We start from the raw sequence: 111,007 nt of genomic DNA on the forward strand, positions 1-111,007 counted from the left end.
GCACCCGACATGGGTGCCGGTCAGGCCCAGATGCTCGCGCAGGAAATGGACTAGAAGCGTGCGGTCCTCCACCGCGCCGCTGACCTTTCGGCCATTGACGACCAAAGATACCTCCGACATGAAACCTCCCACTGTTGCCGCGACCGGCCAGGCAGACCCCGCACCCGTCAGGTGGCCAAATCCTATCCCCGCAAATTAAGGCTGCAAGCGGCTTTTTGGGTCCAGACACGCATTGCGTGCATGCCAGCGAAGAAAATGCGGCAGGTTTTGCTGCCGGCACCACTTGCGACGATTTGGCCGGGCCAGCAACGGCAGACACCACGGATGTCGATTGGAAGTGGAATGCGCGGTCGGATCATGCCAAAAGCCTGCATCACATCGATGGGAGGCTGACCTTGGCCGCTTTCGCATTCGCCCCATCCGAACCGGCTTCTGTCGCCGTCTCGGGATCAGCCGAACGCTTTCCGGTCCGGCGCATCCTTTGCGTCGGCCGCAACTATGCTGCGCATGCGCGCGAAATGGGCAGCGACCCGGATCGCGAGCCGCCCTTCTTCTTCGGCAAGCCGGCCGACGCCGTGGTCGATGGCGGCGCCACGATCCCCTATCCGCCGCTCACCAACGACCTGCATCATGAGATCGAACTGGTGGTCGCCGTCGGCCGCGGCGGTTCCGACATCGACACCAAGGATGCGCTGAATCACGTCTGGGGCTATGCCACCGGCATCGACTTGACCCGTCGCGACCTGCAGGACACGGCCAAGAAGCTTGGCCGCCCCTGGGACTGGGCCAAGGGCTTCGACCGCTCGGCGCCATGCGGGCCGCTCGTCCGCGCATCCGAGATCGGCCACCCGACGAAAGGCCGCATCTGGCTTGCCGTCAATGGCGAGACCAGGCAGCAGGGCGACCTCGCCGACATGATCTGGTCCGTACCGGAGATCATCGCCATCTGCAGCCAATCGATCGAACTGAAGGCCGGCGACCTGATCTTCACCGGCACGCCGGCCGGCGTCGGCGCGGTCGGTCCCGGCGACCGCATCACCGGCGGCGTCGATGGTGTCGGCGAAATCGCGATTTCGATCGCAGCACGGTAGCCAGCAGTTCAGGCCGTCGCCTTCTTGCGCCGCTCATAGAGCATGATCAGCGTCTCGGCGACGAGCGCCGGCTTGGCCTCGCCCTCGATGGTGTTTTCACCCTTGATCAGATATTGCCCCGGCCCCTTGTCTTCCATCGATATCAGCACCGAGCGCATGCGCACCCGCGAGCCGACCTTTACCGGTGCCACGAAGCGCACCTTGTCGAGGCCATAGTTGAAGGCAGCCTGGGTATGGGCGGGAATGACGCCCATGTCCTGGATGAACGCCCCGATCATCGACAGCGTCAGGAAGCCATGGGCGATTGTCGTGCGAAACGGGCTCTGGCGGCGCGCGCGCTCGGGGTCGACATGGATCCACTGGCGGTCGCCGGTGGATTCGGCAAAGCCGTCGATGCGGCCCTGGTCGACGACCAGCCAGTCGGAAACGCCGAGTTCCTGCCCGATCTTCGCGCGCAGTTCCTCATAGGTTTCGATGGGTTTCGACACGCTTCCTCCCCCGTGTCCGGCAACACCTGGCCTGTGGGGACCATGAACGGAGAGCCCTTGTCAACCTTTGGCAGGCCCCGCCGAGGCTATTCGGCCGCCTCGCGTTCGGCGACGTCGTCGGTCCTCTCAGGGTCGCCCAGGGCAGTTTCGCAGCCGAGTTCGGGAAAAGCCACCGAGCGCTTGCCGTGGAAGTCGGTGCGCACGACAACCAGCCCCTGCTCCTCGAAATAGGTGAGCAGACGCCGCGCCCGGCGGGCCGAATGGCTGCCATAGGCGTGCGCGACGGCTGCGTCAGACGGGCAAGGCGCACCCTTCACCGCCGCCTGGGCTACGATAAGGAAAACCGCTTGCAGGTCTTCGGGCAAAGCGGCGGACATGCCGAGCGCCTGCTGCCAGGTGTCGCTCGATGCCGTCTCGTCGTCGATGCCCGACCGTGCCACCGCGTAGCGGCGGCGGAAGACCGACAATGCAGGCGCTTCGCCCTGCACGCGCTTGATGCGGCAGCGGACCAAAAAGTCCTGGTAGAGCACGGCGTCGGTGCGGAACGCAGCATCCGGGTCCTCGACCATCTCGCGCACGATGGTGTCGATCAGCGCCTCGCGCTCGGCTTCGTCGAACAGGGGGAAAATCGGCTCGGCCACCGGCGCCGATGCCTCGGCGCGCACCTGCGAAAGCTGGGCAATGATGTCGGCCGTCGGCGTCGGTGTGGGCGGCGGCGGACGCCGCACCGGGTGACGCGCTTCCAGCGGAGCGGGTGCGAAAATCAGCTCGCGCGTGTCGTCGCTGGCATCGGGCAGCGGCATCAGCTTGGGGCTGACCGAACGTGCCGACGTTTCGACGGGACCGATGGCGACAGGAAGGGGCCGGCGCGACATCGCCGGTCCGAGAGCCACGAAATTGCCGCGCGCCAGGTCGCGGAACATCTCCGCCTGCCGACGCTCCATGCCGAGCAGGTCGGCGGCGCGGGCCATGTCGATGTCGAGGAAGGTGCGGCCCATCAGGAAATTGGACGCTTCGGCGGCAACGTTCTTGGCGAGTTTTGCCAGGCGCTGCGTGGCGATGACACCGGCCAGTCCGCGCTTGCGGCCGCGGCACATCAGGTTGGTCATGGCACCCAGCGAGATCTTGCGCGCCTCGTCGGACACCTCGCCGGCCACCGCCGGCGCGAACAGCTGCGCCTCGTCGACGACCACGAGCACGGGATACCAGAAGTCACGCTCGGCATCGAACATGCCGTTGAGGAACGCGGCCGCGCCGCGCATCTGCTGCTCGACATCGAGGCCTTCGAGGTTGAGCACGACGGAAACGCGATGCTGGCGGATACGGCCGGCGATGCGGGTGAGTTCTGCCTCGGTGCGCTGGGCGTCGACGACGACATGGCCGAAGCGATCGGCAAGGGTGACGAAATCGCCTTCGGGATCGATGACGCACTGCTGCACCCAGGGCGCGCTCTGCTCGAGCAGGCGGCGCAGGAGATGCGACTTCCCCGAGCCCGAATTGCCTTGGACCAGCAATCGGGTCGCCAGCAACTCTTCGAGATCAAGCTGAGCCTTCGTCCCGCCGGACGCCGCCCCCATCTCGATGCCTACCTTCATCCTTTTCCCCGGTCGAATCCTGCCGCGTAAGCCCGCGAATCAAACCCGATTCCCGGCAGGCACAACACGCAGATTCAATGCGTTAAGACGCATTTGTGCATCCGGACGGACGCACTGCGTTCCAATGGTGATCTGCCTTCCTTAGCACCCGAGGGCCGGCATTGCGCGGCCCGTCTTGCGAAACCCACAACAGAGGTGGGCCGCACGCGCGCCGGATCCGGCCTGGAAAAGCTACTTCTTCTTGTCGTAGCTGTCGCGGACCTCCTGCATCGACTCGCGAATGCGCTCGCGCAGGATCTCGACCGATTCCGAACCCGACTTGCGCACGATGTCGGCAACCTCGCCGGCATTCTTGAGCGCGGCCTCGAATGATCGCCTGGCGAAATCGGCCTGCTTGCCGAGCATTTCCTGCGGATTGCCCGGCGCCCGCAATCCTTGGGCGGCCTCGGTCACCTCCTGCAATGCGCTCTGGATCATCTCGCGCTGCTTGGCGATCAGCGACGAAGCCCCCGAAGCACCTGCCTTCACCGATTTTTCCAGCGCCTCGAGATTCTTGCGGTGATGGCTGACGATGTCGTCGACATCGACCGCGGGCATTTTCAGATCGCGGCCGAACTTCGAAAACATGTCCATGAAGGATTCAGGTTCCGGCTTCTTGGCCATGGCTCGCTCCCATTTGGCTCCGGACCGTCCCGGAGGTCGCAAGGCCAGAATAGACAAGCCGCGGGCTTGGTCAATTCGCCAGCAAGAGCAGTTCGGCGGAATAGAGCGCAAGGCCCGCAAGGCCGCCGATCAGCATGCCGTTGAAACGGATATACTGCAGGTCGCGACCGATGTTGATCTCCATCAGCCGGGTCAGCTGGCCAAGGTCCCAGCGCCTGACCTGTTCGGCAATGAAGCCCGAGACGCCGCTTTTCTGGCTCTCGACGAAGGACGCAAGCGCGACCACGAAACCGGTGTTCATGTCGGCGCGAATCTGCGGATCACGCGCCAGGTTCTGGCCGACCTCGACGAACAGGTTGGTCAAGTGCTTTCGCGTCATCGAGTCCGGCGATGCCACATCCTGCTCGATGAAACCGCGCATGCTCTTCCACACGTCGAGGGCCAGTCCGCGCAGTTCGGGACGGGCGAGGAAATTGCGCTTCAGCTGTTCGGCGCGCTTGGCATAATCGGGCGAATGGCGAAGCTGATCGATGAAGCCATGGACAAAGCGGTCGAACTCGCCGCGCAGCGGATGATCGGGATCGGCCCGGACCTCCTCCAGCAAGGTGGCTGCGGACGCGACGATGCGCTTGAGCAGATAGGCGTCGGCACGGAACCGGTTGAAGACGGAAGGCAGCTCCTCCCTGATCTTTTCGCGCAGCACGGCCAGCGCCTGCTCGTCGCTCAGGAAATTGCCGATGATCTTGGTGAACTCGTCCAGCATGCGCTGGTGCCGGCGATCATCCGTGAAAGCCGACAGCAGCTCCGCCGCCAGCGGCGCCACATCAATCTTGCCGAGGCGATCGAGCATGCGGCGCGTGGCGAATTCGCGCAGCCCGGAGCCTTCGATCGCCTGGAGCATCTGCGGGACCAGCCGGCCGACGAAACGCGACAGCCCCTCCGCCCGGCTGCGATCCGACAGCCAGTCGGCGACGAGGGCTGCGAAATCCACCTCCTTCAGCTTCTGCCGCACCGGCTCGGGCGCCAGAAAGTTGGCCTCGATGAAGCGGCCGAGATTTTCGGCGATCCGGTTCTGGTTGGAGGGGATGATGGCCGTATGCGGTATCGGCAACCCAAGCGGCCGCTTGAACAGGGCAACGACGGCGTACCAATCCGCCAGCCCGCCTATGGTGGCCGCCTCGGCGAAGGCGGCGACAAAGCCAAGCCAGGGCCAGCGTCCCTGCAGCGACTTTGCGATCGCGAACACGCACACGCACACGACCAGGGCGGCAGTCGCCAGAAACTTGGTCCTGCGCAGCGCTGCCAGCTTTTCGGCATCGACGGCTTTGGCGGAAGGTGTCATGCCGGCCGGAAGGGCCTGGCTTTGCGGTGAGGACATCGGTCGCCTTCCCTGTTCGTCACAGGGACTATATCGGCACAGCCTCTCACCGCTTCAATTCGAAAAGCGAACCTAGGCGGCGATGGCCTTGCCGACCTTGCGGCGTCCGAAGTCTGCCGGCGCGAGAAAGCCCATATCGGGATCGGCCGCTCCGTCCGCGTCGAGTTCGATGATGCCGTTGGTCTCGCCCTGCGCGAAACTCAGCTTGGCATTGAAGCGACGGGCCAAGGCCCTCATCGCGGAATTGTTGGCGTGTGTCGTCACCTGCAACCGGGTGTAGCCCAGCCCCTTCGCCTGGGCGATGATCCGCCGGAACAGGCGCCCGCCGATCCCCCTGTGCTGCAACTGGCTCTCGACGCTGAACGCGATCTCGGCCGTGGGCTCGCGCTCCTCCGGGCGTTCATGCAGTTCGGCCGCGCCCAAAACCTTGTCACCCTCGACATAGGCGATGACAATCACCCCCTGGTGGAAGCTGCGATCGGCATAGGAGCGGAGAAAGCCGTCGTCGGTCAGGCCGTTGAAGCGGTCGCGGCGGCTCTGCGCGTCAAGTCTCAGCAGATGTTCGGCAAAGCGGGGCAGATCGGATGGCCTGAGCTGGCGGATGATCCCCGTCAGCGGCCGTTGAGCTTGCTTGATCTGTTCCATGTCGTAGTCCTCATGGGTTCCTCCCCAGAGTCTTCGACTCCCGACATCGGCAATATTGTGCCATGCAGCAATAACTTCAACCCGTGAGCCCGGTCAGGAATGCAAGGCTGGCCTGCGTCCGGTGCGGGGCCGCAATTGCAGTTAACTGATGTTTCCTGTCCAGATTTGTTGACATCGCTTGTCTGGAATTGTTCTAAGGTGTAGGCCATATAAGAAGCCTGTCCGCGCCACAGCGAGGAATCACCAATGCGTCTTACCCGCCAGACCAACTACGCCATGCGCATCCTGATGTATTGCGCGGCCAATGAGGGCCGGCTGAGCCGTGTCCCAGAGATCGCAGCCGCCTACACGGTGTCGGAGCTGTTTCTGTTCAAGATCCTCCAGCCTCTGGTCGAGGCCAAGCTGGTGGAAACCGTCCGCGGCCGCAATGGCGGCGTGCGGCTGGCCAAGCCAGCCGACCAGATATCGCTTTTCGATGTGGTGCGCGTCACCGAAGAGAGCTTCGCCATGGCGGAGTGCTTTGAAAGTGACGCAGCCGAATGCCCGCTGGTCGACAGTTGCGGGCTCAATTCGGCGCTTCGCGAAGCGCTGAATGCGTTTTTCGAAGTCCTTGGCCGCTACACGATCGCGGATCTGGTCGCTGCGCGTCCCAACATGCGCGATCTGTTGGGCATCGATTTCACTCCGCCCCGCGCCCTGGCCGGCTAGCTCGACACCGATATCGCAAGCCCCGGCCACACGAAGGCGCTTCGTGGTGGTTGCGCCGGGGCAGCCGCGTCGCTACATGCGCGGCATGAAAGTCAAGGACGCCGACATCATCATCGTCCCCGGATACACCAGTTCCGGGCCCACCCACTGGCAAAGCCGTTGGGAGGAAAAGCTGTCGACTGCGCGCCGTGTCGAGCAGGACGAATGGTCCAAGCCGGTGCGCGGGGACTGGACGGCCAAGGTCATCGATGCCGTGAACGCCGCCGAGCGGCCGGTCGTGCTCGTTGCCCATTCGCTGGGCATACCGACGGTGATCCATGCCATTCCAGGCTTCAAGAAGCGCGTCGCGGGCGGATTTTTCGTTGCCCCGCCGGATGTTTCCAACCCGGCTATGAAGCCAAAGCACCTGATAACGTTCGGCCCCTATCCGCGCGACCCTTTGCCGTTTCCGTCCGTGGTGATCGCCAGCCGCAACGATCCCTATTGCGCCCACGACGTTGCGGAAGACATCGCCGCCGCCTGGGGTTCGCTGTTCGTCGATGCGGGCGAATCCGGTCACATCAATTCGGATTCCGGCCACGGGCCGTGGCCGGAGGGATCGATGGTGTTTGCGCAGTTCCTGTCGCGCCTGGAAGGCTGACGGGCGCTCGTCAGCCGAGCGATTTCCTGAGATCGGCCAGCAGGCCTGCGGCGCCGGCTGAGATCAACTGGTGTTCCGAGCCTGTGGCAAGCAGTTGGAAGCCCATCTCGACGAAGCGTCCAGCGATCTTCGGATCGGTGACATAGATAGCGGCATGCTTGCCGGCGGCGCGCGTCCGCTTGGCGATTGCAGCCACCGTCTCCATCATGCCTTCGAGCGTGCCGTTGATCGTCTCGCCCTTGGACCAGGCGATGGAAAAGTCGCCAGGGCCGACAAAGATGCCATCGATGCCAGGGGTCGACAGGATGCCGTCAAGCGCCGCGACCGCGGCATGGGTCTCGACCATTGCAAATGATACGGTGCGAGCGTTGCTCTCCCTGAGCCACTTGACCGGGTCCTTGCTGCCTGCGCGGGGCGCAGCGAAGGTCGGCCCCCAGGAGCGCTCGCCCAATGGCGGATACTTCATCGCCGCCGCGAAGCGCTGTGCGTCTTCCACCGAATTGACCATCGGCGCGATGACAGCCTCGGCGCCGAAGTCGAGCGCACGGCTTGCCATGTCGAAGCGGCCAACCGGAACCCGGACGATTGCATGCTTGTTGGCGCGCAGGACTGGCGCAAGCGAGCGCAGCACACTGTCTTCGTTGTGGCCGCCGTGCTGCATGTCGAGGGTGACCGCATCGAACCCCTGCCCGGCAAGTATCTCGACCGTCAGCGCATCCGGCACGCCCGACCAGGCGGTGATGATGGTCTCGTTGGCGTGCAGTCTCTCGGCAAGCGACATTATTCTCTCTCCGTGTCGGGCGTCATTTCACCCGGAAGCGACCGGAGTCGCAAACAAAAACCGCCCGGAATCCGGGCGGTTCGTTGGTCCAGTCCGGCAAGGCCTGGAAAATCAGGTGTTCTTGACCTGCTCGATCGCCTGAGCCATCAGTTCGTCCATGGTGCGGCGGATCTGATGGTCGGACTGGTCGACGCCGGCGGCGTCGAAGTCGGCGCGGATCTTGCGGAACACGTCATGGTCGCCGGCTTCCTCGATGTCGGAAACGACCACTTCCTTCGCATAAGCGTCTGCATCGGCACCCGACTTGCCAAGCTTTTCGGCAGCCCAGAGGCCGAGCGCCTTGTTGCGCCGCGCATTCGCCTTGAAACGCAGCTCCTCGTCGAAGACGAACTTGCGCTCAAAACCTTCTTCGCGGTCCTTCATGTTGCTCATGGCAGTCCTCCAGGGAGTGGGAAATCGATTCGACTTCCGGTGCATATGATATCGTCTTCCTCAAACCAAAAGGCCGAGGCGCGGTCAATATCCCTCTTTTGCTCCGTTTAGCGCCATGGTGCGGCATTTCCGCAGCAAAAGGCGTTAATTGGCCGGAAATGATGATTGAGCAATGGCACCGATTGAGGTAGAGACCGCCCTGAAACCCACAGCCGCCGCGGCTTTGCGGCGTGAGAAAGGGACCGGTAGCTTGCCGTCCACCCTTCCAACCAGAGAAACAATCAAATGAAGAGTCGCCGCCGCATCTACGAAGGCAAGGCCAAGATCCTTTATGAAGGCCCCGAGCCGGGTACCCTGATCCAGTTTTTCAAGGACGATGCCACCGCCTTCAACAAGAAGAAGCATGAGGTCGTCGACGGCAAGGGCGTGCTCAACAACCGCATTTCCGAGCACATCTTCAACCACCTGAACCGCATGGGCATTCCGACCCACTTCATCCGCCGGCTCAACATGCGCGAGCAGCTGATCAAGGAAGTCGAGATCATCCCGCTCGAAGTTGTGGTGCGCAACGTCGCCGCCGGCTCGCTGGCCAAGCGCCTGGGGATCGAGGAAGGCACCGTGCTGCCGCGCTCGATCATCGAGTTCTACTACAAGGCCGATGCACTGGACGATCCGATGGTCTCGGAAGAGCACATCACCGCCTTCGGTTGGGCAAGCCCGCAGGAAATCGACGACATCATGGCGCTCGCCATCCGCGTCAACGACTTCCTCTCCGGCCTGTTCATGGGCGTCGGCATCCAGCTCGTCGATTTCAAGATCGAATGCGGCCGCCTGTTCGAAGGCGACATGATGCGCATCGTGGTTGCCGACGAGATTTCGCCGGACAGCTGCCGCCTGTGGGACGTCGCCACCCAAGACAAGCTCGACAAGGACCGTTTCCGCCGTGACATGGGCGGACTGGTCGAGGCTTACCAGGAAGTGGCACGTCGCCTCGGCATCATGAACGAGAACGAGACGCCCCGCCCTACCGGGCCGGTTCTCGTCAAGCACTGACCAGATCCAAGCACGGGCGCGAGTAACTTCGCGCCCGACTGTTTTCCAATTCGACCCCGGAGTGAAATGCCCGTGATCAAGGCCCGCGTCACCGTCACCCTCAAGAACGGCGTGCTCGACCCGCAAGGCAAGGCGATCGAACATGCGCTCGACGGCCTCGGCTTTGGCGGCGTCGGCTCGGTACGCCAGGGCAAGGTCTTCGACGTCGAAATCGACGGCGCCGACAAGGCGAAGGCGGAAGCCGACCTCAACGCCATGTGCGAGAAGCTTCTGGCGAACACGGTGATTGAGAATTATAGTGTGACGCTTATCTGAGGTTGCACCGGAGGGCCACGTGCCTGAAGTCACCAACGAGCTGATGTACGAGCTTTTGAAGCGCGTTCACGGCGATCTCTCGGAAATGAAGTTCGACCTCCAGGAGATCAAACGACGCATGACAGGTGCGGAAGAAGCGCTGGCTGGCGTGAACCGCAGACTGGATCGTCACGACGAACGGCTCGAACGCATCGAGCGGCGCTTAGAATTGCGTGAACTCGCCGAACCCCAGAGGCCTTACGAACCGAAATGAAATCAGCTGTCGTCCTCCTCCCCGGCCTCAACCGCGACCGCGACATGATTGCGGCGCTGACCAAGATTTCCGGCAAGGCTCCCGTCACCGTCTGGCAGACGGACACCGAGATTCCCGATGTCGACCTGATCGCCATTCCGGGCGGCTTCTCCTTCGGCGACTATCTGCGCTGCGGCGCGATCGCGGCCCGCATGCCGGTGCTGCGTGCGGTGGCCGAAAAGGCCGCCAAGGGCGTGCAGGTGGTGGGTGTCTGCAACGGCTTCCAGATCCTGGTCGAAGCCGGACTTTTGCCCGGCGCGCTGATGCGCAACACCTCGCTCAAATTCGTCTGCCGCGAAGTGAAGCTCGAGGTCGCCAACGCAAACACCGCCTTCACCCGCAACTACGCGGCCGGCCAGATCATCCGCTGCCCTGTGGCGCATCACGATGGCAATTATTTCGCCGATCCCGAGACGCTGAAGCGCATCGAGGGCAGCGGCCAGGTGGTGTTCCGCTACGCCGAGGGCACCAACCCGAACGGCTCGATCAACGACATTGCCGGCATCGTCAACGACAAGGGCAACGTGCTCGGCCTGATGCCGCACCCCGAAAACCTGATCGAGGCGGCGCATGGCGGCGAAGATGGCCGTGCCTTGTTCGAAAGCGCGCTCGGCCTTTCCAAGGCGGCCTGAGCGGCAAGCGTCCGGCATTCTCTCCAGTCATCCACTGCAAAGGCGGGCATCGGCGAATGAAGTCACTCCGGATTCTGGCGGCAACAGCCGCTGTCATCGGCCTGGCCGCCTGTAATTCGGGCCCGAAGACGCCAGCCCCCTCGGGCTCGGGCAAGAGCGCGTCGCTTCGCTCGATGGAACAGGTGGCGATCGCCGCCCATAAATGCTGGTTCGCCAGCAAGGACCCGGCCTTCAAGAAGTACCAGATGGCCAATGAGCTCAACAATTTCGGCGGCACGCCGCGCTTCCTGCTGGTGCCGGCCAAGCAGTATGGCGCCCGCCCGCTGCTGGTCGTGCAGGCGCGCGGCGCCTCCAGCCAGGTCGAGGTGTTCGGCCCGCTGATGGACGAAGCGCTCGGCGCCCGCATCGGCTCCGACATCAATCGCTGGCGCACCGGCGACGCCTCCTGCGGCGGAACCGCCTGAGGCATGGCACGGCCGCTGCAACTTGCGGGTCTGGCGATCGGTCTGGTCGGCCTGGCGCTGCAGTTTGCCATCACCATGCCCGCGTCGATTGCCGCCGGCCGCACCGTGCTCGGATCGGTCCTGTTCTATTTCAGCTTCTTCACCATCCTGACCAATATCGGCGTCGTCTTGGTGTATCTGGCCGCATCGCGCGATGCGAAATCCGGGCTGCTCGGCCTGTTTTCCAGTGCGCGGGCCCGCGGCGGCGTGGCCGTCGCCATTGCGCTGGTGATGATCGTCTATGCCACGATCCTCGCGCCACTCTGGCAGCCCGAGGGCCTGTTCCTGCTCTGCGACGTGCTGCTGCACTACGTCGCGCCGACCCTCTATCTCGCATGGTGGCTGGCCGCCGGTGCGGATGGCTCGACCAGGTGGAGCGACATCCCCTATTGGGTTGCCTATCCGCTGCTCTATCTTATCTATGCCCTGGCACGGGCGCCTATTGCGGGCGAGGTTCCCTACCCGTTCCTCGACATCGCCACCAAGGGTGCAACGAGCGTCGCGCTGTCGGCGCTGACGATGACCCTGCTGTTTCTTGTGCTGTGCGTCATCGCGGTTATTGCGGACCACGGCATTTCAAGCTTTAGGAAGGCCGCAAGGCCGAACTGACGGGAAAACCGATGACCATTCAGAACGACGTGAAGATCACCGGCGAACTCATCGCCTCGCATGGGCTCAAGCCGGACGAATACCAGCGCATCCTCGACCTTGTCGGGCGCGAGCCGAGCTTCACCGAGCTCGGCATCTTCTCGGCGATGTGGAACGAGCACTGCTCCTACAAATCGTCGAAGAAGTGGCTGCGCACGCTCCCGACCAAGGGCGACGTCGTCATCCAGGGCCCCGGCGAAAACGCCGGCGTGGTCGACATCGGCGACGGTGACTGCGTCGTCTTCAAGATGGAGAGCCACAACCACCCCTCCTTCATTGAGCCATACCAGGGTGCTGCGACCGGTGTCGGCGGCATCCTGCGCGACGTCTTCACCATGGGCGCCCGCCCCGTCGCCTCGATGAACGCCCTGCGCTTCGGCGCGCCCGACCACCCCAAGACCCGCCACCTGGTGTCGGGCGTGGTTGCCGGCGTCGGCGGCTACGGCAATGCCTTCGGTGTGCCGACCGTCGGCGGCGAAGTCAATTTCGATGCGCGCTACAACGGCAACATCCTGGTCAACGCCTTTGCCGCTGGCCTCGCCAAGACCGATGGCATCTTCCTCTCGCAGGCCAAGGGCGTTGGCCTGCCCGTCGTCTATCTCGGCGCCAAGACCGGCCGTGACGGTGTCGGCGGCGCGACCATGGCGTCGGCCGAGTTCGACGACAAGATCGACGAGAAGCGTCCGACCGTGCAGGTCGGCGATCCGTTCACCGAAAAGTGCCTGCTCGAAGCCTGCCTCGAACTGATGGCCTCGGGCGCCGTCATCGCCATCCAGGACATGGGCGCCGCCGGCCTGACCTGCTCTGCCGTCGAGATGGGCGCCAAGGGCGACCTCGGCATCGAGCTCGACCTCGACAAGGTGCCAGTGCGCGAAGAGCGTATGAGCGCCTACGAGATGATGCTGTCGGAAAGCCAGGAGCGCATGCTCATGGTGCTGCGGCCCGAGAAGGAACAGGAAGCCGAGGCGATCTTCGTCAAGTGGGGCCTCGACTTCGCCATCGTCGGCAAGACCACCGACGACCTGCGCTTCCGCGTCCTGCACCAGGGTGTCGAAGTCGCCAACCTGCCCATCAAGGAACTCGGCGACGAGGCGCCTGAATACGACCGCCCCTGGGTCGAGCCGGCCAAGCGCGGGCCGCTGGCGGTGGACGACGTTCCGCAGGCCGACGTGGCCGACGCTCTGCTCAAGATGCTCGGCGGCCCCGACCTGTCGTCGCGGCGCTGGGTCTACGAGCAGTACGACACCATGATCCAGGGCAACTCGCTGCAGCGGCCGGGCGGCGACGCCGGCGTGGTTCGTGTCGAGGGCCATGCCACCAAGGCGCTGGCGTTTTCGTCGGACGTGACGCCGCGCTATTGCGAGGCCGATCCTTATGAAGGCGGCAAGCAGGCGGTCGCCGAATGCTGGCGCAACCTGACCGCGACCGGCGCGCTGCCGCTTGCCGCCACCGACAACCTCAATTTCGGCAATCCCGAGCGCCCCGAGATCATGGGCCAGTTCGTCAAGGCCGTCACCGGAATCGGCGACGCCTGCCGCGCCCTCGGCTTCCCGATCGTCTCGGGCAACGTCTCGCTCTACAACGAGACCAATGGCCAGGGCATCCTGCCCACCCCGACCATCGGCGGCGTCGGCCTGATCGACGACTGGTCGAAGATGGCGAAGGCCTGCTTCGCCAGCGAGGGCGAAGTGATCCTTCTGGTTGGTGGCCCCGCCCAGTGGGGCAGCCACCTCGCGCAGTCGATCTACATGCGCGACATTCACGGCCGCACCGACGGCCCCGCGCCCGCCGTCGACCTCGAGCACGAGAAGAAGGTCGGTGACTTCGTGCGCAAGCTGATCCGCAACGGCACGGCAACGGCCGTGCACGACCTCTCCGACGGCGGCCTGGCCGTGGCACTTGCCGAGATGGCGATGTCCTCCGGCATCGGCGCCACGGTTCCCGGCCTCAGCGGCACCAACCCGATCCCGGTGTTCTTCGGCGAGGACCAGGGCCGCTACCTGGTCACCGTCAAGCTTGACCCGAAGTCGGCCGGCATGCAGGAGTTGTGGAATGAAGCCAAGGCGCTCGGCATCCACGCTCCGTGGATCGGAACGACCGGCGGCAAGGACCTGAAGCTGGGCGAAGCACGGGCCGTGAGCGTGGACGAGTTGACCTCGGCTCACGAATCCTGGTTCCCTCGGTTCATGAATAACTGAGTAGGAATACCGACATGGCAATGGATGCCCACGACATCGAAAAACTGATCAAGGAAGGCATTCCGGACGCCAAGGTAACCATCCGCGACCTCGCCGGCGATGGCGACCACTATGCCGCCGAGGTGGTGTCCGAAAGTTTCCGCGGCAAGAGCCGCGTGCAGCAGCACCAGATGGTCTACGACGCGCTGAAGGGCAACATGGGCGGCGTGCTGCACGCGCTCGCCCTGCAGACCAGCATTCCGGAGTAAGGCCCCCGGGCCTTGCCGACATGTCGCGCCGCCCAAGCTCTCCCGATAGCGAGATCGCGCGGCGCGCCTATGCCTCCTTCGCGGAGCGATATGACGCTGCCGCGCCGACCAAGCCGCACAACGCGCTCTACGAGCGCCCGGCGTCGCTTTCGCTTCTGGGCGACGTTGCCGGGCGCGATGTGATCGACGCCGGCTGTGGCTCCGGCATCTGCTCCGAGAAACTGGCACGCCGTGGCGCCCGCGTCCGCGCCTTCGACATCACGCCCGAAATGCTCGGTTTGGCCCGGAAGCGTTGCGCCGGCCTCGACGTCGATATCCGTGAGGGCGACTTGAGCAAGCCGCTCGATTGGCTCGCCAGCAACAGCGCCGACGCGATCCTGTGTTCGCTGGCGCTGGACTATGTGCGCGACCTCGCACCGGTTTTCTCCGAGTTTCATCGCGTCGCACGCCAGGGCGCGCACCTCGTCTTTTCAATGGGCCACCCGATGCGCGATTGGACCGATCCGCGCAGCCGCGGCGACGCCAACTACTTCGCGACCAATCTGTGGGGCCTGCATTGGGGCGGTTTCGGCGCCCCCAACCCGTATGTCGAATCCTACCGGCGCCCGTTGCAGGACATTCTGAATGGCCTGGCCGACGCCGGGTGGCGGCTCGATCGCTTTGTCGAGCCGCTGCCTTTGGCTGAAATGGAAGCGGTAGATCCCGAGCATTTCCGAGAATTGAGCTTCTCGCCTGCCTTCATCTGCGTGCGGGCGATCAAATAGCCATCTCGACATCGGCCGAATGGTCTCCTATTCATCGGCCACAGCGATCCGAAAACCTGCGAGCCAGCCCATGTCCTTCATTTCCGATCTTGTCGAAGGCGTCGTCGACGGTGCGCTGAAGGACATACTGAAGAAGACCACAGGCACGTCCAAGCGTACCCGCAGGCGCAAGCGCACGACGTCGACCAGTTCGGCGACACTGCGCCAGATCGAGAAGCTTTTGAGGCCAGCCAAGAAGCAGACGAGCCGCAAGCGCACCGTACGGTCGAGATCGAAGGTTCGGCGCCGCACCTAGGCGCCAGAACTGTCCGCAACGCCGCAGTCCGGTTTTCGGGTCGACAAACCGCTTGGAAAGCCCGACAGTTGCAACCACATAGTGGCAAGTGCTAGCAGTCTAGCGAACATGCCGGTACGTCACTCCGGCCAGATTGAGGTTTAGGGCGCCATGAGCGGAATCAACGAATACATCGATAGCGAAGTGAAGAGCCAGGATGTCGTGGTCTTCATGAAGGGCACGCCCGGCTTTCCGCAATGCGGCTTTTCCGGCCAGGTCGTCCAGATCCTCGACTACCTCGGTGTCGACTACAAGGGCGTCAACGTCCTGACCTCGAACGAGCTTCGCCAGGGCATCAAGGACTATTCCAACTGGCCGACGATCCCGCAGCTTTACGTCAAGGGCGAGTTCGTAGGCGGTTGCGACATCATCCGCGAGATGTTCCAGGCCGGCGAATTGCAGTCGTTCCTTCAGGAGAAGGGCGTCAGCGTCAAGGGCGCCGCCTGACCTAAAAAGTACCGGCTCCGGCCTGTTCCGGGGTCCCATTTGTGGCAAATGCGCCGGCTTGCCGGCGCATTTCCGTTTGAATCGGATTCCAGAATGGAACAGAAAGTCTCCCCGGGCGCCCAGCAGGGCGCATTCGCGATTCCGCGTTGGGAATTCATCGCCCTCGCCGCAGCCCTGATGGCCGTGAACGCGCTGGCCATAGACATCATGCTGCCTGGCTTGCAGGAGATCGGCGCCAGCCTCGGCGTCGAAAACGAAAACCACCGGCAATATGTGGTCACCGCCTATTTTGCCGGCCTGGCGCTGGCGCTGCTCGGCTATGGCCCGATCTCGGACCGCTTCGGCCGCCGTGCGCCGCTGATGTTCGGCCTGGGCATCTACGTGCTCGCTGCCTTCGCCGCAGCCTTCGCCCCGACCTTCGAGATCTTGCTCGCCCTGCGCTTCATCCAGGGCGTCGGTGCGGCATCGACCCGCGTGATCGCGGTTTCCGTCATCCGCGACCGCTTCGGCGGGCGCCAGATGGCCGAGATCATGTCGCTTGTCTTCATGGTGTTCATGATCGTTCCGGTCATTGCGCCGGGGATCGGCCAGGTGATCATGCTGTTTGCCGAATGGCACATGATCTTCATCGTCATGGCGCTTTCGGCAATGGCCATCATGTTGTGGGCGGCGATCCGCCTGCCGGAAACCATGCATCCCGAAGACCGGCGGCCACTGTCCTTGCTGTCGGTGGCACAGGGCTTCCGCACCGTGCTGACCACGCGCATGTCGCTTTGGTACACGCTCGCCTCGATGATCGTCTTCGGGGCGCTGTTCGGCTTCATCAATTCGGCACAGCAGGTCTATGTCGGCATCTACGGCCTTGGCGTCTGGTTCCCGGTCGTCTTCGCCGCCATTGCCGGCATGATGTCGCTGTCGTCGTTCCTCAATTCGCGGCTGGTGGTTCGGCTCGGCATGCGGCGGCTGTCGCATGGCGCCTTGATCGGCTTCCTGTTGGTCAGCGCTGTCTGGTTCGCCTGGTCGCTGACGGGACCGGTGCCGTTCCCGGTCTTCATCGTGCTGTTTGCGCTGGCGATGTTCCAGTTCGGCTGGATCGGCTCGAACTTCAATTCGATCGCCATGGAGCCGCTCGGCCATATCGCCGGCACGGCCTCATCGGTCCAGGGCTTCATGCAGACGATGGGTGGCGGCCTGATCGGCGCCGCGATCGGCCAGTCGTTCGATGGCACGACCATGCCCCTGGCAGCCGGGTTCTGCGGCGTCGCCGCACTTGGGCTGGTGATGGTGCTCATCGCCGAACGCGGCAAGCTGTTCCGCGGCCAGCACGACGTCAAGCCGGTGGTGACCGAGGTTCACTGAGCCGGCGACAGGCTCGCAAAGTCGAACAGCTTGCGGTCGAGCAGATGCGACGGGCGCGTATTGGCAAGCGCCCGCAGCATCGTGTCCTTGCGGCCCGGCATGCGCTTCTCGATGTCGTCGAGCATCGCCTTCATGACATTGCGCTGCAGCCCTTCCTGGCTGCCACACAGGTCGCACGGGATGATCGGGAACTTCATGCCATCGGCGAATTTCGCCATGTCGGCCTCGGCGCAGAAGGCAAGCGGCCGCAGCACCGTGACATCGCCTTCGTCGTTGAGCAGCTTGGGCGGCATGGCGGCAAGGCGGCCGCCATGGAACATGTTCATGAAGAAGGTCTCGAGGATGTCCTCGCGGTGGTGGCCGAGCACCAGCGACGAACAGCCCTCCTCCCGCGCGATGCGGTAGAGATGGCCGCGGCGGAGCCGCGAGCACAGCGAGCAATAGGTGCTGCCCTCCGAGAGCTTGTCGGTGACAATGGAATAGGTGTCGCGATACTCGATGCGGTGGGCGATGCCATTGGCGTTGAGATAGTCCGGCAGCACGTTCTTGGGGAAGTTCGGCTGACCCTGGTCGAGGTTGCAGGCGAGCAGGTCAACCGGTAGCAGGCCACGCCATTTGAGATCAAGCAGGACCGCCAGCAGCCCGTAGGAGTCCTTGCCACCCGACAATGCCACCAGCCAGCGCTCGCCGGGCCGTGCCATGGCATAGTCCTCGATCGCCTGGCGGGTCAGTCGCAACAGGCGCTTGCGCAGCTTGTTGAACTCCACCGAGGACGGCGCGTCACGGTAGAGCGGAAAGGAAGGCCCTTCCGGCTCGGCGAGCGCGTCCTGTTCGTGAATGCCCATCGGGGGTCGTCCTTCAATATCTGATGCGATGCCGTCATGGCGGCATACGCTATTGAAGGGGATATTTCGCAAAAACGCCTGCGGCGCAAGACGTGCCGCAGGCATGCACCCCAGACGAACGGAGCGGCCGTCGCCGGCCGCCCTCGCTGTTCGTGGCTTTCTCGAGCCTGATCGTCGGATCAGCCTGGCAGCCCGGGAACGGTGCGTATGACGGTACCCCATGGATCCTCGCGGCTGGTATCCGCCTTGGCATCCGCCGAGCGCATCTCGACCCAGGCAAGCCCGGTACGGGACTGGTCGCGCTTGCCGGCGCGTGGGCTCTGCCAGGAATTGGCCCCGATATGGTGGTGATAGCCGCCGGACGACAGGAATACGGCGCTGCTGCCGTATTTTGCCACGGTGTCGAAGCCGAACTCCTTGCTCCACCATTCCGCTGCCGTGGCGGCATCGCCGACGCGCAGGTGGACGTGGCCGACGATGCTGTTCTCGGGCGCGCCCTGCCAGGCGACCTCGCCGGCATCGGCCACGATCGAGGCGATGTCCAGTTGCTCGGTGGCCATGTCGACATGCGAGCCGCTCCACTTCCAGCGCTCATGCGGCCGGTCGGAATAGATCTCGATGCCGTTGCCCTCGGGATCGGTCAGATACAGCGCCTCGCTGACCAGATGGTCGGACGCGCCGTCGACCGGGATGCGCTTGTCGATGGCATGCTTGATCCAGCGCCCCAGGTCGGCGCGGGTCGGCAGCAGGAACGCGGTGTGGAAAAGGCCCGCGCTGCGCGGGTCGTCCGGCTGCGCCGCCTTGTCGGCTTCGATGTCGAGCAAGGCCCTGGTTCCGGCACCCAGCGTGATCGTCTCGCCGTCGCGGCCGAGTTCCTGCAAACCGACGACGTCGCGATAGAAATTGGCCAACGCCTCGGCGTCGCGCGCCTTCAGGCCGACGCGGGAAACGCTGATCGGGGTCGTCGCGGCGAAGGGAATATTGCTCATCTTGGGCTCCGTGCGGCCAACGGCTGTGCCTGCTCCCAATGCGAGGAGTGCAGCGCTGCCCACCAGTTTGCGACGTGTCAGTTCCAAAATCCACTCTCCGGCCAACACGGCTGTTTCGGTTTTGGATAGATCGGCCGGAACCAGTGTTCACACAAGACAGTAAAGACCGAACACGGCGTTCACCGTTTCGACATCAACATCTGAGGAATAGTTAGATGGCTGCGCGCGGCCGCCGATTGCCCAACCGGCATCGACGGTCTCAGGCGGCGGCAGACTGCGGCAGAACGAACGGCACGTTGGCTGCAGGCACGGCCCCCACGCGCAAGCGGCAGCCGAAAACCCGCTCGATCAGATCGTCGCTCAGCACCTCTCGAGGAGACCCTGTCGCGGCCAGCCGACCACGGTGCATGACGCAGATCTGGTCGGCGAACATCGCCGTCAGATTGAGATCGTGCAGGATGGCGACCACGCCGCCGCCACGGCGGGCAAAATCGCGGGCGATGTTCATGATGATCAGCTGGTGCTTGATGTCGAGGCTGGATACCGGCTCGTCGAGGAACAGATAGCGCGCCTGCCCGTCGAGCACCGGCGCCCAAACCTGGCACAGCACGCGGGCGAGTTGCACGCGCTGCTGCTCGCCGCCGGAAAGTTCCTGGTAATAGCGGCCGGCAAACCCTTCAAGGTCGACACGCGCCAGTGCGCGCTCCGGCAGCCGGTCATCCTCGCCGCGCAACACGCCCGACCTGCCACCCGTCACGCCAAGCTTGACGATCTCGCGGACGGTGAACGGGAAGGAAAGTGCGGTCGACTGCGGCAGCACGGCGCGGATGCCGGCCGCCTCCCACGGCTTGAGCGATGCAGCGTTGCAGCCATTGAGCGAGACGCTGCCGGCATAGGCGAGTTCGCCGGTCAGCGCTTTGAGGAAGGTCGTCTTGCCGGACCCGTTGGGTCCGACGATCGCCGCCAGTTCACCCGGGCGGACGGTGAAATCGACATCGCTGACGATGCGCTTGCTGCCGATGGACACTGAAACCTGGCGCGCTTCGATCATCTTTTTACCCTCAACAATACCTGGCGGCGACGCCGTTAAAGATCGACGACGCCGCGCTTGCGCAGCAGAATCCACAAGAAGAACGGGCCGCCGACTGCCGCCGTGACGATGCCGATCGGCAGTTCCGCCGGGGCAACGATGGTGCGGCTGACGGCATCCGCGAGCAGCAGCAGGCAGGCGCCCAGAAGTGCTGAAGCCGGCAGCAGGTAACGGTTGTCCGGCCCGATCGCCAAGCGCAGCAAGTGCGGCACGACGATGCCGATGAAACCGATGCCGCCGCTGACGGCCACGGATGCGCCGATGGCCGCCGAGACGGCGACGATCGCGACGTATTTCAGACGTTGCACAGGGACACCGAGATGGCTTGCCGTCGCCTCGCCCAGCGCCAGGGCATTGAGCCCCTTGGCCATGAACGGCGTGGCTGCAAGCGCAAGCGCGATGATCGGCCCCGCGGCGGCGATCTTCATCCATGTCGCTCCGGCGAGCGAGCCCAGCTGCCAGAAGGTCAGGTCGCGCAACTGCCTGTCGTCGGCCATGTAGACGAGGATGCCGGTCAGCGCGATGGCCATGGCCCCCAGCGCGATACCGGCCAGCAGCATGGTGGCGATCGACGTGCGCCCTTGCCGCGTCGCCACATTGTAGAGGATGATCGTCGTGATCAGGCCGCCGGCAAAGGCGGCGAGCGACAGCGCATAGCTGCCCAGCAGCGCCGTGAACGGCGCGAGGAACGTCGAGCCCAGCACGATCACCGACACTGCGCCGAGGCCAGCACCGGCTGACACGCCGACCAGGCCGGGATCGGCGAGCGGGTTGCGGAACAGGCCCTGCATCACCGCCCCCGAAACTGCGAGCGCAGCCCCCACCAGTATTCCCAGGATTACCCGTGGCAGGCGAATGTCGTAGACGATGATGCTGTCGCGCACCGACAGGGCCTCCTGCCCGGGCACGGCGCCGAACAGCCAGTTGCCGACGAGCCCCAGAGCCGAAGCATCCGAAGCGCCCCAGGTCAGGCTGACCAGCGCCGTGACCACCAGGGCCACGGCCAAAGCGCCAATGACAAGCAACGCCCGGCCCGAGCGGTCGCCACTGATGTAGCGGCCGCCCTGGTTCACGCCGGCCACGCCGGCGATCGTTTCATCCACCACAATGTCGACCTTACTTCTTGACCGCGTCGCCATAGAACGCAACGGCCAGGTCCTTCACGGCCCCGGCAGTGCGCGGGCCGAAGCCGAGCAGGTAGGCGCCGTCCATGCGGATGACCTGCTTGTTCTGGCCGGCTGGCGTCGATGCAATCGCCGGATGGGCATAGAGGTCGGCATTATCGATGGCCAGTTCGCCTTCGCGGTCCATCATCAGGATGATGTCGGGCCTTGCGGTGATCGCCGCTTCGTCGGTCAATTGCTTGTAGCCGGAGAAGCCTTCGACTGCGTTGACCCCGCCGGCCATGGCGATGATGCCGTCGGCCGCGGTGCTGTTGCCCGATGCGAGGATCTTGCCGCCCTGCAGGCTCAGGATGAACAGCACGCGCTTGCGCTCGTCCTGCGGAATGGCCTTGGTCAGCGCTTCGGCGTCGCTCAGCTGCTTGTCGACATCGGCGGCCAGCGTATCAGCTTTGGCATCGGCGCCCAGCGCTTTGCCGACGACGCGGATTTTGTCGATGATACCCTGGTGCGTAAAGCCTTCGGGAACGGAAATGAAGGGAACGCTCGCCTTCTTCAGGACGTCGAGCGCCTCCTTGGGTCCACTCCCTTCAAGCGCCAGGATGCCCGATGGATTGACCGACAGGACACCTTCCGGCGACAGCTGGCGCATGTAGCCGACATCGGGAAGCTTCAACGCCGCTTCGGGATAGACGCTGGTCGAGTCGCGGGCGACCAGCGCCCCCTGCTCGCCGAGCGCATAGACGATCTCGGTGATCGAGCCGCCGACGGCTGCGACCCTCGAGCGATCCGGCAGCACGTCTGCCCCTTCGGCGGTCATGCCTGCGACACTCGTCGCAAGCAGGACCGAGATGGAGAGCGCTGCCGCACGCGCCAGCGAATGGGTGATCGACATCGTCATTCTCCTTACGCCGCGTCCTGCTGCGGAGCGCCAGGCAGCTGTTCGACCAGGCTGCGCCATTCCTCGTGCTCGCCCTGGCCTTCCTTCCGCTTGCCGAAGAACTGGATGATCATGTCGCCATTGGCGTCATAGGCCTCGATCGAGGTGACGTGGCCGTCGGTGTTGGGCTTGCGCACCGCCCAGAGTTCCTGGACGTGATCGAGCCTGAGATGCAGGTGGAACGTCTCGTCGAGCACGTTGATCCACGGTCCCATCGGCTTGATGTTCTTCACCGGCCCGGAGTGGATCTGGATGCAGCCATGGTTGCCGACGAAGCACATGATCGGCTGCCCGCTTTCCACGGCCTTGTCGAACATGGTCGGCAGTGCCTCCCGGTCGAGCATCCAGGCATAGTCGCGGCCGACCATGCGCATGGCCTGCTGGCGGCCGAGCTTGAGTGAGCGCAGGATGCCGAAGAACTGGTGCACGTCGGTCATCGTGCTCCAGCGCTGCCGCAATTCGTCGACGTTCGCCGTGACTTCATTGACCGGCTTTTCGGCGACCGCGGGAACGATGGCGATTGCCGGATCCTGATTGTCGGCGCGCAGCACCTCTACCAGCTTCCGGTAGGCGTCGAGATTGGAAGCCGGACGCAGATGCACCTTGTGGACGGCGGTTCCGGCCGCGTCGAAGAACTGAAGGCTGCGGCGGATGTCGTCGCCGTCACGCTTCTCGACGGCGAAGCCATGGGCCCACGCGTTCGGGAAGATGCGCAGGTCGATGTTTTCGCCCAGCACCATGGCAGCCTGCTTGCCCTGCACGACCTTGTCGTAGACGCCGATTTTCTCGTGCACGGCACTTTCGTTGCGGGTCAGTGCCATGACCTCGCCGAGGGCCTCGATGTTGGCGAGAAAATCGTCGACGCGCGGTTCGATGCGAACGACACCCTCGCCGCAATGCGCGGCCACCAGCTCGGCTTCGGAAACGCCGAGCTGGCTGGCGAGGTCGCGCTCGCGCATCTTCGGGTTGTCGGTTCGCGCCCGCCTGATTTCGCTTGGGTTGGGCCTTACGCGCTGGTCCATTGAAACACCTACTTGTTGAGAATGAGTTTGCCCTGTCGGGTAATCTTCAGGCGGTAGAGCGAACCGCCATGGTCGATGCCGATCTCGAAATCGCCGAGAAACAGCGAATCGCTGGTCAGCGTCCTGACCGCCAGCGAACCGGCGATGGGACGCGCCGCAACCTGGCCTTCCGGCCGGCGGTATCCGTGGCGAAATTGCCCGGAACGGAAATGGTTCGGATTGTGCGAATTCATCTCATTGCACTCCTTTGTCCGTTCGCCGCGCCGGACCAGCCCGTCGAGGCCACGATGTGCAAATCTATTAGTTGACTCGCACATTCATGTTTACTAGTCAGTGCAATACCGGAGTGACTTAGTCAAGTTTTAAGACGCGTCGGGCAGGCGAAAAATGCAAGCGAGCGCGACGCGAGCCAGCAGGGACATTTTTGGAGTTGGGACATGGGGCTGGTTGCTCGGAACAAGGCTGCTCTTTTGGGCGGAGCGGCGATGGCGTTGCTGGTGGGAATGCACGCCGCCAATGCGCAGGAAGCGCAAACGAATGAACAGGACAAGAAAGGTCGCGTAACGATATTGCAGCGGCTGATCTTCGGCGCGGGCGCCGAAAAAGTGGCAATCGACACGCCCCAGTCGGTTTCCGTCATCGACCAGGACGACATCGACCAGAAGCAGGCCGAAACCATCGGCGAACTGGTCAAGACCATCCCTGGCGTCAATGTGTCCGGATCGGACCGCACGCTTGGCCAGACCTTCAACATCCGCGGCATCGGTGGCCCCGAAAGCGGTGGCGAAGAAGGCCGCATCATCGTCAACGTCGATGGCGCGACCAAATTCTACGAGCAGTACCGCATGGGCGGCCTGTTTACCGACACCGAACTCTACAAGCGCGTCGAAGTGCTGCGCGGGCCGGCGTCCTCGACGCTTTATGGCTCCGGCGCGCTGGGTGGCGTGATCAATTTCACCACCAAGGACGCATCCGACTTCCTGGCCGATGGCCAGAAGGGCGCCTTGCGGCTCAAGACCGCATTCGATTCGAATTCCGAAGGTGCGCTGGGCTCGGCCATCCTGGCGACCCGGCTGAACGACAATTTCGAGGTCCTGGCCGCGGGCAACTACCGCTATGCCAATTCGTATACCTCGGGCGACGGCACCGAAGTCCCCGGTTCGGAGATCGGCGCGCCGTCAGGCCTGCTCAAGGGAACCTACCGCTTCGGCGACAACAACGAGCAGGCGCTGCGCGCGTCCTACATGCACTGGCAGACCGACGAGAACGACCAGTACTACAACCAGACCGGCATCGACGTTCCGCCCGGATTCGGCACCGTCGACCGCAAGGTCACCGACAAGACGGCGATCATTTCCTACGAGAACCCGGCCTCGGACAATCCCTGGCTCGACCTCAAGGTGCAGGCGTCCTTCTCCGACACGGTCAACGACCAGTCGGACGCGACCCTGGCCTCGCTCAATCGCACGTTCGGCTACAAGACCTACCAGTTCAACATCCAGAACACCTTCGACTATGAAGGCGCCAACTTCGTCAATCACCTGACTGTCGGCTCACAGAGCAACTACCAAGAACGGACGACGTTGAAGTCGCTGTCGGGTACGCACCCGCAGGGCGAGCGCACCGCCACCGGCGCCTTCGTCCAGAACGAGTTCATCTGGGACGAGAGACTGACCCTGATCGCCGGTGCGCGCCTTGACTGGCAGAGGCTCGAGCCGACCGACATCGCAGCTGCTGCAAGCAAGGATCATACGGCCTTCTCACCCAAGATCGCAGCGCACTACAAGCTCAATGACACCTTCGCGGTATTCGGCTCGATCGCCCACACGGAACGCGTGCCGACCATCGACGAGGTGTTCGATTCGGCGCAGATCGGCAGACCCGATCTGAAGAAGGAACTGTCGAACAACTATGAAGCCGGTGTCGCCGTCTCGCTCTACGACCTGGCCCAGCAGGGCGATTCCCTGCAACTGAAGACCACCGGCTTCTACAACGACATCACCGACCTGATCACCGACAACGGTCGTCTTGCCAATCCGCGCTTCACCAACATTGGACAGGCCCGCATCTACGGCGCCGAAGTCGAACTGGGCTACGATTCGGACTATGTGTTCGGCAATGCCGCCTACTCCTATGTGATCGGCGAGGACCTGCTGAACGACACGGCACTGAACACCGTGGCGCCGCACGAATTTGCCTTCACCGTCGGCGGTCGCATGCCCGATCGCGATCTTTCATTCGGTTGGACCAGCAGGTTCGTGGCCGGACAGGACCGCGTCAGCGACTTGCCTAACATGCGCCTGCCAGTACCTTCTTTCTCAACCCATGACGTCTTCCTGACCTGGAAGCCGCAGGACGGCGTGCTGAAGGGCTTCGAGACCAACTTCCGCGTCGACAACATCTTCAACGAACAGTACCGCGAGTTCCTCTCGGGCACGGCCGGCAAGGGCCGCACCTTCAAGCTCACGCTCGCCAAGCAGCTGGATTGGTGACGCGATGACCAGACGAGCAAGGAACGGCCGTCCTCTGATCGCGGCTATGGTTGTTCTGCTCGCGGCAGCGGGCTCGGCGGGCGCCCAAAGCGCCCCGCCGGCCCCTGCCCTGGTGCTCGAGCTCAACGCGGCGCAACCCTCCGAAAAGGGTTGTCGCTTCACCTTCGTGGTGACCAACAATCTCGGCGCCGAGTTGTCCAAGGCGGCATTCGAGATCGCGCTGTTCAACGACGCCGGCGTGGTCGACCGCCTGACAGTGCTCGACTTCAAGGAATTGCCGTCCGGCAAGACCAAGGTCACGCGGTTCGACCTGTCTGGCACCGACTGCACCAAGGTCAGCCGCGTGCTGATCAACCAGGCCACCGATTGTACCGGTCCCGGCATCGCAGGCGCGGCCTGCCTCAAGTCCCTGCGCACCGAATCCAAGTCCGGCATCGCGTTTGGGATCTGAGGAACTACCTTGCCTAAACTCCCGTCATCTCGCGCACGACGCATCGAAAGGCACAAGCGCATGCTCGGACTGAACAAATTCGATCAGATGGTGAAACGCCAGGGCGACGGTCTCTTGCCGGAAATGCGCGAACTTTTCGAGCGCTTAGCGTGCATAAGGGCAAGCGCCAACGTCACGGAACTGGCAAGCTATCGCGATCAGTCCAGGGTTCAGTCCGGCCCGAACCCGGCCCCCGGCGGAGAGCGCTCCACCGCCAATGTCGTGTCGCTACGCAGCGTTCAGCAACGAAAGACCCGTTGAAAGGAAATATCATGTACATCGCAATGAACCGCTTCAAGGTCCAGAAAGGCTCCGAGACGGCCTTCGAGGACGTCTGGAAGAACCGTGATTCCTCGCTCAGCGAGATGAAGGGTTTTCGCGAATTCCACCTCCTGCGCGGCCCGGTCAATGAGGCCGAAGGCTATACGCTTTACGCCTCGCACACCGTCTGGGCGAGCCAGGACGATTTCGTCGCCTGGACCAAGTCGGAAAACTTCCGTGCCGCCCACAAGAACGCCGGCTCTGGAAAGGCGTCCTATGTCGGCCACCCGCAATTCGAAGGTTTTGCGGTCGTCGAAGGCGCCTGAGCGGTGACGGACTTTGCCCGCAGTATCCCCGTCATGCCCTCGCCCGACATCGGCGAGAGCCGCGATTTTTATCGCGACCGGCTTGGTTTCGAAGTCATCGGGCCTGAGATGGACGATTACCTGATCGTCCGGCGCGGCGAGATCGAGATCCATTTCTGGAAGAGCGACGACCGCAAGCTGCCCGAGGTGACCTCGTGCTACATCAGGGGCGGTGAGGTCCCAGCCCTTCACGCGGAATTCTCGGCGCGCGCTGTCGAGCGGCTGAGCCCGTTCACCGTGCGGCCGTGGAACATGAAGGAATTCTACATCCACGATCCGCACGGCAACCTGTTGCGGTTCGGATGCGCGCCCGAAGAAATCGAGGGGCAGGCCTAGACCTGCCCCATTTCGTTTCAGGCTGACGCCAGCAGACTGGCGTTGCCACCGGCAGCGGTGGTGTCGACGCAAACGGCCCGTTCATGGGCATAAGCGGCGGGATAGATCACCTCGCTCACCAGCGGCACGATCGGCCCCTTGCGCTCCGCGATCACCTTGCGGACGATGCGCATGCTCTCTTCCGTTCCCGAATAGGCGACGACATCGACAGCCAGCGCGCGGGCCTCGACCGGGTCGGGGCGGCCGTCGATAGCCGCGATCGGCAAGCCCTTGCCAAGAAGCGGCTGGACCGCCGCCGGCGCACCGGGAGCAACCGCCAGGACCGCATTGCCGGCGGCTAGCGCCTGGATAGCCTGGGCCAACAGCGTTTCCGCATCCGGCCCGAGGCAAAGCACGCGGCCGCGCGGATTGAGCGACAGTGTATTGGCCTCGCCCGTCGGCCCGGGCAGGTCGACCTGGCCGAAGTCGATGCTGGCGGCTGCGGCGATCGCAGCCGCGCCCTTGCCGCGCAGGTGCTTGCGCAAGATGGCGATGCGATCGGGCCTCGTCGCCCATTCGCCAGCATCGACGAGGTTGTCGACCAGTTCGGTTGCCGTGACCTTATGGCCTTCCGGCAAGACAGTGGCGGCTTCCGGCGCCTTGCGGAAACGCCTGAGATAGTGTGGCCCGCCGGCCTTGGGGCCGGTGCCGGACAGGCCCTCGCCGCCGAAGGGCTGCGAGCCGACGACGGCGCCGATCTGGTTGCGGTTGACGTAGATGTTGCCGGCGTGAATGCGGTCGACCATGTGCTGGACGCGGCCCTCGATCCGTGTGTGCAGGCCGAAGGTCAGGCCGTATCCCTTGCGGTTGATCGCGGAAATGACGCCGTCGAGTTCATCGGCCTCGAAGGTCGCGACATGCAGCACCGGGCCGAAGACCTCGCGCTCCATTTCCTCGATGCCCTTCACGCGGAAGACGTGCGGCGCGACGAAGCGGCCGTCGGCAGGCGCATCGAGCTTGGCGATGAGCTTGCCCTTGGCTTCCATCGCAGCACAGTAGTCCCGGATCGATGTCTGTGCTTCCTCGTCGATGACGGGGCCTACGTCGGTCGACAACTGCCATGGATCGCCGATCGTCAGCGCGTCCATGGCGCCCTTCAGCATCTCGACCATCTTCTTTTCTACGTCGGTCTGGACATAGAGCACGCGCAGCGCCGAGCAGCGCTGGCCGGCACTCTGGAACGACGAGGCCAACACGTCGCGGATCGCCTGCTCGGGCAATGCGGTGGAATCGACGATCATCGCGTTGAGGCCGCCGGTCTCGGCGATCAGCATCGCATCCGGTGCCGCCGTCTCGGCGAGTTGTTTCTCGATCAGCTTGGCCACTTCGGTGGAGCCGGTGAAGCAGACACCCGCAATACGCGGGTCGGCGGTCAGTGGTGCTCCGACATTGGGACCGTCGCCCGGCAGCAGCTGGATCACGTCTTCCGGCACGCCGGCCTCGCGCATCAGCGCCACCGCACGCGCGGCAATCAGCGGCGTCTGTTCCGCCGGCTTGGCGATGACGCTGTTGCCCGCCACGAGCGCCGCCGCGATCTGGCCGGTGAAGATAGCGAGCGGAAAATTCCACGGCGAGATACAGACGATGGCGCCGCGCGCCTCGGTGCCGGTTTCGGCCTTCTCGGCCTCGGCAGCGTAGTAGCGGAGGAAGTCGACGGCCTCGCGCACCTCAGCCACGCCGTCGGCCAGCGACTTGCCGGCCTCGCGGGTGGCAAGGGCAAAGAATTCGGCCGCGTTGGCCTCATAGAGATCTGCGGTGCGACGCAGGATCGCGGCGCGTTCGGCCACCGGCTTTTTGGCCCAGGCGGGCTGCGCCTCAATGGCGAAGCGCACGGCCGTCGGCACCTGCTTGGCCGCCGCCTCTGTCACCGTGCCGACGATGTCGCCCGGCCTGGCCGGGTTGATCACCTTGCGCGACGCGCCATAGCCGGCAGCGCGCGTGACGGGCTTTGCCGTCCACCTGTCGGCGCCCTTGAAGCTGTCCTTGGCCTTGTCGAGCGCCGCCAGGGTCACCGTATCGGTGATGTCCCAGCCCTTGGCGTTCTGGCGACCGGCGCCGAAGATCGCGGCGGGGACCGGGATCGACGGATTGGATGCCGCCCCTTGCGTCTCAACAGTGTCGAGCGGGTCACGGGCGATGTCTTCCGGCGCCACGTCCTCGTCGGTCAGCTGGTGCACGAAGGACGAGTTGGCACCGTTTTCGAGCAGGCGGCGGACCAGATAGGCGAGCAGGTCGGAATGCGCGCCGACCGGCGCATAGATGCGGCAGCGTGTGCCCTCGGCCTTGCGCACGGTCTCGTGCAGCGCCTCGCCCATGCCATGCAGGCGCTGGAACTCGAACGACGTGCGGTCCGTGGCCATCGACAGGATGGCGGCGACCGTGTGTGCGTTGTGGGTGGCGAACTGCGGATAGATGCGGTCCGTCATCGACAAGAGCTTGCGGGCGCAGGCCATGTAGGAGACGTCGGTGTTGGCCTTGCGGGTGAACACGGGATAGCCCGGCAGGCCCAGCGTCTGGGCGCGCTTGATCTCGGTGTCCCAATAGGCGCCCTTGACCAGGCGCACCATGATGTTGCGGTCGAGCTTGTTGGCGAGTGCATAGAGCCAGTCGATGGCGAAGGCCGTGCGCGGGCCATAGGCCTGCACGACGACGCCGAACCCGTTCCAGCCCTCGAGTTGCGGATCGGCCAGGACGCGCTCGATCACGTCGAGCGACAGGTCGAGCCGATCGGCCTCCTCGGCGTCGATGTTGAGGCCCATGCGGGCGTGCTTGGCGGCAAGGCACAGCGACAGCAGGCGCTCGGCCATCACCGGCAGCATCTCGTCCCGGTGCGAGACCTCGTAGCGCGGATGCAGCGCCGACAGCTTGACCGAAATGCCGTGGTTGTAGCGGATGTCGGGACCGTTGGTGCCGTTGTCGAGCGACGAGATCGCTTCGGCATAGGCGCGGTGGTAGCGCAGCGCGTCGGCTTCGGTGCGGGCAGCCTCGCCCAGCATGTCGAACGAGTAGAGATAACCCTTCTGGATCATCGAGCGGCCGCGCTTGACCGCCTCTGTGATGGTGCGGCCGAGCACGAACTGCTCGCCCATTTCGCGCATGGCAGCCGCAACCGCAGTGCGGATGACCGGCTCGCCCAGGCGGCGCACCATCGAACGCAGCGTGCGCTCGATCGAGCCCTCGCCCTCGTCGAGCACGCGGCCGGTCAGCATCAGCGCCCAGGTCGAGGCATTGACGAAGATCGAACTCGAACCACCCGAATGGGACGACCAGTCGTGCGGCGCGATCTTGTCCTTGATCAGGTCGTCCATGGTTTCGGTGTCGGGCACGCGCAACAGCGCTTCGGCCAGGCACATCAACGCCACGCCCTCCTTGGTCGACAGGCCGTAGGCGGAGAGGAAGACCTCCATCAGCCGCGGATCGGTCGATCCGCGCACCGCGCGCACGAGGTCGGCGGCGCGGGCGGAAATCGCCTTGCGGTCCTCGACCGAAAGATTGGCGGTTGCCGAAAGCCTTTTCAGCGCGTTGGCTTCGTCTGGGAGGTAGTTGGCGCGGATTTCCTGGCGGATGGCGTCGAGCGCGGGCATGATGTTCCTGTCGAGCGGTTGAGGCTGTGCCCGGCGGGAAACTCGCTGCCGAGCCTTTGTCGAAAACTAACACAACACCCCGGATATGGCCGGTCCAAAAAATTCGACTTTGCAGATCAAATCATCTACGATCTGGCGTTCAAATCCCTCATTAACGCTGCATTTCTCATGACTGAAGACCAATTGGACCGCATCGACCGCAACATCATGTTCGCCCTGACGCGCGATGGCCGCCTGTCGATGGCTGAGCTTGCCACAAAAGTCGGACTTTCCAAGACCCCGGTCCAGGCAAGGGTCAAGCGGCTGGAAAAAGATGGCTACATCAAGGGCTACCAGGCGGTCATCGACAGCGAGCGCATGGGCGAAGGCCACGTCGCCTTCGTCCAGGTCAAGCTGTCGGATACCCGCTCGGCCGCGCTCGACGATTTCAACCGCGCGGTGCACGCCGTGCGCGAGATCGAGCAGTGCCACATGATGGCGGCGAGTTTCGACTATCTGCTCAAGGTGCGCACCAAGGACATCGCCGCCTATCGCCGCGTGCTCGGCGAGCGCATCTCCGCCTTGCCCCATGTCGCCCAGACCTCGACATTCGTGGCGATGGAAACGGTCAAGGACCGCTGATCAGTCCGACAGGGTCTTGAGGAACGCCACCAAGGCGGCGCGCTCGCGGTCGGAAAGCTGGAGCGGGTGGATTTCCGTCTCGCCCTCGATGCTCGCTGCGGCCTTGGCGTAATGGTCAACCACTTGCTCCAGCGTGGCGAACTGGCCGGCATGCATGTAGGGAGCGCGGCCGGCGACACCGCGCAGCGACGGCGTCTTGTAGGCGCGGATCAGTTCCGGCGAACTCTTCTGCATGAAGCGCAGCTCGCCGCATGCCTCCTCGTCGCCGTCGCGAAATTTTCCAAGACAGTTGAACGGATCCGCGCGCACCTCGTCCACGACCGCGATGCGCCCCCGATCGACAGGCAGGCCGACGACCGGCGGCACGCCGGTGTTGTGGAAGTGGTTGTCGGTGAAGCGCGGACCGGTGTGGCACGTCGAGCAACTGGCCTTGCCGATGAACAGCCGCAGGCCCGCCTCCTCTTCCTCGGAGAGCGCGGCATCGCCCGCCGGTGCGGTGCCCCTGGCAAGGGCATCGGCAAACCGATCGAAGCGGGTCGGCATATGAACCAGCGAGCGCTCGAAAGCCGCCATCGCCTTGCCTATATCGGCGAACACAAGGTCGACCCCATCGCGTTGCTTCTCCGTCATCGCTGCCCAGGCCGCCCGCTCGGACGGCGCGCCGAATGGCCCGGCATTTGCCGGCAGTCCCGTGAGATCAGGCAAAGGCCGGAAGATTCGCTCATAGCGTTCGCCAAAGCGGCGCTTGATGTAGTGCGCATAAGAAGTGCGTGTACCGGCATGCTCGAGCGGGTTTTCCAGCGGCACCAGTGCCTGCGACCACAGGCTGTCCCTCCGGCCGTCCCAGAAGAAGAACGGATCACGCGCCACGCCCGCCAGCGGCATCGTGCGCCGGTTGGTCTCGGCCACGCCGATACCGCGCGGAAGGTCGTCCTGAAACTGGCGGTCGATCTTGTGGCAAGTGCCGCAGGCGACGTTGCCGTCGCGGCTCATCCCGGTATCGAAGAACAGCGTCGCGCCCAGCGCCGCAGCGCCCGGATCGTCGGCGAAGCGGTTGGTCGGATCCGGCGGCAAGGGTGCGAGCGCCGACAGCGACATCAATGCGATCGTACGCTTCTCGACGTCGGTGAATTCAGGCTGGCCGCACCCACCAAGCAATGCCGTCAGCGATACGGCCATTGCCAGTCTGCGGAGCGACGTCCTGTTCATTTCCTCACAGCACAAGGTTGAACGTGGCTTCGTCGGCCCCTGCTGGCGCCGTGATGCCGAACTTCAGCTGCCACCAGCCGGTCATCGAAAACTTCATGCCCTCGATGCGGTAGCGGCCATCGCCGAGATAGGATGTCGCCTCCGGGCTGGTCGGCAGGCCATGGGCATGCTCCGGCATGCCGCCGCCTATCGTGAAGCTGGCATTGTCGACCGGAGCGCCCTGCCGCGTCGTCACAGTCACGACCCACGAATGCAGGTCGCCTTGCTTCGGCTCGCCGGATTCCGGCGCTATGGCGATGGAATAGAGCCCCTTGAGAGAGGTTTTCGCGCGTGCAAGATCGGGTCCAGGTGCCGCAGGCGCAGTCAGGAAAACGACCGCCAGGAACCCGATTGCCAGCGCCACCAGGCCGAATGCCCCGACCACCATGCGCCCAGTCGAACCCATCTGCCCTCCACATCATACCGTCAACGAATGTCGCCGGCCCATCCGTCCCGCCGCCGATTCACAGACCGCAACATGGCGCAGCGGCGAACGGAACGCCATTCAGGAAACGACAGCGCGGCAGCCCCGGAAAACTCAAGGAAAAAGCAGTCAGAACAACGGCCTGCCTGCCTTTTCGGATTCCGTTTCTCAGAATTCAAGCAAAGAAAACGCGCGGACATGCCGCGCGTCTCGAGAGAGCGATGGCTCGAGCCCTACAATCCCAGCCCGCCGATGCAGACATATTTGGTGTCGAGATAGTCCTCGATTCCCTGATGCCCGCCCTCACGGCCGAGCCCGGACTCCTTGACGCCGCCGAACGGCGCCTCCGGCGTGGTGATCAGGCCCTCGTTGACGCCGACCATGCCATATTTCAACCCTTCCATCACCCGGAAGGCGCGGCCGAGATTGCCGGTGTAGAAATAGGACGCCAGGCCGAACTCGGTGTTGTTGGCAAGCTCGATGGCCTCCTCCTCGGTCTCGAAGCGGAAGACCGGCGCGACGGGGCCGAAAATCTCTTCTTTCATGAACTTCATCTCGGTCGTCGCATTGGCAATGACCGTCGGCTCGAAGAACGAGCCGCCGAGCGCGTGCCTCTTGCCGCCGGCAACCACCTTGCCGCCCTTGGCGGTGGCGTCGGAGATGAATTCCTCGACCTTCTCGACCGCCTTGCCGTCGATCAACGGGCCCTGCTGGACGCCTTCGTCGAGACCCGAGCCGACCTTGAGCTTGCTCGACGCCGCCGCGAACTTCTCGACGAACGCGTCGTAGATGCCGGCCTGCACGAAGAAGCGGTTGGTGCAGACGCAGGTCTGGCCCGAATTGCGGTACTTGGCGGTGATCGAGCCCTCGACCGCGCGGTCGATGTCGGCGTCGTCGAAGACGATGAACGGCGCGTTGCCGCCAAGTTCCATCGACACCTTCTTGACCGTCGAAGCCGACTTCTCGATCAGCAGCTTGCCGATCTCGGTCGAGCCGGTGAAGGTGATCTTCTTGACCAGCGGATTGGCGCAGATCTCGTCGCCGATTTCGCCGGCCGAGCCGGTCAGCACATTGACCACCCCCTTGGGGAAGCCGACTTCCTCGCACAGCGCGCCCCAGGCGAGGCCCGAATAGGGCGTCTGCGATGCGGGCTTGACCACGGCGGTGCAGCCCGCGGCAAGTGCCGGTCCGAGCTTGCGCGACAGCATCGATGACGGGAAATTCCACGGCGTGATCGCTGCGATGACACCGACCGGCTCCTTGGTGACGAGGATGCGGCGGTCGGCCCAGGGCGACGGCACCACGTCGCCATAGGTGCGGCGCGCCTCCTCGGCGAACCACAGCACATAGGCTGCCGATGAGCCGATCTCGCCGCGGGATTCGGTCAGCGACTTGCCCTGCTCGATGGTCAGCAGCTCGGCAAGCGAGTCCTGGTTGTCCATGATAGCGTCGTGAAGCTTGCGCAGCAGCTTCGAGCGTTCGAGCGCCGAGGTCTTGCGGAAGCTCTTGAAGGCTTCGTTGGCCGCCTCGATGGCGCGGCGCGTTTCCGCGCCCCCGGATTTCGGCACCGTGCCGATCTTCAGCCCGGTCGCCGGGTTGATGACATCGATGGTCTTGCCGGAATCGGCCTGTACCCATTCGCCATTGATGAGATTGGCCTGCCGCATGAACTGACTGGCTTTCTGGAGCATGGCTCACCTCCTGATATGGCGCCGGTTGGACGCGGGGAGCGTCCGTCTTCGGATCGGCCAATGCCTGGCGCGCTGGTGCAAAATTAGTAGCGCGCTAAAAGCCAGGCGATCAACCACATTGTGGCATGACGCTGGTCCAGCCCTTAGCCGAACACCATCGTTGCGACCGTCAGCCAGAAGGCGGTCGTCACCACCGCGCAGGCGGTGGCGATCGTCATCTGGTTGGAGGCGAGCGCCTGGCCGGTGCCGAACTGCGTCGCGATAAGGTAGGAATTGACGCCCGAAGGCAGGCTCGCCGCCGCCACCGCCACCTTGGCCGGCAATGGTGGCAGCCCGAACAGCCAGGCAAAGGCGAGCGCGACAGCTGGCATCAGCATCAACTTGAGTACCGACAGCGCGAGTGCCGGCTTGATGTTGCCGGAAATGCCGAACTTCCTGAGCCCGAGCCCCATCGCAAACAGCGCGACCGGGCCTGCGATGTTGGCCAGCGCATCGACGAAGCGGGTCGCGAGCGAGGGCAGCGGAAAGCCGGTCGCCCGCCAGGCAAGGCCGGCCAGGATGCCGATGATCAACGGGTTGCTGAATATCTTGCGCAGGAAATCGCGGACGATGGCGAGCGGATGCATCGGCTCGTCGCGCCGCGGCCCGAACATCTCGAAAAGGATGATCGAAGCCATCATCATGGTCGGTAAGTGCACCGAGACGATCAGCGAAAGGACCTCGAAGCCCTGCTGGCCGAAGACGCCGAGCATGAACGGAATGCCCAGCAACACCAGGTTGGAAAAGGCCGACGAGACGCCGCCGACCACGCCTGCCTGTCCGTCGCGGCCGAACAGACGGGTGGTGACGAGATGACCGGCGGTCCAGGCAACCGCAACGGCGATGAAGTAGGTCGCCCACAGGGCCCACGGCGCCGCGCCGTGGAAGTCCGCTCCGACCATGGTGCGGAACAGCAGGAGCGGCAGCGCCACGCCGATGGCGAACTCCGAAAGCGCATCGCCGGTTTCAATTCGCAGATAACCGGTGACGCCTGAAATGTAACCCAGCGCCACGAGGCCAAAGACGAAGAGTACTGTTTCGACGAGCGGAGACATCGGCACACTGGCGTAAACGGGAATCGGCTTGCAGAAGCATTGCCCCCTGGCCGGCTCCGATCAAGCTCCCTGCGGCAGATCGGCTTCTGCCGGCATTTGTCGTCACCTTGCCTTTCATTCGGCTTTGGCATCCCTATATCCGCGTCGCCTGTTCGGGATCATTCATGCTTAGAGTTGCCATTGCGGTCATGCTTTTGTTCGGCGCCCTGCCTGCCCAGGCCACCGAAGCCGGCTGGGCACTGCTGCGCAACGGCGGCCATGTCGTGCTGCTGCGCAACGCCATGACCACCGGCACCGTCGAGCCGCCGAACTTCGACATCGAGAAATGCGCGACCCAGCTCAATCTGTCCGACCGCGGCCGCCAGCAGGCGCGCAAGATCGGCGCGTTGTTCGCCGCCCGCGCTGCCCCTGTCGAAAAGGTGTTGGCCAGCCGATTCTGCCGGACGCTGGAGACCGCCCGTCTCGCCTTCGACGACCAGGTGGTCGAACCTTTGGCGACCCTCGACAAGCCCACGGAGGCTACCGCCGAGGTCGATGTCGCCGCTATCCTGGACATCATCCGCAACTATTCCGGCTCGGACAATCTCGTGCTTGTGACCCACCTGGAGAACATCCAGGCGCTGACAGGAGCGTCGGCGCGCGAGGGCGAAGCGCTGATTGTCGGCCTGCAAGGAGAAAGGCTGCATGTGCTCGGCCGCATCGTCTTCTAGCAAAGCGCTTGCCCTGCCTTCCCTTGCGTCCAAAGCCGGAAGCGTCAACCAAAGCGCAGGATTTGGCCTTTTCCTGTCTGAAAAAACCGATTAGACAGCCCCTCAAAACTATGCGCGCAGAATCTGTCCCGGATTCATGACCGCCCTCATCAAAGGAAAAAACGTGTCCACGACATTCGAGAAAGTCGCCAAGATCATTGCCGAAACCAGCGAGATCGACATCGACACCATCACGCCCGAGAGCCACACCATCGACGACTTGGGCATCGACAGCCTCGACTTCCTCGACATCGTCTTTGCCATCGACAAGGAATTCGGCATCAAGGTGCCGCTCGAGAAGTGGACGCAGGAAGTCAACGACGGCAAGGCTTCGACCGACGAATACTTCGTCATGAAGAACCTCTGCGCCAAGATCGACGCGCTCGTCGCCGCCAAGAACGCCTGAGCACGCTGAAGCCAACCATGGTCAACCGCGACGTCGTCATATCGGGCATCGGCCTTGTCTCCTCGCTCGGAGAGGGCGGTGACGCCCACTGGGACAAGATGACCGCGCCCGGCGTGGCACCGGTCACCGACGCCGAGCGCTTCCATCCCTATGTCGTGCACCCCCTGCCCGAGATCGACTGGGGCCAGCAGATCGCCAAGCGCGGCGACCAGCGGCAGATGGAGACCTGGCAGCGGCTTGGCACCTATACGGCGGGCATGGCGCTCGACGACGCCGGCATCAAGGGCAATGACGAGCTCAGCGCGACCATGGACATGGTTGTGGCGGCCGGTGGCGGCGAACGTGACGAAGCGGTCGACGCCGGCGTGCTGGCGGCATCGGAAAACCGCGCCGACCACGATGTGCTTCTCAACGAGAAGCTGACCACGGAACTCCGGCCTACCCTTTTCCTGGCCCAGCTTTCCAACCTTCTCGCCGGCAACATCTCGATCGTCCACAAAGTCACCGGCTCTTCGCGCACCTTCATGGGCGAAGAAGGCGCCGGCGTCGCCGCCATCGAAACCGCGGCGGCCCGCATCCGCTCGGGACAGTCGACGCATGTGCTTGTCGGCGGCGCCTTCCAGACCGAGCATCCAGACATGCTGCTCGGCTACGAACTCGGCGGCTATCTGCATCGGGGACCGTGGAAGCCGGTATGGCACAGACGTGGCTCGGAAGGCGGCGGCGTGGTCACCGGCTCGGGCGGCGCGTTCCTCGTGCTGGAATCGCGCGAACATGCCGAAGCGCGCGGCCAGAAGATCTATGCCCAGCTCGGCCCGGTCGTTTCAGGTCGCGCCAGGCGCCGCAATGGCGGGCTCGAAGCAGGCATCGCCGAGTTGCTTTCCAAAGCGGAACTCCCCTCGGGCGAGTTGCTGGCGATCTCCGGCGCCTCGGGCGCGCATGCCGCCACAGCCGCTGAGAAGACCGCATTCGAGGCCAATCCGGCGATTGCAACCCGCGCCCTTTCGTCGCTCACGGGACACATGAAGGAAGCGCAGTTTCCGTTCGCGGTGGCGCTTGCAGCGCTCGCCGTCAGCCGCGGTGCCGGTTATCCGGCCTTCGAGGCTGGCGAGAAAACATTTGCCGGAAAGCCCGCATCCGTGCTGGCAACTGCGGTCGGCTATCACCAATTCGAAGGCCTGGCGCTCGTTTCCGCGCCGCGCTGAAGGGTGTCAGGACAAAACATGGCCAATCTGAAGGATCATCTCGGCAGACCCGTCGTCGCCGTCACCGGCATCGGCGTCGTCACCTCGCTCGGCGTCGGCAAGGCCGAAAACTGGGCAGCGCTGACTTCCGGCAAGTCGGGCATCCACCCCATCACCCGCTTTCCCGTCGATCTCCTCAACACCCAGATTTCGGGCATGATCGACTTCCTGCCGTCGAGCACCAAAGGCTCCAGCGCCCTCACCTACGAACTGGCGGAGACGGCGGCAAAGGAAGCAGTGGCCGAAGCCGGACTGGACAATCAGGATTTCGATGGCCCGCTGTTCCTGGCCTCGCCCCCGGTCGAGCTCGACTGGGCTGACCGCCTCGCGCTCTATGCCGGCGACAAGGAAGGTGCGGGCTACGAGCGCCTGCTCAAGGTGGCGCGCAGCCAGAATTCGCTCGACATGTTCGAAACAGCGCAGTTCGGCTCCATCGCCGACCGCCTTGCCGACCTTTTCGGCACGCGCGGCCTGCCGATCACGCTCTCGACCGCCTGCGCCTCAGGTGCGACCGCAATCCAGCTTGGCGTCGAAGCCATCCGCCGCGGCGAATGCGACCGCGCGCTGTCGGTCGGCGCCGACGGCTCCGCAACCGCCGAGGCGCTGATCCGCTTCTCGCTGCTTTCCGCGCTTTCGACCAACAATGACGTGCCTGAAAAGGCGTCCAAGCCCTTCTCCAAGGACCGCGACGGCTTCGTGCTGGCGGAAGGCTCGGCAGCGCTCGTGCTGGAATCGCTCGAAAGTGCGCTCGCCCGCGGTGCCGAAGTGCTCGGCATCCTGCGCGGTTGCGGCGAAAAGTCTGACGACTTCCACCGCACCCGATCCAAGCCGGACGGCTCGCCCGCCATCGGCGCGGTCAAGGCCGCCCTCGCCGATGCAGGCCTCGGCGAAGACGAGATCGACTACGTCAACGCCCACGGCACCTCGACGCCCGAAAACGACAAGATGGAACATTTGTCGCTGTCGACAGTGTTCGGCGAGCGCATCCGCAAGATCCCGGTGTCTTCGAACAAGTCGATGATCGGCCACACGCTGTCGGCAGCCGGTGCCATCGAAGCGGCCTTCTCGCTGATGACCATGCGCGAAGGCGTCATTCCGCCGACCATCAACTACGACAATCCCGATCCGTCGATCGAGCTCGACGTGGTGCCAAATGTGAAGCGGAAGGCCGAAGTTCGCACCGTGCTTTCCAACTCCTTCGGCTTCGGCGGCCAGAACACCTGCCTTGTCATGGCGCGGGAACCGGTCTAAGCGACCGTCTCAACGTTCCAGGGACAAGGATTTAGCGACATCATGCGCGCATTGCAGCTCGTCGAGGACCGCCGGCTCGAGCAGGTGGACATCGCTCCGCCGCCGCCACCCGGCCTCGGCGAAGTCACGCTCCGCATCAAGGCCGTCGCGCTCAACCACATCGACGTGTGGGGCTGGCGCGGCATGGCCTTTGCCAAGCGCAAGATGCCGCTGGTCATCGGCGCCGAAGCCTCGGGCGAGGTTGACGAGGTCGGCCCCGGTGTCACCGGTCTCGCGCCCGGCCAGCTGGTGTCGATCTACGGCGCCCGCACCTGCGGCCTCTGCCGCCCCTGCCGCGAGGGTCGCGACAATCTCTGCGAGCATGTCTCGGGCGTGCACGGCTTCCACCTCGACGGCTTCGCCCAGGAAAAGATCAACCTGCCGGCACGCCTGCTCGTCCCCGCCCCTCCCGGCGTCGACGCCATCGGTGCTGCCGTCGCTCCGGTAACCTTCGGTACCGTCGAGCACATGCTGTTCGACAACGCCAAACTCGAACCGGGCGAGACGATCCTGATCCATGCCGGCGGCTCGGGCATCGGTTCGGCGGCGATCCAGCTCGCCAAGAAGATGGGCTGCACCGTCATCACCACAGTCGGCTCGAACGACAAGATCGAGAAGGCCAAGGCTCTCGGCGCCGATCATGTCATCAACTACCGCGAGGACCGCTTTGAAGGCGTGGTGCGCAAGCTGACCAGGAAGAAGGGCGTCGACGTCGTCTTCGAGCATGTCGGCAAGGACACCTGGGCCGGCTCCATGTTCAGCCTGAAGCGTGGCGGCCGCCTCGTCACCTGCGGTTCGACGTCAGGCGTTTCCACCGACATGAACCTGATGATGCTGTTCCAGCAGCAGCTGAAGATCCTCGGCTCCTTCGGCTGCCGCATGGAAAACATGGCCGACGCCATGCAGAAGATGGCCGCCGGGCTGGTCAAGCCGATCATCGACACCGAGGTGGACTTCACCTCCATCGACACCGCACTGAAGCGGATGGAAGGTCGCGACGTGTTCGGCAAGATCATCCTCCGTATCGACTGAGGATCTGCCGGAATTGCCCCGCAAGAAGGCCAGCAAGATACCCAACCCCACGATCGTTCGGATCATGGGGCGCCTGCGCATGCTGAACTACTGGCTGGTGGCACAGGTCGCGCTTGTGGTGCTCAAGCTGCTGCGGCTGTTTCCGGTCGACAAGGCGCTCAATTTCGCTGACCGCGCGGCCCGCACCGTCGGCCCCTGGTTCGGCCGCCATCGGGTAGCGCTGTCCAACCTGCGTAATGCCTATCCTGAAAAGAGCGAAGCCGAGATCGAAGCCATCGCCCTCGACATGTGGGGCAACATGGGCCGGCTCGGCGCCGAGTACATTTTTCTCGAAAAGATCTTCGATTTCGATCCCGAGGCGACCACGCCTGGCCGCATCGAGGTGGCGGGCGTCGAGCATTTCGCCGAGATCGCGGGCGAGCAGAAGCCGCACATCGTCTTCACCGCACATCTCGGCAATTTCGAGCTCTTGCCCGTTGCTGCGGCGACCTTCGGCATGAAGATCACGGCGCTGTTCAGGCCGCCGAACAATCCGTATCTCGCCGAGTACATCCTCTCGACACGCACCTCGAACATGGGTGACCTGCTTGCCTCGCAGCGCGGCGCCTCATTCGCGCTGGCCGGCATCCTCGATCGCGGCGGCAACGTCGGGGTGCTCGTCGACCAGAAGTTCAATCGTGGCCTGCGGACAACCTTCTTTGGTCGCGAATGCGAAACCAACCCGGTGCTCGCCATGCTCGCGCGCCACTATGAATGCGATGTCTATCCCGCCCATTGCGTCCGGCTTCCGGGCAACCGCTACCGGCTGTCCGTAGAGGAAAAGCTGACGCTGCCGCGGCTGGTTGACGGCGCTGTCGACGTACAGGCGACGACCCAGATGCTCAACGACACCGTCGAGCGCTGGATTCGCGAGGACCCCGGGCAGTGGATGTGGTTCCACAAGCGCTGGTCTCTTTACGGAGGCAAGCGCCGGAAGGTCAACAAGACCAGCAAGACGACTGCCGACTCCTGAGCCGACGCGCTATCCGCCGTAATAATTCATGACGGCGTGACGAGCCTCGGCGAAGAACAGCCAGCGTTCGACGGCGAGGCCGAGGGCATAGAGCAGCACCGCCAGCATGGCAGCGATCACCGCAACCGCACCGCCGCCGGCAACAATGGCCACGATCAGCAACACGATCGGCATCGCACCGCCTGCAAGAATGGCCAGGCGCGACAGCTTGAGCGCGTGCTTGCGGGCGACCTTGAAGCCCATTTCACGGGTCAGGTAGTTGTCGTTGATATGCGGTCGCTCGAACAGCCTGACCCGGCCGATGTTGCCGAGCCCGGTGGCGCTCTCCGGCGTCGACAGGGGAGCAAGGGCCCGCAGGCGTGTCCACCACTGGTGCTTGGCAAGCCACGCCGCCACGACAAACAGGGCGGCGATGACGGCGCACACCGTGCCGCCGGCGCCGGATGCATATCCCGCGACGGAAGCGAGCAGGAAGCCACCGGCTCCGGCAAACAGCAAGTAGCAAAGCGGTGTAAAGCCGGTATTCCAGGCCTGGATCGAGCGCAACGAGGCATAGATCATCGCCGTGCAGTAGACGGTGATCCCGCACATGGCCGCGCCAACCAGGCCGGCGACCGGCTGGTAGCCCCCCTCCACGACCGCAAACCACGCTGAGATCGTCAGAGGCACGAATGTCAGGATCGCCATCACGCCTTCGCGCGACAGCCAGCTCGACCACCATTGCGACAGGGCTCGCCAGGCGCGCTGCGGATTGCCGAGATGCAGCGTCGACGACAGCAGCCCACCGGCTATCATCGCCAACGCAGCCAGATGCGCGACCTTCACCGACAGGCCCGAAGCGTCGAGCAGTCCTAGCCCCAGAACGGCCGCAAGGCCGTAGCCGAGCCCGGAAAGCGTGGTGAACAGAATGATGGAAGGTGCAGGATGCATATTTCAGATTCGGTCCAGCATGCCGTCGAGCCAGGCAAAGAAGCCTTTGGCGCCATCGGTGTTCTCGGCAAGCACGGCAGCGCCGGCGCTCGCGGCGAGCGGCTTGCGCGCCCGCGGCGGCAGATATTTGTTGGTCGGGCGCGTACCCTGTTCCGGCATCAGGTCGAAGCCGCCGCGTTCGGCCACCATGCGCGACACCTCCGAACCGGGATCGGCGAGGTCGCCGAAATGGCGGGCATTGGCAGGACATGTGCGCACGCATGACGGCACGCGGTCGACCTCCTTCAGCGTCTCGTTGTAGATGCGGTCGACGCAGAGCGTGCACTTCTTCATCACGCCTGCGGCAAGGTCCATCTCGCGCGCGCCATAGGCGCAGGACCAGGCGCACAGCCCGCAGCCGATGCATTTGCTTTCGTCGACGAGCACGATGCCATCTTCGGCACGCTTGTAGGAAGCACCCGTCGGGCACACCGTGACACACGGAGCGTCCTCGCAATGCAGGCAGGACTTTGGGAAGTGCACGATGCGGGCTTCGCCGGCCTCGCCGATCACTTGGCCGCCCTCGGGCACCACCTCGAAGGTGTGGATGCGGTTGAGGAAGGTGCCGGACACATCAGCCCCATACGGGTCCTGGTCCGACAGCGCCGCGCCGTAACCGCCGGTGTTCCATTCCTTGCAACTGATGACACAGGCATGGCAGCCGACACAGACGTCGAGGTCGATGACCAGACCCAGCTTCCTCGGCGTTGGCACTGACGGCAAAAGAGTCATTTCGCCCACTCCTGGCCGTAGCGCAATTCGTCCACATGCGGCCGCTCGCCGCCCGGCTGCGCCAGGGCAGAAAAATGCGGTTCGCTGACCTCGGCGCGGTCGGCCTTCTCGATCCGCACCCTGAGGTCGTACCAGGCTGCCTGGCCGGTAATCGGATCGGAATTCGACCAGCGCATGCCATCGCCTTTCGGCGGCAGAAGTTCATGGATCAAGTGGTTCATCAGGAAGCCTTTTTTGGCTTCCGGCGCGTCCTTGTCGAGCGCCCAGGCACCCTCCCGCTTGCCGATCGCGTTCCAGGTCCAGATCGTACTGGAGTTGACCGCCTCCATCCGAGCGGCCTCGACCTTGATGCGTCCGTGATGCGAAATAACCCAGACCCAATCGCCGTCGACAAGTCCGATCTCGTCGCAGATGGCGGCGGGCACGTAGAGCGGGTTCCGGGTGTGGATCTGCCTCAGCCATGCATTCATCGAGCCCCAGGAGTGATACATCGCCGCCGGCCGCTGGGTGATGGCGTGATAGGGATAGTCCTCGCGGCTGACGGCGGCCTCCTCGAACGGCCGGTACCAAACCGGCAATGGATCGAAGGCCGCGAGGATGCGCTCGCGATGCGTCTCGGGTGCTACCGGTTCGCGCAGGCCCTCAGCCGAGAGGCGGAATTTCTGCAGTGTTTCCTGGTAGAGCTGGAAGGTCACCGGCTTCGGCTCGTCGAAGAAGCCCATGCGCACGGCAAAGTCCTGGTAGGCCTTGTTGGCATGCTTGAAGAACTGCGCTTCGAGCGGAATATGGGCCGAAAAGAACGAGCCGTTCTCGATGTAGCGATCGAGTTGCTCGGGATTGATTGCCCCTCGCCCGGCCCGGTCGCCATTGCTGCCGCGGAACCCGGCCAGCGGGCCGATGCCGGGCCGCCGCTCGTGGCGCACGATGTAGTCGGCATAGTCCTTGTAGAGCGCCTTGCCGCGGCTATCGACGAAACCCGGCAGCTTGAGCCGCGAGCCGAGGTCGAGAAGAACGGTCTGGAAGCCGCGCACGTCGCGGTCGGGCTCGACCACCGGCCAGCGAATCGCATCCTGCACCGCATCCGGCTCGGAGATCGGCCGGTCGAGCAGCGAGATGCAATCGTGGCGTTCGAGATAGGTCGTGTCGGGCAGCACGAGGTCGGCATAGGCGACCATCTCGGAGGAATAGGCGTCCGAATAGATGATCTTCGGGATGCGGTACTCGCCGGTCGCAGGATCCTTGTCCTCCAGCATCTTGATGACGCCGGCCGTGTTCATCGACGAATTCCAGGCCATGTTGGCCATATAGAGAAACATCAGATCGATCGGATAAGGGTCGCCGGCATGCGCATTGGCGATCACCATGTGCATCAGCCCGTGGGCAGAGATCGGCGCATCCCACGAGAATGCCTTGTCGATGCGCATTGGCCGGCCCTGCGCATCGATGAGCAGGTCTTCCGGCCCCCTGGGAAAGCCGAGATGCGGGCCCGACAACGGCTTGTTGGAGCCAAAATGCTCGGCCTTGCCGTGCGGCGTCGGATGCGCCTCGATCGGCTTGGGATAAGGCGGCTCGAAGCGGAAAGCGCCGGGGCAGTCGACCGCACCGATGAGCACCTGCAGCATGTGCAGCGCCCGCGCCGTCTGGAAGCCATTGGAGTGGGCCGACAGCCCGCGCATGGCATGGAACGACACCGGACGGCCGATAAACGCCTCGTGGCGTTCGCCATTCATGTCGGTCCAGGGCTGGTCTATGGAAATCGCCTCGTCGAAGGCGACGCGCGCGATCTCGGCGGCAAGGCCACGTATCACCTCGGCCGAAACGCCGGTCTCCCGGGCAACCGCTTCCGGCGCATATTGCGGATCGAGATATTTTTCGGCGAGCAATTGAAACGAGGGCACGGCATAACGGCCATCCGGCAGCTCGACGCGGCCGGAAAGGGCTGCCCGCGCTCCCTTGGTGCCCAGCGGCACGACGTGCTCGGTGACCGTCTCGAAGACCTGCGGCTTGCCGTTGTCGTCGCGCACGAAAAGTCCATGCTCGGCCGTCCCGGGCGCGTCGACCACCAGCCATGTTGCGTTGGAATAGCGCACGATGTAGTCGACATCGATCTTCCGCGACTTGAGCAGTTCGTGCACGACCGCAAGGATCAGCAGGCCGTCGGTGCCGGGGCGGATGCCGATCCAGTTGTCCGCGACGGCGGAATAACCCGTGCGCACCGGATTGACCGAGACAAAGCGCGCGCCGCGCTTCTTGAGCTTCGAGATGCCAATCTTGATCGGATTGGAATCGTGGTCTTCGGCGACCCCGAACATGACAAACAGCTTGGTTCGGTCCCAGTCGGGCGCACCGAACTCCCAGAACGCCCCGCCAATGGTCATGATGCCGGCGGCGGCCATGTTGACCGAGCAGAAGCCGCCATGAGCGGCATAGTTGGGGGTGCCGAACTGCTGCGCCCAGAACCCGGTCAGAGACTGTGATTGGTCGCGGCCTGTGAAGAAGGCCAGCTTCTTCGGATCGTCCTGCCTGACGCCGTCCAGCCAGCCGGTCGCCAGGGCCAGGGCCTCGTCCCAGGAAATCTCCTTGAATTCGCCGGAACCGCGCGGACCGGTCCTCAGCAGCGGAGCACGCAGCCGCGCCGGCGCATAATGCTGCATGATGCCGGCCGACCCCTTGGCACACAGCACCCCCCGATTAACCGGATGGTCGCGGTTGCCCTCGATGTAACGGACCTTGCCGTCCTTCAGATGGACGTCGATGCCGCAACGGCAGGCGCACATGTAGCAGGTGGTCTTGCGGACCTCGTCGGAGACGGGTTCCGAAAGCGCTAGATGCGGTTCTGATTTCATCCGGCGGCCTCCCCTGAAGAAGAGTCCTAGCGAGGCGGTCGCCGAAAGGAAATGCTTGAAAATGGCTCTCTACGGCAAAATTTGTCTATTTGCCGATCAGAACTTAGATCGAGCGGCTCATGTTGTGCCGGAAATGAAAAAGCCGGGGAGCCCCCACTCCCCGGCCTTTTCGCAGGCACGTCACCCCAAAGCTCGATTGACGGCACATTAGCACCGACGTGATCGGTGGCAATTCTTGAGCCCCTCGGTCGAGGGCAAATTCCGGTTTTTGACTGCGGCATGAAGCAATTCTGCAACAGAAATGCCGATATCGGGGCAAATGGTACGTATGTTTCCGCCTGGAAGACCTAGTTTGTCACCACGATTCTCGTGTTGCCTGCCCCGACTTCCTTGACCAGGGCATAGAACCTTGCAGCGTTGGATGTCTGCAATCGGACGCAACCGTGCGAGGCCGGCCGGCCGAGTTGCCTGACCGCGCCAGTGCCATGGATGGCGTAGCCGCCATTGTAGAAGACCGAATAAGGCATCGGTGAATTGTCATATTTCTGCGAGTACCACATGCGATGCAGGCGCTTGGGCCGCCAACTGCCACGCGGCGTGACATATCCCCTGCGCGCCGTCGAAACCGGCCATCTGTGGATCACCCGTCCGTCCATGCTGACCGTCATGGTCTGGCTCGAGACATTGACCCTGGCGACAAGAACATCGGCCAATGCCTGCGCCGGAAATCCGGCAAGGGCCAAAGTAGCGGCCATGAAGAGAGCCTTGTACATTGTTCGCACACTCCCCTGTCGGCAGTTTTTTCCCTGCCTGCACCAATAGGGGACCATGAAAAACTCTACGGTTGGTAAATTGAGCGCATAGGATGAGCCCGGCGTCTTCGGTGCCGACCACAGGTAGCATTTGCGCTTCTTGCCGGCGTTCAGGTGGCCCAAACCAGCTCCCGTCGTCGCCCCTTCTGGCCCAGTTGACTCGCCCATGCATGGGCATAGGCTCGCCCGTGCAGCTGGAGCAACGTTCCATCGTGCTCCAGCCGGATAACGTGCGGCCAACAGCGGACCGTCGCCCGGAGGATCTCAAAAATGCAATCATCCCAATATTTTAACGGTATGAGCAGGCGCAACCTGCTGTCGTTGATCGGCCTGACGGCGGGCACGGCGGCGATGTACCAGGCCATGACCAGCCTCGGCCTGGCCGTTGAATCCGGCTACAAGGGACCGGTCAAGCTGGAGGGCGATCCGAAGGGCGCCACCGTGCTCATCCTGGGCGCTGGCCTCGCCGGCATGACCGCCGCCCTCGAGCTGCGGCAGGCTGGCTACAAGGTCAAGATCCTCGAATACAACAACAGGTCGGGAGGCCGTAACTGGACGCTGCGCGGCGGCGACAGCTACACCGAGCTTGGCGGCGCGACGCAGAAATGCGAATTCGACGAAGGCCTCTACATCAACCCCGGCCCGTGGCGCATTCCCTACCACCACAACGGGCTCCTGGCCTATTGCCGCCGCCTCGGCGTCACGCTCGAGCCGTTTCAGCAGCTCAACCACAATGCCTTCCTGCATTCGTCCAAGGCCTTTGGCGGCAAGCCCCAGCGCGTGCGCGACATCAAGATCGACTTCCAGGGCCATGTCTCGGAATTGCTGGCCAAGGTCGCCCACACCGGCAAACTCGAAGGCGGCGTCACCAAGGAAGACCAGGAGATGCTGGTCGAAGCGCTGCGCTCGTGGGGGGCGCTCGACAAGGACTATGCCTACACCAAGAGCGTCGCCAACTCCGAGTTCCGCGGCTTTGCCAAGGATCCCGGCGGCGGCCTCGGCGCGGCGCCAGTGCCCAGCGACCCGATCGCGCTGACCGACATCCTGAGTTCGGGCCTGTGGGGCAGCCTCGCCAACTTCGCGCTCTACGAATTCCAGACGACCATGTTCCAGCCGGTTGGCGGCATCGACATGATCGGCAAGGCCTTCACCAAGGAGGTCGGCGATCTCATCACCTACAACGCCAAGGTCTCCAAGATCCATCAGGACGAAAAGGGCGTGACCGTCACCTATGAGGACGTGCAAAAGCCCGGCACGACGGCCGAGGAAAAGGCCGACTGGTGTATCTGCACGATTCCGCTTACCATCCTCAGCCAGATCGAAATCAATGTCGGCGCGCCGATGCAGGCAGCCATCGAGGCGGTGCCTTATGCCTCCTCGGTCAAGGTTGGCCTGCAATTCAAGCGCCGCTTCTGGGAGCAGGACGACCTGATCTTCGGCGGTGTCAGCTACACCGACCTGCCGATCACCCAGATTTCCTATCCAAGCACCAGCTTCAACACCGATGGCAAGGGCGTATTGCTCGGCGCCTACACCTGGAATGGGCCGCATTCCTACGAATTCACCTCGATGGCGCCGGAGGAACGCGTCAAGCGCGCGGTCGAATACGGCGCGATGATCCATCCGCAATACAAGGACGAGTTCGAGAACGGCATCTCGATGGCCTGGCACCGGTCGCCCTTCACGCTCGGCTGCGCCGGCGACTGGACCGAGGAAGCGCGCAAGCAGCACTACGACAACCTGTGCCAGATCGACGGACGCATCGTGCTGGCCGGCGAGCACGCCTCCTACATCCCGGCGTGGATGGAAGGCGCGATCCTGTCGTCGCTCGATGCCATCACCAGGCTGCATCAACGTGTCGTCGCGGGATGACGGTCATGCCGTCCGTCCCTCACCCCTCGTTTTCGCAAGGCATGCCATCATGACCCAGCAATCCAAGCATTCACTTGGCCTCTTGGCCGCAACGATCGCCTTCACGGCATTCACGGCCGCGAGCGCCTTCGCCGATTCGGCCGGCGCGACTTTCAGCGACGGCGACAACTTCTCCGAAAAGACCGGCCAGGAACTCTACGCCAATGTCTGCCAGGCCTGTCACATGGACCAGGGCCAGGGCGCGGTCGGCGCCGGCAAGTACCCTGCCCTCGCCAAGAACGTGAACCTGGAGGCCGGCGGCTACCCGGTCTATGTCCTGCTGCACGGCCTGAAAGGCATGCCGCCGGTCGGCAAGATGATGAGCGACGACCAGGTCGCCGCGGTGGTCAACTATGTCAGGACCAATTTCGGCAACGACTACAAGGATGCAGTGACAGCCGAAGACGTCGCCGGCTCGCGCTGACACATCATCGCCAGAATCGAGCCTTGATGATGCCAGTTCAACGGGTTGGAGCGGCGCTCCGACCTGACTAAGGCGGCCGGCGGTTCTGCCGGCTGCTCCATTTCCATGCGGCATAGGAGTAAGAGATGACAAAGATGCGGATCGGCGCCGCCGCGCTTGCGGCTGGCCTTTTCTTCGGCGGCAGCGCGATGGCCCAGGACATCGTGCGCCACAAGGTTCCCAATTCGGATTTTCCCATCGCCCAGGCGGTCGAGGTGCCAGCCGGCAAGACGACCGTCTATGTCAGCGGCGCGGTGCCGTCCGTCGTTGACGAAAAGGCCGAGAAAGGCAGCCTCGCCGCCTACGGCAACACCAGGACCCAGACCGAATCGGTATTGAAGTCGATCGAAAAGACGCTCGACGGCCTCGGCCTGAAGATGGGCGACGTGATCAAGATGCAGGTGTTCCTGGTTGGGGACCCCGACAAGGGCGGCAAGATGGATTTCACCGGTTTCATGGAAGGCTACACCCAATTCTTCGGCACCAAGGAGCAGCCCAACCTGCCGGCGCGCTCGGTGATGCAGGTTGCCAGCCTCGTTGCGCCCGGCTGGCTGGTCGAGATCGAAGTCACTGCCGTTCGTCCCTGACGGGAATCTTTTGTCCGGCCGCCTGGCATTCCGGACGGCCGGCTGTGCTCGACACGCTTGCGCGGATGCGCAAGACTGACATCGACAGCAAAATCGGGTTCGCGTCGGCAGCATGTATGACAAGCTTTTCAGGATCATAAACGACCGACGCAACGAGTTGGCGGAACTCACGGCGGAGTTGATCCGCTTTCCCACCATCAACCCGCCTGGCGACGCCTATCGCCCTTGCGCGGAGTATCTGGGCAATCGCCTGGCGAAGCGCGGTTTCGGCGTCGAATACATCAGGGCCGAGGGCACGCCCGGCGACACCGACCGCTATCCGCGGGTCAACGTCGTTGCCCGCTTCGACGGCCGGACGCGTGGCCAGACGGTTCATTTCAACTCGCATATCGACGTCGTCGAGGCTGGCGAAGGCTGGACCGTGGATCCGTTCGCGGGGGTCATCCGAGACGGCCGCGTCTATGGCCGCGGCGCCTGCGACATGAAGGGCGGGCTCGCCGCCTCCATCATCGCGGCCGAAGCGTTCATGGACGTGAACCCCGACTTCCCCGGCGCCATCGAGATATCGGGCACGGTCGACGAGGAGTCGGGCGGCTTCGGCGGCGTCGCCTACCTCGCCGGCAAGGGCTATTTCTCAAAGCCCAAGGTCGACCACGTCATCATCCCGGAACCGCTCAACAAGGATCGGATCTGCCTCGGCCATCGTGGCGTCTGGTGGGCGGAGATCGAGACCAAGGGCGAGATCGCCCACGGCTCGATGCCGTTTCTCGGCGACTGCGCCGTCCGCCACATGGGCGCGGTGCTCGAAGCCTTCGAACGGGAGCTGTTTCCTGCGCTTGACCGCAAGTCCACGCGCATGCCGGTGGTGCCCGAAGGCGCGCGGCGCTCGACGATGAACATCAACTCCATCCATGGCGGCCAGACCGATGACTTCCGTCCTGGCCTGCCGTCACCCAACGTGCCTGATTCATGCCGGCTGACCATCGACCGGCGCTTCCTGCTCGAGGAGAATATCCTCGATGTGAAGGGGGAGGTCACAAGCATCCTCGATCGCCTGAAGCGCGAGCGCAAGAAATTCGACTACGAGATCCGCGACATCATGGAAGTCCAGCCGCTGATGACCGAGCGCGATGCGCCGGTCGCCTCGGCCATCGCCAAGGGTATCCGCGAGATCTTCGACAAGGAACCGGAATACGTCATCTCGCCCGGCACATACGACCAGAAACACGTCGCCCGTATCGGCCATCTCTACGATTGCATCGCCTATGGCCCCGGTATTCTCGACCTCGCGCACCGGCCCGACGAGTGGGTGGGCATAGATGACATGGTGCAATCGGCCAAGGTAATGGCAATCGGGCTGGACATCTTGCTGCGCGGCCAGTCCAACGGCTGAACACGCAAGCAACGCTGGTCCGCGCCGCCGGGGAAATTCAGTTCGGCAGCGCTGCTGCAATTGCAACAAACTTGATTTACTCGGCTGGAAAATCGCGCTTCTATCCGGCCGATCGAAATGAAGCGGGGAGATCTGAGCATGACGCAGTGGAAAACAATCCTGGCAGCCGCGGCGCTGGCGCTGGCATCCAGCACCGCCGCAATGGCCGCGCGCACGGATCTCGTGCTCGGCATGCCGCTGGAACCGCCTCACCTCGACCCGACCGCGGGTGCCGCCGCGGCCATCGACGAAGTGCTGTATGCCAACGTTTTCGAAGGCCTGACCCGCATCGGTTCGCGTGGCGAAGTGTTGCCCGACCTTGCCGAGAGCTGGACCGTTTCCGACGACGGCAAGACCTATACGTTCAAGCTGCGTGCGGGCGTGAAATTCCACGACGGCAGCAATTTCGAAGCCTCCGACGTGAAGTTCTCGCTCGACCGCGCCCGCGGCGAAGCCTCGGTCAACGCCCAGAAGGGCCTGTTCGCGCCGATCGACAATGTCGAGGTGGTCGACCCCGCCACCATCAAGGTGACGCTGAAGAACCCGCTCGGGTCATTCCTCTACAACCTCGGCTGGGGCGATGCGGTCATCGTTGCGCCCGAGACGGCCGAGACCAACAAGGAAAAGCCCGTCGGTACCGGGCCGTTCAAGTTCCAGAACTGGGCCAAGGGCTCTGCGATCACGCTCGTTAAGGCCGATGCCTACTGGGGCGATCCGGTCGCGCTCGACAAGGCCGAGTTCCGCATCATCCCCGATGCCGCCGCAGCGATCCCTGCCCTGCTGTCCGGCGACGTGCAGGCCTTGCCCAATTTCGCGCTCGGCGACGCCCTCGCCCAGGTCAAGGCCGACCCGCGCTTCAAGGTCGTCATCGGCACCACCGAAGGCGAAACGGTCCTGTCGACCAACAACAAGCGGCCGCCCTTCGACAATCTCAAGGTGCGCCAGGCGATAGCGCATGCGCTCGACCGCAAGGCGCTGATCGATGGCGCCACCGGCGGGCTCGGCACGCCGATCGGTTCGCATTTTGCGCCACACAACCCTGCCTATGTCGACCTCACCGGCACCTATCCGCACGATATCGCCAAGGCCAAGGAACTGCTCAAGGAGGCCGGGCTTCCCGACGGCTTCAAGGCAACGCTGAAGCTGCCCCCAGTCGGCTATGCCCGCCAGGGCGGCGAGATCGTGGCCTCGCAGCTGCGCGAGATCGGCATCGACCTGCAGATCATCCCGGTCGAATGGGCCGACTGGCTCAAGCAGGTGTTCACCGACAAGGACTACGACCTTTCGATCGTCTCGCACACCGAACCGAACGACATCGATATCTACGCCCGCAAGGACTACTACTTCAATTACGACAACCCTGCCTTCAACAAGGTCATCGACGAGCTCAACCTGACCTCCGACGAGGCCAAGCGCAGCGAACTCTACAAGCAGGCGCAGAAGATCCTCGCCGACGATGCCGTCAACGGCTTCCTGTTCGAGCTGCCGAAGGTCGGCATCTGGGACGCCAAGGTCGAAGGCCTTTGGGAGAACTCGCCGATCCAGGCCAACGACCTGACCAAGGTCAAGTGGGCCGACTGACAAGAACCCTGTGAACTCAGCCGCTCCGCAACCCTTGCGAGCTTTCGGAGCGGCGTTTTCTCGGGCAGTTTGAGCCGATGACCGCCTATCTGCTCAAACGCCTGCTGATCGGTGCTGCGACCCTCGTGGTCGCTTCGGTCGTGGTATTCCTGATGCTCGAGGTGGTGCCGGGCGACCCTGCCCGCGTGATGCTCGGCATGAATGCCAGCGAAGCCCAGGTCGAACTGCTGCGCGACCAGATGGGGCTCAATCAGCCGCTGATCGTGCGCTATCTCGACTGGGCCCGGGGCCTGCTGTCGCTCGATTTCGGCAAATCCTACACCTACTCGGTTCCGGTCATCGACCTCATCAGGGAGCGCATCGTCGTTTCCTTTCCGCTCGCCGTCATCGCACTCGCGCTGTCGACGCTCATTGCCATTCCCGTCGGGCTGTTTGCCGCCGCGCGCCGGGGCCGGGCCGGCGACACCGCGGCCATGGCAGTGGCGCAGATCGGCGTCGCGATGCCCAATTTCTGGTTCGCGCTTCTGCTGGTCTATGTCTTCGCCGTCTGGCTGCGGCTGGTTCCGGCAGGCGGCTTTCCCGGCTGGGGAGCCGGCGCCTGGCCTGCCCTCAAGGCATTGATCCTGCCGGCGGTAGCGCTGGCCTTGCCGCAGGCAGCAATCCTCGCCCGTGTCACCCGTGCGGCCCTCGTCGAGGTTCTCGGCGAGGACTACATCCGCACGGCCCGCGCCAAGGGCATGCCGATGCGCGCGGTGATGTGGCGGCATGCCTTGCGCAATGCCATGATCCCCGTACTGACCATCATGGGCCTGCAATTCGCCTTCCTGCTCGCCGGCACCATCATCATCGAAAACGTCTTCTATCTGCCCGGCCTCGGCAGGCTCGTGTTCCAGGCGATCACCCAGCGCGACCTGATCGTCGTCGAAAGCGTGGTCATGCTGCTCGTCGCCGCCGTGGTGACCGTGAACCTGCTCGTCGACCTCTCCTACGCACTGGTCGACCCCCGCCTGAGGACACGGCAATGAGCAGCATGGCTCCCGGCACCCCGTCGACCCTCGGCGCCCTCGCCGGCAGGGCCTTTGCCAACCGCTCCTTCGTCATCGGCCTGTTCATCACCCTGGTCGTTGCAGCCTTGGCGCTTGTCTCGTTCTTCTGGACGCCCTTCGACGTCACCAGGCTGATCGTCGCCGATCGCATGCAGCCGCCCTCCTCTGCCCATTGGTTCGGCACCGACCATTTCGGCCGCGACGTCCTGTCGATGATCATGATCGGGTCCCGCAACTCGATTGCCGTGGCGCTCGTCGCCGTCGGCATCGGCATGGGCATAGGCGTGCCGCTCGGCTGCTGGGCGGCTGCCCGCGGCGGCTGGATCGACGAGGCGCTGATGCGCTTCAACGACCTCATCTTTGCCTTTCCTGCCCTTTTGTCTGCGATCATGATCACGGCCGTCTTCGGCCCCAGCGCCATCAACGCCATCATCGCCATCGGCATCTTCAACATCCCGGTGTTCGCCCGCGTGGCGCGTGCCGGTGCGCTGTCGATCTGGCCCCGCGAGTACATCCTTGCCGCACGCGCCGCCGGTAAGGGCAAGGCACGCATCACCATCGAGCACATCATCCCCAACATTGCCAATCTGCTGCTGGTCCAGGGCACCATCCAGTTCGCGCTCGGCATCCTCGCCGAGGCCGCCTTGTCCTATGTCGGGCTCGGCACGCAGCCGCCGATGCCGAGTTGGGGCCGGATGCTGTTCGATGCGCAGACGCTGATGATGGTGGCGCCCTGGCTCGCCCTGTTCCCCGGCTGCGCCATCCTTCTCACCGTTCTCGGCCTCAACCTGCTCGGCGACGGCATCTCCGACATCTTCGATCCGCGCGCGAGGCGCCGGCCATGAGCCTGCTCGAGATCGAAAAACTGTCGATGAAGATCGGCAGCCTGTCTCTGTTGAAGGACATCGACCTGTCCATTGCCCCCGGCGAGGTGCTGGGTCTGGTCGGCGAATCCGGCTCCGGCAAGTCTATGACTGCCCTTGCCGTCATGCGGCTCACGCCCGCCCATGCCCAGATGAAGGGGCGTATCTCCTTCAACGGCATCGATATTCTCGGCGCGACCGAACCGCAGATGTGCGCGCTGCGCGGCGATGACATCGGCATGGTATTCCAGGAGCCGATGACCGCGCTCAATCCGGTCAAGACCATTGGCGAACAGGTCGCAGAAGGCATCCGCTGGCACACCAGGGCCAGTCGCCGCGAGGCTGAGGAGCGCGCCAGGAAAATCCTCGACCGCGTCGGCCTTCCCGAGCAGAAATTCGCGCTGTCGCGCTATCCGCACGAACTGTCCGGCGGCCAGCGCCAGCGCGTGGCCATTGCGATCGCCTGCGCGCTCAAGCCGAAGCTTTTGATCGCCGACGAGCCGACGACCGCGCTCGACGTGGTGCTGCAAGCCCAGATCCTCGACCTGCTCAAGGAACTGGTCGACGAAAACAGGATGAGCCTGCTGTTCATCTCGCACGACCTTGCGGTGGTCACCGAGATGGCGGACCGGATCACCATCCTGCGCCAGGGTACGGTGGTGGAAAGCGGCGACACCGCCCGCACGCTGTCGGAAGCCACCCACCCCTACACACGCCAGCTCGCGCTTGCTTCCACGCATGTACCGGCGCGGGTGAGGCCGCATGTCGAAGAAGCCGGTGCCGACAACCTGCTCGACGTGGCAAACGTCACGCGCGACTATCCCGGCACGCGCCGGTCGCTGTTTTCCAGGCCGGAACCGGTGCGTGCGGTGGACAATGTCTCGCTGACGATGAAACCCGGCGCCTCGGTGGCGCTCGTCGGGCGTTCCGGCTGTGGCAAGTCCACCCTCGCCCGCATGATCCTGGCGCTCGACACGCCGACCTCGGGCGCCATCAAGTTTCGCGGCCTGGACATTGCCGGGCGCAGCGAGGCGGAACTGCGGCGGCCGCGTCGCAACATGCAGGTGGTGTTCCAGGACCCCTACGGCTCCTTCGATCCGCGCCATACCGTCGAACGTCTGGTCGCCGAGCCCCTGCACCTGCTGGAGCGCCGTCCCGACCGCAAGGAACGCCGCGACATGGTCGCCCGCGCGCTGCACGAGGTCGGCCTCGGCCGGTCGGACATGGAGAAATATCCGCACGAATTTTCCGGCGGCCAGCGCCAGCGGCTGTCCATCGCGCGTGCCATCATCACCCGGCCCAAGCTGGTGGTGGCCGACGAACCGGTGTCGGCGCTCGACGTTTCGATCCGCGCCCAGATCCTCGACCTGTTCGCCGAGCTCAACCAGAAGCTCGGCGTCGCCTATCTGTTCATCACCCACGACCTGACCGTGGCCCGCGCCATCACCGACGACGTGCTGGTCATGCATGAAGGGCGGATCGTCGAGCGCGGCAAGACCTCGGACGTGCTCAGCCAGCCCTCAACGGAAGCGGCGCAAGCGCTCGTGTCGGCAGCACCCGACCTGCACAGGGCCATTGCAAGGCGGCTGCAAGAACAGGGCTGATCTGCCGGCGGGCCAGTATCAGGTCGCCGGCTTCACCACGTCGACAGGGCTGATGCCGAGCAGATCCAGCGTACGGCGCAGGAGCTTGACCTCGTTTTCCGCCAGATGGGCGTCGGCCTTGGCGATTTCGGCCATGTGCCGTGCCAACTGCCTGCGCCGCTCGACATCAAGATCGCGGAACATCGCAATCGCCTGCGAGCCGTTGGTCTCGTAGCCGAATTCGTTGAGATATTCGATGACGGCGTCGATGCTCTTTTCGGCAATGCCGAAGGCCTGGGTGCAAATCCGGCGAAATGCGGCCATCTCGCTGTCGCTGGCTACGCCATCCGCCAGGATCATCCGGAACAGCAGAAGCAGTTCGGCCGAAAGCACTGGATCGTCGGCGACCTTGCGTACCCCTGGGTCGCCCTCGAACAGCGTACGAATCTGGGTCAGCAATCCCGTCGCCATGCGAATCCCTTCCATCGAGGCAGTTGCTGTGTCCGATATAGAACAAATGGCTGCGAAAGACACTCGGCCCAGCAGCCAGGATGCGCCTGATTCTGGACCGCTATTGCGCATGCGAATTGGCTGTGATCGAACGCGGATCGTCCTCCAGACAGAGCCCTGCGCCGATGTTCGAAATAGCCACAGAAACGATCCTGCTCCTGACGGTCGCGGCATTCATTGCCGGCTTCATCGACTCCATTGCCGGTGGCGGCGGCCTGATCACCATTCCGGCGCTGTTGCTGGCCGGTCTTCCCCCCGTCCAGGCGCTCGGCACCAACAAGCTGCAGTCGCTGTTCGGCTCCGGCTCGGCGACGATCTCCTACGCCGCCAAGGGCCATGTCGACATCCGCAAGCAACTGCCTGCCGCTGCCATGTCCTGCATCGGTTCGATATTCGGCGCATTGCTGGCGACCGTGTTGCCCGGTGACATCCTGCGGGCTTTCATGCCGGTCCTGCTGGTGGCGATAGCACTCTACTTCGCCTTCAAGCCGAACATGGGCGACGTCGACCGCACCGAGCGCATGACGCCGTTCCTGTTCGGCGTGACCGTTGTGCCGGCCATCGGCTTCTATGACGGCGTTTTCGGCCCCGGCACCGGCTCGTTCTTCATGCTCGCATTCGTATCGCTGACCGGCTACGGCATCCTCAAGGCCACCGCCCACACCAAGCTCCTGAACTTCGCCTCCAACATCGGCGGCCTGTTCGCCTTTGCCATTGTCGGTGCCGTCTACTGGAAGATCGGGCTGATGATGGGAGCAGCACAGTTTCTCGGCGCACGGCTCGGCGCCCACATGGCCATGCGAAGCGGCGCCAAGCTGATCAAGCCTCTCTTGGTCTGCACCTGCGTCGCACTCGCCATCCGTCTGCTCATCGATCCCACCAACCCTCTGCGCGTGCTGATCGGGGTCTGACCGTTTTTGACCGGCTCCGGCCGCTGGAGTAACGTCCGGTTGCCTCAGCGGAGCCCGGGCAATGGCAAGCAGTCAGGCACAAGCGACCGACCACGATCAGCCGACGGCGCAGTTCGAGATGGTGCGGCGCGCGCCCTCTCCGCTGCTGGCGGGCGTCGTCACCGACCTCGTCGGCTACCGCGAACTGGTCCCTGTCCATATCAGGCAGAACGAGGCTGCCTCGTTGACCGTGCCGCTCGTCATCAGCTTCGGCGAGCCATTCGCCATCGGCCTGAGCCGGACGCCTGGTAACAGTGACCGCTTCGCCAGCTTTGCCTCCGGCCTTCACGCCGGCCCGGTGGTCATCGAGTCCTTTGGCAGGTCATGCTGCGTCCAGGTCAATTTCACCCCGCTCGGCGCCCGCCGCTTCTTCGGCATCCCGATGTGCGAACTCGCTGATCGCGTGGTGACGCTCGACGAGGTGCTCGGCCTGGCAGGCAATGCCCTGCAGGAAAGGCTCGGCCAGGAGACGGGCTGGCGGCAACGCCTGGACCTGGTTGAAGGTTGGATCGTAGAGCGCTTGGTTACCACTGCCCCGCCGGCGGCCGAGATTGCCTGGGCAATGGCGAAAATAGCGTCGAGCAACGGACGCATCCGCATTGCATCCATCGCCGGCGAGATCGGCTGCAGCCGCAAACATCTGGCGGCGCAATTTGCCGACCTGGTCGGCATCGGCCCGAAAGCCGTCGCGCGGATCGTCAGGTTTGATCGAACGGCGCGCCTGGCGCGCAGTGCCGTCGGCGTCGACTGGGCCGATCTGGCCGCCGAATGCGGCTATGCCGACCAGGCGCATCTGGTGCGTGAATTTCGCGAGCTGTCAGGATCGACACCAACAGCGCTGCTCCCTAAGCCCGGCTGACCCGGTAACATTTGTTCAATACGGCGGAACCGCGCTTCGCCAGAGTGGGTTGTCATTTCAACCCGCAAAGCAGGAGGCGCAACATGCCCACTCCCGAAGCTCAGAGGATCTTCCCCACCCTCCGTTACAAGGACGCCGTAGGCATGATCGACTGGCTGGGCGAGGCCTTCGGCTTCGCTGTCCATGCCAGATACATGAACGGCGAAGAAATCGGCCATGCCGAACTCGCTTTCGGCTCCTCGATGATCATGATCGGCTCGTCGCGCCCTGACGATTACGGCACCATCGTCGGCGAACCCGGCCAGAACGGCGGCAAGTCGATCTATGTCGCCACCGAAGACGCCGACGCGGTCTATGCCAGGGCGAAGGCGGCCGGCGCGGTGATTGACCAGGAAATGACCGATCGGGACTACGGCAGCCGCGAATTCATCTGCCGCGACCCCGAAGGCAATGTGTGGTGCTTCGGCACATATTGGCCAAGGGTGGACTCCCCGGCCGGATAGTCAGCGCGCGGCGGCAAAGATCGCGTCGCAGTCGAGGTGCCGTTCGAGATGGTCGGCAATCTCGTCCAGGGCGCGTTCAACTTCGGCGCGATAGTCGATACCGCCGCCCCTGATGCCAAGGCCTTCCAGGAAACGGCCGCGAAAACCGTCGGCGCCGAACAGGCCGTGCAGGTAGGTGCCGAACACCTTGCCGTCGGCTGAAGTCGCGCCATCTTCGACGCCATTGATTACGACGGCGGGCCTGACGCAGTCGCCACCCGTCGTCCGCCCGAGATGGATCTCGTAACCCGAAAGCTTCTCGCCATAGCGCACCGAGCGTGCCTCGACGTTGCGGACCGTCTTTTCCGGCTCCATGACGGTTTCGACATCGAGCAGGCCGAGGCCTTCGACCTCGGTGACGCTGCCCTCGATGCCATCGGGATCGCGCACCGACTTGCCGAGCATCTGGTAGCCGCCGCAGATGCCGACGACATGGCCGCCACGCCTGCGATGCGCCTCGAGATCGCGGTCCCAGCCGTTTTCGCGAAACAGCACCAGATCGCCAATGGTCGACTTCGAACCGGGAATGACAACCAGCCCGGCATCTTCGGGCAAGCGCTGGCCCGGTGGCACGAACACCACCTCCACCTGCGGCTCGGCGCGCAGCGGGTCGAGGTCGTCGAAATTGGCGATGCGCCCGAGCATCGGCACCGCAACCTTCAGCGCGCGCTTTTCGCCGCCGGCCAATCGTTCGAGGATCACCGAATCCTCCGACGGCAACAACGCTGCCGCCTTGAGCCAAGGCACCACGCCGAAGCAGCGCCAACCGGTAAAGCCCTCGATCGCGGTGATGCCGTCGTCGAACAGGCTGGCATCGCCGCGGAACTTGTTGATCAGGTAGCCGACGATCATGCGCCGGTCTTCGTCCGGAAGGATGAGGTGTGTGCCGGCAACCGATGCGATGACGCCGCCGCGGTCGATGTCGCCGACGAGGATCACCGGAACATTGGCGCGGGTGGCAAAACCCATGTTGGCGATGTCGCGTGGGCGCAGGTTGATCTCCGCGGGCGAGCCGGCACCCTCGACGATGACCAGGTCCGCTCCCTCGCCCAGCTTGGCCCACGAATCGAGGACGGCGCCCATCAGCTTCGGCTTCAGCTCCTGGTAGTCGCGCGCCTTGGCGTGGCCGAAGACCTTGCCCTGCACCACCACCTGGCTACCGATATCGCTTTGCGGCTTGAGCAGCACCGGGTTCATGTGGATCGACGGCTTGACCCCGCAGGCGATCGCCTGCAGCCACTGCGCGCGGCCGATCTCGCCGCCGCCGGCCTCGCCCGGAATGTCAGCGACCGCCGCGTTGTTCGACATGTTCTGCGGCTTGAACGGCCGGACGCTGAGCCCGCGATTGCGGGCGGCCCGGCACAGGCCGGCCACCAGCACCGTCTTGCCGACATCGGAACCGGTGCCCTGGAGCATGATCGCCTTGGCCATGGTCATGCCCTCGCAATCGTCGAGCGCTGGGCCAGCGGCCCGCCGCGCCAGAGATAAAGCGCCAGCATCGGTTCTAACCCTGTCCTCATCGCATGGTTGACGTTGGACGCATGGTGGATCACTTCGCCTGCGGCACGGAGCCGGAATGGCTCGTCGCCCATTCGCCATTCGGCGGAGCCGGTCAGTGGTATGTAAAGCTCTTCGGCAATATGATGATGATCCGGATACTCAATGCCCGGACCAAGCGCCAGGAAACCCGCCGCCAGCTGTTCGTTGACGAAATGGCCGCGCGTGCCAAAAAGTTCGACCCAGCCGTAGTTGTCGATGAAATGCTGGCCGAAATCTTCAGTCGTATAGGTCTGGCCCCAGCGCAGCTCGTCGCGGCATTCGCTCAGGGCAGACGCCAACGGCCGCGTCGCATCGGATGCAAGCTGGACGGCGCGGTCGAGAAGACTCGAACCCGGAATCTTCTTCGGCTCCAGCGCTCGCGGCGGCATCGACCAACCGATGTCGGCCAGGAAACTGGCGACAACGGGGTCTGCGCTGCTACCTTGCAGATAGTCCCGAAACGTTGCCAGCAGCTCATTAAAATTTGTCGTCACGTCGCGTCTCGCCCACCAATTGGTGCACAGCCGTTCTGTTGAAGGTCGGGTTGCGCGGCGGCATCATTGGTCTAGATTGAACGTCGCGCATAGCCAAAAAACGACAGGGAGGCCGACATGGACGCCGCAATCGATGCGACTGCCGGTCAATTCGAACTCAACGAAGATCAGTTGGCGATCCGTGACATGGCGGGCAGTTTTGCCGCCGAAAAAGTAGCGCCCTTTGCCCTCGAATGGGACAAGGCGAAGCATTTCCCCGAAGATGTCATCCGCGAGACCGGCCAGCTCGGATTCGGCGGCCTATACGTCAAGGAAGATGTCGGCGGCTCGGCCCTCAGCCGTCTCGACGCCGTGCTGGTTTTCGAGCAATTGGCGCATGCCTGCCCGGGCTTCTCGTCCTTCATCTCGATCCACAACATGGCCGCGGCCATGATCGACCGGTTCGGCAGCGAGGAGCAGCGCCAGCGCTTGCTGCCGAAGCTGACCTCGATGGAATGGCTGGCCAGCTACTGCCTGACCGAGCCGGGCTCCGGTTCGGATGCCGCCGCCCTCAAGACCAAGGCAGTGCGCAGCGGCGGCAACGGCAGCGACTACGTGCTGAACGGCACCAAGCAATTCATCTCGGGCGCCGGCGACAGCGACGTCTATGTCGCCATGGTACGTACCGGCGCCGACGGCCCGAAAGGCATCTCGACCCTTGTCGTGCCCAAGGATGCGCCCGGCCTCTCCTTTGGCGCCAACGAACACAAGATGGGCTGGCACATGCAGTCGACCCGCCAGGTGATCTTCGACGACTGCAAGGTGCCCGCGGAAAACCTGCTCTCCGGCGAAGGTGCCGGCTTCGGCATCGCCATGGCAGGCCTGGACGGCGGACGGCTCAACATCGCCGCCTGCTCCGTCGGCGGCGCCCAGTCCGCGCTCGACAAGGCACTCGCCTACACCGCCGAACGCAAGGCCTTCGGCCAGAGCCTAGACCGTTTCCAGGCGCTGCAATTCCGTCTCGCCGACATGGAGACCGAGTTGCAGGCCGCCCGGCTGTTCCTCTACGCCGCCGCGTCCAAGCTCGACCGCAAGGCGCATGACGCCTCGAAATGGTCGGCGATGGCCAAGCGTTTCGTCACCGACACCGGCTTCGACATTGCCAACGATGCGCTGCAACTGCTCGGTGGCTACGGCTACCTGCACGACTACGGCATCGAGAAGCTGGTGCGCGACCTGCGCGTCCACCAGATCCTCGAAGGCACCAACGAGATCATGCGCGTCATCATCGCCAGGCATTTGATCGGGAGATAACGACAGGGAATGGTGAGTTGCGCATAGACTGCTACCCGCCGCCTTCCCCTGTTCGCTATTCACCGCTCGCTATTCGCTGATTGGAAGGAACCACTTCATGACCACAGTCGCCTTCATCGGCCTCGGCAACATGGGCAACCCCATGGCTGCCAACCTCGTCAAGGCCGGACACACCGTCCATGGCTTCGACCTGATGCCGGAGCACCTTGAAACCGCGCGCACCAACGGCGTCACCGTCATGGCCAATGCGGTGGCAGCGACCAAGGACGCCGATGTCGTGATCACCATGCTGCCCGCCGGCAAGCATGTGCTGTCGGTCTACGAGGACATCGCGCCCAAGCTGAAAAAAGGTGCATTGCTCATCGATTCCTCGACCATCGACGTCGATTCCGCGCGCAAGGCCCATGCCATTGCCGCCAGGCACGACCTGCTGTCGGTCGATGCGCCGGTGTCGGGCGGCACCGGTGGTGCGGCTGCCGGCACGCTGACCTTCATGGCCGGCGGCGCGCAGGCCGCCTTCGAAAAGGCCGAGCCGGTTCTCAAGCCGATGGCCGGGCGTATCGTCCATTGCGGCGACGCAGGTGCCGGACAAGCAGCCAAGATCTGCAACAACATGATCCTCGGCATTTCGATGATCGGCGTCGCCGAAGCCTTCGTGCTCGCCGAAAAGCTCGGCCTGTCGCACCAAGCGCTGTTCGATGTCGCCTCGACCTCGTCCGGCCAGTGCTGGTCGCTGACGTCCTATTGCCCGGTCCCCGGCCCGGTGCCCAATTCGCCGGCCAACCGCGACTACCAGCCGGGCTTTGCCGCAGCCCTGATGCTGAAGGATCTCAAATTGTCGCAGGAAGCCGCCCAGCAGGCTGGTGCCGTGACCCCGCTTGGCGCCGAGGCAACCCAGCTCTATGCGCTGTTTGCCGCGCTTGGCCATGGCGGCACCGACTTCTCGGGCATCATCAAGTTCCTGCGTGGCGATCCCGCGTAATCTGACCGACTTGAGACAAAAAAGCTCAAAATTTAGATTTGCTTAAGCTCTCGCTAACCACGCGGTAACGATGTCCGGATAAAAAGGTTTGCAAGGGCGGTCATCGCAGCCGCCCCGAGCTCCGGATCAGGTACTGCGTACCGGAGCAGTAACCTTCGCTGGTCAAGCGTCGCGAAGGGCCATGCGTTCAAGTGGCAAAGCCGCGTTCCCGTTTCGGGGCGCGGTTTTTGCGTTCAGCCTTCAGCCCTCGCCTATGTATCGGATTTGGTCGCCAGCCGGCGGAAATTGGCCCGTACGCGCTTGCTCGCCGGGCGCAGCGCGGCGGCAACCGAGCGCTGGGCCGCCACGCCGTTCAGCACCGACGGCGTACGGCCCGACAGCACTTCGGGCCAGAACTGCATCGCCGACTGGAAAAAGGACATCTGTGCGGCGATCATGCCCTCGGCCAAGGCGGTCGCTTTCTCGGTGACCGCGGCAAGGCTTTCGCCGCTGAGCCCGCCACCGCTGCGCGCTTCGCTGGCCATCATCGGCAGCCGCATGGCCATGACCATTGGCGCCAGCATCAGATTGCCGGCAATGGCGGTGGATTGGCGCGAAGCCCTCGTCAACCGTCTGCTCTTCATGCGACGCGCTCCGGTTTCAAGGACCATGCTGCACCCATCCGGCAATCGGTAGGAATCAGGCTATTGTGCAGCGCACAATATAGGCTCCCGCCCTGTCCTGAACAAGCCGAAACGGCTCGACCTTTCGGCGCAGGCGAATCCACCAGCCAGCCGACGGCGCAGCCCGATCTCGGGAAATACGGCCGCTTGGAGGGCCAGAGCCGCCTTATCTGCATCTTAACTAATGTAGATCAGTGTTCCGGCATTGGTGTTCTGCGGTCTCCCAGGGGGAGTGGAATGACTGATCAAATTGACGAGGATGACGTTCCGAAGCCCGTCCTGCTTCAACGCTGTCGATCGATTGCGCGCGCGACCATGTTGTTTGCGCCCCCTCTCGTTTCGGTGGGATGCGCGATCGTGGTCGGATACATCACCTACGTAACCAGCACCAAAGAGCCACCGGCTGACATCTCGACGCTGGCCATATCGATACTCAAATCCGGCGATGCGTCGCCCGAGATGCGCGCCTGGGCAACCAGTGCCCTCGGCATACGGACCGACATGCCAATGTCTGTCGGGTCTATCCGGCAATGACGGTCGAATAGACTGAAGCCCTTCCCGAAGCGGGAACGAGAAAGGGCGGCGAACCGCCCTTTCCGAGTTGGACTTAGCCTTAGCGCGAGGCCACCACCGCGGCGATGATGCCCGACGCAACGCTGATCAGCAGGAAATCATTGTCGACCTTCACCCAGCGCTGGCCGTGGCCGGGGCGCTTGAGCCCGTAGCGGTGATAGTCTCGGAGCGCCTGCTTGCGCTGCCAGTCGGGCACGCGCTTGCCCCTCGACCAGTAGTGCCGCTTTGCCGGCTTCTTGCGATAATCCTGCCATTTCTGCTGCTGGCTGTAGTAGTTGCCATGGCGCGGCGCCTCGTAGCGCTGCTGGGCCTGGGCCATCGGCACTGCGAACATCGACAGGGCGACAGCGGCAAGAACGATACGTTTCATGGGAGGCTCCTTCTCGTTGACAGGTCGAGAAGTAGCGGCCGCCGGCTGAACCCAATATGAATGCCATCATTACATATCTGTAATGTTTTCAGAAACTTGGCCGGGCAGGCTCATGTCCTGCCCGGCCAAGTGATCAGGCCTTTCTCAGGTCCCGTTCAGCGAGATCGAGCGCCTTGAGGATACGCTCGCCAGCCATATCGATGGTGGCGCGGGTCCAGATCAGCGGCGGCGACAGGATCATCGAGTCGCCGGTCGCGCGCATCATCATGCCATTGGCGATGGCATGGTCGCGGACGGCAACAGCGGCGCTGCCGACCGGCGAAATGCGCTCCTTGGTCGCCTTGTCCTTGACGATCTCGATCGCGCCCATCAGGCCGACGGAACGGACCTCGCCGACAAGCCCGTGACCGGCGATGCGCTCCTTCAGCATCTGCGCGAAATACGGGCCGGTGTCGGTCTTGACCCGCTCGACCAGCCCTTCGCGTTCGATGATCTCGAGGTTCTTGAGCGCCACCGCACAGGCCACCGGGTGACCCGAATAGGTGTAGCCGTGGTAGAACTCGCCGCCCTTGTCGACCAGCGTCGCGGCAATCCGGTCGCCGACCAGCAGCGCCGACAGCGGCTGGTAGCCCGAAGTCAGAGCCTTGGCGGTGGTGATGGTGTCGGCCTCGATGCCAAAGGTCTGGGCCGCGAACCACTCGCCGGTGCGGCCATAGCCGGTGATGACCTCGTCGAGCATCAGCAGAACGTCATACTTACGGCAGATCCGCTGGATCTCCGGCCAATAACTTTCCGGCGGGATCTTGACGCCGCCGGCACCCATGATCGGCTCACCGATGAAGGCAGCGACGTTCTCGGCGCCGGCCTCCAGGATCGCGTCCTCGACCGATCTGGCGGCACGCAGGCCGAAATCGTGGTCGTTTTCACCCGGCAGCGCCAGTTCATAGGCATAGGGCATCATCACATGGACGATGTTGGGTACAGCGCCACCAAGCTGCTGGTGCATGCCATCCATGCCGCCAAGCGACGTGCCGGCAACCGTCGAGCCGTGATAGGCCATCTTGCGCGAGATGATGCGGTTCTTCTGGGGCTTGCCCTCGAGCGCCCAGTAATGGCGGACGAGCCGCAGCGCCGTGTCGTTCGATTCCGATCCCGACGAGCCGTAGAACACCTGGTTGATGTTCTTGGGCGCCAGTTCCGCGAGCTTCTTCGACAACAGCACCGGCGTCGGCGTCGAGCATTTGAAGAAGGAGTTGTAGTAGGGCATCTCCTTCATCTGCTCATAGGCGGCCTCGGCCAGTTCGGTGCGGCCGTAGCCGACATTGACGCACCACAGGCCGGCCATGCCGTCGAGCAGTTCCGTCCCTTCCGAATCGTAAATGAACGGCCCCTCGGCACGGGTGATCATGCGCGAGCCGATATCGCGCAATTCCTTGTGGTCGGTGAAGGGATGCAGATGATGCGCGGCGTCGATCTGCTGAAGCTGCTTCAGCGAATAGTTCTGATAGGTCATTGGCTTGTGCCTTCCTCTTGAATCAATCCGGCAAGTGCCGGGGCGGATTCAAAGGCCAGGCGGCGGCGAATAGCCGATGCGCGCGCAAAGGCGCAGAAGCTCCGTATGCCGGGTTCGCGGCGACGGCTTCGATGCTGCCTCCCGCAGCGGAATATGAGCGTTGAGCGCGCACATGATTGCACTCTAACCTGCCGCTCTGCAAATCGACAAGCGCCTCAAAATTCGCATCCCTTCGAAAGCTTTCGGGAATACGGCGCCCTGGAAAGGCGTTGTCTGCGTGTGTGGCCGGCTTGTCGGCTGAACTCTTGGGAGCGATCATCATGAAGACAATTTCCTCAGCCCTCGCCGTTCTGTTCCTGACCGGCGCGGCCGCTTTCGCCGCCGAACCCGCCAAGGTCGCGGAAGGCGCCGGCGGCAAGATGTACACCGACGCCAACGGCATGACGCTCTACACCTATGACAAGGACAGCGCCGGCAAATCGGCCTGCAACGGCGACTGCGCGGTCAACTGGCCACCGCTGATGGCTGCGGCAGACGCCAAGGACGAAGGCGAGTGGACGGTCGTTGCCCGCGACGATGGCTCGAAGATGTGGGCTTACGAGGGCAAGCCGCTGTACACGTTCGTGCAGGACCAGAAGGCGGGCGACGTCACCGGCGACGGCAAGGGCGGCGTCTGGCACGTCGCCAAGGCCGACTGACCATCTTCCGCGCGGCGGTGCCTGTCGCCGTCGCGCACCTTCCCCTGCCTACCCTCGCCTAGCTTGTTGTCCGCTTGCGCAGCACCATGCGATAAAAGGCGAAGCCCAGCAGGATGACGTTCAGGCTGGCCAGCACGACCGGCAACCCGATCGGCCCCGCCGCCTGCATCACCATTCCCGAGCTTGGCGGGCCGACGATGCCGCCCAGTCCCCACATCAGCGCAAAGGCGGCGTTGCCGGCAATGAGCGCGCTGCCGTTGAAGCGACTGCCGAGCTCGACCAGCGCCATGGTGTAGACCCCGTAGCCGACGGCTCCCATCACCACCAGCACAAGCCAGATGAGCCGTGTCTCGATCAGCATCGGCAACAGCACCGCGCAGGCCGCGGTTGCCGCGGCGCAGAACAGGATCATGGTGCGGCCACCCACACGTTCCGCAAGCAGGCCGAGCGGGATCTGCAGCAGGATGTTGCCCATCGACAGTGCCGTCAGCATCGCCGCCAGGACCGCCTCGGGCAAGCCGTGGCTCGCGCCGAAGACCGGCAGCAGCGAATAGGTGCTCTGCTGGTTGGCCGCAGAAACCAACACGGCAAACAGCAACGCCGGCGCAAGCGCGGCAAATGCCATCACGCCGCCAACCGATTGCCCGTCTTCCTCGAAGCCTGAAAGATTGGACATCATGCGCAGAATGATCGCGCAGGCGATGAAACCCACGATAGCCACGACAAACGGCGTCCAGCCCGAGGTGCCGACGATGGTCAGCACCAGCGGCCCGGTGGCATAGCCCATTCCCATCAGGGTGTTGAACACCCCCATCACCCGCCCGCGGCGCGACGGCGGCGCCATCGACAACGCCCAGACCTCGCCGAGAATGTAGAGCGGGTTGATAACGACGCCGATCATGAACCGGACGATGAACCAGGCGACCCAGTCCTGCAGGTAGCCGATAAGCAGGAAACAAATCGCGCCGGCGAGCGAGCAAACGACAGCGAGGTTCCGTGCGCCCACCAGGCGTACGGCCGCCGGCACGAAGGCTGCCGACGCGATCAGGCCCAGCGGCATCATCGCCGCCGACAGCCCGATCATCGCCGGCGACATGCCCTGCTTCTGCATCAGCAGCGAAAACAGCGGATAACTCAGCCCTTGTGCTGCACCGAACATCGCCAAAGCGGCGGTAACGCCGCCCAGGGCCGCCCAGTTCAATGGCGCTTCGGCGGTGGTGGAAATTGGAGTTGTCAAAGCAGATCACCAGGAGAATCGAATGGCGGCGATCCTATCGACGGACCGCCACATGCGGGATGCATCACCACAGCCGAGAACGTCGGTCCAGTCCCATCCGCGATGTCGTTTCCCTCGCGCTATTGGTCGCCGCCTCCGCAATGAGGTTTTCCGGCCCAGTCCATTATGCCCCCCGATACAGACGCTTGCCGTGAGGATTCCATGACCGTGGCCCTGCAAACAGCCGAACAGGCTCCCGCCTCCGATCGCGCTCGCCGCGGCGGCCGCGCCGGCAAGCGTGCCGGCGGCTCCCAGGCCTTCGAACAGCCGCCGTTCCGCCAGCTCAGGGCCCCGTTTCCGCCGACCAAGCTGATCTCCGACGACGAGTTGGAATCGATCCATCTCGCCTCGCTGCGGGTGCTGAAGGAAATCGGTGTCGACGTGCTCCACGACGAGGCGCGTCGCATCATGAAGGCACATGGCGCCGACGTCCGCGACGGCTCCGAGCGCGTCCGCTTCGATTCCGACATGATCCTCGAATTGGTCGCGCATGCGCCGGCCGAGTTCACGCTGCACGCCCGCAACCCGGCCCACAATGTGCGCATCGGCGGCAACAACGTCACCATCGTGCAGGTGGCATCGGCGCCCAATTGCTCCGATCTCGACAACGGCAGGCGTCCCGGCAACCAGCCTGACTTCAGGAACTTCCTGAAGCTTGCCCAGATGCACAACATCATTCACATGACGGGCGGTTATCCGGTCGAACCGGTCGACATCCATCCGTCCGTGCGCCATCTCGAATGCATCCGCGACCTGGCGACGCTGACCGACAAGGTGTTCCACATCTATTCGCTCGGCAAGGAGCGCAACGTCGACGGCATCGAGATCGCCCGCATCGCCCGCGGCATCTCGCGCGAGCAGTTGCTGGAGGAGCCGTCGGTCTACACCATCATCAACACAAACTCGCCGCTCAAGCTCGACGTGCCGATGATGGAAGGCATCATCCAGATGTCGTCGATGGGCCAGGCAGTGATCGTCACCCCCTTCACGCTGTCGGGGGCGATGGCCCCGGTCACCATTGCCGGTGCCTTGGTTCAACAGAACGCCGAGGCGCTCTCCGGCCTCGCCTTCACCCAGATGGTGCGCAAGGGCGCGCCTGTCGGCTATGGCGGCTTCACCTCCAATGTCGACATGAAGTCGGGCGCCCCCGCCTTCGGTACGCCTGAATACATGAAGGCACAGCTTGTCGGCGGGCAGTTGGCGCGGCGTTACAACATTCCCTACCGCTCGTCGAACACCTGTGCCGCCAACGCGGTCGACGCACAGGCCGCCTATGAAAGCGCGTTCTCGCTATGGGGCACCATCCAGGGCGGCGCGAACGTGATCCTTCACGCGGCCGGCTGGCTCGAAGGCGGGCTGCGCTGCTCCTATGAGAAGACGATCCTCGACATCGACATGCTGCAGATGGTGGCCGAGTTCCTGACGCCTCTTGACCTGTCGGAAGACGCACTTGCCATCGACGCCATCCGCGACGTCGGCCCCGGCGGCCATTTCTTCGGCACCCAGCATACCCAGGACCGCTACAAGAACGCGTTCTATTCGCCCATCATCTCCGACTGGCGCAATTTCGAGACCTGGGCCGAGGCCGGCAGCCCGACAGCGGTGGAAAAGGCCAATCGCGTCTGGAAGGAACGCTTGGCGTCTTACGAGGAGCCATGGATGGACCCTGCGATCCGCGAGGAGCTCAATGCCTTCGTCGACAAGCGCAAGGCCGAAGGCGGCGCCCCGACGGATTTCTGATTGCAATCAGCCGATTCAACGTCTTCAAACCCGGACATAACCATATGAAATCCCATGTGAAAGCAGTTGTCATCGGCGGTGGCGTGGTGGGCTGCTCGGTGCTTTACCACCTTGCCCGCGCCGGCTGGACCAACGTCATGCTGATCGAGCGCTCGGAGCTGACTTCCGGCTCGTCCTGGCACGCCGCCGGCGGCTTCCACACGCTCAACGGCGACCCCAACGTCGCCAAGCTGCAGGCCTATACGGTGCAACTCTACAAGGAACTGGAGGAGATTTCCGGCCAGTCCTGCTCGCTGCACCTGACCGGTGGCGTCATGCTCGCCGACAGCCCCGAACGCATGGACTTCCTGCGCCTGGCGCACGCCAAGGGCCGCTATCTCGGCATGGACACCGAGCTGATCACTCCGTCCGAAGCCAAGAAGATGTTCCCGCTGATGGACGAGAAGCACTTCGTCGGCGCGATGTGGGACCCGGTCGAAGGCCATCTCGACCCGTCGGGCACAACCCATGCCTATGCCAAGGCAGCGAAGAAGCTCGGCGCCGAGATCGTACTGCGCAACCCGGTGAAGGAACTGACGCAGGACCCCGACGGCACCTGGAACGTCGTCACCGAGCAGGGCACCGTCCGAGCCGAGCATGTGGTCAACTGCGGTGGCCTGTGGGCGCGCGAGGTCGGCCGCATGGTCGGCGTCGAGCTGCCGGTGCTCGCCATGGAGCACATGTACCTGCTGACCGAGCCGATGCCCGAGGTCGAGGCCTTCAACAAGGAAACCGGCCGCGAGATGATCGGCGTGCTCGATTTCAAGGGTGAGATCTACACCCGCCAGGAGCGCAACGGCATCCTGCTTGGCACCTATGAGAAGGCCTGCAAGCCGTGGTCGCCGGTCAACACGCCGTGGGATTTCGGCCATGAGCTGCTGGCGCCGGATCTCGACCGCATCGCACCGTCGTTGGAGATCGGCTTCCAGCATTTCCCCGGCATCGCCAACGCCGGCATCAAGCAGGTCATCAACGGCCCGTTCACCTTCGCACCAGACGGCAACCCGCTGGTCGGCCCGGTCCAGGGCCTGACCAATTTCTGGGTTGCCTGCGGCGTCATGGCCGGCTTCAGCCAGGGCGGCGGCGTCGGCCTCGCCCTGTCGAACTGGATGGTCGACGGCGACCCGGGCTTCGACGTCTGGGGCATGGACGTCGCCCGCTGGGGCGAATGGGCCAGCCTGCGCTACACCAACGCCAAGGTGCGCGAGAACTATTCGCGCCGCTTCTCGATCCGCTTCCCCAACGAGGAGCTCCCGGCCGCCAGGCCGGCACAAACGACACCGCTCTACGACACCATGGTCGCCAACAACGCCGTCATGGGCGACAGCTGGGGCCTAGAAACACCACTGTGGTTCGCGCCCAAGGGGACGAAACCGAAGGATATCGTCTCCTTCCATCGCTCCAACGACTTCGAGCACATCGGCAATGAGGTGCGCGCCACCCGCGACCGTGTCGGCGTCACCGAGATCGCCAATTTCGCCAAATATGAGGTCTCAGGCCCGGCGTCGGAGGATTTCCTCAACCGGCTGATGACCAACCGCATGCCGAAGAAGGGCCGCATCGTGCTGACGCCGATGCTGAACGAGTTCGGCCGGCTGATCGGCGACTTCACGATTGCCAAGACCGGCGACGACAAGTTCATGATCTGGGGCTCGTCGGCAGCGCAGAAGTACCACATGCGCTGGTTCGAACAGCACCTGCCCACCGATGGTTCGGTGCGCATCCACCGCTACGACCAGACGCTCGTCGGCCTGTCCATCGCCGGCCCGAAGTCGCAGGCGCTGCTGGCCAAGCTGGTCGACGTCGACGTCTCCAGCAAGGCCTTCCGCTTCATGGATTTCCGCGAGATGGCCGTCGGCGGCGCACCCTGCATGGTCAACCGCATCACCTACACCGGCGACCTCGGCTACGAGATCTGGATGGCGCCCGCTTACCAGCGTCTGGTCTACAAGGCGATCAAGGAGGCCGGCGAGGAGTTCGGCATCGTCGACTTCGGCATGCGCGCGCTGCTGTCGATGCGCCTGGAGAAGAATTTCCCGACCTGGTTCCGCGAGCTTCGCCCGATCTATGGGCCATTCGAAGGTTCGATGGAGCGCTTCATCAAGCTCGAAAAAAATGACTTCATCGGCCGCGAGGCGGCAACCAAGGAACATGCCGACGGACCAAAACTGCGCCGCGTCTCCTTCTATGTCGACGCCCAGGATGCCGACGTGATGGGCGACGAGCCGATCTGGGCCAAGGTCGGAAACAAGGATTTCGGCACCGTCGAGAAGCCGCATGGCTACGGCGCGCCGCGCTTCGACGACACCGGCAAGGAAGTGCGCGGCTCGGACGCCGCCCGTGGTGCTTCCGCCGTGCGCGGCATCGTCGATGGCGATTGGCGTGTGGTCGGCTGGGTGACGTCAGGCGGCTACGCGCACTATGTCCAGAAATCGATGGCCCAGGGCTACGTTCCGGCAGCGCTCGCCGAAAACGAGGCGGAAGGCCTGTTCGAAATCGAAATCCTCGGCCACCGCCGCCCTGCCCGCATCAACGTCGAGCCGCCTTTTGATCCGTCAGGCGAGAAGATGCGGGGGTAAGTGCACATAGGGGAACGCACATGCTCTACGTTGCCCCCTTCTGTCCTGCCGGACATCTCCCCCTCAAGGGGGGAGATTGGATGTCAAGCCTGTCCCACCCAAATTCGGCGTTCCCAAGAGGAGCGCCGAGCCCCCAACTGCTGGTCTCCCCCCTTGAGGGGGAGATGTCCGGCAGGATAGAGGGGCGCGCGCGCGAACACCAAGTTCGGCGATTTGTGGGTCACTGCTGATGGACACCCCCGCAAAAGGCAACTTCGGCCGCCACCGCAAGATAATGCCGTTCGAGCCGGGCTCGATCGACGACCTGCGCGAGCAGGCCCGCACGAAGGCAGCGAGCCTCAACCAGCACATCCTCGGCTACGGCGCGCAAGCCGAAGCCGAGTGGGCCGCAGCCGGCATCGCCGCGCCCGACATGCCGGCGATGCGCGCCTACCGCCTCGACCGCATCCGCGCCGAGCTCAGGCGGCGCGGCTATGCCGGCGTCCTGCTCTACGATCCCGTCAACATCCGCCACGCTACCGACTCGACCAACATGCAGCTATGGGTGGCGCACAATCCGACCCGCCACTGCTTCGTCGCCACAGACGGCCCGGTGGTGCTGTTCGACTATTTCTCCTGCGAGCACCTGTCGGACCACTCGGGCATCGTCGACGAGGTCCGCCCGGCCGTGTCATGGATGTATCTTTACAGCGGCGAGCTGACCGACATGAAGGTCGAGCGCTGGGCGCAAGGCATCGCCGATGTCGTACGCGAACATGGCGGCGGCAACCGTCGCATCGCCGTTGACCACCTCGACCATGAAGGCGTCGATGCGCTGGCCCGGCTGGGCATCTCGGCCGGCAATGGCGAGGCGATCATGGAGAACGCCCGCCTCATCAAGTCGCCCGACGAAATCCTCTGCATGCGCCGATCGATCGTCGCCTGCGAGGCGGCTATGGCCGAGATGGAAGCGGCGCTCCGCCCGGGCATTTCCGAAAACGAACTCTGGGCCGAACTGCACCGTGGCAACATAGCCCGCGGCGGCGAATGGATCGAGACGCGGCTGCTATCGTCAGGCCCGCGCACCAATCCATGGTTCCAGGAGTGTTCTTCGCGCGTCATCGAAGCGGGCGATCTCGTCGCCTTCGACACCGATCTCATCGGCCCCTACGGTTTCTGCGCCGACCTGTCGCGCACCTGGCTGTGCGGCGAAGGAAAGCCAACCGACGAACAGCGCGAGCTCTACAGGATCGCCGCCGACCAGATCGCTTACAACACCGCATTGATGCAGCCCGGCATGGGTTTTCGCGAATTGGTGGAGCGCGCCGCCGTGCCGCCACCGGACTGTTATCCGGCCCGTTACGGCGTGCTTTTCCACGGCGTCGGCCTTGCCGACGAGTATCCGACCTTGCCCCACGCTTCGGACTGGACGGCGGATACGCCCGACGGAGTGCTCGAACCAGGCATGGTCTTGTGCGTCGAAAGCTATATCGGCCGCCTCGGCGGGCACGAGGGCGTCAAGATCGAGGAACAGATCCTGATCACCGAGACCGGATACGAGCAGCTCTCGAGCTATCCGCTGGACGAGCGCCTGCTCGGAGGCTGAACTACGCGCGTGCCGCCGCTCCAAGAGAAACACCGGCACAGTGAGTGTCTCGGGATCGGTTAACTTTCCACCGGGCCGGTGCGACTCTGGTCGCGAAAAGATACGGGGATGACTTCGCGCGATGATTGAGAACCGCATTCTTCGTGTTTATTTGGCCCGCATGCAAAGCAGATTGGCGTCCATCGCTTCCCCCCGCCACTACGCAGCCCGAGCCGAATGGCTCGCCGAAGGCAAGGTCGGCCGGCTCTCCGCGATCGTCGTGGCATTGGCCGCCTACTTCTGTCTTCAGGTAGTGGCAATGACACTGCTGTCTCGGGTCGCAGGCACCGGGGTCGGCGTCGACGATGCCGAGCAGCTGATGTACATGAGCGGCCTGCAGGCTGGTTACGGTGGCTCGCAGCCGCCCTTGTACACCTGGGCCGGCTGGCTGGTGGCGCAACTGTTCAGCCCGAGCGTGCTGACGCTGAAGATCGTCAAATACGCCATGATGTTCGCGGCGACGGCCGCAATCGTGCTGGCGGTGGTCAAGTTCGGCTACTCGCGTCGAGCTGCTGTGACTGCTATGTTCGGCGTGCTGCTGTTCCCTCAGATATTCTGGGAGATGCAGCACACCCTCTCGCACTCGGTCGCCGTATTCGCCCTGTGTTCACTGCTGCTTTTGGCTCTGGCCTGGCTGCTGGAGCGCCGTTCCATCCTGGCCTATGCCGTCTTTGGTTTTGTGATGGGCGGAGCAATCCTGGCCAAGTACAATGATCTATTGCTGATAGCTGCCATGATGCTTTCCGCGCTATCGCTCGGCGAAACTAGGGCTGTCATCCTGAACCGCCGCTTTGCCATCAGCATCGGAATGGCTGCTCTCATCTGCCTGCCGACGCTCTACTGGAACCTAACCAATCCCGGAGAGCTTGTCGCGCGCGGCTACAAGTTTGGAGTGGCTTCTGACAAGGGACAACTCATCGCTGCGTGGCTCGGCCTGAAGGGCTTCGCCAGGGCAGCGTTCAACTTTGCCATACTCCCGGTCGCCGTTTTTACCCTGGCAATGATCGTGGCGCGCGTTTCGCCCTTTGCAACGGGAAGGAGTCGCCCTGTCGTCGAGAGCTTGCTGTGGCGAACGATCCTTATCGGGCTGGCGATCGGCCTGCTTCTCGTCTTTGCCAGTGGAGCCACCACGTTCCGGGACCGCTGGATGCTGCCGCTGCTGCTGTTCCTGCCGGTGGCGCTGGCAACGCGCCTGGACGGTCTGGGCGACAAGGGCAAGACGGCACAGGCCATCATCATCAACGTGGCCGCGACCCTCGCGATCGTGGTGCTGCCGTTCACATGGTACATGCATCTCTATGGCGGAAATGGCATGGGCAGCATCGCCCGCATCGACTACGCCACCCTCCATCGCGGCATGGCTGCGGATGGCCCGGTCAGAACAGTTGTCTCCGACTGGCACTGGATCGGCAATCTGAAGCTGGTTGACCCGGACCTGACGATACTGTCGCCGGAAGTGCCGGACTTCATCGAGCAATTGCAGGAACCGGCCGTCATCGCCCTGCTCGACGGGCAGCAGCCCAGCGACCAGTTGCTCGATCTCATCGCCAAGGCTGGCTACGTGCCTGGCGGCCCAGCGGTTGGTCTCAATGCTCCCATGCTGTTCAGCTGGAAAGAAACTGAACGTCAGGTCAGCATCGTACGGCTCGAGAAGGCCACTTCAACCTTGGCGCCGCAGGCCAAATAGCACCGCAGGGCCGACAGTTAGCCCTCGCCGAAATACAGCGCCTTCTATCCCTTGGGCTATCTGCTCGCCTAGAGCTCGGGCGTGTTCGAAACGACGTCGCGAAGTAGTCGCAGCTCTGGCATCGATTTCGCCGTGATGAACGGCAAGCCCTTGCGCTTGGCGGTCCAGCCGACGACCATCACGTCGCGCGCCGCCGGCTCGAAGCGCTGCGCCAGGGCCCAGCTCTGGCAGTCAATGGTCGCGACGTCTGCCCGTCCTTCGGCGATCGCGACGATCGAGTTGCGATGCCCGCCGCTTTCGACCCGGTCGGAGAACATCCTGAGACCCTCGCCCAAGGCTGCAAGATCGCGGGAGATGCCGAGGAAGCCCGACATCGAATCGTGGCCGTTGAAGGCGAAGCGCTTGCCGCGGATCAGGTCGACAGGAACGAGCGGCACATCGCCATCGGGGGCATGCGCATGGTCGGCGGTCACCGATCCGCGCCGTACCACGATGGCGCTGGAATAGAGTTCGCCACGGCCGCCCTCGATGCCGTCATAGTTCGGTTGGCCGATCACCCGTACCGCTGCGTCGAGGCCGGTGGTTTCCATCGGGCCCCAGCAGGTCTGGCCAAACAGCAGCTTGGGATGCCGCCACAGCGTCGGCAGGTCGAAGCCGTCAGCCGGCAGCGTCGCCGGATCGGGCGCGATGGTCTCGCCCTCGGCATTGCGAATGCCGCCTAGAACCGGCGGCAGGCCGGCGTTGCGCCGGGTCAGCGTTTCCGGTGCGTCGATGCCAAGCTGGCGAAGCGCCGTTCGCAGCCGGACCCACTGCGCATCGACCTCGTCGCGCATCTCGGGCCAGTCATACATGGGCAGGGCGGCGATGAAGTCGCTCATGGTGTCATTTCAGGCTCGAATGCGGGAAATGGCAAGCTGCAGCGCATCTATTCCTTCGGCGGCTCGGCAGGCACGGGCGCCGTGCCCAACCCATGGACGCTGCGCGACCTGACGCGCGGCACGAACGCCCTGCCCGGCTCCGGCGCCCTGCGCAAGGCGGGATGCACGACCGGCTCCTTGGCGCGGAAGGCATAGGCCCGGATCAGCGACAGGTAGTTCGGATAGGCATAACCCTTGTTCATCCTGAGCCATTCCTCGCGACGCGTGCGGAACAGCTCCGGCAGCTTGTACCAGGCCACCGTCGGGCTCTTGTGATGGACGAAATGCAGGTTGTTGTTGAGGAACAGCAGCGACAGCGGCGAACGTTCTACGATGATCGTGCGCCCTTCGGGATGCTCCGACCACTGGTGCTCGGCAAAGGTGCGGATCGAAATAATCGACTGGCCGAGCCATACGGGAACAAGAACATAGAGCCACAGCGGCACGCCGAAAGCGAATTGCACCACCGGCAGGACCATCGCCAGACCCGCGGCATGCAGCAGCCATGCCTTGCGGATCGCCTTGTCGCCGGCAGCGATCTGCTTGGCGTCGTCGATGAAGAAACCGATGCAGGCAAGCAGCGGCCCAAGCACGAAGCGCCCGGCCATGGTGTTGTTGACCTTGAGCAGAAGCTTCATCGCCTCCGGCAGATCGTCATGTTGCCACAGCGCGCGATAGTAGCTTTCGGGGTCGTCGAACGGGTCGGTCAGCCGTTCATCGGCATGATGGCGCAGATGGATGGTCTTGAACCGGCGATACGGCCAGACGACACCGATCGGCAGGGAAACCAGCGCCTCGTTGAGGCGGGCGTTGCGTGTCGGATGGCCGTGCAGGACCTCATGCACCAACGACGACTGCAGGGCCACCGCCAGCGCCATAACGGCAAGTGCCGCGATCGGATAGTTCGGCCAGATGACCAAGCCGGCCACCAGCCAGCCGCCGTAGCAGGCAGCGATCAGAAACACCGTCGGCCACTCGACCGTGGTGGTCGTGCCGCGCTTGTGTTTCCGCTTTGCCATGCTGATGCCTGCTGCCTTGTGAAGCCTGGAACTCGTTGATTCCTGACATAATGTTGTCAGTAATCATGCACTGCTTCAACGCGACAATGCGCACAAAATGTTTACATTGCGCTGCTTAAGCCGCAGATGTTACACTTAGTAAACAAACTGAAAGATAAATCTATTTCCAGCGGGCGAGATGGCAGCTGGCGCAATTTGAATCCGGAGAGGGCCAGGCCATGGACAAACGCGATCTATCCGGCATCTTCCGCGACCGCCTGAAGTCGCTCGTCCAGCGCTCGGGCCTCAACCAGTCGGCCTTTGCGGCATCGGTGGGCATAGACCGTTCCGCCTTGTCGCAACTGCTGTCGGGAGCAACCATCCGCTTGCCGCGCGCCGAGACGCTGCTGACCATCGCTTCCGCGCACAGGGTGTCGCTGGACTGGCTGCTCGGTCTCAGCCAGGACGAAGGCGTCACCGGCGAGATCCGCGAAAGCCTGGAGATCGAGGAAGCCTCCGGTGGCTTCGAACGTACATTGATCGCCAAATGGCACGCCGAAGCAGCCGGAACCAAGATCCGCTATGTGCCGGCCGGCATCCCCGACCTGCTGAGAACCGAAGCGTTGGTCGACTACGAGGCCGACATCTCCAACAAGAACCGTGAGGTCCAGGCCGGAGAAACCCAGTACCGGATCGACTACAACCGGCGGCCCGAGACCGACATGGAGGTCTGCATGCCACGCCACACGCTCGAGATCTTTGCGCGCGGCCTCGGCGTATGGTCAGGCTTCCCGGAGACGGACCGCAAGCAGCAGCTTCGCCACATGGCCGACCTGCTCGACGATCTCTACCCGACATTCCGCCTGTTTCTCTACGACGGACGCATGCGCTATTCCGTTCCCTACACGATCTTCGGCCATTCCCGCGCCGCGATCTATGTCGGCGACATGTATCTGGTGCTGTATGCGACAGACCCGATCCGCACCCTCACCCGCCATTTCGACAACCTGATCCGCGCAGCCGATATCAACGCCCATGAAACGGCGGCTTTCGCCAGGCGGCTGGCGGTCGCGTCGTTCCCCGCCGGCTGGACCTGACCGGCGCCAAGTTGAAATTCGCGCTTCGTTGCGGCAGCGTGGGGCCTCATTCCGAGGAACCCATGCCAGACCAGCACCGTATCGTTGTGCCCGCCCAGTCGGGCCGTTCCATCCGCGTGTCGCGCGGCGACCTTGTCCGCATCATCGACCCCAAGGGCCAGCAGGTCGCTGACCTCTGGGCATTCACGTCCGACATGAAAGACTGGCTGAGCACGTCAAACACCCGTGACATTGGCGAGCGGCTGTTTCCCAAACCCGGCGAACATTTCTACGGCACAACGGGCGAGCCGTTGCTGACGCTGGTCGAGGACGCCTCGCCCGGCCCGCACGACATGCTCTATCCGGCCTGCAACCATGCGCTCTACGTGCGCGCCGGATTTGACGATCACCCCAGTTGCCAGGACAACCTGCACAAGGCTCTGGCTTCGGAAGGCGTCAGCCTGCCCTTCACGCCGGATCCCGTCGACCTGTTCCAGAACTCGCTGCCGCAGCCCGACGGCCGCATCGACGTCTTCGCCTCTATCAATCCGCCCGGCGGCTACGTCACTTTGCGCGCCGAGCGCGACCTGCTGCTCGTGGTCACCGCATGTTCGGTCGACCACTATCCCACCAATGGCGGCACTTGCACCGAGATCGAAGTCGAAGTCATGGCCGTTCGCTAGCGCGGTTTGCCGAACGCAATCATTGACTGGACATAAAGACTTCTTTATATCGTTATCCAATCCCCCAGATATGAAAGTCGCTGCAATGACGACCAATCCGATCGATGCCCTGCTGGCCGAAAAGGGCGTGCTGCTCGCCGATGGCGCGACCGGCACCAACCTGTTTGCCATGGGCCTCGAGGCCGGCGAAGCGCCCGAACTGTGGAACGAAAGCGCGCCCGAGAAGATCGAGACGCTGCACCAGAAGTTCGTCGATGCCGGCGCCGACATCATCCTCACCAACTCCTTCGGCGGCACCCGCCATCGCCTGAAGCTGCACCACGCGCAGGACCGCGTCTTCGAACTCAACAAGCGCGCCGCCGAGATCGCCCGTGCCGTCGCCGACAAGACCGCCCGCAAGGTCATCGTTGCCGGCTCGGTAGGGCCGACCGGAGAACTTCTGGTGCCGCTTGGCGCCCTTACCTATGACCAGGCGGTCGACGCTTTCGCCGAGCAGATCGAAGGCCTGAAGGCCGGTGGCGCCGAAGTCGCCTGGATCGAGACGATGTCGGCCCCTGACGAAATCCGCGCGGCCGCCGAGGCCGCCATCCGCGTCGGACTGCCCTACACCTACACCGGCTCGTTCGACACTGCCGGCCGTACCATGATGGGCCTGCTGCCCAAGGATATCCATGGCGTCGTCGATGGCCTGGCGCAGACGCCGCTCGGCGTCGGCGCCAATTGCGGCGTTGGTGCGTCCGACATTCTGGCCTCGCTGCTCGACATGAGCGAGGCCAGGCCGGATGCCACCATCATCGTCAAGGGCAATTGCGGCATCCCCGAATTCCGCGGCACCGAGATCCACTATTCGGGCACGCCGGAACTGATGTCCGACTACGTCCGTCTTGCGGTTGATGGCGGTGCAAGGATCATCGGCGGCTGCTGCGGCACCTCGTTCGAGCACCTCGCAGCAATGCGCAAGGCGCTCGACGCCCACAAGAAAGAGGCGCGCCCGACCGTCGAGGCGATCATCGAACGTATCGGCCCGATGCGCAACAAGCTGGCTGCGCCGAACGCCGCCGAGACAAGCGAAGGCCGCCGCGAGCGTCGCCGCCGGAGCTGAACCTACCTAGTCGTCAGCTGTTTTCTTCGTAGCGCGCGAGTGCCGACCTGACGTCGGTGCCCGCGCCTTCGACCGGACGCATCATCATCACCGCATCCGACGTCCGGACGTCGGATAGATTTTCCATGGCAAGCCGGAAGCGCTCATTGTTGAGCGCCGACCATGCCGCGCGGTGGGCGTCGTCGACATCGCTCAGGCGGGCGCGCGACGGCCCCTGGCTGGCGACCTGCGTCGCCTGCTGAACGGGCTTGGCGGGCACATAGACATGGCTGCTCGAGGCAGGATAGGCAGCCTGCGCCGAGGCATCCGCCGCTGCATCGCTGTTGCGGTTGGCGGCTTCGGGCCGGGTCGACGTCGCCAAAGAATCGGCGGCGCGAACATTCGAAACCGCACCCGACATCGCACGACCGACCAGCATTCTCGAACCACCCCTTGCTCACCCGCACCTTACTTAGCCGAGGTTTGTTGCGATCGGGTTCCGGGGCCAATTCGCTTTTGAATAAAATTGTTCGAAACGGCCCGCAAATCTGGCCTTTCATTGGGCTTCACACAAAAAAGCTCCCGCCTTTGGGGCGGGAGCCATGACTTCTCGGGTGTTCGCGGGCCTCAGAGGTCTTCGAGGTCGCGGCGGGCCTGCTTGAGGATTTCACGCGCCTTTTCAGCCTGCATCGCCGTCAGCGATCCGCTGCGCAGCCGGCTGAATACGGCAAAGTTCAGCGCCTTGACCTCGTCGCCGAGGGCAACGCCGCTGACCTGCGTCGAGGTCTCGTCGATCTGGGCGTTGATCTTGGCAAGTTCCGCCGCGTTCTCCTCGAGATAGGCCTTGCCCTGCTCGGTGATCGAATAGAGCCGCTTGTTGCCGTTGGCGGCCGAGACCACAAGGTCCGCCTCCTCCAGCATCTGCAGCATCGGATAGATCGCGCCCGGGCTCGGGCTGTATGCACCTTGGAACTTGGCCTCTAGCGCCTTGATGATGTCGTAGCCGTGGCGCGGCTCCTCGGCGATCAGGCCAAGCACGACCAGGCGCAGCGCGCCGGGATCGAACATGCGCGGTCCGCGTCCGCCGAAGGGGCCGCCACGATGACGACCGAAGGGACCGCCGCGGCCATGCCGGCCGCCGCCCCTGCCGCCATCATGCTGGCCCGACATGGACCCATTCTCCACGGCAACGATGATTGAAATTCGGGTGGTTGAACATGTGAGTGCCTCTCCAGGATGTTTCCTTCATGTCGCTATATCTATTAAAAGATATATCTTTTGCAAGATAGAACTTGTCGATTTTCTCGCGGCCTGCGATGGCGACTGCCCGAAAACGGCTCTCGCAAAGCGCCCCAAGCACCCCACGGAGGATTATTTTTCTTATTTACTTCAGATGCTTATGGAAAATTCGCGCCGCAATCGAAGCGGCCAGGGCGAGAGCGAAATCCAGCGCGCTTTTGCGGCCTACGCACCGACGACGATGTCCGCCAGGGTCTTACTGAAGTGCTCTTCCTGTCGCTCCAGCCATACATGGGCCGCCGACCAGTTGGCCGGATCCATCATCGCGACGGGATGATCATGCAGGTAGCAGAGCTTGTATTCGCCGCGCAGGCTGACGCCCAGCGCTTGCCCAAGGCCAGGTTCGAACGCCGACAGCCGGTTCAACGTTGTGGCAAAGCCCTCGCCGCGCTGACCGCGCACGAACAGCCCGACGCTTCGATTGGTCAGATAGAGCGAAACCACCAGATCGTCGGCAACGTGCCGCCAGCGCGAATACAGGCTGCCATGGCGTATCCTGGGATCGTTGCGCCGGGCGAGATAACTGTCCCAGAACGCCTTGATCTCGCGAGATGAAAGCGAACGCAGGCCGCCATGCGCGATCCCATTCGTCCATCTGCCGGTCGGCCATCCGTCGTCTCCGAAGCGCCACCCGTTCGTTTTTGGGTGGACGCCTAGAGATCACAAAAGAACGGCCGGCGAAAAGCCCTTTCCGCCGGCCGGCCCACCTGCCCTTGCCTGTTGCCTTATTGCTTGCTGGCCTGGAGCGAAGATGCCAGCCGCACCAGCGACAGGAACTCCGCGCGATAGCCGAATGGATCGCTCCCGCGCGCCGCAGCGGCAATTTCGGCGATACGCGCATAGTCCATTGCGGCAAGCTGGTCGGTATCGCGCAGCTTTTGCCCGAAGGCCGCTACCGCCACCGAGAAGCGCTGGTCGGCACCTGCCGCATCGAAGCTCGAAACCTCGTTCGACTTCGTCACAGGGGTCGTGATCAGCTTGCTGACATCGCCGTCGGGCGCCTTGTAGCGGATCTTGACGAAGGCGTATTCGCCGGCATTCGCAACACCGTCCTTGCCGGTCGTGGCTTCGCCATAGCGCAGCGGATCGACTGTCTGCGCCGGGCTGCCCTTCGGCGTGATCTCGTAAATCGCCGTCACCGAATGCCCCGAACCGATCTCGCCGGCGTCGACGCGGTCGTTGTTGAAGTCTTCGCGGTTGAGCGCGCGCGTCTCGTATCCGATCAGGCGGTATTCCGAAACCGCACCGGGATTGAACTCGACCTGGATCTTCACGTCCTTGGCGATCGGAAACAGCGTCGACGATGCGTCCTGCACCAGCACCTTCTCGGCCTCGGCCAGCGTGTCGATGTAAGCCGCCGTGCCGTTGCCGTTCTGGGCGATGGTCTGCATCATCTGGTCGTTGAGATTGCCCCGGCCAAAGCCGAATACCGACAGGAACACGCCCGACTTGCGTTTGTCCTCGATCAGCCGCTTGAGATCGTCATCGTCGCTCTGGCCGACATTGAAATCGCCATCGGTGGCCAGCATCACGCGGTTGACCCCGTCCTTGACGAAGGACTTCTGCGCCAGGCGGTAGGCCTCGCGGATGCCCGCCTCGCCCGCCGTCGAACCGCCTGGCGTCAACGTATCGATCGCCTGCAGGATCTTTGCCCGGTCGGATACCTTTGTCGGTTCGAGCACGGTGCCCGCATCGCCCGCATAGGTGACGATGGAGACGGTATCGTCGGGCTGAAGCTTGCCTATCAAGAGGCGGAACGCCGAACGCAGCAGCGGCAGCTTGTCCGGCTCGTCCATCGAGCCCGACACGTCGATCAGGAACACCAGGTTCGCCTTGGGCTGCTCGGCGGGCTTGACGTCATAGCCCTTGATGGCGACGTGCATCAGCTTGGTGTGCTGGTTCCAGGGCGTCGGCATGACGCTGACGGTGGTGTTGAACGGCGTCGCCGCCGCATCGGGGCCCTTCCAGTCATACGGGAAATAATTGATCATTTCCTCGACACGCACCGTATCGGCTTGCGGCAGCAACCCTTCCTTCAGCGAGCGGCGAACGAACGAATAGGATGCCGTGTCGACATCAATCGAGAAGGTTGAAACTGGATCTTCAAGGGCGGAGCGGACCGGATTGGTCTTGAACTTTTCCATGCGGTCGCGGTTTTCCGCCTGCGGCGGCATCGGCATGTCCGAAGGCGCGATCTGGGGCTGAGCCATCAAAGTCGGCATGCGGCTGGTCGCAATCGCAGCATCGGCCATTGGTGCAGGCGCGCTGCCGCCGACCGGTGCGGCCTCGTTCATGACGGCCTCTTCGGCCGCCGATTTCGCCTCAGGCTTCGCCGGCGCCGCTGCAAGAAGGTCGGTCGTAGCCTCCCGCCGTTCCGCGTCGGCTTTCTTGAGCGCGCTGGCAGGTGCTTCCTTCGAGCGCGTAACCGGCGCCTGCGCGACCTCCTGCTCGGCGCCGAAATTGAACGGCGACCCTTCCATCAGGTAGAATGTGGCGTAGCCGGCGATCGGCAGGGCAACCAGACCGGCAAGGGCCGGCGCTGCAATCAGCTTCTTTTGCATGATGTCTCTCCAGAGCTTTCGTGCTCGTTCGGTGAGACGATGGGTCGTGGCCGATCCTTGGGTGGCGGCAGGATTTTTTTCGAGGTCGTAGGTTGCCATGGCGGCGGCAAGCGCGCGCGCCTTGGCGTCGGCACCAGGCGCCGGAGTCGGAATGTTGCGGAGCATGTCGAGTTCGTTGTCGTCGACCATGGTCACTCTTCCCCGGCCGAGCGCATGAGCTGCTTCAGCCGTTTCTTCGCTTCATGGATGTGCCAGGACACCGTGGTTTCCGCGATCGCCATCGCTTCGGCGGCGGCACCATGTGACAGCCCCTCGCCGTAGACCAGCAGCACCGCATCTCGTTGCTTGTCCGGCAGCTGCCTGACCGCTGCCCACAGCCTGTCGGCAGGGTCCTCGGCGACTGGCTCGATGTCGACCGCCACCAGCGCATGGGCACCATAGGCCGCGGTCTTGGCGGTTTCCCGCGCGGTCTTGCGCTGCATGTCGCGGGCGGCATTCAGCGTCATGGCGTAAAGCCAGGTCGTAAATGCACTGCCACCGCGATAGTCGCGAATGGCGCGGCCAAGCCGAACGCACACTTCCTGGGCGATGTCCTCGGCGTCGGTTCGGCTGCCGCACCAGCGCCAGGCGACGCGATGGACAAAGCCGTAGTGCCTCTCGACGAGTTCGCCGAAAGCCACCCTGTCGCCGCTGCGCGCTCGTCCGATCAGGTCGTTGTCGGAGGCTTCGCCTTCGTCCAGCATCATCGCCATCATTTGCCTGTTGGACGAAAGCTTTGGGGCAATCCTTGGGGTGGCGCGAGAATATTTCTAGGCGGCTTGTCCGGCGGCCCAGCCGGAAGACCAGGCCCACTGGAAATTGTAGCCGCCGAGCCAGCCGGTGACGTCGACGACCTCGCCGATGAAGTACAGCCCCGGCACCGACTTCACCTGCATGGTCTTCTGGTCGAGCGCATTGGTGTCGACGCCGCCCAGCGTCACTTCCGCCGTGCGGTAGCCTTCCGAACCGGCCGGCTTGATGCGCCAGGCATTGACGGCAGCATCGACCGTCTTGATCTGGGCATCGTTCAAGTCGGCGAGATTGCCGTCAAGACCGGTGCGCTCGGCAATCGCCTGCGCCAGCTTCTTTGGCAGATGGGCGGCAAGGACGGTCTGAACCGCCTGCCGGCCATTGGCGCGCTTTGCCTCGCGCAGCAGGCCGGCGACGTCGGTTCCGGGCAGCATCGAGATCGCAATCTCGTCGCCCTCGCGCCAATAAGACGAGATCTGCAGGATCGACGGCCCGCTGATGCCGCGATGGGTGAAGAGCATGGCTTCAGAAAAGCTGGTCTTGCCGCATCCGACGTCCGCATCGACGGCGATACCGGACAACGGCGCCAGTTTCACCAGCGTGTTGGCATCGAAGGTCAGCGGCACCAGCGCCGGCCGCGTTTCCACCACGGGCAAGCCGAATTGCGCCGCAAGCTCATAGCCCAAGCCGGTCGCGCCCATCTTGGGGATAGACTTGCCGCCGCAGGCGACGACGAGCGAACTGCAACCGACGCGACCGCCGGATAGGGCCAGTTCGAAGCCGCCGGCAGTCTTGCGAACGTCCTCGACCACGGTCGACAGGCGCAGTTCGACGCCGCTTTCCTGCATCTCCTCGACCAGCATGTCGATGATCTGCCGCGCAGAGCCGTCGCAGAACAGCTGCCCCAGCGTCTTTTCGTGATAGGCGACGCCATGGCGCTCGACGAGCGCAATGAAATGGCGCTGGGTGTAGCGGCTGAGCGCGGAGATGCAGAAATGCGGGTTCTGCGACAGGAAGTTTTTTGGGCTCGCATGGATGTTGGTGAAATTGCAGCGTCCGCCGCCTGAAATGCGGATCTTTTCGCCGGGCGCTCGGGCATGGTCGAGGATCAGCACCGACCGGCCACGCTTGCCCGCCTCGAGCGCGCACATCATGCCCGCGGCGCCGGCGCCGATCACCACGACATCAAAATATTGCATTTCGGACTTTCCAGATCGATCGGCGCGCGACCCAAGCTGACCGCGAAGGCTATATTCCGTGCCTGATAGCCGAACCCGTCGGGATGGCAAAGTTGGAAGTTTGCGCGGGCCGCCTGGATCAGCCCTGCTCGTCGATGCGGACGGTCCTTGCGCGCACGTGCAGCGTGCGGCCCGCGCCCAGCCCCATCGCTGCGGCGCCGAAGCCCAGCACGACGAACAGAATCGCCGAAGCCGAAAAGCTGCCGGTCCATCCGCGGATCAGGCCGACCAGCAGCGGCCCGACTGCCGCCAGCACATAACCGACGCCCTGCGCCATGCCGGAAAGGTGTGCCGCGATATGCGAATCCGGCGAGCGCAGCACGATCAGCGTCATCGCCGCCGCGATCAGCCCACCCTGGCCGATGCCTTGCAGGATCGCCCAGAACAACACGGTCGACGTCGGCGCAAACAGGATGCCCAGCAGCGCGACCACCGCCGCAACGACGAGCGCCACGTTAACCCCGCTCTGGTTCTTCCGGCGCACCGCAAAGGACGGCACGGCGAGGCAGGTGACGACCTGCGCCATCACCGATATCGAAACGATCGCACCGGCGGTCGTGGCGTCGAAGCCGCGCTCGCGCAGGATCGGCGCCAGCCAGCCGAAGACGCAGTAGGCGAGTGCCGACTGCAGTCCCATGAACAGCGTGACCTGCCAGGCCAGAAGGTCGCGCCACAAACCGACGACGCGATAACCGCTGTGGCTGGCCTGCTTGCCGGCAGCCAATGCCTGCGGCGCCCAGATCACCAGCACGATCAGCGCCGGCACAGACCAGGCGGCCAGTGCTCCCGACCACGACCCGGTGATCAGGTGCTCGATCGGCAACGTCAGGCCGGCAGCGGCAGCCGAGCCGGCACAAAGGGCCATGGTGTATAGCCCTGTCATCATCGCGGCCTTGCCGGCAAAGTCGCGCTTCACCAGTCCCGGCAGCAGTACGTTGCCGATGGCAATGGCACCACCAGCCATGAAGGTGGCAAGGAAAAGCAGCGGAACGGACCCGAACCAACGCAACCCGGTGCCGATTGCCAGCACGGCGAGCGCCCCGAGCAGCGTGCGTTCGGCCCCGTAACGCTGGGCCAATTTGGGTGCAAACGGCGCAAACAGCCCGAGGCACAGCACCGGCAACGTCGTCAGCAGGCTAGCACCGGTCGTCGAAAGCCCTGTTTCCTGCATCACTTCGGGCAACAGCACCGACAAGCTCGAAAACAGCGGCCTGAGATTGAAGGCGATCAGCACGAGGCTTGCACCGAGCACAATCTGGGCAGTGCGGCTGCGCAGCACAGGCGGTTGCGGCTTGGGCAGGCTGTCGATCTCGGCATCGACAAGCTGGTCGTCGAGGCCGTTGACGGTTTCGATGCACGAATCTCGCAGGTCGCCGGAACGGAAATTCTGATTCATGGCGCAAGCAGCCTGTCGAGTTCCAGAAGCACCGGTGCGACGAAGTCGCGGATGGCGGCAGCCGCGCGATCCGGATCGCCCGACGCGACCGCGTCGACGATGGCCTCGTGCGCGGGACCGTCTGGTTCCGGCAAATCGCCGCCAAGCGTCGCTTGGATGGTCTCGGCGATGGCACCGGTGAAGAAATCGTAGAGTTCGATCATCGCCTTGTTGCCGGAGGCCTCGACCACGGATTTGTGGAAGGCGATGTCACGGCGGATGAAGGCCTCGTATCCTCCATCGACCTGGGTGCCCCTCTCCTCAAGCAGGCGCCGCATTTTCATGACGTCCGCCGGCGTATGGCGTAGCGCGGCAAGCCTCGCCGCCTCGACGTCCAGCGCCGTGCGCGCCTCCCATTGGTCGCGCAGTCCGGCGCGCTTCATCCGATGAAGTGCAGCCGAGGGGTCGACGGTCGAACGAACATAAGTGCCGGAGCCTTGCCGCGTCTCCAGGAGGCCTTGCGAGACCAGCGCCCTCACCGCTTCGCGCACCGTGCCACGGCTGACCGTCAGCAATTCGGCGAGCGCTGCTTCATTGGGGATACGCTCACCGACGCTCCAGCGTCCGCTCACGATTTCGCTGCGCAAGCTTTCGCCCGCACTGTCGGTCAGGTTGGTCCGGCTGGCCGGTTGCATGGCAGAGCCTATTCATCAAATCATCGGATGACTAGATGAATAGGCTCGACAACCCTCTGGGTCAATTGGACAGGCTTACGGACGCGCTTGGACCAGACCGACCTTCCTCAGAAGCCGCCGAAGCTCCTCATGTGAAAGGCCTGAACCTGTCTGGGATATCTGAAGGCCAGGCCTTGCGGACAAGCGTTGCGGTCCAGACACCCACCGGTCCGGCACGGAACGCCCGTCGGTCCGCGCACATGCGCAAGGCACCCCCGATGGGCGAAACCGGTCTCTGAATAGGCATCGACCGGACAGGACTTAAGGCAGGGTTTTCCGTCGCATAAGTCGCAAAGGTGAATCTGTTTCAGAGATTCTTGCTTGTCGATCTCCGCATCGAACAGCAAGGCGCCGCGGTAGGCATGCCACAGCCCGTATTCGGGATGCATCAGTATGCCGAGCGGCGAAGGCTTCAGGCCCTCTGCACGCATCGCCCATTGCTGGAACGGCAGATAGGGCTTGTCCGAAGGCGATACGGCGTGAGCACCGAACGCCCGTGCCACCTTGCCGATCGTCTCGCGCGACCAGCTGTCCAGAGGATTTTCAAGATCCTTTGGCTGCCGTTCGAGCCAGTTCCGGTAATGCGGCCAAGGCGCAGCGCCCGCCTGCCCCACCAGCAGCGCGGACCGAGCCGGTCTGCCTGCCGGTCCGGCCGGTGCGGCGTCGCCATCGCCGAACGCAAAACCGCCGCGCGGAATGAGACCATGCTCAGCCAGCGCGGTGGCGATGTCGTCAACCAGACGGGGTGACAAGCGTCACCCTTTCCGGTCCGGATCGGAGAACGCGCTCCGCCAGACTTCCTTGTGAATGATGCTGGCGACTTTAGCCCCGCCTGAAACGGGCTCCTTTCACGTGAAGGCGTCGGGCATCGACGCCTTCTTGGCGGCGATGAAGTCCTTCAGGCCGTCGTCTATGCTTGGGTCGAGATACGGCGCCTCGTAGCTTTCGAGCCAGCGCCGGGCGAGCTCGTTGGCGCGCTGCGGCGCGGTCTTCTGCCCTTCGGCAAGCCACTGCTCGTAGGAATTGTTGTCGGCGATGCTGGAGCGGTAGAATGCCGTCTGGAAATTGGCCTGGGTATGGTCGCAGCCGAGATAATGACTGCCGGGGCCGACCTGGCGGATGGCGTCCATTGCCTGGCCATTTTCCGAGAGGTCGACACCTTCGGACAGTCTCTGCGTCATGCCGAGCTGGTCGATGTCCATCATGAACTTTTCGTAGCAGGAGGCGAGACCGCCTTCGAGCCAGCCTGCCGAATGCAGCACGAAGTTGGTACCGGCCAGGATGGTCGAATTCAGCGTGTTCGCGCTTTCGTACGCTGCCTGTGCATCCGGCACCTTGGAGGCGCAGAGCGAGCCGCCGGTGCGGAACGGCAGTCCGAGGCGGCGTGCGAGCTGGGCAGCACCGTAAGAGACCAGCGACGGCTCCGGCGTGCCGAAAGTCGGGGCGCCCGACTGCATCGAGATCGACGAGGCGAAGGTGCCGAACAGCACCGGCGCGCCCTTGCGGATCAGCTGGGTGAACGATGCGCCGGCCAGCACCTCGGCCAGTACCTGGGTCAGCGTTCCGGCGACCGTCACCGGGCTCATCGCGCCGGCCAGGATGAACGGCGTGACGATGCAGGCCTGGTTGTGGCGCGCATAGACCTTCAGCGCCCCCAGCATGGTTTCGTCGAAGACCATTGGCGAATTGGCGTTGATCAGGCTGGTCAGCACCGTGTTGTTTTCGACGAAGTCGTCGCCGAACACGATCTTGGCCATGGCGATCGTGTCTTCCGCGCGTTCCGGGGCCGTGACCGACCCCATGAACGGCTTGTCGGAATATTTGATGTGGCTGTAGATCATGTCGAGGTGACGCTTGTTCACCGGCACGTCGACCGGCTCGCACACCGTGCCGCCCGAATGGTGGATCGACGGCGCCATGTAGGCGAGCTTCACGAAATTGCGGAAATCCTCGATCGTCGCGTAGCGGCGGTTGCCGTCGAGATCGCGCACGAAGGGCGGGCCGTAGACCGGCGCAAAGACTGTGGCGTTGCCGCCGATCTGTACCGAACGCTCCGAATTGCGCGCATGCTGGGTGTAGATCGAGGGGGCGGTCTTCAGCAGCGAGCGGCACAGGCCCTTGGGAAAGTGGACGCGCTCGCCCTTGACGTCGCAGCCAGCCTCTTTCCACAGCTGCAGCGCCTCGGCGTCGTCGCGGAACTCGATGCCGATTTCTTCGAGCACCGTATCGGCGTTCTTCTCGATGAGCGCCAGCCCCTCCTCGTTGAGGACCTCATATACGTTGATCTGGCGCTTGATGTAAGTGAGCTGGGTGCCGGGCCCGCCGCCGGAGCGTGCGGCGCGCCGTGCGGCCGCTCCGCCACTTGCGCCGCGCCCGCGTCGTCCACCCGACGCTTCCTGATCGGTCACGAGGTTTTCTGTCATCGCCATCATCCTTGAAACACGTTTGGCCGCCTGTCGCAGCACCTCGCAGGATCGTAGTCATGCACCCTAGGCGAAACGGCTTGCCAGCGCCAACGCCTGTCGCAAAATCGACAAGCAAGTCGGCAAGTTATCAGTCGCTTTCGTTTTGCAGGAGGTCGCAAATCAGCTATGGATTTGCGGCACTTGCAAGCTAGGTATTAGCGCAGTAGCCGCCCGCCGCAATTTGGCGCCGTCCCGAGGGAGCCCCCGAACATGTCCGACGATGAAATCATCCTGTCCGAGCTTTCCGACGACGAACTCGTGCAGCAGATGCACGACGATCTCTATGACGGGCTCAAGGAAGAGATCGAGGACGGTACCAACATCCTGCTCGAGCGAGGCTGGGCGCCCTACAAGGTGCTGACCGAGGCGCTCGTCGAAGGCATGCGCATCGTCGGCGAGGATTTCCGCGACGGCATTCTGTTCGTTCCCGAAGTGTTGCTGTCGGCAAACGCCATGAAGGCCGGCATGTTCATCCTGCGCCCGCTACTGGCGGCCACAGGTGCTCCCAAGCAGGGCAAGTTGGTCATCGGCACGGTCAAGGGTGACATCCACGACATCGGCAAGAACCTCGTCGGCATGATGATGGAAGGCGCCGGCTTCGACGTCATCGACCTCGGCATCAACAATCCGGTCGAGAACTATCTGGCAGCCATCGAGGAACATCAGCCCGACATCATCGGCATGTCGGCGCTTTTGACCACGACCATGCCCTACATGAAGGTCGTCATCGACACGATGAAGGAAAAGGGCATCCGCGACGACTTTGTCGTGCTCGTCGGCGGCGCCCCGCTCAACGAGGAATTCGGCAAGGCCGTCGGCGCCGATGCCTACTGCCGCGACGCGGCGGTGGCCGTCGAGACCGCCAAGGACTACATGAAGCGCAAGCACAATTTGCGCGCCTCTGCCTGACGCAACAAGGCCGCACCTTGCGGTGCGGCCTCTTCGTGCCGATGTGAATGAGATTGACGGCGATCAGTCCCCTATTGGACTGTGTCCTCGATGGCGTTCGCCGTACCTTTGACGTCCTTGCCGACGCCGCGAATGGTGTTGGCACAAGAGGCCAGTGCGAGCGCGCAGGCGATGATGGCGACCGGTGCCAGACGTGACAGTTTCATGGACTGGATTCCCTCTCTCTGTATTTCGCCCTAACGCAACGAAGGCCGGTCGACTGGGTTCCATGGCCACAAAGCAAAAAACGAAACCCGACATCGCGGACAGGCTGCTGGTCATAGGCTGCGGCATGATTGCGCGCGAGGTGCTGACGGTCAAGGAGCGGCTGGGACTCGATCATCTCGAACTCACCTGCCTACCGGCCGACTTCCATTTTCGCCCCGACCGCATCGCGCCTGTCATGGACAAGGCGATCACCGAGGCCAAGGCGGAAGGCTACCAGCACATCTATGTCGGTTACGCCGATTGCGGCACCGGCGGCCTGCTCGACCGGGTCTGCGAAAGGCATGGCGTCGAGCGCATCGCGGGCCCGCACTGCTTTGCCTTCTACCAGGGCGCCGAAGCCTACGCCAAGGTCGGCGAAGCCGACATGATGTCGTTCTACATGACCGACTTCCTGTGCCGGCAGTTCGATGCCTTCTTCATCAAGCCACTCGGGCTCGACCGGCACCCGGAGCTGGTGACCGACTACTTCGGAAATTACGAGAAGCTGATCTACCTCGCCCAGACCGACGACCCGGCCCTCGACAAGGTGGCCGAGGACGCCGCCAGGATGCTGGGGCTGGTCTATGAGCGGCGCGCCACCGGCTATGGCGACCTGCCCCAGGCCCTTGCCAACGCAGCGTCAGCCACGGCAGATCATTAAAGCGCCTGATTCCTCCCCTGAGGTTCGGCCACAAGGGGAAGGTTTTTCATGGCTTTTCGCACGTTGATGCTTGCTGCGGTCCTCACGGCGTCCGCCGGTTTTGCCCATGCCGACGGCGCGGTGCAGAAGCTCATGACGCCCGCCGACAAGGCGCGGCTCGAAAAATACGACGACACGCGGAAAGAAGCCCTGCAGGGCGCCAGGACCGGTGCGCCGGCAGATGTGGCCGTGCTCGACGGAATGCTCGCCAAGCCGCTGCTTTCAGTTCCCGATTTTGACATGGCCGGCAATTGGCAGTGCCGCACCATCAAGGCCGGCGGCGACGTGCCTCTCGTGATCTACGGCTGGTTCAAATGCAAGGTCAGCGACGACGGCTCAGGCTGGCAGCTGGAAAAACTGAGCGGCTCCCAGCGCACCAAGGGCCGTTTCTACGACGACGGCGAGAAGCGCTCGATCTATCTCGGCTCCGGCTTCATCGCCGGCGACAAGCCGAAAGCCTATGGCGACGGCCCGGAAACGGACCAGATCGGCTATGCCTTCCGCTCTGGGCCGGCAGAATGGCGCATCGAATTTCCGTCGCCGCGATACGAATCCAAACTGGACGTCATCGAATTCCGGCGCTGACATTGCATTCGGGGCCGCGCGGCATCACATGCAGCCTTCCGGTGTCATCAAGGATTAACCTGGCCGTCGCACACTGCGATGGGGATCGGCGCATGAAGATGCTGCCGCAAGTGGGCTGAAGACTGCATGAAAAGGCAAAACGACGAATCTGACGCGAGCGAAATCGCTGCGGCGCCGCAGCGGCGTCGCGGACGCCGCCTCTCCACCATCTTTGCCCAGCTCGCCCGCGACGCCAACGGCAACATCTCCATCGGCGACATCAGGGACACCTTGGGCAAGCGCAGCTTCGCGCCGCTCCTGGTGCTGTTCGCCGCCTTCAACCTGCTGCCCCTGCCGCCGGGCGCTTCGGCGGTGCTCGGCCTGCCGTTGCTGATCGTGGCCGCACAGATGGCCTTTGGCAGCAACCGCGCCTGGCTGCCCGACTTCATCACCAAGCGCTCGCTCTCTGCCGAGCAGTTCCGTACCGTCACCGACTGGGTCATTCCGAGGCTGATCCGCCTCGAAGAGGTCGTGCGGCCGCGCTACTGGCCATTCTGGCGCAAGCAGGGCGACCGCGTGATCGGCATCATCGCGCTCATCCTGTCGGTCTCGATCACCCTTCCGATTCCCCTCGGCAACTGGCTGCCGGCCTTTGCCACGGCACTCCTCGGGCTGGCACTGTCGGAGCGCGACGGCATCCTCTTTGCCGTGGGCAGTGCGGTTGGCGTCGCCTCGCTGGCAGTCGTCGGCATCGTGGTTGGCGGCGCGGGCTTTGCCACGCACGCCTTCATTGCCTGGCTGGGGTAGCTTGAATGGATCGCAGGCCTATCGTCTTCGTCACCGAAGGCGGCGAACATATCTGGGCTATCATCAACAGTCTGACCGATCGCTTCGGTCCCATATCGGTCGTTCTTGAAACGCCCTATTCCAAGCGTGAGCTGCTGGTCCGCAGGGCCAGGAAGCTCGGCCGGTTGTCCGTCATCGGACAATTGGGCACCATGATCCTCATCCGGCTCGGGAAAAGCTTCTTTCACGGCCGTATCGACCAACTGATCGCCCAGGAAAACCTGGAAACCGAGCCCCGCGCCGGCCAGGAAATCGTGTCGATTTCATCCGCCAACGGCCCCGAACTGGTCGAGACGGTACGCCGGCTCGAGCCGGCGGTGGTGTTTCTTGCCGGCTGCAGGCTGCTTTCGGCAAGGATCCTCGCCGACATCCCCTGCCCGGTCATCAACTACCACTCCGGCATCAACCCGAAATATCGCGGCATGAATGGCGGATACTGGGCGCTTGCCACCGGCGATACCGGGAATTTCGGCTCAACTGTGCATCTGGTCGATGCCGGCGTCGACACCGGTGCAGTGCTCTACCAGTCGCGCGGAATGCCCGGCAAAGGCGACACCATCGCCAGCTACGCCATGCGCCAGGCCGCCTTCTCCCGCGACATCTGCGCCCGGGCCGTCGAGGATGCACTGAACGGAACCCTCGCGCCGATCGACACAGGCCTGCCCTCCAGGCAATGGTACCATCCAACCGTCTGGCAGTACCTTTGGAGCGGCATCCGACGCGACGTCTGGTAGCGCCGCGGCAACTACCCAACCTCTATCTTTTTACGACACGCCACCGCGTCGCTTTTGAATGCGCGCGCGTCGTCCCATAACAAGCAGCACCCCCGTGGTTGCGGCAAAGCTCAACGTCACTGAAAGCGAGACCGAAATGGCCGACCTGATCATTGTCTACTGGCGCGACATCCCCGCTCAGGTGATCGTCAAAAAGGGCCGGCAGAACGCCAAGCGCGAACTGCCGCTGCGCTTCACCGAGGCGATCGACATGTGCGCCATGCGAACTGGCGCAGGCGACACCGACGCCTATCTGGCGGAGTGGCGCAAGGCCGACCCGGTTCCGGTCAGCGACGACCTCGAAGGCGAAGCCGACAAGGCCATGGCCGAGATCGATGCGAATTTCACACGCGAGCGGCTGGTCGCTCTCGTCAAGGCAGGCGGCAAGGAAGATGGTTGATACCCAGCCGACAGTAACCCAGGCGACCTTGGTCAAGAAGGCCGCTCCCAAGAGCGACTACAAGCCCGCCGACGTGTCGCCCCAGCGCCGCGTCCAGCGCAGCTACACGATCAGGCTGTGGTCGATCCGCCATTCGCGCCTGCTCGAATGGTTCTACAGCCGCTTCGCTGACATGTTCCTGCTGCTCCATCCCTTGTGGAAAGGGATCGGCTATGGCCGCGTCGAGGCCCCGATCAAGTTTGTCGAGAAGCGGGTCAAGGGCCTGATGTTCGACTGCCGCATGTGCGGCCAGTGCGTACTGTCGTCCACCGGCATGTCGTGCCCGATGAACTGCCCCAAGCAGTTGCGCAACGGCCCATGCGGCGGCGTGCGCGCCAACGGCAATTGCGAGGTCGAACCCGACATGCCTTGCGTCTGGGTCAAGGCTTGGGAAGGCTCGCGCAACATGGTCAAGGGCGACGCCATCCTCAATGTCCAGAAGCCGGTCGACCAGTCGCTGCGCGAAACCTCGGCCTGGCTCAGGGTCACGGCCCAAGCCGCCGCAACGCGCGAAACCGCCAGCAAGGAAGTCGCATGACCCCGCCGCGCCCGCGCCAGACCGACGAGCATCCCGACGGCATCGACCTGCCGCTCGACCGCCTGCCCGGCCATTCGTCGCGGGGAAGGTTGGAGCGCGTGCTTCGCCGGGGCGAGTTTGCCGTGACGACGGAACTCAACCCGCCCGACAGCGCCGACCCCGAAGACGTCTACAACCGCGCCAAGATTTTCGACGGCTGGGTCGACGGCATCAATGCGGTCGACGCCTCCGGTGCCAACTGCCACATGTCGTCGGTCGGCATCTGCGCCCTGCTGACCCGCATGGGCTACGCCCCGATCATGCAGATCGCCTGCCGCGACAAGAACCGCATCGCCATCCAGGGCGACGTGCTGGGCGCCGCGGCCATGGGCGTCGCCAACATACTCTGCCTCACCGGCGATGGCGTGCAGGCCGGCGACCAGCCTGGCGCCAAGCCGGTCTTCGACCTCGACTCGATGTCGCTGCTCGAAACCGTCCGCATCATGCGTGACAACGGCAAGTTCCTGTCGGGCCGCAAGCTGACGACCCCGCCACAGCTGTTCCTCGGCGCGGCAGTGAACCCCTTCGCCCCGCCCTATGACTTCCGACCGGTCCACCTTGGTAAGAAGATCGCCGCCGGCGCGCAGTTCGTGCAGAGCCAGTACTGCTTCGACGTGCCGATGTTCCGCACCTTCATGCAGCGTGTCCGCGACCTCGGCTACGCCGAACAGTGCTTCATCCTGTGCGGCGTTGGCCCCCTTGCTTCGGCCAAGACCGCCAAGTGGATCCGATCGAACGTGCCGGGCATCCACATCCCGGATTCGATCATCGCGCGCCTAGAAGGTGCCCAGGACCAGAAGAAGGAAGGCAAGCAGATCTGCATCGACATCATCAACGAGGTGAAGGAGATCGCCGGCGTGGCGGGCATCCATGTGATGGCCTACAGGCAGGAGGAATACGTTGCCGAGATCGTCGATGAATCGGGCGTGCTGAAAGGCCGCCGGCCTTGGAAACGCGAAGCCCGCCCTGACGACCAGCTGGTCGCCTCGCGGCTTGAGCACATCCTGCATGACGACGTTACCGAATCGCAGGTCGACATGGTGAAGACCGCGCACTGAAGATACGGGCGCGGCCGCCGCGCTTGAACGAAAACAGACAACGATATAAAGAAATCTTTATATCCCACGGAGAGGATACATGACCCGCACCATCGTCGCCTCGGCGACCCGCGAAATCGTCATCGGTTTCGACCAGCCCTTCTGCGTGATCGGCGAACGCATCAACCCGACCGGCCGCAAGAAGCTGGCCGCCGAGATGGTCGCCGGCAATTTCGAGACCGTCATCAAGGACGCACTGGAGCAGGCCGCCTGCGGCGCGACGATGCTCGACATCAATGCCGGCGTCACTTCGGTCAACCCGAACGAGACCGAACCGGGCCTGCTGGTGCAGACGCTGGAGATCGTCCAGAACCTCGTCGACCTGCCGCTGGCCATCGACAGCTCGGTGTCGGCAGCCATCGAAGCGGCGCTCAAGGTCGCCAAGGGCCGCCCGCTGGTCAATTCCGTCACCGGCGAAGAAGAAAAGCTCGAAGCGATCCTGCCGCTGGTCAAGAAGTACAATGTGCCCGTCGTCGCCATCTCCAACGACGAAACCGGCATTTCGATGGATCCGGATGTCCGCTTTGCGGTCGCCAAGAAGATCGTCGAGCGTTGCGCCGACTTCGGCATTCCCGCCCATGACGTCGTCGTCGACCCGCTGGTCATGCCGATCGGCGCGCTGGGCGATGCCGGCCGCCAGGTCTTTGCGCTGCTGCGCCGGCTGCGCGAGGAGCTCAAGGTCAACACCACTTGCGGCCTGTCCAACATCTCGTTCGGCCTGCCGCATCGGCACGGCATCAACGCCGCCTTCATCCCGATGGTCATCGGCGCCGGCATGACCTCGGCGATCATGAACCCGGTTCGGCCCCAGGAAATGGAAGCAGTCCGCGGCGCCAACGTGCTCAACGGCACCGACGAGCACTGCACCAACTGGATCAAGACCTACAAGGACTACAAGCCGGCCGAAGGTGGACACGCCGTGGCAGCATCGGTCGCGGTCACTGCGCCAGGCGACGCCGCCGGCGGCCGCCGCCGCGGCGGCCGTGAAGCTCGGATGGCCAGGGGGTAGCCAAAGACATCGTGATCAGCGACGCCACATCTCGCTTCCGCTGCAGCTCCGTCGACGAACGACGGGAAGCGTTGGCGTCGCAGAATTTCCCTTCTTCCCGGCCCCGGGGAGAAGGTACCGGCAAATGGAAGTCGCGCGACGCCACAGCCCCGGTGCAGACTGGAGTATTGCAATGAACTCTCCCGCCAACATCACCGACCCGCTGGTGCTCTTCATGCCCTCGGGCAAGCGCGGACGGTTCCCGGTGGGAACGCCCATCCTCGATGCCGCGCGCCAGCTCGGCGTCTATGTCGAGAGTGTGTGCGGCGGACGCGCCACCTGCGGCCGCTGCCAGATCGAGGTCCAGGAAGGCAATTTCGCCAAGCACAAGATCGTCTCGTCCAACGACCACATCTCGCCAAAGGGTCCGAAGGAAGAGCGCTACGAGCGCGTGCGCGGCCTGCCCGAGGGACGTCGTCTGTCGTGCTCTGCGACCATTGCCGGCGACCTCGTCATCGACGTGCCGCAAGACACCGTCATCAACGCCCAGGTGGTGCGCAAGGCGGCTACCGACCGCGTCATCGAGCGCAATGCCGCCGTCCAGCTCTGCTATGTCGAGTTGGAAGAGCCTGACATGCACAAGCCGCTCGGCGACCTCGACCGCCTCAAGGTCGCGCTCGAAAAGGACTGGGGCTGGAAGGACCTGCTGGTCGCGCCCCACCTCATCCCCCAGGTCCAGAAGATCCTGCGCACCAAGCTGCCTGACCAGCCCGAAGTCAGCCCCGGCAAATGGGGCGTGACTGCCGTGGTCCATCGCGACATGGATTCCTCGCGGCCCTTCATCATCGGTCTTTTCCCCGGCCTCAAGAACGAGGCCTATGGCATCGCCTGCGACATCGGCTCGACCACGATCGCCATGCACCTGGTATCGCTGCTATCGGGCCGCATCGCCGCATCGTCGGGCACATCGAACCCGCAGATCCGCTTCGGCGAAGACCTGATGAGCCGCGTCTCGTACGTGATGATGAACCCGGATGGCCGCGAGGCCATGACCAAGGCCGTGCGCGAGGCGGTCAATTCGCTGATCGGCAAGGTCTGCGAAGAGGGCCAGGCCAACCGAGAGGACATCTTCGACTGCGTCTTCGTCGCCAACCCGATCATGCACCACCTGTTCCTCGGCATCGATCCGACCGAGCTTGGCCAGGCACCGTTCGCACTCGCCGTCTCGGGCGCGCTGCAGTTCTGGGCGCATGAGATCGACATCGAGGTCAACCGCGGCGCGCGCCTCTACACCCTGCCCTGCATCGCCGGCCATGTCGGCGCCGATGCCGCCGGAGCGACGCTCTCGGAAGGCCCATACCGCCAGGACAAGATGATGCTGCTCGTCGATGTCGGCACCAATGCCGAGATCGTTCTTGGCAACAGGAACCGCGTCGTCGCCGCATCCTCGCCCACCGGCCCGGCCTTCGAAGGCGCCGAAATCTCCTCCGGCCAGCGCGCCGCACCGGGTGCCATCGAACGCGTGCGCATCGATCCCGAAACGCTGGAACCGAAGTACCGCGTCATCGGCACCGACAAATGGTCCGACGAGGAAGGCTTCGAGGAAGAATCGTGGACCACCGGCGTTACCGGCATCTGCGGCTCGGCCATCATCGAGGTCGTGGCTGAAATGTATCTGTCGGGGATCATCTCCGAAGACGGCGTCGTCGACGGCACGCTGATGGCCAAGAGCCCCCGCATCATCCCGAACGGCCGGACCTTCTCCTATCTGCTGCGCGAAGGCCGCCAGGGCGAGCCGCGCATCACGGTGACGCAGAACGATATCCGCGCCATCCAGTTGGCCAAGGCAGCACTTTATGCCGGCGTGAAGCTTCTGATGGAAAAGCAGGGCGTCGAGACGGTCGACACCATCCGCTTCGCCGGTGCCTTCGGCTCTTTCATCGATCCGAAATATGCCATGGTGCTCGGCCTGATCCCGGACTGTGTCCTGAGCGAAGTCAAGGCTGTCGGCAATGCAGCCGGCACCGGCGCCCTGATGGCGCTGCTCAACCGCGACCATCGCCGCGAGATCGAGCAGGAGGTCGGCCGGATCGAGAAGATCGAGACTGCCCTCGAACCGCACTTCCAGCAGCTGTTCATCAACGCCATGGCCCTGCCCAACAAGGTCGATCCGTTCCCCCAGCTCGCCGAGCAGGTAAAATTGCCGCCGCGCAAGGTGTCTGGTGCGGAAGGCGAGGCAGCGGACGCCTCTCCGCGGCGCCGTTCTCGCGAGGAACGCGCCGCGCGGCGCGCCCGCGACTGAGCGGATTAGGCAGGACACGGGGCCTGGGCGGGGATTTCGTGCCCCGCTGAAGCGCTTTCGTGCTAGCATGTCCGTATCGGGCATGTTTCCACTGCGCAACCGTTTCAGCACAATCCTGCGTTGAAACGAAATCGACCCGAAACAAATCCGAACTAGTTTCCGCTCGTCAATTGCCGCCTGCGGACGTCCCTGCATCGGCACTCACGATGAAAAGGAGACATCCATGTCGATCATTGGTTCGATAAGCCGCTACGGTGCCGACATCCGCAAGGCACGGCGCAACGCCAGGTCGCTGCGCCATCTGAATAGCCTGCCGCCTGAAATCCAGAAGGACATCGGCTGGCCGGCTGGGTGCGATGAGCAGATCAGGGCACTCCATTCGGCCTTCTTGTCGCAACGCTAGCCTCATCCGGCTGTCCGTTCTGTTTCAGAATCCTTTCATCCTGAAACAGAAAAACGACTAGGCGATATCAAAGTGAAACATAAGCGAACGTAAACTTCTGCCCGGTCGGCGGCGCATCCCAGTCTCGCGTAGCGCCGCCGACCCGTAGTCCCAGGAGACATCCATGTCCATCATCGGTGAGTTTCATCAATTTGGCGCCGTGCTCAGGCATGCCCGTCGTGACGGGCGCGTCGAAAAGATGATGAATGGCCTGCCGCGCGAATTGCAGGTCGAACTCGGCTGGATCGAGGGACCGTCTCGCCATGGGACGGGCACCGCAGGCCAACTCCACAAATACGGCCGCGTGGCGCTGCTGATGAACAAGCTGCCGCTCGACATCCAGATCGAGCTTGGCTGGCCGGTCGGTCCGCTGGCTTCGATGTCGAACGTGATCGCCTTCGACGGGCGGAAAGCACGTTGCGCGTGACCTTCGCCGAAAAGGTCCACATGCTGGCGTTCCGCAGTCGCAGCCCCGGTCGGCCTGCCGCGGCCGACCGGGGCTTGCGCTGGACGCTCAAGGCCATGCGCCGCGCCGGCTAGATCCAGATCTCCAGGCAAATCGACGGACAGGCGCCATGCCTTTATTTGACGAACTCGGTCGCCTCGGCGCCCGTTACAAACAGGCGCGCAACGAGCGAAGGACGGCGCGGATCATGAATGCGCTGCCGCCCGAGATCCAGCGCGACCTCGACTGGAACCCGCCGCCATCAGCGATGGCGAAGGTCTATCGCTGGGCCGCGGTGTCGGTCAGGCGCTGAGCTTCAGAACTTGCCGGTGAGATTGAAGGTTTCGAACGCCGCGCGGATGTGATCGGCGGCAGCCTTCACCGGTGCGCTCGCCTCCGGCGCCACGATCATCGCCAGGCTATAGTTGCCGATCTCCGGCATGCCGTCCTTGGCGCCGAGTTCGACGAGTTCTTCGCCAAGGAAGGATTTCGGCAGTGGCGCAACGGCCAGGTCTGAAAGGATCGCGGCGCGCTGGCCTGCCGTGTGCGCGCTCATGTAGGCGACACGGTAGTTGCGTCCCTCGCGGCCCAGCGCCTCCAGCGCCCCTGCCCGCCAGGCACAACCCTCTTCCCACAGCGACACCGGCAACGGCTCGCGCATATGGGCGCAGCCACCCTTGGCACCGGCCCAGACGATCGGCTCCGTCAGAAGCGTCTCCGCACCGGCCGCATTGGCCTTGCACGCATTGGTGAGCAACGTGATGTCGAGGGCGCGGTCGTCCATGCGCCGGCGCAAATTGCTGCTCTGGTCGATGATGACGTCGACGGCGATTGCAGGATGGGTCTGGGCGAAACGCTTGAGCACGAACGGCAGCACGCGCTCGCCGAAATCGTCGGGCGAACCCAGCCGTACCACGCCGACGATGTCCGGAATGATGAACTTCGACACCGCCTCGCGATTGATCGCCAGCATGCGGCGGGCATAACCGAGCAGCATCTCGCCATCGGTCGTCAGCGCCACCGAACGGGCGTCGCGCAGGAACACCGACCGGCCGAGAATGTCCTCGAGCTTCTTGATCTGCATCGAAACGGCCGACGGTGTGCGGAACACCGCATTGGCTGCGGTCGTGAAGCTGCCCGTCTCGGCGATCGCCACGAAGGTGCGCAGCACATCGAGATCGAGCAACGGCAGAGGATGATTGAGTGGCGCGTTCATGACCGATGTCCTTCAATATTTCTGATCGAACACATCATTTCATTTCGTTTGATTGAACCTCATGTCTCGGCGATAGTCAACTCCATCGAAGCACGGGGCATAGGCTCCAGCATCGAGGTTGCCCGGAAGCAGAAGCGCGAATGTGCGCAAGACGGTTTGAAACCAGCGGTGCCCACCGGGCGAGCACCTGAAGCCGGCCTTGAACCGGCCCATGAGGAAAGGTAACCGCAATGTCTATTCTTTCATCGATCGGTCGTATCGCCAGCGGCTTCAACGCAGCCCGCGCCCGCAACCGCACCGCGCGCTCGATCAGTTCCCTCCCGCTTGAATTGCAGAAGGACATCGGCTGGCCCGAGGCCTTCGATTCCGAAACCGGCTATCGTCATGGCAATGGCGGCCAGGCGCACTGAGCGAGACTGAAGAACGGCCTGCCGCACAAGGATCCGGCAGGTCCGATCGCACGGCGCTCTCGCGACAGCCATGCACCCCCTGCACACCAAATGCGACCTGCACGCATGGCCCGCAACCTGAGACTCAAGTAACTGTAAATATTGACTATTTTCCGACATTCGATACACGATTTCGAAGCTGTCGGAAACGATGTCGCTTTTGTCGCTCGCCGCTTCGTTTTTGCAGCATACGGGGCCGTATCCAAGCCCTATATGCCCATCATCAAACGAGCTGCCCCACTCCAGAGCGCGAAGGCACCCCGTGTAACCTGGATGCATGGAGACGTGTCATGAAGATTTTCGCCCGCCTTTTCGGCATCGGCCGCAACGCAACGCTCTCGACCGCGATCGAGCGCCAGCGCCTTGCCAAGACGATGCCCGGCCAGACCGGCGCCTTGGCCGCCAATCGCCTTGGCATGCTCATCGGCTGAATTCGAGCCGATCCGCTCCCTCCCGCGGATCGCAACCTGACCGCCCTCCGGCCAACGCCGGAGCGGCGGTTTTTTCATGCCTGCCGCCTCACAAGCGCCACACTGCCGAAAATCCAGGGGCAACGGACACCGATGTCGCAGATTTAATTTTAGCGACAGGCCCAAACCCATTGACAGCAAGGGAATTTGCTGTTGTCGCTATGCTATTCGCGACATCAGGTTCGCGCCGTTTCCGGCCAGCGTGAGGGTTCCTTTGAACGCCATCAGACATCCGATCAAACGATCGCTTGTGTTCTTCCTCGTACCCGATTTCACCATGGTTGCGTTTGCAACTGCCCTCGACCCGCTGCGGATCGCCAATCGCATGCTCGGCTATGAAGCCTACAAATGGCGGCTTGCCAGCATCGACGGCAAGGCGGTGCGCGCGTCCAACAGCGTCGAATGCGCGGTCGACACCTCGCTCGAAGAGGAGCGCAAGAAGATGGCCGGGCCCGAGCGCCCGTCGATGGTCATCGTCTGCACCGGCATCAATGTCGAGACCTACACCAACAAGTCAGTCTTTGCCTGGCTGCGCGAGGAGTACAATCGCGGCGTCGCCGTCGGCGGCCTGTGCACCGGTGCCTATGTGCTGGCCAATGCCGGCCTGCTGTCCAACAAGCGCTGCGCCATCCATTGGGAAAACCTGCCCGGCTTCTCCGAGGCCTTCCCCAAGGCCAATGTCTACGCCGACCTCTTCGAGGTCGACCAGAACATCTACACCTGCGCCGGCGGCACCGCCGCGCTCGACATGATGCTGAAGCTGATCGGCGACGATTTCGACGACAATCTCGTCAACCGCATCTGCGAACAGGTGCTGACCGACCGCGTGCGCAGCCCCACCGACCGTCAGAGGCTGCCGCTGCGCGCGCGGCTGGGTGTGCAGAACTCCAAGGTGTTGACCATCATCGAACTGATGGAGGCGAACCTGTCTGAGCCGCTATCGCTGATCGAGATCGCCGACCATGTCGGGCTGTCGCGCCGCCAGATCGAACGCCTGTTCCGAACGGAGATGGGCCGCTCCCCTGCCCGCTACTATCTCGAAATCAGGCTCGACCGCGCCCGCCACCTGCTGATCCAGTCATCGATGCCGGTGGTCGAGGTCGCGGTCGCCTGCGGCTTCGTCTCGGCCTCGCATTTCTCCAAATGCTACCGCGAGCTCTATGCCCGCTCGCCGCAGCAGGAGCGCCTCGATCGAAAACAGCTGATCGCGGCTTGAGCGGCGGCCCTTACTGGTCGCCGTCGTAACCGCCATCCCGGTAATCGTCGGAACCGCCGTCCTGGTAGTCGTCGTATCCCTGGTCGTCACAGATGCATTCGGCTGACGATATCACGTCGTTCCAGCCGCCGACCGAGCGCACGTTTCGGAAAAACTCCTGCGATGCGCCTCCCATTCGGGTGTGCTCGTAGGCGACGAGCGAACAGCCCGGGGCGACGCGCACCGACGATACCCTGTCGTTCCAGAACTGCCCGTTGCGAAAGCTGACGGACTGGCCTGACGCCATCGGCAGGACACGCCCGCGGAACGAGACGTGCTCATACATCTCGCACGCGGTTTCGTCCTCATAGTATTGAGCGCCGGCAGTGCCGACCATGAGGACCGAAGCGATCGCTGCAATGGCTGCTTGGCGTTTCACGATCCGAGTTTCCTTCCAGACGTCGACGGTTCGGGGAACCTTGCGCTCCCCAACATTGACGCTTGTATGGCAACATCGGAAATTCTAGCGGCTGTCCCACAGCCAGGAACGGTCGCGCCAAAGCTTCTCGCCGACCAGGCAATCGTATTTCGGTCGCGCCTGGGCAAGCACGACGGGCGGACTAGCAGCCTCCTCAGCAGCCCATTGCGGCGAAGCCGGGCCGGCCAGTTCCATCACCAGCTTGCGCCGTATCGCTTCGGGGAACTGCGACCACTCGTTGACCGGGATCATGAAGGCGCCCGGCCCGCCGATGACGCAATCGGCGTAGTAGCGATCGAGATCCTCGACGTCATAGGCATTGCCGAAGCCGCCATTGGTCATCAGCGGCAGCCCGTTGATGGTGATCCCCTGGGCCACCACGCCGTCGCGGATGAGATCGACCGGCGGCCCCTGGTTGTTCGGCCCGTCGCCGGAGATGTCGATCACCCGCTTCATGCCGCGAAAGGCGCTTTCCGCGAACAGATCGCTGCCGAATTCGAGCGCGCTGGAGATCGAGGTCCGGCGAGCACTGTTGGGTGGCTTGGCGGTGAGCTGACGAACCACGCGCTCGGCGTCGGCGCGATTGGCAATGACCGTCCACGGCACGATGACGATCTGGGAGGTCGACCCTGCCCACTCGACATAGGTGACGGCGATCTTGCCATAGGCACCTTCGGCGATCGCCTGCAATACGCGTTCATGCGTCAGGGCGGCGGCATAGCCGTGGCGCTGGATTTCGAGTTCATCCGGCGACATCGACAGCGAAACGTCGACGGCAAGCACCAGCTCGACATCGACCTGCTCGACTGCCTGGGATTGCGACGCGAGGCCAAGCACCAGCGCCACAGCGGCACCGCCTGCAAAAAGAGCTTTGGCCACAGCAGACATTCATTGAGGGTAAGCGAGAATCCGCCACTTCAAAAGAAAAGCCCGGCAAGAATGCCGAGCTTTTCATTCACATTGTTGCGAAGTGCTGTCCGAATGCCTGCGCCAAGCCGACAAGAATGGCGATCAGCTCCGCGGCTTGAGGTTCTCAGGGTCATAGAGCGGCTTGTAGCCAACGCCTGCGACTTCGACTGGATAAGTCTCGCCGAAATACTCGACCTGCAGCTTGCGGCCTTCCTGGGCATAAGCGTGCGGCAGGTAGGCGAGCGCGATGTTCTTGCCGATGGTCGGGCCATAAGCGACGGAGGTCGTGTAGGAGCGGCGGCCGAGCTGGTCGACGAGAACGGCGCCCGTCTGCGGATCCATGACCGGCAGCGTGCCGACAGGGTAGCGCTTGACGCCGTTCCCGTCGGTGTTCTCGGTCATGACCAGCGTGCACAGCATGGCCGGCTGGTGGTCGCGCGCCTTGTACTCCAGGTGCTTGGCCTTGCCGCGGAAATCGGCATCCTTGACCTTCGGACGGGCAAGGTCGGCCTCGATGAGATTGTACTGGGTCAGCAGATCGGCGTTCTGCAGGCGCAGGCTCTTTTCCATGCGGCGCGAATTGGCATAGGTCTCGACACCGAACGCCATGACGCCGGTCGCGCGCAGCGCATCCCAGACGGCAAGGCCGTCCTCGTATTTCATGTGCAGCTCCCAGCCCTGTTCGCCGACATAGGAGATGCGGAAGGCTGTCACGTTCTTGCCTGCGATGTCGATCTGCTTGATCGCAGCGAAGGCGAAATTCTCCTGGTCGAGACCAACGGGATCCGCCACCACCTTCTTCAACGTCTCGCGGGCGTTCGGACCCCAGATGCCGATGGTGATGAACTTTTCCGAGACGTCGGAGATCGTGACGTCGAGGCCGCGATCCTCGGCGACGCGCTTCATGTAGTGGAAGTCGCGCGGGCCAGCGTCGGCACCGTTCACCAGGCGGCAACGGTCGGCCATGCGGAAGACGGTGAAGTCGGCGCGAACCATGCCCTCATCGTCGAGGAAGTGGGTGTAGACGCCCTTGCCGATGTTGCCATCACCGCCGATCTTGGCCGCACAGAGCCATTCCAGCAGCTCGACATGGTCGGGGCCTTCGATGTCGACCATGTGGAAATGGCTGAGATTGACGATGCCGCAATCCTCGCTCATCGCCAGGTGCTCGGCGTTGGAAACACGCCAGAAGTGGCGGCTGTCCCATTCGTTCTCGCGCACCGGCACCCGATTGCCGTATTTTTCCAGCAGGTGCTCATTGGCCTTGTAGCCATGCGCACGCTCCCAGCCGCCGAGCTCCATGAAATAGCCGCCGAGCTCGACTTCGCGCTCGTAGAACGGCGAACGCTTGACGTTGCGCCCCGTCGCATAGGGCTCGCGGGTGTGCACGGCGGGGAAATAGATCTTTTGAGCCGCTTCGAAGGTACGGCCTTCGATGAACTTCTCCTCCAGCTGGTGTGGATAGAAGCGGGCATAGTCGATCGAGTTGTGGTCGATCTCGGTGCGGCCGTCGGTCATCCAGTCGGCGATCAGCTTGCCGTAACCGGGGCCGTCCTTGACCCAGATGGCTACGCAGTACCAGAGACCGCGCACCTTCTGGCTCTCGCCGCAGGAGGCGCCGCCGGCGGCGGAAACCTGCAGCAAGCCGTTGAACGAGTGGCTTTCGTTGTAGCCGATCTCGCCGAGGATCGGCGTCAGCTCCATGGCGCGCTCCAGCGGCTCCATGATCTGTTCCATGTCGAGGTCGCGCTGCGACGGCGACAGGCGCGCTTCGTGCTTTTCGAGAATGTCGCGCGGATGGCAGAGGCGCGGATTGGTGGTCTCGTAATAGCCCCACTCGATCTGGCCGCCTTCGGTAGTCTTCGGATCGCCGGTGTCGCGCATGTAGGCTGAATTGCCCTGGTCGCGCAGCAGCGGGAAGCCGATTTCCTTGCCCGTCCCTTCGAACTCGTTGTAGGGGCCGAAGAAGGTCAGCGGGTGGTCGACCGGCATCACCGGCAGGTCCTCGCCGACCATCTCGGCGATCAGGCGGCCCCAGATGCCGGCGCAAACGACGACATGGTCGGCCATGATGGTGCCGCGATGCGTGACGACACCCTTGATGCGCCCGCCCTCGACTATCAGCGACGTCGCCGGCGTGTTGCCGAAAATCTGGAGCTTGCCTGATTTTTCTGCGGCATCGACCAGCTTGCCCGCCACCGTCTGCGAACGCGGGATAACCAGGCCGGCGTCCGGATCGAACATGCCGCCCATGACCTGATCTTCCTCGATCAGCGGAAACATCGCCTTGATCTCGGACGGCGAGACATAGTGCGCGCGGGTGCCGAAGGCCTTGGCGGAGGACAGCTTGCGCTTGATCTCTTCCATCCAGGTGTCGTCGCCGGTGCGCGCCACTTCCAGACCGCCGATGCGGGCGTAGTGGCCCATCTTCTCGTAGAAATCGATGGAATACTGCGTCGTCCAGACCGACAGATAGTCATGGCTGGTGGTGTAGCAGAAATCGGAGGCATGCGCCGTCGAGCCGATGTCGGTGGGCACGCCCGACTTGTCGATGCCGACGATGTCGTCCCAGCCACGCTCGATCAGGTGATGGGCAATGGACGCACCGACAATACCGCCCAACCCGACGATGACGACCTTCGCCTTTTTCGGAAACTCTGCCATTGCCCTCGACTCCGAGATGATAGTTTTGGCGGCAGACTATAGGGCGGGACCGCACAATTGCAGCCTGTTTGCGACATTGCCAAAGAGCCGCGCGACCTCGCGAAATTGAAGCTTACGCAGCCTGCCAAACGGCATGCATCCGCTATGCGGCTCGCTGTGCAACGGCCGTGTCGAAACGCGGCTTCCACATCGTCACCAGCATCATGCTCATCGCCCCGATGAAGACGAAGAAGAAGCGGTCGTCGGGCAGAGGAAAGCTGGCGAACTTGCCCAGCGTGCCGATTGCCAGGGCGAAGATCAGTGCGTTCTCCCGGCCGCCCCGCGTCCGCCCGGCGCGAGCAAGCAGCGCCCAGCCGGCCAGCAGCAGGGCAAGGATCGCCGGCCATTCATTGTCCATCACGGCAACGACCGCCCCCCTGACGTAGCCGCGGGCAAAGTCGACCAACGAAAAATCGGGATGGAAATTCGCCATCGAGTTCTGGATCTGCACGCATGAGAAATAGAAGTGCGCCCACCAGCCCGGATGACCGCCGAGCCTGGCAACGATCATGCCGCCGGCCAGCGCCGCCACGAAGGTGATGAGAAGCGGCAGCACGCGCCAACCGAAGGCGATGGCTGTCAACAGCAGCGCAAAGACCAGGATGATGTTGTCGGGCCGCAGGAATACTGACGCGAACAGCAGCACGCAGGCAGCAAGGTCGCGTTTCCTGAGCAGCAGGTAGATCGCAACGAACGAGACCAGCGAGACCAGCATGTCAGGCACGACGGCCGTGGTCATATGGGCATAGTCGGCGAGCACCAGCAGCGGCGCTAGCACGAACGCCCCTTGCAGGGCGTCCTCCCTGGCAAGCCAGAAGAGGCAGAAGCCCCCTAGCGCCAGCGACGGCAGGACGCTCAGCAGGATGGCGGCGTTGACAAGCCCGACGACCGGCTCAAGCGCCCGCAACGTCGCGATGTAGGCCACCTTCACCCGATACATAGACAATTGTGACTGGAAGTCGGCAGGGTTCTGCCACTGGTTGAGGTTGTACGGGTTGCTCTGTTGCAGCGCATAAAGCTGGGTGTCGCTCGCGCGCTCGCCGATCAGCTTCCAGGTTTCGGCGTGAAGTTCGACCGGATCGCTGTGGCGATCCTCGAGCGCCGTCGCGACATAGGCGACCATGTCCCAGTTGTAGTCGGGCCGGACTAGCGCATAGGCCGAAATGGCGAGGCAGACGACGGCAAAGAAGGCTGCCGCAAGGCGGTCGAGCAACCGCTTGCTGCCGACCGTCTGTGTGAGCCATTGGACGATACCCGTCCGCAGCGCCCAATCCATGACCGTTCCGTCGCGAGCCATCATCTCGAGTTTCTCGCCTGCCCCGTGCGTCAACCGACCTGGCTCTTCACGAAGTCCTTGACGATCGAAACGATGCCGCGCCCAAGAAGGCTGTCGAGAGACTGGACCAGCACATCGACATCGCCACGGCTGCAGGTCAGCGGCGGCAGCAGGCGAACGACGTTGCGGTTGTACTCGGTGAAGGCCACCAGCACGTCGTAGTCGCGCAGCAGCAGCGCCCCGACGAAGCCCGAAAGCGAGCCCTTGAGCTTGTCGTCGAGCACGCTGACGACCGGACGCAGCACCATCGGCAAGGTCTGCGAGAAATCGTGGAACTCCAGGCCGACCATCAGGCCCTTGCCGCGCACATCCTTGATGATCTTGGGATATTTCGCCTTGAGCTCTTCCAGCCG

At 63.7% G+C, this 111,007-nt stretch carries 116 protein-coding genes (2 of these 116 only partly in view); 65 read left to right on the forward strand and 51 right to left on the reverse strand.

Going from position 1 to position 111,007, the window contains the following annotated elements:
* A protein-coding gene (locus tag GGR00_RS02180; protein WP_184697578.1) for a (2Fe-2S)-binding protein crosses the window boundary here: on the reverse strand, positions 1-120 show its start. The gene continues 381 nt to the left of window position 1, outside the view; the window shows 120 of its 501 coding nt (coding positions 1-120); it begins with the start codon at positions 118-120; its stop codon lies off the left edge, out of view.
* Positions 121-395: 275 nt separating this feature from the next.
* On the opposite strand from GGR00_RS02180, the gene GGR00_RS02185 reads away from it, so the two are divergent.
* Positions 396-1,091: a fumarylacetoacetate hydrolase family protein gene (locus tag GGR00_RS02185; RefSeq protein ID WP_184697581.1), complete on the forward strand. Its 696-nt coding sequence runs from the start codon at positions 396-398 to the stop codon at positions 1,089-1,091.
* Positions 1,092-1,099: 8 nt separating this feature from the next.
* Here GGR00_RS02185 and GGR00_RS02190 read toward each other — a convergent pair whose 3' ends face one another.
* The 5 genes from GGR00_RS02190 to GGR00_RS02210 form a co-directional block, all read right to left on the reverse strand.
* Complete coding sequence (locus GGR00_RS02190; protein WP_184697584.1) at positions 1,100-1,579, reverse strand: MaoC/PaaZ C-terminal domain-containing protein; 480 nt, start codon at positions 1,577-1,579, stop codon at positions 1,100-1,102.
* An 86-nt stretch (positions 1,580-1,665) separates the two neighbouring features.
* Positions 1,666-3,174, reverse strand: coding sequence for a helicase HerA domain-containing protein (locus GGR00_RS02195; RefSeq protein WP_184697587.1), 1,509 nt, complete (start codon positions 3,172-3,174; stop codon positions 1,666-1,668).
* Between the two features lie 231 nt (positions 3,175-3,405).
* On the reverse strand, positions 3,406-3,837 hold the full coding sequence (locus GGR00_RS02200; RefSeq protein WP_184697590.1) for a phasin family protein: 432 nt from the start codon (positions 3,835-3,837) through the stop codon (positions 3,406-3,408).
* Positions 3,838-3,907: 70 nt separating this feature from the next.
* Complete coding sequence (locus GGR00_RS02205) at positions 3,908-5,215, reverse strand: DUF445 domain-containing protein (RefSeq protein ID WP_184697593.1); 1,308 nt, start codon at positions 5,213-5,215, stop codon at positions 3,908-3,910.
* 72 nt (positions 5,216-5,287) lie between these two features.
* Positions 5,288-5,860, reverse strand: coding sequence for a GNAT family N-acetyltransferase (locus GGR00_RS02210; protein WP_055968970.1), 573 nt, complete (start codon positions 5,858-5,860; stop codon positions 5,288-5,290).
* A gap of 246 nt (positions 5,861-6,106) precedes the next feature.
* On the opposite strand from GGR00_RS02210, the gene rirA reads away from it, so the two are divergent.
* Together rirA and GGR00_RS02220 are read left to right on the forward strand one after the other, a co-directional pair.
* Positions 6,107-6,568 carry an iron-responsive transcriptional regulator RirA gene (gene rirA / locus GGR00_RS02215; protein ID WP_055968972.1) on the forward strand — a complete coding sequence of 154 codons (462 nt, stop codon included), beginning with the start codon at positions 6,107-6,109 and terminating at the stop codon, positions 6,566-6,568.
* An 85-nt stretch (positions 6,569-6,653) separates the two neighbouring features.
* Positions 6,654-7,208, forward strand: coding sequence for an RBBP9/YdeN family alpha/beta hydrolase (locus GGR00_RS02220; RefSeq protein ID WP_184698062.1), 555 nt, complete (start codon positions 6,654-6,656; stop codon positions 7,206-7,208).
* A 10-nt stretch (positions 7,209-7,218) separates the two neighbouring features.
* On the opposite strand, the gene GGR00_RS02225 is transcribed toward GGR00_RS02220, so the two are convergent.
* Positions 7,219-7,989, reverse strand: coding sequence for an HpcH/HpaI aldolase family protein (locus tag GGR00_RS02225; RefSeq protein WP_055968975.1), 771 nt, complete (start codon positions 7,987-7,989; stop codon positions 7,219-7,221).
* A 111-nt stretch (positions 7,990-8,100) separates the two neighbouring features.
* Positions 8,101-8,421 (reverse strand): DUF1476 domain-containing protein, encoded by a 321-nt coding sequence (locus tag GGR00_RS02230; protein WP_055968978.1) that lies wholly within the window; start codon positions 8,419-8,421, stop codon positions 8,101-8,103.
* A gap of 285 nt (positions 8,422-8,706) precedes the next feature.
* Between GGR00_RS02230 and purC the strand changes: the two genes are divergently transcribed.
* The 12 genes from purC (at position 8,707) to GGR00_RS02290 (ending at position 17,214) form a co-directional block, all read left to right on the forward strand.
* A complete protein-coding gene (purC, locus tag GGR00_RS02235; protein ID WP_018427486.1) occupies positions 8,707-9,474 on the forward strand; it encodes a phosphoribosylaminoimidazolesuccinocarboxamide synthase in 768 nt (255 codons plus the stop codon).
* 72 nt (positions 9,475-9,546) lie between these two features.
* On the forward strand, positions 9,547-9,789 hold the full coding sequence (gene purS, locus GGR00_RS02240; RefSeq protein ID WP_055970572.1) for a phosphoribosylformylglycinamidine synthase subunit PurS: 243 nt from the start codon (positions 9,547-9,549) through the stop codon (positions 9,787-9,789).
* Between the two features lie 19 nt (positions 9,790-9,808).
* Complete coding sequence (locus GGR00_RS02245; protein ID WP_055968981.1) at positions 9,809-10,042, forward strand: hypothetical protein; 234 nt, start codon at positions 9,809-9,811, stop codon at positions 10,040-10,042.
* Positions 10,039-10,713: a phosphoribosylformylglycinamidine synthase subunit PurQ gene (gene purQ, locus GGR00_RS02250; protein ID WP_055968984.1), complete on the forward strand. Its 675-nt coding sequence runs from the start codon at positions 10,039-10,041 to the stop codon at positions 10,711-10,713. Before GGR00_RS02245 ends, purQ begins: the two co-directional genes overlap by 4 nt.
* 56 nt (positions 10,714-10,769) lie before the next feature.
* A complete protein-coding gene (locus tag GGR00_RS02255) occupies positions 10,770-11,177 on the forward strand; it encodes a YajG family lipoprotein (RefSeq protein ID WP_055968987.1) in 408 nt (135 codons plus the stop codon).
* Between the two features lie 3 nt (positions 11,178-11,180).
* Positions 11,181-11,825 carry a Pr6Pr family membrane protein gene (locus GGR00_RS02260; protein WP_055968990.1) on the forward strand — a complete coding sequence of 215 codons (645 nt, stop codon included), beginning with the start codon at positions 11,181-11,183 and terminating at the stop codon, positions 11,823-11,825.
* Between the two features lie 11 nt (positions 11,826-11,836).
* Positions 11,837-14,062, forward strand: coding sequence for a phosphoribosylformylglycinamidine synthase subunit PurL (gene purL, locus GGR00_RS02265; protein WP_055968993.1), 2,226 nt, complete (start codon positions 11,837-11,839; stop codon positions 14,060-14,062).
* Between the two features lie 14 nt (positions 14,063-14,076).
* The gene (locus GGR00_RS02270; protein ID WP_055968997.1) at positions 14,077-14,310 is read left to right on the forward strand and encodes a BolA/IbaG family iron-sulfur metabolism protein; all 234 of its coding nucleotides are present in this window, start codon (positions 14,077-14,079) and stop codon (positions 14,308-14,310) included.
* Between the two features lie 20 nt (positions 14,311-14,330).
* On the forward strand, positions 14,331-15,074 hold the full coding sequence (locus GGR00_RS02275) for a class I SAM-dependent DNA methyltransferase (RefSeq protein WP_184697596.1): 744 nt from the start codon (positions 14,331-14,333) through the stop codon (positions 15,072-15,074).
* A 70-nt stretch (positions 15,075-15,144) separates the two neighbouring features.
* Positions 15,145-15,369 carry a hypothetical protein gene (locus GGR00_RS02280; protein ID WP_055969003.1) on the forward strand — a complete coding sequence of 75 codons (225 nt, stop codon included), beginning with the start codon at positions 15,145-15,147 and terminating at the stop codon, positions 15,367-15,369.
* Between the two features lie 150 nt (positions 15,370-15,519).
* A complete protein-coding gene (grxD, locus tag GGR00_RS02285; RefSeq protein ID WP_184697601.1) occupies positions 15,520-15,855 on the forward strand; it encodes a Grx4 family monothiol glutaredoxin in 336 nt (111 codons plus the stop codon).
* A gap of 93 nt (positions 15,856-15,948) precedes the next feature.
* A complete protein-coding gene (locus GGR00_RS02290; RefSeq protein WP_210314937.1) occupies positions 15,949-17,214 on the forward strand; it encodes a multidrug effflux MFS transporter in 1,266 nt (421 codons plus the stop codon).
* On the opposite strand, the gene ttcA is transcribed toward GGR00_RS02290, so the two are convergent.
* The 7 genes from ttcA to hemP all read right to left on the reverse strand — a co-directional run bounded on the left by ttcA (position 17,208) and on the right by hemP (position 23,454).
* Positions 17,208-18,059, reverse strand: a complete 852-nt coding sequence (gene ttcA / locus GGR00_RS02295; RefSeq protein ID WP_184697604.1) for a tRNA 2-thiocytidine(32) synthetase TtcA — start codon at positions 18,057-18,059, stop codon at positions 17,208-17,210. The genes GGR00_RS02290 and ttcA overlap by 7 nt on opposite strands.
* Before the next feature lie 179 nt (positions 18,060-18,238).
* Positions 18,239-19,135: a VOC family protein gene (locus tag GGR00_RS02300; RefSeq protein ID WP_377864547.1), complete on the reverse strand. Its 897-nt coding sequence runs from the start codon at positions 19,133-19,135 to the stop codon at positions 18,239-18,241.
* Between the two features lie 172 nt (positions 19,136-19,307).
* Entirely contained in the window at positions 19,308-20,099 is a 792-nt protein-coding gene (locus GGR00_RS02305) for a heme ABC transporter ATP-binding protein (protein ID WP_055969011.1), read from the reverse strand.
* Between the two features lie 35 nt (positions 20,100-20,134).
* Entirely contained in the window at positions 20,135-21,244 is a 1,110-nt protein-coding gene (locus GGR00_RS02310; RefSeq protein ID WP_343065507.1) for a FecCD family ABC transporter permease, read from the reverse strand.
* 10 nt (positions 21,245-21,254) lie between these two features.
* Positions 21,255-22,160, reverse strand: coding sequence for a heme/hemin ABC transporter substrate-binding protein (locus GGR00_RS02315; protein ID WP_055969017.1), 906 nt, complete (start codon positions 22,158-22,160; stop codon positions 21,255-21,257).
* 5 nt (positions 22,161-22,165) lie between these two features.
* On the reverse strand, positions 22,166-23,221 hold the full coding sequence (locus tag GGR00_RS02320) for a hemin-degrading factor (RefSeq protein ID WP_055969020.1): 1,056 nt from the start codon (positions 23,219-23,221) through the stop codon (positions 22,166-22,168).
* Between the two features lie 8 nt (positions 23,222-23,229).
* Complete coding sequence (gene hemP, locus GGR00_RS02325) at positions 23,230-23,454, reverse strand: hemin uptake protein HemP (RefSeq protein WP_055969023.1); 225 nt, start codon at positions 23,452-23,454, stop codon at positions 23,230-23,232.
* Positions 23,455-23,658: 204 nt separating this feature from the next.
* On the opposite strand from hemP, the gene GGR00_RS02330 reads away from it, so the two are divergent.
* The 5 genes from GGR00_RS02330 to GGR00_RS02350 are packed head-to-tail and all read left to right on the forward strand — an operon-like array spanning position 23,659 to position 27,165.
* Positions 23,659-25,713 carry a TonB-dependent receptor domain-containing protein gene (locus tag GGR00_RS02330; protein ID WP_200943429.1) on the forward strand — a complete coding sequence of 685 codons (2,055 nt, stop codon included), beginning with the start codon at positions 23,659-23,661 and terminating at the stop codon, positions 25,711-25,713.
* A gap of 46 nt (positions 25,714-25,759) precedes the next feature.
* Complete coding sequence (locus GGR00_RS02335; RefSeq protein ID WP_244487717.1) at positions 25,760-26,164, forward strand: hypothetical protein; 405 nt, start codon at positions 25,760-25,762, stop codon at positions 26,162-26,164.
* A 60-nt stretch (positions 26,165-26,224) separates the two neighbouring features.
* Complete coding sequence (locus GGR00_RS02340; RefSeq protein WP_055969029.1) at positions 26,225-26,464, forward strand: hypothetical protein; 240 nt, start codon at positions 26,225-26,227, stop codon at positions 26,462-26,464.
* A gap of 11 nt (positions 26,465-26,475) precedes the next feature.
* On the forward strand, positions 26,476-26,790 hold the full coding sequence (gene hmuQ / locus GGR00_RS02345) for a heme-degrading protein HmuQ (protein WP_055969032.1): 315 nt from the start codon (positions 26,476-26,478) through the stop codon (positions 26,788-26,790).
* Between the two features lie 3 nt (positions 26,791-26,793).
* A complete protein-coding gene (locus GGR00_RS02350; protein WP_244487718.1) occupies positions 26,794-27,165 on the forward strand; it encodes a bleomycin resistance protein in 372 nt (123 codons plus the stop codon).
* 17 nt (positions 27,166-27,182) lie between these two features.
* Here the strand turns inward: GGR00_RS02350 and putA are convergent, their stop codons facing one another.
* A complete protein-coding gene (gene putA / locus GGR00_RS02355) occupies positions 27,183-30,788 on the reverse strand; it encodes a bifunctional proline dehydrogenase/L-glutamate gamma-semialdehyde dehydrogenase PutA (protein ID WP_184697612.1) in 3,606 nt (1,201 codons plus the stop codon).
* 168 nt (positions 30,789-30,956) lie between these two features.
* Here putA and GGR00_RS02360 point away from each other — a divergent pair, with 168 nt between their 5' ends.
* Complete coding sequence (locus tag GGR00_RS02360; RefSeq protein ID WP_055969041.1) at positions 30,957-31,409, forward strand: Lrp/AsnC ligand binding domain-containing protein; 453 nt, start codon at positions 30,957-30,959, stop codon at positions 31,407-31,409.
* Here the strand turns inward: GGR00_RS02360 and GGR00_RS02365 are convergent, their stop codons facing one another.
* The 4 genes from GGR00_RS02365 to GGR00_RS02380 form a co-directional block, all read right to left on the reverse strand.
* A complete protein-coding gene (locus GGR00_RS02365; RefSeq protein ID WP_246441253.1) occupies positions 31,410-32,588 on the reverse strand; it encodes a cytochrome-c peroxidase in 1,179 nt (392 codons plus the stop codon).
* A 34-nt stretch (positions 32,589-32,622) separates the two neighbouring features.
* The gene (locus GGR00_RS02370) at positions 32,623-33,063 is read right to left on the reverse strand and encodes a FixH family protein (protein WP_055969047.1); all 441 of its coding nucleotides are present in this window, start codon (positions 33,061-33,063) and stop codon (positions 32,623-32,625) included.
* Between the two features lie 251 nt (positions 33,064-33,314).
* Complete coding sequence (locus GGR00_RS02375) at positions 33,315-34,772, reverse strand: NAD-dependent succinate-semialdehyde dehydrogenase (RefSeq protein ID WP_055969050.1); 1,458 nt, start codon at positions 34,770-34,772, stop codon at positions 33,315-33,317.
* A gap of 143 nt (positions 34,773-34,915) precedes the next feature.
* The gene (locus GGR00_RS02380; protein ID WP_055969053.1) at positions 34,916-35,866 is read right to left on the reverse strand and encodes an AEC family transporter; all 951 of its coding nucleotides are present in this window, start codon (positions 35,864-35,866) and stop codon (positions 34,916-34,918) included.
* Between the two features lie 164 nt (positions 35,867-36,030).
* Between GGR00_RS02380 and GGR00_RS02385 the strand changes: the two genes are divergently transcribed.
* From GGR00_RS02385 to GGR00_RS02410, 6 genes are all read left to right on the forward strand, one after another.
* Positions 36,031-36,576 (forward strand): histidine phosphatase family protein, encoded by a 546-nt coding sequence (locus GGR00_RS02385; protein ID WP_184697618.1) that lies wholly within the window; start codon positions 36,031-36,033, stop codon positions 36,574-36,576.
* A gap of 136 nt (positions 36,577-36,712) precedes the next feature.
* Positions 36,713-37,021 carry an acyl carrier protein gene (locus GGR00_RS02390; RefSeq protein WP_183260656.1) on the forward strand — a complete coding sequence of 103 codons (309 nt, stop codon included), beginning with the start codon at positions 36,713-36,715 and terminating at the stop codon, positions 37,019-37,021.
* Between the two features lie 17 nt (positions 37,022-37,038).
* Positions 37,039-38,226, forward strand: a complete 1,188-nt coding sequence (locus GGR00_RS02395; RefSeq protein WP_184697621.1) for a beta-ketoacyl-ACP synthase — start codon at positions 37,039-37,041, stop codon at positions 38,224-38,226.
* 18 nt (positions 38,227-38,244) lie between these two features.
* Positions 38,245-39,516: a beta-ketoacyl-ACP synthase gene (locus tag GGR00_RS02400; RefSeq protein ID WP_184697624.1), complete on the forward strand. Its 1,272-nt coding sequence runs from the start codon at positions 38,245-38,247 to the stop codon at positions 39,514-39,516.
* Between the two features lie 42 nt (positions 39,517-39,558).
* Positions 39,559-40,587 carry a zinc-binding dehydrogenase gene (locus tag GGR00_RS02405; protein WP_055969065.1) on the forward strand — a complete coding sequence of 343 codons (1,029 nt, stop codon included), beginning with the start codon at positions 39,559-39,561 and terminating at the stop codon, positions 40,585-40,587.
* 64 nt (positions 40,588-40,651) lie between these two features.
* Complete coding sequence (locus GGR00_RS02410) at positions 40,652-41,599, forward strand: lipid A biosynthesis lauroyl acyltransferase (RefSeq protein WP_184698068.1); 948 nt, start codon at positions 40,652-40,654, stop codon at positions 41,597-41,599.
* A 9-nt stretch (positions 41,600-41,608) separates the two neighbouring features.
* Here GGR00_RS02410 and GGR00_RS02415 read toward each other — a convergent pair whose 3' ends face one another.
* From GGR00_RS02415 to GGR00_RS02430, 4 genes are all read right to left on the reverse strand, one after another.
* Positions 41,609-42,529 (reverse strand): dimethyl sulfoxide reductase anchor subunit family protein, encoded by a 921-nt coding sequence (locus GGR00_RS02415; protein WP_184697627.1) that lies wholly within the window; start codon positions 42,527-42,529, stop codon positions 41,609-41,611.
* A gap of 3 nt (positions 42,530-42,532) precedes the next feature.
* Positions 42,533-43,300 (reverse strand): 4Fe-4S dicluster domain-containing protein, encoded by a 768-nt coding sequence (locus GGR00_RS02420; RefSeq protein WP_055969071.1) that lies wholly within the window; start codon positions 43,298-43,300, stop codon positions 42,533-42,535.
* The gene (locus tag GGR00_RS02425) at positions 43,297-46,146 is read right to left on the reverse strand and encodes a molybdopterin oxidoreductase family protein (RefSeq protein ID WP_055969074.1); all 2,850 of its coding nucleotides are present in this window, start codon (positions 46,144-46,146) and stop codon (positions 43,297-43,299) included. The genes GGR00_RS02420 and GGR00_RS02425 overlap by 4 nt, the downstream gene beginning before the upstream one ends.
* 347 nt (positions 46,147-46,493) lie before the next feature.
* Positions 46,494-46,919, reverse strand: a complete 426-nt coding sequence (locus GGR00_RS02430; protein ID WP_055969077.1) for a L,D-transpeptidase — start codon at positions 46,917-46,919, stop codon at positions 46,494-46,496.
* Between the two features lie 309 nt (positions 46,920-47,228).
* Here GGR00_RS02430 and GGR00_RS02435 point away from each other — a divergent pair, with 309 nt between their 5' ends.
* The 8 genes from GGR00_RS02435 to GGR00_RS02470 all read left to right on the forward strand — a co-directional run bounded on the left by GGR00_RS02435 (position 47,229) and on the right by GGR00_RS02470 (position 56,445).
* On the forward strand, positions 47,229-48,830 hold the full coding sequence (locus tag GGR00_RS02435; RefSeq protein WP_246441254.1) for a flavin monoamine oxidase family protein: 1,602 nt from the start codon (positions 47,229-47,231) through the stop codon (positions 48,828-48,830).
* Positions 48,831-48,879: 49 nt separating this feature from the next.
* The gene (locus GGR00_RS02440; RefSeq protein WP_055969083.1) at positions 48,880-49,293 is read left to right on the forward strand and encodes a c-type cytochrome; all 414 of its coding nucleotides are present in this window, start codon (positions 48,880-48,882) and stop codon (positions 49,291-49,293) included.
* A gap of 125 nt (positions 49,294-49,418) precedes the next feature.
* Entirely contained in the window at positions 49,419-49,919 is a 501-nt protein-coding gene (locus GGR00_RS02445; protein ID WP_055969086.1) for a RidA family protein, read from the forward strand.
* A gap of 112 nt (positions 49,920-50,031) precedes the next feature.
* Positions 50,032-51,312, forward strand: coding sequence for an acetylornithine deacetylase/succinyl-diaminopimelate desuccinylase family protein (locus GGR00_RS02450; RefSeq protein ID WP_055969089.1), 1,281 nt, complete (start codon positions 50,032-50,034; stop codon positions 51,310-51,312).
* A gap of 138 nt (positions 51,313-51,450) precedes the next feature.
* Entirely contained in the window at positions 51,451-52,932 is a 1,482-nt protein-coding gene (locus tag GGR00_RS02455) for an ABC transporter substrate-binding protein (protein WP_184697630.1), read from the forward strand.
* 77 nt (positions 52,933-53,009) lie between these two features.
* Positions 53,010-53,957: an ABC transporter permease gene (locus GGR00_RS02460; protein ID WP_055969091.1), complete on the forward strand. Its 948-nt coding sequence runs from the start codon at positions 53,010-53,012 to the stop codon at positions 53,955-53,957.
* Positions 53,954-54,823: an ABC transporter permease gene (locus GGR00_RS02465; RefSeq protein ID WP_055969094.1), complete on the forward strand. Its 870-nt coding sequence runs from the start codon at positions 53,954-53,956 to the stop codon at positions 54,821-54,823. The genes GGR00_RS02460 and GGR00_RS02465 overlap by 4 nt, the downstream gene beginning before the upstream one ends.
* A complete protein-coding gene (locus tag GGR00_RS02470; protein WP_055969097.1) occupies positions 54,820-56,445 on the forward strand; it encodes an ABC transporter ATP-binding protein in 1,626 nt (541 codons plus the stop codon). Before GGR00_RS02465 ends, GGR00_RS02470 begins: the two co-directional genes overlap by 4 nt.
* An 18-nt stretch (positions 56,446-56,463) precedes the next feature.
* Here the strand turns inward: GGR00_RS02470 and GGR00_RS02475 are convergent, their stop codons facing one another.
* Positions 56,464-56,895 (reverse strand): tellurite resistance TerB family protein, encoded by a 432-nt coding sequence (locus GGR00_RS02475; protein WP_055969100.1) that lies wholly within the window; start codon positions 56,893-56,895, stop codon positions 56,464-56,466.
* 164 nt (positions 56,896-57,059) lie between these two features.
* Between GGR00_RS02475 and GGR00_RS02480 the strand changes: the two genes are divergently transcribed.
* The 3 genes from GGR00_RS02480 (at position 57,060) to GGR00_RS02490 (ending at position 59,246) form a co-directional block, all read left to right on the forward strand.
* Complete coding sequence (locus GGR00_RS02480; protein WP_055970585.1) at positions 57,060-57,845, forward strand: TSUP family transporter; 786 nt, start codon at positions 57,060-57,062, stop codon at positions 57,843-57,845.
* 61 nt (positions 57,846-57,906) lie between these two features.
* A complete protein-coding gene (locus GGR00_RS02485; protein ID WP_184697633.1) occupies positions 57,907-58,743 on the forward strand; it encodes a helix-turn-helix transcriptional regulator in 837 nt (278 codons plus the stop codon).
* An 83-nt stretch (positions 58,744-58,826) separates the two neighbouring features.
* Positions 58,827-59,246, forward strand: coding sequence for a VOC family protein (locus GGR00_RS02490; protein ID WP_184697636.1), 420 nt, complete (start codon positions 58,827-58,829; stop codon positions 59,244-59,246).
* On the opposite strand, the gene GGR00_RS02495 is transcribed toward GGR00_RS02490, so the two are convergent.
* Both GGR00_RS02495 and GGR00_RS02500 read right to left on the reverse strand, forming a co-directional pair.
* Complete coding sequence (locus GGR00_RS02495) at positions 59,247-60,716, reverse strand: cobyric acid synthase (RefSeq protein ID WP_184698073.1); 1,470 nt, start codon at positions 60,714-60,716, stop codon at positions 59,247-59,249.
* 2 nt (positions 60,717-60,718) lie between these two features.
* A complete protein-coding gene (locus GGR00_RS02500) occupies positions 60,719-61,318 on the reverse strand; it encodes a dimethylsulfonioproprionate lyase family protein (RefSeq protein ID WP_184697639.1) in 600 nt (199 codons plus the stop codon).
* Between the two features lie 117 nt (positions 61,319-61,435).
* Between GGR00_RS02500 and GGR00_RS02505 the strand changes: the two genes are divergently transcribed.
* Entirely contained in the window at positions 61,436-62,611 is a 1,176-nt protein-coding gene (locus GGR00_RS02505; protein ID WP_184697642.1) for an isobutyryl-CoA dehydrogenase, read from the forward strand.
* A gap of 79 nt (positions 62,612-62,690) precedes the next feature.
* Complete coding sequence (mmsB, locus tag GGR00_RS02510) at positions 62,691-63,593, forward strand: 3-hydroxyisobutyrate dehydrogenase (protein ID WP_343065513.1); 903 nt, start codon at positions 62,691-62,693, stop codon at positions 63,591-63,593.
* A 251-nt stretch (positions 63,594-63,844) separates the two neighbouring features.
* Here the strand turns inward: mmsB and GGR00_RS02515 are convergent, their stop codons facing one another.
* Positions 63,845-64,216 (reverse strand): hypothetical protein, encoded by a 372-nt coding sequence (locus GGR00_RS02515; RefSeq protein ID WP_184697648.1) that lies wholly within the window; start codon positions 64,214-64,216, stop codon positions 63,845-63,847.
* A 276-nt stretch (positions 64,217-64,492) separates the two neighbouring features.
* Here GGR00_RS02515 and GGR00_RS02520 point away from each other — a divergent pair, with 276 nt between their 5' ends.
* Entirely contained in the window at positions 64,493-64,789 is a 297-nt protein-coding gene (locus GGR00_RS02520; protein WP_184697652.1) for a hypothetical protein, read from the forward strand.
* A 79-nt stretch (positions 64,790-64,868) separates the two neighbouring features.
* Here the strand turns inward: GGR00_RS02520 and GGR00_RS02525 are convergent, their stop codons facing one another.
* The 3 genes from GGR00_RS02525 to GGR00_RS02535 form a co-directional block, all read right to left on the reverse strand.
* On the reverse strand, positions 64,869-65,198 hold the full coding sequence (locus GGR00_RS02525; protein ID WP_055969123.1) for an RcnB family protein: 330 nt from the start codon (positions 65,196-65,198) through the stop codon (positions 64,869-64,871).
* 133 nt (positions 65,199-65,331) lie between these two features.
* Positions 65,332-66,711 (reverse strand): aspartate aminotransferase family protein, encoded by a 1,380-nt coding sequence (locus tag GGR00_RS02530; RefSeq protein ID WP_184697655.1) that lies wholly within the window; start codon positions 66,709-66,711, stop codon positions 65,332-65,334.
* Between the two features lie 22 nt (positions 66,712-66,733).
* On the reverse strand, positions 66,734-67,033 hold the full coding sequence (locus GGR00_RS02535) for a hypothetical protein (RefSeq protein WP_184697658.1): 300 nt from the start codon (positions 67,031-67,033) through the stop codon (positions 66,734-66,736).
* Between GGR00_RS02535 and GGR00_RS02540 the strand changes: the two genes are divergently transcribed.
* Positions 67,032-67,409 carry a COG4315 family predicted lipoprotein gene (locus tag GGR00_RS02540; RefSeq protein WP_184697661.1) on the forward strand — a complete coding sequence of 126 codons (378 nt, stop codon included), beginning with the start codon at positions 67,032-67,034 and terminating at the stop codon, positions 67,407-67,409. The genes GGR00_RS02535 and GGR00_RS02540 overlap by 2 nt on opposite strands.
* A 58-nt stretch (positions 67,410-67,467) precedes the next feature.
* On the opposite strand, the gene GGR00_RS02545 is transcribed toward GGR00_RS02540, so the two are convergent.
* Entirely contained in the window at positions 67,468-68,568 is a 1,101-nt protein-coding gene (locus GGR00_RS02545; RefSeq protein ID WP_184698075.1) for an MFS transporter, read from the reverse strand.
* Between the two features lie 279 nt (positions 68,569-68,847).
* Between GGR00_RS02545 and GGR00_RS02550 the strand changes: the two genes are divergently transcribed.
* From GGR00_RS02550 to GGR00_RS02565, 4 genes are all read left to right on the forward strand, one after another.
* Positions 68,848-70,425, forward strand: coding sequence for a trimethylamine methyltransferase family protein (locus tag GGR00_RS02550; RefSeq protein WP_055969135.1), 1,578 nt, complete (start codon positions 68,848-68,850; stop codon positions 70,423-70,425).
* A gap of 44 nt (positions 70,426-70,469) precedes the next feature.
* Positions 70,470-73,043 carry a GcvT family protein gene (locus tag GGR00_RS02555; RefSeq protein ID WP_184697664.1) on the forward strand — a complete coding sequence of 858 codons (2,574 nt, stop codon included), beginning with the start codon at positions 70,470-70,472 and terminating at the stop codon, positions 73,041-73,043.
* A 229-nt stretch (positions 73,044-73,272) separates the two neighbouring features.
* Positions 73,273-74,628, forward strand: a complete 1,356-nt coding sequence (locus GGR00_RS02560; RefSeq protein ID WP_184697667.1) for a M24 family metallopeptidase — start codon at positions 73,273-73,275, stop codon at positions 74,626-74,628.
* A gap of 121 nt (positions 74,629-74,749) precedes the next feature.
* The gene (locus tag GGR00_RS02565) at positions 74,750-76,354 is read left to right on the forward strand and encodes an ArnT family glycosyltransferase (protein WP_184697670.1); all 1,605 of its coding nucleotides are present in this window, start codon (positions 74,750-74,752) and stop codon (positions 76,352-76,354) included.
* 68 nt (positions 76,355-76,422) lie between these two features.
* Here the strand turns inward: GGR00_RS02565 and GGR00_RS02570 are convergent, their stop codons facing one another.
* Complete coding sequence (locus GGR00_RS02570; protein ID WP_184697673.1) at positions 76,423-77,232, reverse strand: phosphate/phosphite/phosphonate ABC transporter substrate-binding protein; 810 nt, start codon at positions 77,230-77,232, stop codon at positions 76,423-76,425.
* Between the two features lie 47 nt (positions 77,233-77,279).
* Entirely contained in the window at positions 77,280-78,290 is a 1,011-nt protein-coding gene (locus GGR00_RS02575) for a fatty acid desaturase (protein ID WP_184697676.1), read from the reverse strand.
* Between the two features lie 218 nt (positions 78,291-78,508).
* Between GGR00_RS02575 and GGR00_RS02580 the strand changes: the two genes are divergently transcribed.
* From GGR00_RS02580 to bmt, 3 genes are all read left to right on the forward strand, one after another.
* Positions 78,509-79,366 carry a helix-turn-helix domain-containing protein gene (locus GGR00_RS02580; protein ID WP_184697679.1) on the forward strand — a complete coding sequence of 286 codons (858 nt, stop codon included), beginning with the start codon at positions 78,509-78,511 and terminating at the stop codon, positions 79,364-79,366.
* A 62-nt stretch (positions 79,367-79,428) separates the two neighbouring features.
* Complete coding sequence (locus GGR00_RS02585) at positions 79,429-80,028, forward strand: DUF1989 domain-containing protein (RefSeq protein ID WP_184697682.1); 600 nt, start codon at positions 79,429-79,431, stop codon at positions 80,026-80,028.
* Positions 80,029-80,113: 85 nt separating this feature from the next.
* Positions 80,114-81,130, forward strand: a complete 1,017-nt coding sequence (gene bmt / locus GGR00_RS02590; RefSeq protein ID WP_246441255.1) for a betaine--homocysteine S-methyltransferase — start codon at positions 80,114-80,116, stop codon at positions 81,128-81,130.
* A 13-nt stretch (positions 81,131-81,143) separates the two neighbouring features.
* Here bmt and GGR00_RS02595 read toward each other — a convergent pair whose 3' ends face one another.
* The 10 genes from GGR00_RS02595 to GGR00_RS02640 all read right to left on the reverse strand — a co-directional run bounded on the left by GGR00_RS02595 (position 81,144) and on the right by GGR00_RS02640 (position 91,528).
* Entirely contained in the window at positions 81,144-81,548 is a 405-nt protein-coding gene (locus GGR00_RS02595; RefSeq protein ID WP_184697688.1) for a hypothetical protein, read from the reverse strand.
* 188 nt (positions 81,549-81,736) lie between these two features.
* Positions 81,737-82,279: a PadR family transcriptional regulator gene (locus GGR00_RS02600; RefSeq protein WP_244487722.1), complete on the reverse strand. Its 543-nt coding sequence runs from the start codon at positions 82,277-82,279 to the stop codon at positions 81,737-81,739.
* Positions 82,280-82,573: 294 nt separating this feature from the next.
* Positions 82,574-82,852: a hypothetical protein gene (locus tag GGR00_RS28230; RefSeq protein ID WP_246441256.1), complete on the reverse strand. Its 279-nt coding sequence runs from the start codon at positions 82,850-82,852 to the stop codon at positions 82,574-82,576.
* A 281-nt stretch (positions 82,853-83,133) separates the two neighbouring features.
* Positions 83,134-85,158 carry a vWA domain-containing protein gene (locus GGR00_RS02610; RefSeq protein WP_184697691.1) on the reverse strand — a complete coding sequence of 675 codons (2,025 nt, stop codon included), beginning with the start codon at positions 85,156-85,158 and terminating at the stop codon, positions 83,134-83,136.
* Positions 85,159-85,160: 2 nt separating this feature from the next.
* The gene (locus GGR00_RS02615; protein ID WP_184697694.1) at positions 85,161-85,721 is read right to left on the reverse strand and encodes an RNA polymerase sigma factor; all 561 of its coding nucleotides are present in this window, start codon (positions 85,719-85,721) and stop codon (positions 85,161-85,163) included.
* Between the two features lie 57 nt (positions 85,722-85,778).
* A complete protein-coding gene (locus GGR00_RS02620; RefSeq protein WP_184697697.1) occupies positions 85,779-86,957 on the reverse strand; it encodes a BaiN/RdsA family NAD(P)/FAD-dependent oxidoreductase in 1,179 nt (392 codons plus the stop codon).
* Positions 86,958-87,075: 118 nt separating this feature from the next.
* Positions 87,076-88,392, reverse strand: coding sequence for a CynX/NimT family MFS transporter (locus GGR00_RS02625; protein ID WP_184697701.1), 1,317 nt, complete (start codon positions 88,390-88,392; stop codon positions 87,076-87,078).
* Entirely contained in the window at positions 88,389-89,066 is a 678-nt protein-coding gene (locus GGR00_RS02630; RefSeq protein ID WP_055969176.1) for a FadR/GntR family transcriptional regulator, read from the reverse strand. The genes GGR00_RS02625 and GGR00_RS02630 overlap by 4 nt, the downstream gene beginning before the upstream one ends.
* A 107-nt stretch (positions 89,067-89,173) precedes the next feature.
* Positions 89,174-89,857, reverse strand: coding sequence for a hypothetical protein (locus GGR00_RS02635; RefSeq protein WP_184697704.1), 684 nt, complete (start codon positions 89,855-89,857; stop codon positions 89,174-89,176).
* 96 nt (positions 89,858-89,953) lie between these two features.
* Positions 89,954-91,528 carry a trimethylamine methyltransferase family protein gene (locus GGR00_RS02640; RefSeq protein WP_055970594.1) on the reverse strand — a complete coding sequence of 525 codons (1,575 nt, stop codon included), beginning with the start codon at positions 91,526-91,528 and terminating at the stop codon, positions 89,954-89,956.
* Between the two features lie 252 nt (positions 91,529-91,780).
* Between GGR00_RS02640 and GGR00_RS02645 the strand changes: the two genes are divergently transcribed.
* Positions 91,781-92,479: a corrinoid protein gene (locus tag GGR00_RS02645; protein WP_055969181.1), complete on the forward strand. Its 699-nt coding sequence runs from the start codon at positions 91,781-91,783 to the stop codon at positions 92,477-92,479.
* A 71-nt stretch (positions 92,480-92,550) separates the two neighbouring features.
* Here GGR00_RS02645 and GGR00_RS02650 read toward each other — a convergent pair whose 3' ends face one another.
* The gene (locus tag GGR00_RS02650) at positions 92,551-92,685 is read right to left on the reverse strand and encodes an entericidin A/B family lipoprotein (protein ID WP_082496334.1); all 135 of its coding nucleotides are present in this window, start codon (positions 92,683-92,685) and stop codon (positions 92,551-92,553) included.
* Positions 92,686-92,747: 62 nt separating this feature from the next.
* Between GGR00_RS02650 and GGR00_RS02655 the strand changes: the two genes are divergently transcribed.
* The 12 genes from GGR00_RS02655 (at position 92,748) to GGR00_RS02710 (ending at position 102,211) form a co-directional block, all read left to right on the forward strand.
* On the forward strand, positions 92,748-93,386 hold the full coding sequence (locus GGR00_RS02655) for a DUF1638 domain-containing protein (RefSeq protein ID WP_184697707.1): 639 nt from the start codon (positions 92,748-92,750) through the stop codon (positions 93,384-93,386).
* A gap of 48 nt (positions 93,387-93,434) precedes the next feature.
* The gene (locus GGR00_RS02660) at positions 93,435-94,010 is read left to right on the forward strand and encodes a DUF4893 domain-containing protein (protein ID WP_184697710.1); all 576 of its coding nucleotides are present in this window, start codon (positions 93,435-93,437) and stop codon (positions 94,008-94,010) included.
* 126 nt (positions 94,011-94,136) lie between these two features.
* Entirely contained in the window at positions 94,137-94,796 is a 660-nt protein-coding gene (locus GGR00_RS02665) for an exopolysaccharide biosynthesis protein (RefSeq protein ID WP_055969190.1), read from the forward strand.
* A 5-nt stretch (positions 94,797-94,801) separates the two neighbouring features.
* Positions 94,802-95,569, forward strand: a complete 768-nt coding sequence (locus tag GGR00_RS02670; protein ID WP_184697713.1) for a formyl transferase — start codon at positions 94,802-94,804, stop codon at positions 95,567-95,569.
* A 136-nt stretch (positions 95,570-95,705) separates the two neighbouring features.
* The gene (locus GGR00_RS02675; RefSeq protein WP_055970595.1) at positions 95,706-96,008 is read left to right on the forward strand and encodes a virulence factor; all 303 of its coding nucleotides are present in this window, start codon (positions 95,706-95,708) and stop codon (positions 96,006-96,008) included.
* The gene (locus GGR00_RS02680) at positions 96,001-96,585 is read left to right on the forward strand and encodes a methylenetetrahydrofolate reductase C-terminal domain-containing protein (RefSeq protein ID WP_184697716.1); all 585 of its coding nucleotides are present in this window, start codon (positions 96,001-96,003) and stop codon (positions 96,583-96,585) included. The genes GGR00_RS02675 and GGR00_RS02680 overlap by 8 nt, the downstream gene beginning before the upstream one ends.
* The gene (locus GGR00_RS02685) at positions 96,582-97,682 is read left to right on the forward strand and encodes a methylenetetrahydrofolate reductase (RefSeq protein WP_184697719.1); all 1,101 of its coding nucleotides are present in this window, start codon (positions 96,582-96,584) and stop codon (positions 97,680-97,682) included. The genes GGR00_RS02680 and GGR00_RS02685 overlap by 4 nt, the downstream gene beginning before the upstream one ends.
* Before the next feature lie 79 nt (positions 97,683-97,761).
* Positions 97,762-98,730 carry a methyltetrahydrofolate cobalamin methyltransferase gene (locus GGR00_RS02690; protein ID WP_055969203.1) on the forward strand — a complete coding sequence of 323 codons (969 nt, stop codon included), beginning with the start codon at positions 97,762-97,764 and terminating at the stop codon, positions 98,728-98,730.
* Positions 98,731-98,902: 172 nt separating this feature from the next.
* Complete coding sequence (locus GGR00_RS02695) at positions 98,903-101,011, forward strand: ASKHA domain-containing protein (protein ID WP_055969206.1); 2,109 nt, start codon at positions 98,903-98,905, stop codon at positions 101,009-101,011.
* A gap of 223 nt (positions 101,012-101,234) precedes the next feature.
* Positions 101,235-101,414 (forward strand): hypothetical protein, encoded by a 180-nt coding sequence (locus GGR00_RS02700; protein WP_055969210.1) that lies wholly within the window; start codon positions 101,235-101,237, stop codon positions 101,412-101,414.
* A 163-nt stretch (positions 101,415-101,577) separates the two neighbouring features.
* Positions 101,578-101,880: a hypothetical protein gene (locus tag GGR00_RS02705; protein ID WP_055969212.1), complete on the forward strand. Its 303-nt coding sequence runs from the start codon at positions 101,578-101,580 to the stop codon at positions 101,878-101,880.
* Positions 101,881-102,028: 148 nt separating this feature from the next.
* Entirely contained in the window at positions 102,029-102,211 is a 183-nt protein-coding gene (locus GGR00_RS02710) for a hypothetical protein (RefSeq protein WP_184697722.1), read from the forward strand.
* A gap of 3 nt (positions 102,212-102,214) precedes the next feature.
* Here the strand turns inward: GGR00_RS02710 and GGR00_RS02715 are convergent, their stop codons facing one another.
* Positions 102,215-103,114, reverse strand: a complete 900-nt coding sequence (locus GGR00_RS02715) for a LysR substrate-binding domain-containing protein (RefSeq protein WP_184697726.1) — start codon at positions 103,112-103,114, stop codon at positions 102,215-102,217.
* A gap of 230 nt (positions 103,115-103,344) precedes the next feature.
* Here GGR00_RS02715 and GGR00_RS02720 point away from each other — a divergent pair, with 230 nt between their 5' ends.
* The 3 genes from GGR00_RS02720 (at position 103,345) to GGR00_RS02730 (ending at position 105,249) form a co-directional block, all read left to right on the forward strand.
* Complete coding sequence (locus GGR00_RS02720; RefSeq protein WP_055969219.1) at positions 103,345-103,524, forward strand: hypothetical protein; 180 nt, start codon at positions 103,345-103,347, stop codon at positions 103,522-103,524.
* A 329-nt stretch (positions 103,525-103,853) separates the two neighbouring features.
* Positions 103,854-103,994: a hypothetical protein gene (locus GGR00_RS02725; RefSeq protein ID WP_184117355.1), complete on the forward strand. Its 141-nt coding sequence runs from the start codon at positions 103,854-103,856 to the stop codon at positions 103,992-103,994.
* 316 nt (positions 103,995-104,310) lie between these two features.
* The gene (locus GGR00_RS02730; RefSeq protein ID WP_377864515.1) at positions 104,311-105,249 is read left to right on the forward strand and encodes a GlxA family transcriptional regulator; all 939 of its coding nucleotides are present in this window, start codon (positions 104,311-104,313) and stop codon (positions 105,247-105,249) included.
* 10 nt (positions 105,250-105,259) lie between these two features.
* Here GGR00_RS02730 and GGR00_RS02735 read toward each other — a convergent pair whose 3' ends face one another.
* From GGR00_RS02735 to GGR00_RS02755, 5 genes are all read right to left on the reverse strand, one after another.
* Positions 105,260-105,667: a beta/gamma crystallin domain-containing protein gene (locus tag GGR00_RS02735; RefSeq protein WP_184697729.1), complete on the reverse strand. Its 408-nt coding sequence runs from the start codon at positions 105,665-105,667 to the stop codon at positions 105,260-105,262.
* Between the two features lie 84 nt (positions 105,668-105,751).
* A complete protein-coding gene (locus tag GGR00_RS02740; protein ID WP_184697730.1) occupies positions 105,752-106,594 on the reverse strand; it encodes a DUF1194 domain-containing protein in 843 nt (280 codons plus the stop codon).
* A gap of 123 nt (positions 106,595-106,717) precedes the next feature.
* On the reverse strand, positions 106,718-109,279 hold the full coding sequence (locus GGR00_RS02745; protein ID WP_184697732.1) for a GcvT family protein: 2,562 nt from the start codon (positions 109,277-109,279) through the stop codon (positions 106,718-106,720).
* Between the two features lie 142 nt (positions 109,280-109,421).
* On the reverse strand, positions 109,422-110,618 hold the full coding sequence (locus GGR00_RS02750) for a hypothetical protein (protein WP_184697733.1): 1,197 nt from the start codon (positions 110,616-110,618) through the stop codon (positions 109,422-109,424).
* 26 nt (positions 110,619-110,644) lie between these two features.
* A protein-coding gene (locus GGR00_RS02755) for an aspartate aminotransferase family protein (RefSeq protein ID WP_246441275.1) crosses the window boundary here: on the reverse strand, positions 110,645-111,007 show its 3' end. It continues 1,050 nt past the right edge of the window; 363 of the gene's 1,413 nt are visible here — the last part of the coding sequence; its start codon lies beyond the right edge, outside the window; its stop codon occupies positions 110,645-110,647.

It is taken from the genome of Aminobacter aganoensis (genome assembly GCF_014206975.1).
Taxonomy (GTDB): Bacteria; Pseudomonadota; Alphaproteobacteria; order Rhizobiales; family Rhizobiaceae; genus Aminobacter; species Aminobacter aganoensis.

Excerpts from the sequence above, each read along its gene's own strand:
- GGR00_RS02485 (WP_184697633.1), top strand. The coding sequence starts at position 57,907 with ATGGCAAGCAGTCAGGCACAAGCGACCGACCACGATCAGCCGACGGCG.
- GGR00_RS02260 (WP_055968990.1), top strand. The coding sequence starts at position 11,181 with ATGGCACGGCCGCTGCAACTTGCGGGTCTGGCGATCGGTCTGGTCGGC.
- GGR00_RS02420 (WP_055969071.1), bottom strand. The coding sequence starts at position 43,300 with ATGACTCTTTTGCCGTCAGTGCCAACGCCGAGGAAGCTGGGTCTGGTC.
- GGR00_RS02195 (WP_184697587.1), bottom strand. The coding sequence starts at position 3,174 with ATGAAGGTAGGCATCGAGATGGGGGCGGCGTCCGGCGGGACGAAGGCT.
- GGR00_RS02630 (WP_055969176.1), bottom strand. The coding sequence starts at position 89,066 with ATGCAACCGGCCAGCCGGACCAACCTGACCGACAGTGCGGGCGAAAGC.
- GGR00_RS02360 (WP_055969041.1), top strand. The coding sequence starts at position 30,957 with ATGACTGAAGACCAATTGGACCGCATCGACCGCAACATCATGTTCGCC.
- GGR00_RS02565 (WP_184697670.1), top strand. The coding sequence starts at position 74,750 with ATGATTGAGAACCGCATTCTTCGTGTTTATTTGGCCCGCATGCAAAGC.
- GGR00_RS02415 (WP_184697627.1), bottom strand. The coding sequence starts at position 42,529 with ATGCATCCTGCACCTTCCATCATTCTGTTCACCACGCTTTCCGGGCTC.
- GGR00_RS02395 (WP_184697621.1), top strand. The coding sequence starts at position 37,039 with ATGGTCAACCGCGACGTCGTCATATCGGGCATCGGCCTTGTCTCCTCG.
- GGR00_RS02685 (WP_184697719.1), top strand. The coding sequence starts at position 96,582 with ATGACCCCGCCGCGCCCGCGCCAGACCGACGAGCATCCCGACGGCATC.
- GGR00_RS02650 (WP_082496334.1), bottom strand. The coding sequence starts at position 92,685 with ATGAAACTGTCACGTCTGGCACCGGTCGCCATCATCGCCTGCGCGCTC.
- GGR00_RS02725 (WP_184117355.1), top strand. The coding sequence starts at position 103,854 with ATGAAGATTTTCGCCCGCCTTTTCGGCATCGGCCGCAACGCAACGCTC.
- GGR00_RS02670 (WP_184697713.1), top strand. The coding sequence starts at position 94,802 with ATGGATCGCAGGCCTATCGTCTTCGTCACCGAAGGCGGCGAACATATC.
- GGR00_RS02535 (WP_184697658.1), bottom strand. The coding sequence starts at position 67,033 with ATGATGATCGCTCCCAAGAGTTCAGCCGACAAGCCGGCCACACACGCA.
- GGR00_RS02520 (WP_184697652.1), top strand. The coding sequence starts at position 64,493 with ATGACTGATCAAATTGACGAGGATGACGTTCCGAAGCCCGTCCTGCTT.
- hmuQ (WP_055969032.1), top strand. The coding sequence starts at position 26,476 with ATGTACATCGCAATGAACCGCTTCAAGGTCCAGAAAGGCTCCGAGACG.
- grxD (WP_184697601.1), top strand. The coding sequence starts at position 15,520 with ATGAGCGGAATCAACGAATACATCGATAGCGAAGTGAAGAGCCAGGAT.
- bmt (WP_246441255.1), top strand. The coding sequence starts at position 80,114 with ATGACGACCAATCCGATCGATGCCCTGCTGGCCGAAAAGGGCGTGCTG.
- GGR00_RS02225 (WP_055968975.1), bottom strand. The coding sequence starts at position 7,989 with ATGTCGCTTGCCGAGAGACTGCACGCCAACGAGACCATCATCACCGCC.
- GGR00_RS02450 (WP_055969089.1), top strand. The coding sequence starts at position 50,032 with ATGTATGACAAGCTTTTCAGGATCATAAACGACCGACGCAACGAGTTG.
- GGR00_RS02615 (WP_184697694.1), bottom strand. The coding sequence starts at position 85,721 with ATGGCGATGATGCTGGACGAAGGCGAAGCCTCCGACAACGACCTGATC.
- GGR00_RS02460 (WP_055969091.1), top strand. The coding sequence starts at position 53,010 with ATGACCGCCTATCTGCTCAAACGCCTGCTGATCGGTGCTGCGACCCTC.
- GGR00_RS02595 (WP_184697688.1), bottom strand. The coding sequence starts at position 81,548 with ATGCTGGTCGGTCGTGCGATGTCGGGTGCGGTTTCGAATGTTCGCGCC.
- GGR00_RS02380 (WP_055969053.1), bottom strand. The coding sequence starts at position 35,866 with ATGTCTCCGCTCGTCGAAACAGTACTCTTCGTCTTTGGCCTCGTGGCG.
- putA (WP_184697612.1), bottom strand. The coding sequence starts at position 30,788 with ATGCCCGCGCTCGACGCCATCCGCCAGGAAATCCGCGCCAACTACCTC.
- GGR00_RS02430 (WP_055969077.1), bottom strand. The coding sequence starts at position 46,919 with ATGTACAAGGCTCTCTTCATGGCCGCTACTTTGGCCCTTGCCGGATTT.
- GGR00_RS02390 (WP_183260656.1), top strand. The coding sequence starts at position 36,713 with ATGACCGCCCTCATCAAAGGAAAAAACGTGTCCACGACATTCGAGAAA.
- rirA (WP_055968972.1), top strand. The coding sequence starts at position 6,107 with ATGCGTCTTACCCGCCAGACCAACTACGCCATGCGCATCCTGATGTAT.
- GGR00_RS02495 (WP_184698073.1), bottom strand. The coding sequence starts at position 60,716 with ATGGCCAAGGCGATCATGCTCCAGGGCACCGGTTCCGATGTCGGCAAG.
- GGR00_RS02465 (WP_055969094.1), top strand. The coding sequence starts at position 53,954 with ATGAGCAGCATGGCTCCCGGCACCCCGTCGACCCTCGGCGCCCTCGCC.
- GGR00_RS02405 (WP_055969065.1), top strand. The coding sequence starts at position 39,559 with ATGCGCGCATTGCAGCTCGTCGAGGACCGCCGGCTCGAGCAGGTGGAC.
- GGR00_RS02330 (WP_200943429.1), top strand. The coding sequence starts at position 23,659 with ATGGGGCTGGTTGCTCGGAACAAGGCTGCTCTTTTGGGCGGAGCGGCG.
- GGR00_RS02320 (WP_055969020.1), bottom strand. The coding sequence starts at position 23,221 with ATGGACCAGCGCGTAAGGCCCAACCCAAGCGAAATCAGGCGGGCGCGA.
- GGR00_RS02375 (WP_055969050.1), bottom strand. The coding sequence starts at position 34,772 with ATGCTCCAGAAAGCCAGTCAGTTCATGCGGCAGGCCAATCTCATCAAT.
- GGR00_RS02515 (WP_184697648.1), bottom strand. The coding sequence starts at position 64,216 with ATGAAGAGCAGACGGTTGACGAGGGCTTCGCGCCAATCCACCGCCATT.
- GGR00_RS02675 (WP_055970595.1), top strand. The coding sequence starts at position 95,706 with ATGGCCGACCTGATCATTGTCTACTGGCGCGACATCCCCGCTCAGGTG.
- GGR00_RS02280 (WP_055969003.1), top strand. The coding sequence starts at position 15,145 with ATGTCCTTCATTTCCGATCTTGTCGAAGGCGTCGTCGACGGTGCGCTG.
- GGR00_RS02505 (WP_184697642.1), top strand. The coding sequence starts at position 61,436 with ATGGACGCCGCAATCGATGCGACTGCCGGTCAATTCGAACTCAACGAA.
- GGR00_RS02750 (WP_184697733.1), bottom strand. The coding sequence starts at position 110,618 with ATGATGGCTCGCGACGGAACGGTCATGGATTGGGCGCTGCGGACGGGT.
- GGR00_RS02270 (WP_055968997.1), top strand. The coding sequence starts at position 14,077 with ATGGCAATGGATGCCCACGACATCGAAAAACTGATCAAGGAAGGCATT.
- GGR00_RS02585 (WP_184697682.1), top strand. The coding sequence starts at position 79,429 with ATGCCAGACCAGCACCGTATCGTTGTGCCCGCCCAGTCGGGCCGTTCC.
- GGR00_RS02710 (WP_184697722.1), top strand. The coding sequence starts at position 102,029 with ATGCCTTTATTTGACGAACTCGGTCGCCTCGGCGCCCGTTACAAACAG.
- GGR00_RS02490 (WP_184697636.1), top strand. The coding sequence starts at position 58,827 with ATGCCCACTCCCGAAGCTCAGAGGATCTTCCCCACCCTCCGTTACAAG.
- GGR00_RS02255 (WP_055968987.1), top strand. The coding sequence starts at position 10,770 with ATGAAGTCACTCCGGATTCTGGCGGCAACAGCCGCTGTCATCGGCCTG.
- GGR00_RS02680 (WP_184697716.1), top strand. The coding sequence starts at position 96,001 with ATGGTTGATACCCAGCCGACAGTAACCCAGGCGACCTTGGTCAAGAAG.
- GGR00_RS02740 (WP_184697730.1), bottom strand. The coding sequence starts at position 106,594 with ATGTCTGCTGTGGCCAAAGCTCTTTTTGCAGGCGGTGCCGCTGTGGCG.
- GGR00_RS02695 (WP_055969206.1), top strand. The coding sequence starts at position 98,903 with ATGAACTCTCCCGCCAACATCACCGACCCGCTGGTGCTCTTCATGCCC.
- GGR00_RS02530 (WP_184697655.1), bottom strand. The coding sequence starts at position 66,711 with ATGACCTATCAGAACTATTCGCTGAAGCAGCTTCAGCAGATCGACGCC.
- GGR00_RS02440 (WP_055969083.1), top strand. The coding sequence starts at position 48,880 with ATGACCCAGCAATCCAAGCATTCACTTGGCCTCTTGGCCGCAACGATC.
- GGR00_RS02610 (WP_184697691.1), bottom strand. The coding sequence starts at position 85,158 with ATGGTCGACGACAACGAACTCGACATGCTCCGCAACATTCCGACTCCG.
- GGR00_RS02220 (WP_184698062.1), top strand. The coding sequence starts at position 6,654 with ATGAAAGTCAAGGACGCCGACATCATCATCGTCCCCGGATACACCAGT.
- GGR00_RS02290 (WP_210314937.1), top strand. The coding sequence starts at position 15,949 with ATGGAACAGAAAGTCTCCCCGGGCGCCCAGCAGGGCGCATTCGCGATT.
- GGR00_RS02200 (WP_184697590.1), bottom strand. The coding sequence starts at position 3,837 with ATGGCCAAGAAGCCGGAACCTGAATCCTTCATGGACATGTTTTCGAAG.
- GGR00_RS02655 (WP_184697707.1), top strand. The coding sequence starts at position 92,748 with ATGGCCACAAAGCAAAAAACGAAACCCGACATCGCGGACAGGCTGCTG.
- GGR00_RS02550 (WP_055969135.1), top strand. The coding sequence starts at position 68,848 with ATGACCGTGGCCCTGCAAACAGCCGAACAGGCTCCCGCCTCCGATCGC.
- GGR00_RS02705 (WP_055969212.1), top strand. The coding sequence starts at position 101,578 with ATGTCCATCATCGGTGAGTTTCATCAATTTGGCGCCGTGCTCAGGCAT.
- GGR00_RS02480 (WP_055970585.1), top strand. The coding sequence starts at position 57,060 with ATGTTCGAAATAGCCACAGAAACGATCCTGCTCCTGACGGTCGCGGCA.
- hemP (WP_055969023.1), bottom strand. The coding sequence starts at position 23,454 with ATGAATTCGCACAATCCGAACCATTTCCGTTCCGGGCAATTTCGCCAC.
- ttcA (WP_184697604.1), bottom strand. The coding sequence starts at position 18,059 with ATGGGCATTCACGAACAGGACGCGCTCGCCGAGCCGGAAGGGCCTTCC.
- GGR00_RS02570 (WP_184697673.1), bottom strand. The coding sequence starts at position 77,232 with ATGAGCGACTTCATCGCCGCCCTGCCCATGTATGACTGGCCCGAGATG.
- GGR00_RS02365 (WP_246441253.1), bottom strand. The coding sequence starts at position 32,588 with ATGGCCGTATCGCTGACGGCATTGCTTGGTGGGTGCGGCCAGCCTGAA.
- GGR00_RS02545 (WP_184698075.1), bottom strand. The coding sequence starts at position 68,568 with ATGTTCGGTGCAGCACAAGGGCTGAGTTATCCGCTGTTTTCGCTGCTG.
- GGR00_RS02715 (WP_184697726.1), bottom strand. The coding sequence starts at position 103,114 with ATGAACGCGCCACTCAATCATCCTCTGCCGTTGCTCGATCTCGATGTG.
- GGR00_RS02620 (WP_184697697.1), bottom strand. The coding sequence starts at position 86,957 with ATGCAATATTTTGATGTCGTGGTGATCGGCGCCGGCGCCGCGGGCATG.
- GGR00_RS02370 (WP_055969047.1), bottom strand. The coding sequence starts at position 33,063 with ATGGGTTCGACTGGGCGCATGGTGGTCGGGGCATTCGGCCTGGTGGCG.
- GGR00_RS02555 (WP_184697664.1), top strand. The coding sequence starts at position 70,470 with ATGAAATCCCATGTGAAAGCAGTTGTCATCGGCGGTGGCGTGGTGGGC.
- GGR00_RS02410 (WP_184698068.1), top strand. The coding sequence starts at position 40,652 with ATGGGGCGCCTGCGCATGCTGAACTACTGGCTGGTGGCACAGGTCGCG.
- GGR00_RS02560 (WP_184697667.1), top strand. The coding sequence starts at position 73,273 with ATGGACACCCCCGCAAAAGGCAACTTCGGCCGCCACCGCAAGATAATG.
- GGR00_RS02400 (WP_184697624.1), top strand. The coding sequence starts at position 38,245 with ATGGCCAATCTGAAGGATCATCTCGGCAGACCCGTCGTCGCCGTCACC.
- GGR00_RS02600 (WP_244487722.1), bottom strand. The coding sequence starts at position 82,279 with ATGTCGGGCCAGCATGATGGCGGCAGGGGCGGCGGCCGGCATGGCCGC.
- purL (WP_055968993.1), top strand. The coding sequence starts at position 11,837 with ATGACCATTCAGAACGACGTGAAGATCACCGGCGAACTCATCGCCTCG.
- GGR00_RS02745 (WP_184697732.1), bottom strand. The coding sequence starts at position 109,279 with ATGGCAGAGTTTCCGAAAAAGGCGAAGGTCGTCATCGTCGGGTTGGGC.
- GGR00_RS02475 (WP_055969100.1), bottom strand. The coding sequence starts at position 56,895 with ATGGCGACGGGATTGCTGACCCAGATTCGTACGCTGTTCGAGGGCGAC.
- GGR00_RS02455 (WP_184697630.1), top strand. The coding sequence starts at position 51,451 with ATGACGCAGTGGAAAACAATCCTGGCAGCCGCGGCGCTGGCGCTGGCA.
- GGR00_RS02445 (WP_055969086.1), top strand. The coding sequence starts at position 49,419 with ATGACAAAGATGCGGATCGGCGCCGCCGCGCTTGCGGCTGGCCTTTTC.
- GGR00_RS02640 (WP_055970594.1), bottom strand. The coding sequence starts at position 91,528 with ATGACAGAAAACCTCGTGACCGATCAGGAAGCGTCGGGTGGACGACGC.
- GGR00_RS02525 (WP_055969123.1), bottom strand. The coding sequence starts at position 65,198 with ATGAAACGTATCGTTCTTGCCGCTGTCGCCCTGTCGATGTTCGCAGTG.
- GGR00_RS02720 (WP_055969219.1), top strand. The coding sequence starts at position 103,345 with ATGTCTATTCTTTCATCGATCGGTCGTATCGCCAGCGGCTTCAACGCA.
- GGR00_RS02335 (WP_244487717.1), top strand. The coding sequence starts at position 25,760 with ATGGTTGTTCTGCTCGCGGCAGCGGGCTCGGCGGGCGCCCAAAGCGCC.
- GGR00_RS02305 (WP_055969011.1), bottom strand. The coding sequence starts at position 20,099 with ATGATCGAAGCGCGCCAGGTTTCAGTGTCCATCGGCAGCAAGCGCATC.
- GGR00_RS02385 (WP_184697618.1), top strand. The coding sequence starts at position 36,031 with ATGCTTAGAGTTGCCATTGCGGTCATGCTTTTGTTCGGCGCCCTGCCT.
- GGR00_RS02665 (WP_055969190.1), top strand. The coding sequence starts at position 94,137 with ATGAAAAGGCAAAACGACGAATCTGACGCGAGCGAAATCGCTGCGGCG.
- GGR00_RS02660 (WP_184697710.1), top strand. The coding sequence starts at position 93,435 with ATGGCTTTTCGCACGTTGATGCTTGCTGCGGTCCTCACGGCGTCCGCC.
- GGR00_RS02210 (WP_055968970.1), bottom strand. The coding sequence starts at position 5,860 with ATGGAACAGATCAAGCAAGCTCAACGGCCGCTGACGGGGATCATCCGC.
- GGR00_RS02435 (WP_246441254.1), top strand. The coding sequence starts at position 47,229 with ATGCAATCATCCCAATATTTTAACGGTATGAGCAGGCGCAACCTGCTG.
- GGR00_RS02575 (WP_184697676.1), bottom strand. The coding sequence starts at position 78,290 with ATGGCAAAGCGGAAACACAAGCGCGGCACGACCACCACGGTCGAGTGG.
- GGR00_RS02205 (WP_184697593.1), bottom strand. The coding sequence starts at position 5,215 with ATGTCCTCACCGCAAAGCCAGGCCCTTCCGGCCGGCATGACACCTTCC.
- GGR00_RS02425 (WP_055969074.1), bottom strand. The coding sequence starts at position 46,146 with ATGAAATCAGAACCGCATCTAGCGCTTTCGGAACCCGTCTCCGACGAG.
- GGR00_RS02730 (WP_377864515.1), top strand. The coding sequence starts at position 104,311 with ATGGTTGCGTTTGCAACTGCCCTCGACCCGCTGCGGATCGCCAATCGC.
- GGR00_RS02700 (WP_055969210.1), top strand. The coding sequence starts at position 101,235 with ATGTCGATCATTGGTTCGATAAGCCGCTACGGTGCCGACATCCGCAAG.
- GGR00_RS02580 (WP_184697679.1), top strand. The coding sequence starts at position 78,509 with ATGGACAAACGCGATCTATCCGGCATCTTCCGCGACCGCCTGAAGTCG.
- GGR00_RS02690 (WP_055969203.1), top strand. The coding sequence starts at position 97,762 with ATGACCCGCACCATCGTCGCCTCGGCGACCCGCGAAATCGTCATCGGT.
- GGR00_RS02470 (WP_055969097.1), top strand. The coding sequence starts at position 54,820 with ATGAGCCTGCTCGAGATCGAAAAACTGTCGATGAAGATCGGCAGCCTG.
- GGR00_RS02315 (WP_055969017.1), bottom strand. The coding sequence starts at position 22,160 with ATGACGATGTCGATCACCCATTCGCTGGCGCGTGCGGCAGCGCTCTCC.
- GGR00_RS02540 (WP_184697661.1), top strand. The coding sequence starts at position 67,032 with ATGAAGACAATTTCCTCAGCCCTCGCCGTTCTGTTCCTGACCGGCGCG.
- purQ (WP_055968984.1), top strand. The coding sequence starts at position 10,039 with ATGAAATCAGCTGTCGTCCTCCTCCCCGGCCTCAACCGCGACCGCGAC.
- GGR00_RS02645 (WP_055969181.1), top strand. The coding sequence starts at position 91,781 with ATGTCCGACGATGAAATCATCCTGTCCGAGCTTTCCGACGACGAACTC.
- GGR00_RS02625 (WP_184697701.1), bottom strand. The coding sequence starts at position 88,392 with ATGAATCAGAATTTCCGTTCCGGCGACCTGCGAGATTCGTGCATCGAA.
- GGR00_RS02340 (WP_055969029.1), top strand. The coding sequence starts at position 26,225 with ATGCTCGGACTGAACAAATTCGATCAGATGGTGAAACGCCAGGGCGAC.
- GGR00_RS02275 (WP_184697596.1), top strand. The coding sequence starts at position 14,331 with ATGTCGCGCCGCCCAAGCTCTCCCGATAGCGAGATCGCGCGGCGCGCC.
- GGR00_RS02230 (WP_055968978.1), bottom strand. The coding sequence starts at position 8,421 with ATGAGCAACATGAAGGACCGCGAAGAAGGTTTTGAGCGCAAGTTCGTC.
- purC (WP_018427486.1), top strand. The coding sequence starts at position 8,707 with ATGAAGAGTCGCCGCCGCATCTACGAAGGCAAGGCCAAGATCCTTTAT.